This is a genomic window from Streptomyces olivochromogenes (assembly GCF_021538895.1).
GTDB classification, from domain to species: Bacteria; Actinomycetota; Actinomycetes; order Streptomycetales; family Streptomycetaceae; genus Streptomyces; species Streptomyces olivochromogenes_A.
On the sequence record NZ_JADDRL010000012.1, the window covers coordinates 1 to 115,343 of the forward strand.

At 72.2% G+C, this 115,343-nt stretch carries 86 protein-coding genes and 1 pseudogene (1 of these 87 running past the window's edge); 55 read left to right on the forward strand and 32 right to left on the reverse strand.

The features are described from left to right. The first annotated feature begins 368 nt into the window (after positions 1 to 368). Entirely contained in the window at positions 369 to 2,231 is a 1,863-nt protein-coding gene (locus IPZ69_RS08100) for a M1 family aminopeptidase (protein ID WP_235453320.1), read from the forward strand. 73 nt (positions 2,232 to 2,304) lie between these two features. Here the strand turns inward: IPZ69_RS08100 and IPZ69_RS08105 are convergent, their stop codons facing one another. From IPZ69_RS08105 to IPZ69_RS08115, 3 genes are read right to left on the reverse strand one after another with little or no spacing between them, the layout of a single operon-like run. Continuing rightward, positions 2,305 to 3,069 (reverse strand): hypothetical protein, encoded by a 765-nt coding sequence (locus IPZ69_RS08105; protein WP_235453321.1) that lies wholly within the window; start codon positions 3,067 to 3,069, stop codon positions 2,305 to 2,307. Further along, on the reverse strand, positions 3,066 to 3,722 hold the full coding sequence (locus IPZ69_RS08110; RefSeq protein ID WP_235453322.1) for a flavin reductase family protein: 657 nt from the start codon (positions 3,720 to 3,722) through the stop codon (positions 3,066 to 3,068). Before IPZ69_RS08110 ends, IPZ69_RS08105 begins: the two co-directional genes overlap by 4 nt. A 9-nt stretch (positions 3,723 to 3,731) precedes the next feature. Continuing rightward, positions 3,732 to 4,907 carry a PP2C family protein-serine/threonine phosphatase gene (locus IPZ69_RS08115; RefSeq protein WP_235453323.1) on the reverse strand — a complete coding sequence of 392 codons (1,176 nt, stop codon included), beginning with the start codon at positions 4,905 to 4,907 and terminating at the stop codon, positions 3,732 to 3,734. Between the two features lie 330 nt (positions 4,908 to 5,237). Between IPZ69_RS08115 and IPZ69_RS08120 the strand changes: the two genes are divergently transcribed. Together IPZ69_RS08120 and IPZ69_RS08125 are read left to right on the forward strand one after the other, a co-directional pair. Further along, entirely contained in the window at positions 5,238 to 6,311 is a 1,074-nt protein-coding gene (locus IPZ69_RS08120; protein ID WP_235453324.1) for an NAD(+)/NADH kinase, read from the forward strand. Between the two features lie 123 nt (positions 6,312 to 6,434). Further along, positions 6,435 to 7,457 (forward strand): magnesium transporter CorA family protein, encoded by a 1,023-nt coding sequence (locus IPZ69_RS08125; RefSeq protein ID WP_235453325.1) that lies wholly within the window; start codon positions 6,435 to 6,437, stop codon positions 7,455 to 7,457. A 43-nt stretch (positions 7,458 to 7,500) separates the two neighbouring features. On the opposite strand, the gene IPZ69_RS08130 is transcribed toward IPZ69_RS08125, so the two are convergent. Then, positions 7,501 to 7,833: an SHOCT domain-containing protein gene (locus IPZ69_RS08130; RefSeq protein WP_235453326.1), complete on the reverse strand. Its 333-nt coding sequence runs from the start codon at positions 7,831 to 7,833 to the stop codon at positions 7,501 to 7,503. 32 nt (positions 7,834 to 7,865) lie between these two features. Then, complete coding sequence (locus IPZ69_RS08135; protein WP_235453327.1) at positions 7,866 to 8,330, reverse strand: DUF6325 family protein; 465 nt, start codon at positions 8,328 to 8,330, stop codon at positions 7,866 to 7,868. A gap of 293 nt (positions 8,331 to 8,623) precedes the next feature. On the opposite strand from IPZ69_RS08135, the gene IPZ69_RS08140 reads away from it, so the two are divergent. From IPZ69_RS08140 to IPZ69_RS08160, 5 genes are all read left to right on the forward strand, one after another. Next, positions 8,624 to 9,538, forward strand: a complete 915-nt coding sequence (locus IPZ69_RS08140) for a cyclase family protein (protein ID WP_235453409.1) — start codon at positions 8,624 to 8,626, stop codon at positions 9,536 to 9,538. Between the two features lie 148 nt (positions 9,539 to 9,686). Beyond that, entirely contained in the window at positions 9,687 to 11,267 is a 1,581-nt protein-coding gene (locus IPZ69_RS08145; RefSeq protein WP_235453328.1) for a GMC oxidoreductase, read from the forward strand. Between the two features lie 228 nt (positions 11,268 to 11,495). Continuing rightward, positions 11,496 to 12,290, forward strand: a complete 795-nt coding sequence (locus IPZ69_RS08150) for an SDR family oxidoreductase (protein ID WP_268834367.1) — start codon at positions 11,496 to 11,498, stop codon at positions 12,288 to 12,290. Between the two features lie 48 nt (positions 12,291 to 12,338). Next, positions 12,339 to 13,808, forward strand: a complete 1,470-nt coding sequence (locus tag IPZ69_RS08155) for a cytochrome ubiquinol oxidase subunit I (RefSeq protein ID WP_235453330.1) — start codon at positions 12,339 to 12,341, stop codon at positions 13,806 to 13,808. Next, a complete protein-coding gene (locus IPZ69_RS08160) occupies positions 13,805 to 14,851 on the forward strand; it encodes a cytochrome d ubiquinol oxidase subunit II (RefSeq protein WP_235453331.1) in 1,047 nt (348 codons plus the stop codon). Before IPZ69_RS08155 ends, IPZ69_RS08160 begins: the two co-directional genes overlap by 4 nt. A gap of 7 nt (positions 14,852 to 14,858) precedes the next feature. On the opposite strand, the gene IPZ69_RS08165 is transcribed toward IPZ69_RS08160, so the two are convergent. After that, positions 14,859 to 16,700, reverse strand: coding sequence for a glycoside hydrolase family 15 protein (locus IPZ69_RS08165; protein WP_235453332.1), 1,842 nt, complete (start codon positions 16,698 to 16,700; stop codon positions 14,859 to 14,861). A gap of 192 nt (positions 16,701 to 16,892) precedes the next feature. Here IPZ69_RS08165 and IPZ69_RS08170 point away from each other — a divergent pair, with 192 nt between their 5' ends. Continuing rightward, positions 16,893 to 18,197 (forward strand): DUF2254 domain-containing protein, encoded by a 1,305-nt coding sequence (locus IPZ69_RS08170; protein ID WP_235453333.1) that lies wholly within the window; start codon positions 16,893 to 16,895, stop codon positions 18,195 to 18,197. A 108-nt stretch (positions 18,198 to 18,305) separates the two neighbouring features. Here IPZ69_RS08170 and IPZ69_RS08175 read toward each other — a convergent pair whose 3' ends face one another. Next, on the reverse strand, positions 18,306 to 18,944 hold the full coding sequence (locus IPZ69_RS08175; RefSeq protein ID WP_235453334.1) for a mycothiol-dependent nitroreductase Rv2466c family protein: 639 nt from the start codon (positions 18,942 to 18,944) through the stop codon (positions 18,306 to 18,308). A gap of 143 nt (positions 18,945 to 19,087) precedes the next feature. Between IPZ69_RS08175 and IPZ69_RS08180 the strand changes: the two genes are divergently transcribed. Further along, a complete protein-coding gene (locus IPZ69_RS08180; RefSeq protein WP_235453335.1) occupies positions 19,088 to 19,345 on the forward strand; it encodes a DUF6400 family protein in 258 nt (85 codons plus the stop codon). Next, the gene (locus IPZ69_RS08185) at positions 19,332 to 19,589 is read left to right on the forward strand and encodes a hypothetical protein (RefSeq protein WP_235453336.1); all 258 of its coding nucleotides are present in this window, start codon (positions 19,332 to 19,334) and stop codon (positions 19,587 to 19,589) included. The genes IPZ69_RS08180 and IPZ69_RS08185 overlap by 14 nt, the downstream gene beginning before the upstream one ends. 4 nt (positions 19,590 to 19,593) lie before the next feature. On the opposite strand, the gene IPZ69_RS08190 is transcribed toward IPZ69_RS08185, so the two are convergent. Both IPZ69_RS08190 and IPZ69_RS08195 read right to left on the reverse strand, forming a co-directional pair. Further along, complete coding sequence (locus IPZ69_RS08190) at positions 19,594 to 21,072, reverse strand: glutamate-cysteine ligase family protein (RefSeq protein ID WP_235453337.1); 1,479 nt, start codon at positions 21,070 to 21,072, stop codon at positions 19,594 to 19,596. A gap of 148 nt (positions 21,073 to 21,220) precedes the next feature. Then, positions 21,221 to 21,889, reverse strand: a complete 669-nt coding sequence (locus IPZ69_RS08195; protein ID WP_235453338.1) for a DedA family protein — start codon at positions 21,887 to 21,889, stop codon at positions 21,221 to 21,223. 168 nt (positions 21,890 to 22,057) lie between these two features. Here IPZ69_RS08195 and IPZ69_RS08200 point away from each other — a divergent pair, with 168 nt between their 5' ends. The 3 genes from IPZ69_RS08200 (at position 22,058) to IPZ69_RS08210 (ending at position 26,050) form a co-directional block, all read left to right on the forward strand. Beyond that, positions 22,058 to 22,888, forward strand: coding sequence for an intradiol ring-cleavage dioxygenase (locus IPZ69_RS08200; RefSeq protein WP_235453339.1), 831 nt, complete (start codon positions 22,058 to 22,060; stop codon positions 22,886 to 22,888). 308 nt (positions 22,889 to 23,196) lie between these two features. Next, complete coding sequence (locus tag IPZ69_RS08205) at positions 23,197 to 25,530, forward strand: ATP-binding protein (RefSeq protein ID WP_235453340.1); 2,334 nt, start codon at positions 23,197 to 23,199, stop codon at positions 25,528 to 25,530. A gap of 112 nt (positions 25,531 to 25,642) precedes the next feature. Further along, positions 25,643 to 26,050, forward strand: a complete 408-nt coding sequence (locus IPZ69_RS08210) for a DUF3592 domain-containing protein (RefSeq protein WP_235453341.1) — start codon at positions 25,643 to 25,645, stop codon at positions 26,048 to 26,050. 8 nt (positions 26,051 to 26,058) lie between these two features. Here the strand turns inward: IPZ69_RS08210 and IPZ69_RS08215 are convergent, their stop codons facing one another. Beyond that, positions 26,059 to 26,898 carry a helix-turn-helix transcriptional regulator gene (locus IPZ69_RS08215; RefSeq protein WP_235453342.1) on the reverse strand — a complete coding sequence of 280 codons (840 nt, stop codon included), beginning with the start codon at positions 26,896 to 26,898 and terminating at the stop codon, positions 26,059 to 26,061. A gap of 140 nt (positions 26,899 to 27,038) precedes the next feature. On the opposite strand from IPZ69_RS08215, the gene IPZ69_RS08220 reads away from it, so the two are divergent. Together IPZ69_RS08220 and IPZ69_RS08225 are read left to right on the forward strand one after the other, a co-directional pair. Continuing rightward, positions 27,039 to 27,773 (forward strand): SDR family oxidoreductase, encoded by a 735-nt coding sequence (locus IPZ69_RS08220; protein WP_235453343.1) that lies wholly within the window; start codon positions 27,039 to 27,041, stop codon positions 27,771 to 27,773. A 153-nt stretch (positions 27,774 to 27,926) separates the two neighbouring features. Further along, the gene (locus IPZ69_RS08225) at positions 27,927 to 28,919 is read left to right on the forward strand and encodes a hypothetical protein (protein ID WP_235453344.1); all 993 of its coding nucleotides are present in this window, start codon (positions 27,927 to 27,929) and stop codon (positions 28,917 to 28,919) included. Between the two features lie 56 nt (positions 28,920 to 28,975). Here IPZ69_RS08225 and IPZ69_RS08230 read toward each other — a convergent pair whose 3' ends face one another. Further along, positions 28,976 to 31,669 carry a bifunctional YncE family protein/alkaline phosphatase family protein gene (locus IPZ69_RS08230; protein WP_235453345.1) on the reverse strand — a complete coding sequence of 898 codons (2,694 nt, stop codon included), beginning with the start codon at positions 31,667 to 31,669 and terminating at the stop codon, positions 28,976 to 28,978. 450 nt (positions 31,670 to 32,119) lie between these two features. Continuing rightward, positions 32,120 to 32,575 (reverse strand): hypothetical protein, encoded by a 456-nt coding sequence (locus IPZ69_RS08235; RefSeq protein WP_235453346.1) that lies wholly within the window; start codon positions 32,573 to 32,575, stop codon positions 32,120 to 32,122. A 201-nt stretch (positions 32,576 to 32,776) separates the two neighbouring features. Between IPZ69_RS08235 and IPZ69_RS08240 the strand changes: the two genes are divergently transcribed. Together IPZ69_RS08240 and IPZ69_RS08245 are read left to right on the forward strand one after the other, a co-directional pair. Then, positions 32,777 to 33,949 carry a S1 family peptidase gene (locus IPZ69_RS08240; protein ID WP_235453347.1) on the forward strand — a complete coding sequence of 391 codons (1,173 nt, stop codon included), beginning with the start codon at positions 32,777 to 32,779 and terminating at the stop codon, positions 33,947 to 33,949. Positions 33,950 to 34,035: 86 nt separating this feature from the next. Next, entirely contained in the window at positions 34,036 to 36,414 is a 2,379-nt protein-coding gene (locus IPZ69_RS08245) for an AbfB domain-containing protein (protein WP_374292992.1), read from the forward strand. Positions 36,415 to 36,449: 35 nt separating this feature from the next. Here IPZ69_RS08245 and IPZ69_RS08250 read toward each other — a convergent pair whose 3' ends face one another. From IPZ69_RS08250 to IPZ69_RS08265, 4 genes are all read right to left on the reverse strand, one after another. Then, a complete protein-coding gene (locus IPZ69_RS08250) occupies positions 36,450 to 39,269 on the reverse strand; it encodes an eCIS core domain-containing protein (RefSeq protein ID WP_235453348.1) in 2,820 nt (939 codons plus the stop codon). Positions 39,270 to 39,479: 210 nt separating this feature from the next. After that, a complete protein-coding gene (locus IPZ69_RS08255; RefSeq protein WP_235453349.1) occupies positions 39,480 to 41,312 on the reverse strand; it encodes a GMC family oxidoreductase in 1,833 nt (610 codons plus the stop codon). Then, positions 41,309 to 42,760 carry a hypothetical protein gene (locus IPZ69_RS08260; RefSeq protein WP_235453350.1) on the reverse strand — a complete coding sequence of 484 codons (1,452 nt, stop codon included), beginning with the start codon at positions 42,758 to 42,760 and terminating at the stop codon, positions 41,309 to 41,311. The genes IPZ69_RS08255 and IPZ69_RS08260 overlap by 4 nt, the downstream gene beginning before the upstream one ends. After that, positions 42,757 to 43,443 (reverse strand): FadR/GntR family transcriptional regulator, encoded by a 687-nt coding sequence (locus IPZ69_RS08265; RefSeq protein ID WP_235453351.1) that lies wholly within the window; start codon positions 43,441 to 43,443, stop codon positions 42,757 to 42,759. Before IPZ69_RS08265 ends, IPZ69_RS08260 begins: the two co-directional genes overlap by 4 nt. A 94-nt stretch (positions 43,444 to 43,537) precedes the next feature. On the opposite strand from IPZ69_RS08265, the gene IPZ69_RS08270 reads away from it, so the two are divergent. After that, a complete protein-coding gene (locus IPZ69_RS08270; RefSeq protein ID WP_235453352.1) occupies positions 43,538 to 45,319 on the forward strand; it encodes a serine/threonine-protein kinase in 1,782 nt (593 codons plus the stop codon). Between the two features lie 12 nt (positions 45,320 to 45,331). On the opposite strand, the gene IPZ69_RS08275 is transcribed toward IPZ69_RS08270, so the two are convergent. Then, positions 45,332 to 47,089 (reverse strand): serine/threonine-protein kinase, encoded by a 1,758-nt coding sequence (locus IPZ69_RS08275; protein WP_235453353.1) that lies wholly within the window; start codon positions 47,087 to 47,089, stop codon positions 45,332 to 45,334. A 126-nt stretch (positions 47,090 to 47,215) separates the two neighbouring features. Between IPZ69_RS08275 and IPZ69_RS08280 the strand changes: the two genes are divergently transcribed. Then, positions 47,216 to 48,910: a hypothetical protein gene (locus tag IPZ69_RS08280; protein WP_235453354.1), complete on the forward strand. Its 1,695-nt coding sequence runs from the start codon at positions 47,216 to 47,218 to the stop codon at positions 48,908 to 48,910. Between the two features lie 14 nt (positions 48,911 to 48,924). On the opposite strand, the gene IPZ69_RS08285 is transcribed toward IPZ69_RS08280, so the two are convergent. From IPZ69_RS08285 to IPZ69_RS08295, 3 genes are all read right to left on the reverse strand, one after another. Further along, positions 48,925 to 49,779, reverse strand: a complete 855-nt coding sequence (locus IPZ69_RS08285; protein WP_235453355.1) for a hypothetical protein — start codon at positions 49,777 to 49,779, stop codon at positions 48,925 to 48,927. A gap of 68 nt (positions 49,780 to 49,847) precedes the next feature. Further along, positions 49,848 to 50,258, reverse strand: coding sequence for a DUF6924 domain-containing protein (locus IPZ69_RS08290; protein ID WP_235453356.1), 411 nt, complete (start codon positions 50,256 to 50,258; stop codon positions 49,848 to 49,850). A gap of 29 nt (positions 50,259 to 50,287) precedes the next feature. Beyond that, the gene (locus IPZ69_RS08295; RefSeq protein WP_235453357.1) at positions 50,288 to 54,013 is read right to left on the reverse strand and encodes an nSTAND1 domain-containing NTPase; all 3,726 of its coding nucleotides are present in this window, start codon (positions 54,011 to 54,013) and stop codon (positions 50,288 to 50,290) included. Between the two features lie 139 nt (positions 54,014 to 54,152). Here IPZ69_RS08295 and IPZ69_RS08300 point away from each other — a divergent pair, with 139 nt between their 5' ends. From IPZ69_RS08300 to IPZ69_RS08315, 4 genes are all read left to right on the forward strand, one after another. Beyond that, a complete protein-coding gene (locus tag IPZ69_RS08300; RefSeq protein ID WP_235453358.1) occupies positions 54,153 to 55,043 on the forward strand; it encodes a serine hydrolase in 891 nt (296 codons plus the stop codon). A 220-nt stretch (positions 55,044 to 55,263) separates the two neighbouring features. Further along, the gene (locus IPZ69_RS08305) at positions 55,264 to 56,109 is read left to right on the forward strand and encodes a chitosanase (protein WP_235453359.1); all 846 of its coding nucleotides are present in this window, start codon (positions 55,264 to 55,266) and stop codon (positions 56,107 to 56,109) included. 657 nt (positions 56,110 to 56,766) lie between these two features. Further along, positions 56,767 to 56,967 (forward strand): DUF6229 family protein, encoded by a 201-nt coding sequence (locus tag IPZ69_RS08310; protein WP_235453360.1) that lies wholly within the window; start codon positions 56,767 to 56,769, stop codon positions 56,965 to 56,967. Positions 56,968 to 57,149: 182 nt separating this feature from the next. Next, complete coding sequence (locus IPZ69_RS08315) at positions 57,150 to 60,032, forward strand: type 2 lanthipeptide synthetase LanM family protein (RefSeq protein ID WP_235453361.1); 2,883 nt, start codon at positions 57,150 to 57,152, stop codon at positions 60,030 to 60,032. 51 nt (positions 60,033 to 60,083) lie between these two features. On the opposite strand, the gene IPZ69_RS08320 is transcribed toward IPZ69_RS08315, so the two are convergent. Continuing rightward, entirely contained in the window at positions 60,084 to 60,860 is a 777-nt protein-coding gene (locus tag IPZ69_RS08320; RefSeq protein WP_235453362.1) for an SDR family oxidoreductase, read from the reverse strand. A gap of 197 nt (positions 60,861 to 61,057) precedes the next feature. Here IPZ69_RS08320 and IPZ69_RS08325 point away from each other — a divergent pair, with 197 nt between their 5' ends. Then, the gene (locus IPZ69_RS08325; RefSeq protein WP_235453363.1) at positions 61,058 to 61,912 is read left to right on the forward strand and encodes a helix-turn-helix transcriptional regulator; all 855 of its coding nucleotides are present in this window, start codon (positions 61,058 to 61,060) and stop codon (positions 61,910 to 61,912) included. Here IPZ69_RS08325 and IPZ69_RS08330 read toward each other — a convergent pair. Further along, complete coding sequence (locus IPZ69_RS08330; RefSeq protein ID WP_235453364.1) at positions 61,900 to 63,360, reverse strand: aldehyde dehydrogenase family protein; 1,461 nt, start codon at positions 63,358 to 63,360, stop codon at positions 61,900 to 61,902. The genes IPZ69_RS08325 and IPZ69_RS08330 overlap by 13 nt on opposite strands. 241 nt (positions 63,361 to 63,601) lie before the next feature. On the opposite strand from IPZ69_RS08330, the gene IPZ69_RS08335 reads away from it, so the two are divergent. From IPZ69_RS08335 to IPZ69_RS08345, 3 genes are all read left to right on the forward strand, one after another. Next, positions 63,602 to 64,873 carry an MFS transporter gene (locus IPZ69_RS08335; RefSeq protein WP_235453365.1) on the forward strand — a complete coding sequence of 424 codons (1,272 nt, stop codon included), beginning with the start codon at positions 63,602 to 63,604 and terminating at the stop codon, positions 64,871 to 64,873. A 75-nt stretch (positions 64,874 to 64,948) separates the two neighbouring features. Beyond that, positions 64,949 to 65,644 (forward strand): ArsR/SmtB family transcription factor, encoded by a 696-nt coding sequence (locus IPZ69_RS08340; protein WP_235453366.1) that lies wholly within the window; start codon positions 64,949 to 64,951, stop codon positions 65,642 to 65,644. A gap of 190 nt (positions 65,645 to 65,834) precedes the next feature. Beyond that, positions 65,835 to 66,662, forward strand: a complete 828-nt coding sequence (locus IPZ69_RS08345) for a lipase family protein (RefSeq protein WP_235453367.1) — start codon at positions 65,835 to 65,837, stop codon at positions 66,660 to 66,662. A 192-nt stretch (positions 66,663 to 66,854) separates the two neighbouring features. Here IPZ69_RS08345 and IPZ69_RS08350 read toward each other — a convergent pair whose 3' ends face one another. The 3 genes from IPZ69_RS08350 to IPZ69_RS08360 form a co-directional block, all read right to left on the reverse strand. Further along, the gene (locus IPZ69_RS08350) at positions 66,855 to 68,366 is read right to left on the reverse strand and encodes a DUF2336 domain-containing protein (protein ID WP_235453368.1); all 1,512 of its coding nucleotides are present in this window, start codon (positions 68,364 to 68,366) and stop codon (positions 66,855 to 66,857) included. Between the two features lie 146 nt (positions 68,367 to 68,512). Further along, complete coding sequence (locus IPZ69_RS08355; protein WP_235453369.1) at positions 68,513 to 69,256, reverse strand: hypothetical protein; 744 nt, start codon at positions 69,254 to 69,256, stop codon at positions 68,513 to 68,515. Between the two features lie 14 nt (positions 69,257 to 69,270). Next, positions 69,271 to 69,549 carry a hypothetical protein gene (locus IPZ69_RS08360; protein WP_235453370.1) on the reverse strand — a complete coding sequence of 93 codons (279 nt, stop codon included), beginning with the start codon at positions 69,547 to 69,549 and terminating at the stop codon, positions 69,271 to 69,273. Between the two features lie 74 nt (positions 69,550 to 69,623). On the opposite strand from IPZ69_RS08360, the pseudogene IPZ69_RS08365 reads away from it, so the two are divergent. After that, a pseudogene (locus tag IPZ69_RS08365) lies at positions 69,624 to 70,163 on the forward strand (GNAT family N-acetyltransferase). A 92-nt stretch (positions 70,164 to 70,255) separates the two neighbouring features. On the opposite strand, the gene IPZ69_RS08370 reads toward IPZ69_RS08365, so the two are convergent. Beyond that, complete coding sequence (locus IPZ69_RS08370; protein ID WP_235453371.1) at positions 70,256 to 71,095, reverse strand: SDR family oxidoreductase; 840 nt, start codon at positions 71,093 to 71,095, stop codon at positions 70,256 to 70,258. Between the two features lie 126 nt (positions 71,096 to 71,221). Here IPZ69_RS08370 and IPZ69_RS08375 point away from each other — a divergent pair, with 126 nt between their 5' ends. The 3 genes from IPZ69_RS08375 (at position 71,222) to IPZ69_RS08385 (ending at position 73,948) form a co-directional block, all read left to right on the forward strand. Further along, entirely contained in the window at positions 71,222 to 71,653 is a 432-nt protein-coding gene (locus IPZ69_RS08375) for a MarR family winged helix-turn-helix transcriptional regulator (RefSeq protein WP_235453372.1), read from the forward strand. A gap of 104 nt (positions 71,654 to 71,757) precedes the next feature. Next, positions 71,758 to 72,615 (forward strand): DMT family transporter, encoded by an 858-nt coding sequence (locus IPZ69_RS08380; protein ID WP_235453373.1) that lies wholly within the window; start codon positions 71,758 to 71,760, stop codon positions 72,613 to 72,615. A 100-nt stretch (positions 72,616 to 72,715) separates the two neighbouring features. Next, positions 72,716 to 73,948 carry an FAD-dependent oxidoreductase gene (locus IPZ69_RS08385; protein WP_235453374.1) on the forward strand — a complete coding sequence of 411 codons (1,233 nt, stop codon included), beginning with the start codon at positions 72,716 to 72,718 and terminating at the stop codon, positions 73,946 to 73,948. 296 nt (positions 73,949 to 74,244) lie between these two features. Here IPZ69_RS08385 and IPZ69_RS08390 read toward each other — a convergent pair whose 3' ends face one another. After that, entirely contained in the window at positions 74,245 to 75,051 is an 807-nt protein-coding gene (locus IPZ69_RS08390; protein ID WP_235453375.1) for a hypothetical protein, read from the reverse strand. Between the two features lie 307 nt (positions 75,052 to 75,358). Here IPZ69_RS08390 and IPZ69_RS08395 point away from each other — a divergent pair, with 307 nt between their 5' ends. The 14 genes from IPZ69_RS08395 to IPZ69_RS08460 all read left to right on the forward strand — a co-directional run bounded on the left by IPZ69_RS08395 (position 75,359) and on the right by IPZ69_RS08460 (position 99,465). Continuing rightward, a complete protein-coding gene (locus IPZ69_RS08395) occupies positions 75,359 to 76,231 on the forward strand; it encodes a Crp/Fnr family transcriptional regulator (RefSeq protein ID WP_235453376.1) in 873 nt (290 codons plus the stop codon). A gap of 128 nt (positions 76,232 to 76,359) precedes the next feature. Beyond that, complete coding sequence (locus tag IPZ69_RS08400; protein WP_235453377.1) at positions 76,360 to 78,165, forward strand: methyl-accepting chemotaxis protein; 1,806 nt, start codon at positions 76,360 to 76,362, stop codon at positions 78,163 to 78,165. Then, complete coding sequence (locus tag IPZ69_RS08405; RefSeq protein ID WP_235453378.1) at positions 78,162 to 78,737, forward strand: hypothetical protein; 576 nt, start codon at positions 78,162 to 78,164, stop codon at positions 78,735 to 78,737. Before IPZ69_RS08400 ends, IPZ69_RS08405 begins: the two co-directional genes overlap by 4 nt. Positions 78,738 to 78,803: 66 nt before the next feature. Continuing rightward, positions 78,804 to 81,452, forward strand: a complete 2,649-nt coding sequence (locus IPZ69_RS08410) for a dynamin family protein (protein WP_235453379.1) — start codon at positions 78,804 to 78,806, stop codon at positions 81,450 to 81,452. 1 nt (position 81,453) lies between these two features. After that, positions 81,454 to 84,924, forward strand: coding sequence for a virulence factor SrfB (locus tag IPZ69_RS08415; protein WP_235453380.1), 3,471 nt, complete (start codon positions 81,454 to 81,456; stop codon positions 84,922 to 84,924). Further along, complete coding sequence (locus IPZ69_RS08420; RefSeq protein ID WP_235453381.1) at positions 84,924 to 86,444, forward strand: hypothetical protein; 1,521 nt, start codon at positions 84,924 to 84,926, stop codon at positions 86,442 to 86,444. The genes IPZ69_RS08415 and IPZ69_RS08420 overlap by 1 nt, the downstream gene beginning before the upstream one ends. Positions 86,445 to 86,447: 3 nt before the next feature. After that, a complete protein-coding gene (locus IPZ69_RS08425; RefSeq protein ID WP_235453382.1) occupies positions 86,448 to 87,896 on the forward strand; it encodes a hypothetical protein in 1,449 nt (482 codons plus the stop codon). Continuing rightward, a complete protein-coding gene (locus IPZ69_RS08430) occupies positions 87,893 to 89,221 on the forward strand; it encodes a protein phosphatase 2C domain-containing protein (protein WP_235453383.1) in 1,329 nt (442 codons plus the stop codon). Before IPZ69_RS08425 ends, IPZ69_RS08430 begins: the two co-directional genes overlap by 4 nt. Then, on the forward strand, positions 89,218 to 91,707 hold the full coding sequence (locus tag IPZ69_RS08435; protein WP_235453384.1) for an Hsp70 family protein: 2,490 nt from the start codon (positions 89,218 to 89,220) through the stop codon (positions 91,705 to 91,707). The genes IPZ69_RS08430 and IPZ69_RS08435 overlap by 4 nt, the downstream gene beginning before the upstream one ends. Before the next feature lie 10 nt (positions 91,708 to 91,717). After that, positions 91,718 to 92,584 carry a hypothetical protein gene (locus tag IPZ69_RS08440; RefSeq protein ID WP_235453385.1) on the forward strand — a complete coding sequence of 289 codons (867 nt, stop codon included), beginning with the start codon at positions 91,718 to 91,720 and terminating at the stop codon, positions 92,582 to 92,584. A 73-nt stretch (positions 92,585 to 92,657) separates the two neighbouring features. Further along, positions 92,658 to 94,718 carry an Hsp70 family protein gene (locus tag IPZ69_RS08445; protein ID WP_235453386.1) on the forward strand — a complete coding sequence of 687 codons (2,061 nt, stop codon included), beginning with the start codon at positions 92,658 to 92,660 and terminating at the stop codon, positions 94,716 to 94,718. Between the two features lie 81 nt (positions 94,719 to 94,799). Continuing rightward, positions 94,800 to 96,893, forward strand: a complete 2,094-nt coding sequence (locus IPZ69_RS08450; RefSeq protein ID WP_235453387.1) for a dynamin family protein — start codon at positions 94,800 to 94,802, stop codon at positions 96,891 to 96,893. Further along, positions 96,893 to 98,452 (forward strand): dynamin family protein, encoded by a 1,560-nt coding sequence (locus tag IPZ69_RS08455; protein WP_235453388.1) that lies wholly within the window; start codon positions 96,893 to 96,895, stop codon positions 98,450 to 98,452. The genes IPZ69_RS08450 and IPZ69_RS08455 overlap by 1 nt, the downstream gene beginning before the upstream one ends. Beyond that, entirely contained in the window at positions 98,449 to 99,465 is a 1,017-nt protein-coding gene (locus IPZ69_RS08460; RefSeq protein WP_235453389.1) for a hypothetical protein, read from the forward strand. Before IPZ69_RS08455 ends, IPZ69_RS08460 begins: the two co-directional genes overlap by 4 nt. Positions 99,466 to 99,733: 268 nt before the next feature. Here the strand turns inward: IPZ69_RS08460 and IPZ69_RS08465 are convergent, their stop codons facing one another. Both IPZ69_RS08465 and IPZ69_RS08470 read right to left on the reverse strand, forming a co-directional pair. Further along, positions 99,734 to 101,332, reverse strand: coding sequence for a glycerol-3-phosphate dehydrogenase/oxidase (locus tag IPZ69_RS08465; protein ID WP_235453390.1), 1,599 nt, complete (start codon positions 101,330 to 101,332; stop codon positions 99,734 to 99,736). Further along, a complete protein-coding gene (locus IPZ69_RS08470) occupies positions 101,329 to 101,928 on the reverse strand; it encodes a TetR/AcrR family transcriptional regulator (protein WP_235453391.1) in 600 nt (199 codons plus the stop codon). Before IPZ69_RS08470 ends, IPZ69_RS08465 begins: the two co-directional genes overlap by 4 nt. Positions 101,929 to 102,005: 77 nt before the next feature. Here IPZ69_RS08470 and IPZ69_RS08475 point away from each other — a divergent pair, with 77 nt between their 5' ends. Then, complete coding sequence (locus tag IPZ69_RS08475) at positions 102,006 to 103,601, forward strand: FAD-binding oxidoreductase (protein WP_235453392.1); 1,596 nt, start codon at positions 102,006 to 102,008, stop codon at positions 103,599 to 103,601. Positions 103,602 to 103,692: 91 nt separating this feature from the next. Continuing rightward, the gene (locus IPZ69_RS08480) at positions 103,693 to 104,574 is read left to right on the forward strand and encodes a YegS/Rv2252/BmrU family lipid kinase (RefSeq protein WP_235453393.1); all 882 of its coding nucleotides are present in this window, start codon (positions 103,693 to 103,695) and stop codon (positions 104,572 to 104,574) included. Between the two features lie 88 nt (positions 104,575 to 104,662). On the opposite strand, the gene IPZ69_RS08485 is transcribed toward IPZ69_RS08480, so the two are convergent. Beyond that, a complete protein-coding gene (locus IPZ69_RS08485; RefSeq protein ID WP_235453394.1) occupies positions 104,663 to 105,925 on the reverse strand; it encodes a PucR family transcriptional regulator in 1,263 nt (420 codons plus the stop codon). Positions 105,926 to 106,140: 215 nt separating this feature from the next. Between IPZ69_RS08485 and IPZ69_RS08490 the strand changes: the two genes are divergently transcribed. The 5 genes from IPZ69_RS08490 (at position 106,141) to IPZ69_RS08510 (ending at position 111,737) form a co-directional block, all read left to right on the forward strand. Beyond that, positions 106,141 to 107,418, forward strand: a complete 1,278-nt coding sequence (locus IPZ69_RS08490; protein WP_235453395.1) for an acyl-CoA dehydrogenase family protein — start codon at positions 106,141 to 106,143, stop codon at positions 107,416 to 107,418. A gap of 10 nt (positions 107,419 to 107,428) precedes the next feature. Beyond that, positions 107,429 to 108,655 carry a CaiB/BaiF CoA transferase family protein gene (locus tag IPZ69_RS08495; protein WP_235453396.1) on the forward strand — a complete coding sequence of 409 codons (1,227 nt, stop codon included), beginning with the start codon at positions 107,429 to 107,431 and terminating at the stop codon, positions 108,653 to 108,655. 88 nt (positions 108,656 to 108,743) lie between these two features. Beyond that, positions 108,744 to 109,529, forward strand: a complete 786-nt coding sequence (locus IPZ69_RS08500) for a crotonase/enoyl-CoA hydratase family protein (RefSeq protein WP_235453397.1) — start codon at positions 108,744 to 108,746, stop codon at positions 109,527 to 109,529. 236 nt (positions 109,530 to 109,765) lie between these two features. Continuing rightward, the gene (locus IPZ69_RS08505) at positions 109,766 to 110,920 is read left to right on the forward strand and encodes a glutathione-independent formaldehyde dehydrogenase (protein ID WP_235453398.1); all 1,155 of its coding nucleotides are present in this window, start codon (positions 109,766 to 109,768) and stop codon (positions 110,918 to 110,920) included. 82 nt (positions 110,921 to 111,002) lie between these two features. Beyond that, complete coding sequence (locus IPZ69_RS08510; protein WP_235453399.1) at positions 111,003 to 111,737, forward strand: DUF899 domain-containing protein; 735 nt, start codon at positions 111,003 to 111,005, stop codon at positions 111,735 to 111,737. Between the two features lie 34 nt (positions 111,738 to 111,771). Here IPZ69_RS08510 and IPZ69_RS08515 read toward each other — a convergent pair whose 3' ends face one another. Both IPZ69_RS08515 and IPZ69_RS08520 read right to left on the reverse strand, forming a co-directional pair. Next, positions 111,772 to 111,999, reverse strand: coding sequence for a hypothetical protein (locus IPZ69_RS08515; RefSeq protein WP_235453400.1), 228 nt, complete (start codon positions 111,997 to 111,999; stop codon positions 111,772 to 111,774). Continuing rightward, positions 111,996 to 112,631 carry a ParA family protein gene (locus IPZ69_RS08520; protein WP_308407436.1) on the reverse strand — a complete coding sequence of 212 codons (636 nt, stop codon included), beginning with the start codon at positions 112,629 to 112,631 and terminating at the stop codon, positions 111,996 to 111,998. The genes IPZ69_RS08515 and IPZ69_RS08520 overlap by 4 nt, the downstream gene beginning before the upstream one ends. A gap of 180 nt (positions 112,632 to 112,811) precedes the next feature. Between IPZ69_RS08520 and IPZ69_RS08525 the strand changes: the two genes are divergently transcribed. Together IPZ69_RS08525 and IPZ69_RS08530 are read left to right on the forward strand one after the other, a co-directional pair. Next, positions 112,812 to 114,206, forward strand: a complete 1,395-nt coding sequence (locus IPZ69_RS08525; protein WP_374293011.1) for an MFS transporter — start codon at positions 112,812 to 112,814, stop codon at positions 114,204 to 114,206. A 489-nt stretch (positions 114,207 to 114,695) separates the two neighbouring features. Further along, positions 114,696 to 115,343: the 5' portion of a cytochrome P450 gene (locus IPZ69_RS08530; RefSeq protein ID WP_235453401.1), read on the forward strand. It continues 645 nt past the right edge of the window; 648 of the gene's 1,293 nt are visible here — the first part of the coding sequence; its start codon is at positions 114,696 to 114,698; its stop codon lies off the right edge, out of view.

The following is a 115,343-nucleotide window of genomic DNA, read 5'->3' on the forward strand; positions in this document are numbered from 1 at the left end:
CCCCGCACCGTCGACGACCCCGAGTGCGGCGCGGACCGAGCCGACGACCCGGGGCAGGGACACCGTCACGCCGGGGGGCACCGCGCGACCGTAGGCGGCAACTCCGGCACGGAGCATCCCGGTTCGGGTCGTCGGCCGACTCCCCTTCACCTCGTGGACTACCGCCCATTTGCCCTATGGCATGTTCTGGTCAAATCTGTCAGTCTTCCCGATGGTCGTGACTCCGTCCCCAGGAGGACACGGCGGACAACTCCCCAGTGATCTTCGAAACCGGTAACGCGTAACCCGCGGCCGCCCACCGGCGCACCCAGGCCGGCCGGGCGGCCATCGAGCAGGCCGGAATCCCGGCCGCCGCAAAGGAGTTTCGTGTGAGATCGACCCCCCACAGAGCCCGCGTCGTGAGCGCTCTCGCCGCCGCCGCGCTGGCCCTCGTCTTCCTGCCCGGTGCCCCGGCCTCCGCCGCCCAGCCGGCCACGGCTCCCGTGGCGGCCGCCTGCACGCCGGCCCAGGTGGTGACCAACGGCGGCTTCGAGAGCGGCACTTCGCCCTGGAGCCAGTCGTCCTCCACCGTGATCACCAGCCGCAGCGGTCAGACCGCCCACGGCGGCAGCAGCTATGCCTGGCTGAACGGTGTGGGCAGCACGCACACCGACACGCTCTCGCAGAGCGTCACGATCCCGTCGGGGTGCAGCACCGCGACCCTGACCTTCTGGCTCCACATCGACACCACCGAGACGACGTCGTCCATCGCGTACGACAAGCTGACGGCGAAGATCGGCAGTACGACGCTCGCGACGTACTCGAACCTGAACAAGAACACCGGCTACGTGCAGAAGTCGTTCGACGTCTCGTCGTTCGCCGGCCAGACCGTGAGCGTCGCCTTCACCGGGTCGGAGGATTCGAGCCTCCAGACGAGCTTCGTCCTCGACGACATCGCGCTCGACACCTCCGGCGGCACGACCCCGCCGGCGGACTCCACACGGACCCCGTCCGCGCCGTCGTACACCGTCAACTTGAGCAGCGACTCCAGCGGCACCGTCTGGACCGGTCACGAGAGCGCGACCTTCACCAACGCCTCCGCCACCGCGCTGAGCGAGGTGTACCTCCGGCTGTGGGACAACTACCACGGCACCTGCTCGGCCATGCCGATCACGGTCAGCAACGTCACCGGCGGCACGGCCGGCGCCCTCTCGGTCGGCTGCACGGCACTCAAGATCGCCCTGCCGGCACCGCTGAACCAGGGGCAGTCCGCCACCATCGGCTTCGACCTGGGCATCACCGTCCCCAGCGGTGCCGACCGGTTCGGCCACGACGGTGCCTTCAGCTTCATCGGCAACGCCCTGCCCGTCCTCGGGATCAGGGACGCGGCGGGCTGGCACCTGGACCCGTACACCAACAACGGCGAGTCGTTCTACTCGCTGGCCGCCGACTTCAAGGTGACCCTCGACCACCCCAGCACCCTGCTGGTGCCGGCCACCGGCACGTCGAGCGACACCCCCGGCTCCAGCGGCCGTACGGTCACCACCGCCACCGCCTCCAAGGTCCGCGACTTCGCCTGGGCCGCCGGGCCCTTCAGCAAGATCTCCGGCACCTCGTCCGGCGGCGTCCCGGTGAACATCTACTCCGTCTCGGGCATCAGCTCGTCGAGCGCGCAGTCGATGCTCTCCACCGCGAAGACCGCGGTGGACGCCCACGCGGCACGGTTCGGCGCCTACCCGTACGGCGAACTGGACGCGGTCATCGACAACAACTACTGGTTCGGCGGCATGGAGTACCCCGGCTTCGTCCTCGACCTGGTCAGCACCACGGCGCTCACCCACGAGATCGGGCACCAGTGGTGGTACGGGATCGTCGGCGACGACGAGTACACCAGCCCCTGGCTCGACGAGGCGTTCACCGACTACGCCACCGACCTGGCCCTGAACAAGACCGGCACCAACTGCTGGAACAGCGTCTCCTGGGCCTCCTCGGCGGAGAAGATCACCAACTCCATGGCCTACTGGGACGCCCACTCCTCCCGGTACTCCACCGTGGTCTACGGCTACGGCAAGTGCGCGCTGCACGATCTGCGGCGCCTCCTCGGTGACAGCACCATGGCCAAGCTGATGAAGGACTACGCCACTTCACACTGGTACGGCGTCTCCACCACGGCAGAGTTCAAGGCGGCCGCCCAGGCAGCCACCACCACGGATCTGACCTCGTTCTGGACCCAGCACCGTATCGACGGCTGACCCGGCACGAGACGGCCGCGGCCGGCGCCCACCGGCGTCGCCCGCGGCCGACTCCGCCCTCAGTACGCGTATCTCAGTACACGTAGGCGGGCCAGTGCGGATCCTCCCAGCGGTCCGGACCCGTCAGGCCGAGCAGCCGTACGCGGTGCAGCAGTTCCTCGTCCGCGCCGTGGGCGCGGAGCCGCGCCGGAGCGTGCCGGACGAGCCAGGCCGTCAGCTCCTCACGCGTCTCCTCCTCGTCGTCCTCCCACGTGTCCCAGGGCAGCTCGTCACCGAGCAGGTCGCGCTCCCAGCGCGCCACCGCTTCGGCCAGCCGCCGGTCGGCGACGGGACCGCTGACCGTCTCCCAGGTCCGCAGCCACGGGGTCAGCGTGCCCGAGGCCTCGACGCTCAGCGCGAGCACCTGGTGGCCGAGCACGGGGGCATCCGCGGCGGTGAGCGTGTACACCCACCAGGCCGCCAGGAACTCCTCGACCGCGGCGGCCTGTTCGGCGGGCCAGCGACGCCAGTGGCCGAGCGCGAAACAACGCCCCGCCTCCTCCAGACCGAAGAGGGGCTCGATCGAGCCGTCGACGAGCGCGGTGGCGAACTGGGGCAGGATGCGGCGCAGCACGGCCGGGTGGTCGCTCCAGTCGATGGCGCGCCAGGTGCGGTGCAGGAGATCCGGGTCCAGCTCCGTGTCCGCCTCCTTGAGCCGCGCGAGATCCTCCGCGCTGCCCCAGTGGCACTCGCAGTTGTGCTCGTCGGGACGGGCGGTCATGCCGCGGAAGGTGGTGGCCAGGCCACTCAGCGCGGCATCGAGACGCTGTCGTGCCGAGGCGGGGCCGACGTCCGTCACGACTGTCCGCCGTCGACGCCGGTGCCGGTCGTGCCCGTCGTGTCGGTCGTGCCGGTCCAGTCCCGGTACGGGACGCGTGCCAAATCGTGGACCTCGCCGACCGTGCCCCACTCGTTCCGGCCCAGCCGGGACAGGGGCCGCAGCAGTCCGATCTCCGGGTGACCGTCCACCAGGACGTCCTCGCTGACGACGGCGTGCACCACCCGGCCGAACACCACCGTGCAGTTGCCCAGCCCGAGCGTCGCGTGCAGCGTGCACTCCAGCGCGACGGGGGAGGCGGCCACCCGCGGCGGCTTCACCCTGAGCGAGGGCTCCCGTTCGACACCCACCGCGTCGAACTCGCCCTCCTTCCTGGGGAAGTCCGTCGCGGTCGCGTTGATCTGCTCGAAGAGCGGCTCGGGAGCGAAGTTGACGACGAACTCGCCGCTCTCCTCGACGTTGCGCAGCGAGTCCTTGCGCCCCACGGACGTGAACTGCACGACAGGCGGATCGGTGCTGGCCACCGTGAAGAACGAGTGCGGGGCCAGGTTGGCCGTCTCCCCGTCCGCGGTGAGGGTCGAGACCCAGGCGATCGGCCGGGGCACGATCACCGCGGTGAGCAGACGGTAGAAGGAGCCCGGATCGAGGGCCTCCGGCGAGTAGTCGACGCGCATGACCACACGCTATGCACCCGGGTACGTGGACACGTCACCCGCCCCCTGGTCGGGGAGCAGGCAGGCGGTCAGGGCGGCGACGTCGTCGCGCAGCCGGTCGTGGCTGTAGTCGAGCAGGTCGTGGTGGAGCCGGACCAGGAGTTCCCGGTGCGGGAGACGACCCCAGGACCGGACCCGGTCGACGAGCGGATAGAAGGAACCGTCCGGGGCGCGGGTCTCCGTGATGCCGTCCGTGTACATCAGCATCTGGTCGCCGGGACGGAACGCGTGGACGTCGACGTGGTACGGCTCGCCGACGAGCATCCCGAGGTTCAGCGGCGGCCCCGACCGTCCCGTGCCCAGCTCGCGCACCTCGCCGGAGCGGATCAGCAGCGGCGGCGGGTGCCCGCAGTTGACGATCCGCAGGACCTGGTCCTCGGCGGCGATCTCGGCGAAGACGGCGGTGACGAACCGCTCGCCCACCTCGCTGCCGGACATCAGCTCGGCCCGGCGCGCCATGCTGGTCTCGACCCGACCCGCCAGGGCGGGCAGGTCGGCCTCCTCGTGCGCTGCCTCCCGGAACGCGCCGAGCAGGGTGGCCGCGGTCTCCACCGCGAGCAGTCCCTTGCCGCGCACGTCGCCGATGACCAGGCGGACCCCGTGCGTCGTGGGCACGGCCTCGTAGAGGTCACCGCCGATCCGCGCCTCCGCGGCGGCGGACACGTAAAAGCTGTCCACCAGGAGGGCGCCGATGCGGTGCGGAAGCGGTCTGAGCAGCACGTGCTGCGCGATGTCCGCCACGAAGCGGACATCGGCGAGTGTGCGCTCCCGGCGTGTGCGGTGGGAGGCCAGGATGGTGGCGAGGGCGCCCACCAGGGCGGTGCAGATGTAGGCGGTCACATAGTGCCGGTCCCAGAGGTAGCCGACGGACCGGCCCGCGCAGCACGGGGTCCCGGCCAGGACTCCCTCGAAGACGATCGCGAAGGCCGTGACACCGGCGACGAAGACGGGCCCGTGCGCGAAGGCGGCCACCAGCGGCAGGGCGATCAGCAGAAAGCTCACCGGCCACTGCACCGGGGTGAGGGGCTCCAGCGCCAGGACCCCGGCGACGTAGAAGACGGGCAGCCAGCGCATCCACGCCGGGTCCGCGGGCAGCCGCCGACGATCGGGGGCGGCCGCCTCGATCGCGGGGCGGTGCCGCCTCACCGCACGCTCCCGCGCACCGCTGTCGCCGTGTCGCCGAGGCGGCCCGGGGCGGGGCATGCGGGCGGACGGGTGGCCCGACGGCTCGACTGACGCGGCCTGCACACACGGAACTCCCGGCACAAGATCTCAGCAAGGGCCCCAGCCTGTTGCGCCCGACCCCGGCCCGCCGGTCATTGCTCCACTCAGCGGCATGTCCGCTCGCGCCGCGTACCTCCCGGCCGGTGGCCGCGGGTGGCGGGCAAACGGTGGCGTCGCGGCGTGGCATTCCCCGGGCACGTCGCCGCACGGTGAGTATTACTGGCCGTTGCTCCGGAAGATCGGGAGGCAGACGTGACGGTGAACCGGATCGGTCTGGTCGTGCACAGCGGGCGCGCGGAAGCCGCGGAGGCCGCACGGACCGTACGCGACTGGTGTGCCGAACACGCCGTGCCGTGCACGGACATCGACGTGTGGCGGCACGGCGACCGGCACAGTGCCCGGTACGAGGTCGACGCGGCGGGCGATCCCGACCTCGTCGTCACCCTGGGCGGTGACGGCACGTTCCTGCGCGGCGCCCGGCTGGCCGCCGCGAACGACGCCCTCGTGCTGGGCGTGGACCTCGGGCGGGTGGGCTTTCTGACGGAGGTCCCGGCGGCGGCCGTGCGCGCCGCGCTGGACTCCGTGCGGGAGAACCGGCACTCGGTCGAGGAGCGCATGCTGCTGACGATGCGCGCATCGCGCCGCCTGGAGGTGCCCACCGACATGGAGGCCCTACTGCGCTACGGCCGCGGCCCCATGCTGCCGCCGCCCCGCGTGCGCACCGACTGCGAGGTGGACCGCGACTGGGGCATCGCCCTGAACGTCATGGCGCTCAACGACATCGTCCTGGAGAAGCTGGCCCGCGACCGGCAGGTGTCGGTCGGTGTCTACGTCTCCGGCAGACTCCTCGCGTCCTACTCCGCCGACGCGCTGCTGGTGGCCACGCCGACGGGCTCGACCGCCTACAGCTTCGCCGCCGGCGGGCCGGTCGTGTCGCCCCGTGCGCACGGGCTGGTGTTCACGCCGGTCGCCCCGCACATGACGTTCAACCGGTCGGTCGTCACGGCTCCGGACGAGCCCGTCGGCCTGCGCGTGCTCGAACGCTCCGGGCAGGCGGCGGTCAGCATCGACGGGCAGCTACGGGGCGTGCTCGACCCGGGGGACTGGATCGGGGTGTACGCGGCTCCGCGCACGCTGCGGGCGGTCCGCTTCGGGCCGATGGACTTCTACGGCCGGCTGCGCGAGCGGATGAACCTGACCGACGCCCCGGCCGCGGTCGCCGACGGGACCCCCGCTCCGCTGTGGTCGGTGACCACTCCTCCGCCCCGGGACCTGGCCCATCTCTCCTTGCTGACCGGCCCGGACGACGTGGCGCCGGCCTTCTAGGCAACGCCGCCCCCCTCACTCGTTCGGGGCGCCCGGCGGGGCGTCTGCGCGTCTGCGCGTGCCGGGGCTGCCGGAGTGTGCGCAGGGTGAGATGCGTGGGTCTCGTGACAACAGTGAGGGGCGATGATCGTTTCGCTGGTGTCGATGCCGGAAGGGATCACCACTCGCGCGGATCTGGCTCAGGCGCGCGAGCGTCTCGCGGAGTCCGACTTCCTGCTCGTCGACATCCAGTTGCCGGAGGAGGAGCCGGCCGACGAGGGGATCGGCCCCGGGGCGGGGATCGCCGAGGATCCTCGGATCGCGCACCAGCTCGGTGTGGAGGCCTACAACCTGCCCTGGTTCGGCCGGGCGGGCGAAGCCGCGCGGGCCGACTTCCTCGGGGACGCCGCGGGGTTCGTCGTGCCCGTGGTCGAGGACTCACGGGTCACCCACGTCCATGTCCTGGTGACCGAGCGGTTCGTGATCACGGTGCACTGGGGGCAGATCGCCATGCTGGGGACGTTCGCCGCGCGACTGGTGCCCGAGCAGCCGCCCGACACCGTGGCCGCCATGTTCCTGCTGCTGCAGGAAGCTCTGGAGACCTTCCGGCGGGCCGCGCTGGCCTGCCTGCTGGCGGTGGAGGACCTGGAGGACGAGATGTTCGAGCGGCGACGTCCCGAGCAGGTCTACAACCTGGCGCGGCTACGACGACGCTCCGCCCTGCTCCATCACAGCCTGCTGCCCTACCTCCAGGCGACGGACGAACTCGTCACCCGGCGGATGATGAGCCGGAACTTCCCCGAGGAACGCCAGCGGCTGGCGCGTGAGTTCCAGAACGCGAGCAGGCTGGTGCTCGCGGACATCGAATCCTTGCAGGACGCCTCGCGGCGGGCGCTCTCCAGCTACTCCTCGCTCGTCTCCGGCGAGCAGAACAACGTGATCAACCGACTGGCCATCGTGTCGACGATCTTCCTGCCGCTGTCGTTCCTGACCGGGTACTTCGGTATGAACTTCACTTACCTGACCGACGAGTTGGAGAGCAAGATCGTCTTTTGGATGCTGGCCGTCGGGCTGCAGGTGGCCGTCCTGGTCGCCGCCCTCTACGTGCTGCATCGCATGCACCTGTGGCGCAAGCTCCGCGATGACGAAGGCACGGACGACCGCTGACACCGAGCCGGTACCTCGGCGGTACCTCTGCGGTACCTCGGCGTCAGCCCAGGACCCGGCGCTTCTGCGCCTCGAACTCCTCGTCCGTGAGCACCCCTTGCGCCTTGAGCTCACCCAGCTCCTTGAGCTGGTCGATCTTGCTGCTCATGTCGTCGGCGACGGTGGGCGGCGTGCTGGGGGCGGGCGGCGGCGGTACGGGGGGCTGCGGCGCCGACTGTTGGTAGGCCGCCTGCTGCTCGTAGGCCGTCGGCTGCTGCTGTTCGTAGTCCTGCTGTGCCCAGCGCCCCGCCTGCCGTCGTGACACACGGTTGGACACGGCGGTGGCGGTTCCGGCGACGACGGCGGTACGCGCGACGCCGCGAAGGAGTCCTGGCATGTTCACTCATCTCCCACACACTGCGCCGCGGTTCAGGCGGCCGCGGGTCCGCTGCTGGGCGGTGTCGTCCCCTCCACCGAGTCCAGGCAGGCCAGCAGTGCCTGGACCGGGATGCGGCCGTTGGCCACGAGCTGGGCCCCGCTGCGCCGGAGCGCGCGGGCCAGGGGCGCCGCCCACAGGTTCTCGTAGATCAGGACCGCGGCGGCGTTGCCGGGCTCCAGCGCGGCACCGGCCTCGTCGAGGTCGCTCTGGTCCAACAGCCCGGACGAGGCGCCCTCGAAGACCGTCAGATCGACTTCGCCGCCGCCGACGTCCCGCAGCTCCAGCGCGGTGACCGACCCGTCGCCGTCCTTGCGGACGAAGGCCAGGTCCATGATCCGGATGATCCCCCGCTCGGCGAGATCGACGAGCATGGGGAACGCCTCGCCGGTCATGCGGTTGCCGGGGAACTCCATGACCACGTAGTCGACGGGGCCCATGTCTTCGACATCGTTCATGACCACTCCTCGGAGCGGGACGGGCGTCCGGGCAGGTGAGCCGGGCCCTCCTCCGGAGCGGCGACGCGGCGCGACCGGGACTGGGGACCGTACTCCACAGCCCATTCCAACACGCGGCAGGAGGCGTCGCACTTCCGGGCGATCCCGTGCGGCGAGCGGTCGGCGGGCCCGGCGCCGGGGCGATGTGCGGGCCGGTGAGCCGCGTGCTGCAATGGGCCGGAGATCACCGGGACAGCGAGGAGTGCGCCATGTCTCCCGGCTCCGACATCGGCCCCGGCTCCGCCGCTCCGCGCATGAGCGAAGCCGCGTTCCGGGCGCTGTACGAGCGACTGCGGGCGGACACCCGCGAGGGCGGCGTGCCGCGGCGCGGGGCCCTGCGTCATCTCACGCCCGAGCGCGTCGTGCACGCCGCAGCCGAGGTCCGCACGGGGCGTACGGTCTCCCTCGCCGCCCCCATCGAGACGCACAAGGGGCCGGACAGCCCCGAGCCAGCCCGCCACCGGATGCTCGCGCCGAGCGCCGACGAGCTGGACGCGCCGGGGCTGCACTTCGCCCGCGACCGCCTGGAGATGAACCTCCACGGTGACGTGGACAGCCACCTCGACGCCCTGTGCCACGTGATCTACGACGGCGAGCTCTACGACGGGGTCCCGGCGCGCACCCTGACACCGGAAGGCGCCGGCGAGCTGTCCGTCGGCCTCGTCCGCGCGGGCATCGTCGGACGCGGCGTGCTCCTGGACGTGCCCCGGCTGCGTGGCGTCCCCTGGCTGGAGCCCGGCGACCACGTCACCCTGGAGGACCTGACCGCGGCCGAGGAGGCGCAGGGCGTGCGGGTCGGGCCCGGCGACCTGCTGTTCGTCCGCGTCGGTCACCGGCGCAGACGGCAGGAGCGGGGACCGTGGGACGTCTCCGAGGCGCGCGCCGGTCTGCATCCGACGGCCCTGCGCTTCCTCGCCGACCGGCAGGTGGCGGCGCTGGGCGGCGACGGCAACAACGACACCGCCCCCTGCGCGGTGGACGGCGTCGGCTTCCCCGTCCACGTCCTCGCGATCCAGGCCATGGGGACGTATCTGATGGACTGGCTTCAGTTCGAGGAACTGGCGCCGGCGTGCGCGGACGCGGGCCGCTGGTCCTTCCTGTGCGTGGTCGCCCCGCTGCGGCTGCCGGCGGCCACGGGGTCGCCGGTGAATCCCGTCGCCGTCCTCTGAGCGGGCCGCCCGCGCCCGACGGCCCCGGGTGCCGATCGCCCGGACGGGCGATACGTTCGAAAGGACGGACCGGCTGCCGCGCTCCTGCGGCGCGCACCGGCAGGTCCTGCGGGCGCGTAGGGCCGCGAGCGCAAGGACGGTGGTCCCTATGGCAGAGTCCCCGCACTACGACGTCATCATCATCGGCACCGGGGCCGGCGGCGGCACCCTCGCCCATCGGCTGGCTCCTTCCGGGAAGCGCGTGCTCCTCCTCGAACGCGGGGGCTTCCTCCCCCGCGAGAGGGAGAACTGGGACTCCACCGCCGTGTTCGTCAAGGGCAAGTACCGGGCCCCGGAATTCTGGCTCGACAAGCACGGGCACGAGTTCCCGCCCGAGGTCAACTACTACGTGGGCGGCAACACCAAGTTCTACGGCGCCGCGCTGTTCAGGCTGCGCCCCGAGGACTTCGGCGATCTGCGCCACCACGACGGCGTCTCGCCCGCCTGGCCGATCGACTACGCGGACCTGGAGCCGTACTACACCCAGGCGGAACACCTCTACCTGGTGCACGGGCGGCACGGCGAGGATCCCTGGGAGGGGCCGGTGAGCGGGCAGTACGCCTACCCTCCGGTCGAACACGAGCCGCGCATCCAGCAGTTGAGCGACGACCTGGAGAAGCAGGGCCTGCACCCCTTCCACCTGCCGATCGGCGTCAACCTCAGCCAGGACGAGAACGGCAGGGCGACCCGGTCGAGCGCCTGCATCCGCTGCGACCGCGTGGACGGCTTCCCCTGCCTGGTCCGCGCCAAGTCCGACGCACAGGTCATCTGCGTGGAACCCGCCCTGGAGCACCCCAACGTCGAACTGGTCACCCGAGCCCACGTGGTGCGGCTGGAGACCGGCCCGGACGGGCGCAGTGTCACCACGGTCGTGGCCCGGCTGGACGGGGACGAGGAGGTCCGGTACTCGGCGGACATCGTGGCCGTCGCCTGCGGGGCGGTGAACTCGGCCGTCCTGCTGCTCGCCTCGGCCAACGAGCACCACCCCCAGGGGCTGGCCAACTCCTCCGACGTGGTCGGCCGGCACTACATGCGGCACAACAACCTCGCCCTGATGGCCGTGTCCAAGGAGCCCAACGACACCCGGTTCCAGAAGACCCTCGCCCTGCACGACTGGTACCTGGGCGCGGACGACTGGGAGTACCCCCTGGGCGGCATCCAGATGCTGGGCAAGTCGGACGCCGAGCAGATCCACGGAGAGGCGCCGCGCTGGGCGGGAGCGGTCACTCCCGACATGCCCTTCGAGGTCCTGGCCCATCACGCCGTCGACTTCTGGCTGTGCGGGGAAGACCTGCCCCAGCCCGGCAACCGGGTCACCCTGGACCGGGACGGCCGGGTCCACCTCGCCCTCGACGAGTCCAACAACATCGAGGCGCTGCGCCGGCTGCGGCACAAGCTCCAGCAGATGCTCGGCCACCTCGGCATGCACGAGCACCAGCTGCTCTCCCGCAGCATCTACCTGCACAAGGGCATGCCGATCGGTGCCACCGCGCACCAGGCCGGCACCGTGCGCTTCGGCTACGACCCGGCGACCTCCGCCCTGGACACGCACTGCAAGGCCCACGACCTGGACAACCTGTACGTGGTCGACACCAGCTTCTTCCCGAGCATCGGCGCGGTGAACCCGTCCCTGACCGCCATGGCGAACGCCCTGCGGGTGGGCGACCACATCCTGGAGCGGCTCGGCTGACCACCGGCGCCCACGCGGCCGCCGACTGCGCGCAGCCCCCGACCGGGCGAAGATCCTCAGTCTGGCGGCGCAACCGCCGCACGTCGCGCGCGCCGCCCGTGCCGCGCGCTGATTGTGTGAGGTGCGACCTCTCCTGGGCGGTCCGGGTTCACCGGGGTCACGCTGCGGAGGAGGCAGTCGATCGTGAGTTCCACCTCGGCCACGACCCAGGGCGTGATCCCCGTCCACCTGCTCAAGGGACAGAAGGCACTCGTCACCGGCGCCAACTCGGGCATCGGCAGGGCGACCGCCGTCGCGCTGGGCCGGGCCGGGTGCGATGTCGCCGTCAACTACGTGGCCGGCCGCGAGGAGGCGGAGCAGGTCGTCGACGAGATCACGGCGATGGGCGTGCGGGCGGCGGCCTACGAGGCCGACGTGTCCCAGGAGGACCAGGTCGTCGCCATGATGGACCGGATGGTCGGCGAGTTCGGGACCATCGACATCCTCGTCGCCAACGCCGGGCTCCAGCGGGACGCCGCGCTCACGGACATGACGCTCGCCCAGTGGCAGAAGGTGCTGGACGTCAATCTGACCGGGCAGTTCCTGTGCGCCCGCGAGGCGGTGAAGGAGTTCGTGCGCCGGGGAGTCGTCCCCGAGGTGTCGCGCGCCGCCGGAAAGATCATCTGCATGAGCTCGGTGCACCAGATCATCCCGTGGTCCGGGCACGTCAACTACGCCAGCTCCAAGGGCGGCGTACTGATGATGATGCAGACCCTGGCGCAGGAGCTCGCGCCGAAGAAGATCCGCGTGAACGCCGTCGCTCCCGGGGCCATCAAGACGCCCATCAACCGCAGTGCCTGGGAGACCCCGGAGGCCGAACGCGACCTCCTGCAGCTGATCCCGTACGACCGGGTCGGCGACCCCGACGACATCGCTCACGCGGTCGTCGCCCTCGCCTCCGACCTCATGGACTACGTCGTGGGAGCCACCCTCTACGTGGACGGCGGCATGACCCTCTTCCCCGGCTTCGCCACCGGCGGCTGACACTTCCCGTACGTCGTCCTCGTACGTCGTCCCCGGCTGGAGACACGCATGCACACCACGGTCCACCTGCTGGCGGACGTGCCGCCGCAGATGCTTCCGGCCAGATCCATGATGGCCTTCACCCTCGTCACGCACATCATCCTGGTGCCGCTGGGTGTGGCGCTGCCGCTGATCACGCTGATCATGCACGGCTACGGTCTGCGCCGCGGCGACGCGACCGCCCTGCTGCTGGCCCGGCGCTGGTCGGCCGTCATGGCGGTCCAGTTCGCGATCGGGGTCGTCACCGGCACCGTGCTGTCGTTCGAGTTCGGGCTGCTGTGGCCGGGCATGATGGGCCGGTGGGGCGATGTCTTCGGCCTCGGTTTCGGGGTGGAGGGGTGGGGTTTCTTCCTGGAGGCGGTCCTCATCGCCATCTATCTCTACGGCTGGCGGAGACTTCCCTCCCGCACCCACTTCCTGCTCGCGCTGCCACTGCCCTTCACAGCCCTGCTGGGCGCCTTCGGGATCCTGGCCGCCAACTCGTGGATGAACACGCCCCGGGGCTTCAGCCTCGACTCCGCGGGCAACCCCGTGGCCGTGAACGTCCGGAAGGCGATCTTCACGCCCATGTTCGGCCCGGAGTACTGGCACTTCGTCGTGGCGATGTTCGTCACGGCGGGGTACGTCACGGCGGGCGTCTACGCCGTGGGCTGGCTGCGCGGCCGCCGTGACCGGTACCACCGGCTCGGTTTCACGATCCCCTTCACGCTCGCCGCGGTGTTCACGCCGATCCAGTTCATGCTGGGCGACTCCATCGCCCGGCAGGTGTTCCACAAACAGCCGGTGAAGTTCGCCGCGATGGAGATCGTCTGGAAGACCGACACGCACGTGCCGGAGTACCTCTTCGGCCGACTGCACCCCGACGGCACGATCTCCGGTGGCATCAAGATCCCGCAGCTCGACTCCATCCTCGCCGGCTTCCGCCCGGACACGAAGGTCACCGGCCTGACGTCGGTGGCGGCCGACGACCGGCCGACGGCCACCCAGGCCACGATCACCCACTTCGCGTTCGACACCATGGTCGGCATCGGCTCCCTGCTGCTCCTGCTCGCCCTCTGGTACGGCGTCATGTGGCTGTGGCGCCGTCGGCTGCCCGCCTCCCCGTGGTTCTTCCGCGGCGCGGCGTGCGCGGGCGTGGCCTCCGTCGTGGCCGTCGAATGCGGCTGGATCACCACCGAGGTGGGCCGCCAGCCGTGGATCGTCTACCAGTACATGCGGGTCGCCGAGGCGGTCACCCCGACCAGGGCCCCCGCGCTGTGGACCATGTTCGGCCTGGTCATCGTCGTCTATGTGTTCGTCTTCGGGTCCTTCCTCGTCATCCTGCTGAAGATGCGCACCCAGTGGCGGCTCGCCGACGAGGCGGCGACCGCGGAAAGGACGGCGGCGGCACCGGAGACGGAAACCCCCTACGGCCCGCGTTCCACCCTGCGGCCAGGCAGTGCCCCCGGGCCGTCCGCCTCCGGGGAGGACCGCCCGTGACCACCGCCGGCCTCGTCGCCCTCGTTCTGCTGCTTGTCATCGCCGCCTACGCCTGCGCCGGCGGCACGGACTACGGAGCCGGCTTCTGGGACCTGACCGCGGGCGGAGCCGAACGCGGCGAACGCCCCCGATGGCTCATCGACCACGCCATGGCCCCCGTGTGGGAGGTCAACAACGTATGGCTGATCTTCGTCCTCGTCATCACGTGGACCGGGTTCCCCGTGTTCTTCCAGACCGTGTTCGCCGCGATGTGGCTGCCCCTGGCCCTCGCGGCCGTCGGTATCGTGCTGCGCGGCGCCGGCTTCGCCCTGCGCAAGCCCGCCCGTCGACTGGCCGGACGCCGCCTCTACGGTGCGGTGTTCGCGATCTCCTCGCTCCTCACGCCGTTCTTCCTCGGAGCCGCGGCCGGCGGAATCGCCTCCGGCCGGGTCGCGCCGGGCACGGCGGCCTCGCCCGAGAACTGGGCCAATCCCACCTCCCTCCTCTTCGGCCTGCTCGCCGTCGCCATGACGGCGTTCCTGGGGGCCGTGTTCCTGGCCGGCGACGCCCGCCGCTTCTCGGCGCCCGACCTCGACGGCTACTTCCGGCGCCGCGCGCTCGTGGCCGTCGCCGTGGTCGCCGTACTCGCGGTGATCATGCTGTTCGTCACCCACGGCGACGCGCCCCACGTCTGGCACGGGCTCACCCACGGCGTGGGGCTCGCCCTCGTCGTCCTGGCCGCCGTGGCGTCGCTCGCCACCTGCGGGCTGCTGCTGCGCACGGCCGACGCCCGCTGGTCCCGGGTCGCCGCCGTCGTCGCGGTGGCCTCGGGCATCTTCGCCTGGGGCATGGCGCAGCGGCCGTACCTCGTCCCGGTGTCGCTGACCGTGGCCGAGGGGGCCGGCGCCCCGACCACACTGCGCTGGCTGATGCTGGTCACCCTCATCGCCGTGGTGCTGGTCTTCCCGGCGGTCGCCTTCCTGTACTGGCTGGACACCCATGGCGAGCTCGAATCCCTCACCGACGCCGACCTGCGGCGCGGCGGCGCGGGCGACGACGCCTGACCCGGAGCTACGCCGCCTGGACCCTGTTCAGGGCGGCGTCGAGGGTGATCGCCGCGTCGATCAGGGCCAGATGGGTGAAGGCCTGCGGGAAGTTCCCCAACTGCCGTCCCGTCGGGTCGATCTCCTCCGAGTAGAGGCCCAGGTGGTTGGCGTACCCGAGCATCTTCTCCAGCACCAGCCGCGCCCGGTTGACACGTCCCGCGCGGGCCAGCGCGTCGACGTACAGGAACGTGCACAGCGAGAACGTGCCCTCGGATCCGCTGAGTCCGTCGGGCGAGGCCTCCGGGTTGTACCGGTAGACGAGGCTGTCGCTGACCAGTTCGTCCTCCATCGCGTCCAGGGTCGCGGTCCACATCGGGTCCTCCGGCGTGATGAAGCCGACCGTCGGCATGCGCAGCAGTGAGGAGTCGAGGACGTCGCTGCCGTAGTGCTGGACGAAGGCCGAACGGCCCTCGTTCCAGCCCTCCGTCCAGACCTGGTCGTAGATCTCGTCCCGGGTGGCGCTCCAGCGGGGCACCGCGGCGGGCCGGCCGTTCTCGTGGGCGAGCCGCAGCGCGCGGTCGAACGCGACCCAGGACATCACACGTCCGTAGGTGAAGTCCTCGCGGCCGCCGCGCGTCTCCCACAGGCCCTCCTCCGCCTGGTCCCAGTTGTCGGTGAGCCAGTCGAGGATGGTGAGCAGGGACTTCCAGCCTCGGTGCCCCACAGTGAGGCCGTGCTGGTGCGCGAAGGAGATGCTGTCCAGCGCCTCCCCGTAGATGTCCAGTTGCAGCTGCGTCGCGGCGCCGTTGCCGATGCGCACCGGTGCGGAGCCCTCGTAGCCCTCCCAGTGCTCCAGGATCTCCTCGTCGAGATCGGTGGAGCCGTCGACCCGGTACATGATGTTCAGCGGTCCGGACTCACTGTCGCCGCCGGCCTTGTCCTTGGCCCGGTCGGCCAGCCAGTTGATGAACGCCTTCGCCTCGTCGGTGAACCCCATCTTCAGCAGGGCGTAGACCGAGAAGGCGGCGTCGCGGATCCAGGTGAACCGGTAGTCCCAGTTGCGTTCGCCGCCGAGCTGTTCCGGCAGCCCCGCCGTCGGAGCGGCCACCAGGCCGCCGCTCGGCGCGTAGGTCATGAGTTTGAGCGTGATGGCCGACCGCTCCAGCATCTCCCGCCAGCGGCCGGTGTACGTCGACCGGCCGAGCCAGGACCGCCAGTAGCGGATCGTCTCCTCGAAGAGCTCCTGGAACTCGGCCGGCCGGATCTCCCGGGGCGGCCCGTCGGCGGACGACTCCAGCACGAACCCGCGCTCGTGGCCCGCCCGCAGGGTCAGGGAGTAGTGCAGGTCGATGTCGCCGCTGAACGGCTTGACCAGCCGCTCGTCGTCCGGCTCACGGACCGGGTGCACCGTCAGTTCCAGTCCGTCGGACTCGAAGACGGCTCCGCGCTCGGTGATGTGCAGCTTGTGGGGCTTGCGGCCGTAGTCGAAGCGCGGAGCGATGTGGACGTCGAAGGTCATCGTGCCGCGCACGCAGCGCACCATGCGGACCAGGCGGTGCCGCGAGGTCGCCGTCGCACCGGTCACCGGCATGAAGTCCACGATCTCGCCGGCTCCCGCCTCGGTCATGAACCGGGTGACCAGGACGGCGGTGTCGGGCAGGTACAGCTGCTTCGTCGCGTACGTGGCGTGGGACGGTCGGATGGTGCAGTGCCCGCCCTGGTTCTTGTCGAGCAGGGCGCCGAACACGCTGGGCGAGTCGATCCGTGGGCAGCAGAACCAGTCGATGGTTCCGTCGGTGGTGACGAGTGCCGCGGTCTGCAGGTCCCCGATCAGGCCGTGGTTCTCGATCATCGGGTAGTCATCCATCGCGGCGCCCCTTCCGGAATGCCTGTACCTGGGATGGCCGGCTACACCCGTTCAGACTAAGTCGGCGCACAGGCTCCGGCCCGTCGAGCCGGGCCCCGCCCGCGCACCGGCGCCGCGCGGCCCTGCGGACCTCGGCGCACGCCGTTAGCGTGACCCCGAGGCATCGACCGACCGCACCCCAGGAGGCTGCCGGTGCTGTCCTGGGCTTCCCGATTCCGGCTGCGGCAGTACGTCCGGGCCAGCCTGTGGATCGTGCCGCTGCTCGGCCTCGTCCTCGGGGTGGTGCTCGCCGAGTGCGCGATCGCGGCCCACCGGTCGGCGTGGGTGCCGCCCGGCTGGCACTACTCCGCCACCACCGCGAGCGGTGTCCTCAGCGCCATCGTGGGCGCGATGATCGGGCTGCTCGGCTTCGTCGTCACCATCGGCGTCCTGGTGGTGCAGCAGGCCACCGGCACCCTCTCCCCGCGCTACATGCGGCTCTGGTACCGCGACCGCCTCCAGAAGGCCGTGTTGGCGACCTTCACCGGCACCTTCGCGTTCGCCTTCTCCCTGCTCCGCAAGATCGAACCGGACGACGTCCCCGACCTCGGGGTCACCCTGGCCGGTATCGGCGTGGCGGTCAGCCTCGTCCTGCTGCTCGTCTACCTCAACCGGTTCACCCACAACCTGCGCCCGGTCGCCATCGCGGACCTGGTCCGCCGCATGGGCCTGAACGTGCTGGACCAGGCCCTGACGGCGGCACGAGCCGCCACGCCCACCGAGACCGGCATCGCCGTGCCCGACGACGGCGGCCCGGTGAATCCGGTCCGCGCCGAGCGCGGCGGAGCGATCCAGGCGTTCCACGTCTCCGGGCTGCGCGCGGTGGCCCTGCGCCACGACTGCGTCCTCGTGGTGACCCACAGGATCGGGGACTTCGTACCCCCGGGAACCGTCCTCGTCGAAGTGCGCGGCGACACCCCGGGGCTCGACCCGCGGCTCCTGCTCGGCATGATCGCGACCGGCGCCGAGCGGACCATCGACCAGGACCCCGCCTTCGCCCTGCGCGTCCTCGTCGACATCGCCGTCCGCGCGCTCTCCCCGGCGGTGAACGACCCGACCACGGCCGTACAACTCCTCGACCACATCGATGCGTTCCTGCACACGATCGCGCGTGTCGAACTCCCCGACCGCCACGTGCTGGCCGACGACCGCGGCAGACCCCTGCTGGTCGTGCCGGGCCGCACCTGGGAGGACTACCTCGAACTCGCCGTCACCGAGATCCGCGAGTACGGCGCGGGCTCCCTGCAGATCTGCCGACGCCTGCGCGCCGTCCTGAACGGCCTGTCGACCACCGTGTCCGCCGAACGCGTCCCCGCGGTGCGCAAGGAACTCTCCCTCCTGGACGCCGCCGTCCAGCACAAGTTCCACGACCCGGCCCACCGCGCCCTGGCCCGCACCGCCGACCGTCAGGGCATCGGCGGCGGCCGCCGCCCGGAGACGGCCGAGTCGGCGGATTGAGCCGGCAGCCGTCTTGACCCCGCCGTACGGGTTGCCCTCGTCGGCGGAGTGGCGGGTGGGTCGTGCCGAGGTCGGCCGTGGTGGCGGAGCCGCCCGTGTCGTCGCTGGTCAGTCGAAGGACAGCCCGCCCGTGCGGGTGCGCTTGAGTTCGAAGAAGTCCGGGTTGTCGGCCAGGACGCGGAAGCTGTCGAAGAGCTCGGCCGCCTTCGCCCCGCGCGGGATGGCCCGCAGTACGGGGCCGAACCACACCGTTCCGTCGACATGCAGGGTGGGCGTGCCCACATAGGCGCCGGATTCGGGCTCGGCGCCCGCCTCGTGGCTCCGGCGTAGGGCCTCGTCGTACGCCGGGTCGTGCGCGGCGGCGGCCAGGTCGGCCGGGAGGCCGAGTTCGGCGAGGGATTCGGCGACGACCACGTCGAAGTCCTTGATGCCGCGGTCGTGGACGCGGGTGCCGTAGGCCGTGTACAGGTCGCGCAGCACCTGCTCGCCGTGCCGTTCGGCGGCGGCCACCGCGACCCGTACCGGGCCGATCGAGCGGTCCACCAAGTCCCGGTACCAGTCGGGGAGTTCGGCGCCCAGGTTGTGCAGGTACAGGCTCATCACACGGAAGCGGAGGTCGAGGGGGCGCTCGCGCTCGACCTCCAGCATCCAGCGGGAGGCGATCCAGGCGAAGGGGCAGGCGGGGTCGAAGTAGAAGTCGACGGTGGTCCTGGCCTCGGTAGGCGCGGGCGTGGGCGGGTGCGTCATGACGGTGACGCTAGTGCGCCAGTGGTGCAGAGTCCCGGCCCAATCACTCAGCGTTTCAGTGGCCCAATTTTTGGGCGGAGTGGCCTGTGACTTCCCCCACCAGCCCTTGCCGCGGCCACAGAGGTCTACCTAAGTTCGGTCACATGTCCTCGCAAGGCCCCACCCTCCCGAACGAGCCGGTCGACTTCAGCATCGACCTCGGCGAGCACGAGGTGCTCCGACGGGCCCACGTGCTGGACGCCATCGGCCCGGACTGGGATCCGGTGGCGGTGCTTCAGGGCGAGGAAGCCGCGTACGACCTGCTGTACTCCGGCCTCAGCGAGGAGCAGCAGCGCGTGTACGACGACCTGGTCGCGGCCGGTGTCCTCCCGAGGCGAGGGAACGGCCATGCTTCCGCTTGATCCGCAGGCGGACCTCGGGCGCCGCGCCTGGGTGAGCTGCCCGAACTGCGACGACAGCCGCGGATGCGTCCCGTGCGCCGAGGAGCGCACCTGCTCCGAACACTGGCGCTACCTGCTGACCAACACCGGCAGCCTGCTCCACCTGCAGTGCCCGTCGTGCACCCACATCTGGGAACACGAGACCGGCTTCGGCGCCACACGCTCCCGCTTCGAGCGCATCGTCAGCGGCCTGCGCCGCAAGTAGCTCGTCAGTCGACCGGCCAGGTGTGCGCCGGGGCGTTGAGGTGCATGTAGTCGATGTACAGCTGCGTCATCCGCCGCAGGGCCTCGTGACGGCCGGAGTGGGTGGTGGCGTCGATGCCGTGGAACGTCTCCTTCTGCCACAGCGCCCCGTTGCGTGCGACGACGCAGCGCTGCTCGATGATGCCGAGCAGCGGCTCCCGCCACGCCGCGTCCATCCCGGAGTGCTCCAGGCCCCGGTGGGCCAGCGGCAGCAGACGGCGCAGGACGAGTTCCGGTACGGGCACCTCGCCCATCCCCGGCCAGTACAGCCGCGCCTCGATGCCGTGCCGGGCCGCCGTGTGCAGGTTGTCCTCGGCGGCCGCGAAGGACATCCGTGACCACACCGGCCGGTCCTCCTCCACCAGGGCGCGGGTCAGCCCGTAGTAGAACGCGCCGTTGGCCAGGGTGTCGGCGACCGTCGGGCCGGCCGGCAGCACCCGGTTCTCCACCCGCAGGTGCGGCTTGTCGTGGGAGGTGGCGTAGACCGGGCGGTTCCAGCGGTAGATCGTGCCGTTGTGCAGCGTGAGCTCGCCCAGCTCGGGGATGTCGCCGCGATCCAGCGTCTCCCCGGGATCCTGCTCGTCGCACAGGGGCAGCAGCGCCGGGAAGTAGCGCAGGTTCTCCTCGAAGAGGTCGAAGACGCTGTTGATCCACCGCTCGCCGAACCACACCCGGGGCCGTACCCCCTGCACCTTGATCTCTTGGGGACGGGTGTCGGTGGCCTGCTCGAACAGCGGGATACGGGTCTCGTGCCACAGCTCCTTGCCGAACAGGAACGGGGAATTGGCCGCCAGCGCGATCTGGACCCCGGCGATGGCCTGTGCCGCGTTCCAGTAGTCGGCGAACTCCTCGGGCGAGACCTGGAGGTGGAACTGGGTGCTGGTGCAGGCGGCCTCGGGCGTGATCGTGTCGGCGTAGGTGCGCAGCCGGTCGACGCCGTCCACCTCGATGTGCAGGTCCTCGCCGCGTGCCGCGAACACCTGCTCGTTGATCAGCTTGTAGCGGGGGTTCTCCGACAGGGCCGCCTCGCCGACGTCGTCCTCCTGGAGGGTGGGCAGGATGCCGATCATGATCAGACGGGCGCCGATCGACCGGGCGCGCTCCTCCGCGTGATTGAGCGCAGCGCGGATCTCCGACTCCCAGGCGTCGGGGCCGCCCGCCGTCAGACGGCGCGGCGGAACATTGATCTCCACGTTGAACCGGCCCAGCTCGGTGGACCAGGCGGGGTCCGCGATGGCCTCCAGCACGTCGCTGTTGCGCATCGCCGGTTCCGCCTGGTCGTCGACCAGGTTCAGCTCGATCTCCAGCCCCACCTGGGGCCGCTCGGACTCGAATCGTGAGTCGCGCAGCATCTGCGCGAACGCGTCGAGACACTCCTGCATCTTGATCCGGTACCGGCGACGGTCCTCACGGGTGAAGACCTGCGCCGGGACGTCCCGTCCCATCGGCCCTCCCGGGTTCCCCCTCGGACACCTCTCCCTCCCAGCGTCGCACCGCCGGGCGCAGCTGACCATGCGGATCGGGTCCGGCCCGGCCGAGCGCGGTCCGGGCCGGGGGGTCAGGCGTCGCGGGGTCGGGAGTCGTGTCCCGGGATCAGCCGCCCTCTCCCCGCACCCGCGCGCCCCGGCGGGACCGCAGGACCTCCGCGAGGATGGGGATCAGCGAGACGACGACGATCAGCGCGACCAGCGGCAGCAGGTAGCGGTCGACGTTCGGGACGGAGGAGCCCAGCGCGTATCCGGCGAGGGTGAGGCCGACGCTCCACACCAGGCCGCCGATGACCTGCCACAGCGTGAACGTGCGCGCCGGCACGCCCAGTGCCCCGGCCATCGGGTTCAGTACCGTCCGCACCACCGGGACGAACCGGGCCAGCACGACCGCCTTGGCGTGCCCGTAGCGCTCCAGCAGTTCCTCGGCCCGCTCGGCTCCCTCGCGCAGTCGCTGCGAACGGCTTCTGGCCAGGAGCGCCCCGCCCGCCCGGCGCCCGATCAGATAGCCGCACTGCGCGCCGACCAGGGCGCCGAAGGCCGCCGCGATCAGCAGCGGTCCCAGGGAGAGTTTCACCGCCCGGTCCGCCGTACCCGTGCACAGGAGGCCCGCCGTGAACAGCAGCGAGTCCCCGGGCAGGAAGAAACCGATCAGCAGTCCTGTCTCGGCGAACATCACCACGCCGACACCCAGCACGCCGAAGGCGGCGAGCAGTGAGTGGGCGTCGAGGACGTTGACGGCGAGCTGGGATGCGAGGTGCATCGATGTGGCCATGGCCCGAGCTCTTTCCTGAAGGCGATCTGTGGGCGAGGTACGAGCGACTACAGGCGGGTAGACGGTCTACCGAACTGTAGACGATGGGCGGGACGGGTTTCGTAACGCGTGCCATTCATCGGTCGTCCGGTCGATCCCAGGTACCGCCGGACGCGGCAATCTCACAGCATGACTGACACCCCCCACCACAACTCCGCGGAACCGGAGCGCGGCCCCCGGACGTCCGACATTCCGGCCGGCGCCACCCGCAGGTCCGTGATCGCCACCCTGGGCGGCGTGACCCTCGGCGCGGCCGCCCTCGGACTCGCCTCGACGGCGCAGGCACAGGCCGAGGCGAAGGGCCAGGTCCGAACCCCGGCCCAGGCCCGGCCCGGGGCCGCGCCCGCGGCCGCCTGCGTCCTCACGCCCGAGCAGACCGAGGGCCCCTACTACCTGGACCTGGAGAGGGTCCGCAAGAACATCACCGAGGGCAAGGCAGGCGTACCGCTCACCCTGCGCGTCACGGTGACGGACGTGACGACCTGCTCCCCGCTGCCCGGCGCGGCGGTCGACATCTGGCACTGCGACGCCGTCGGGGTCTACTCCGGATACGTCGCCGGCGGTTCCACCCCGGACACGACCTTCCTGCGCGGTGTCCAGCTGACCGACTCCACCGGCGTCGCGGAGTTCACCACCGTCTACCCCGGCTGGTACGTCGGCCGCGCTCTCCACATCCACGTCAAGGCGCACGTCGGCGGCACCGTGTCCAACGGCACCTACCACGGCGGCCATGTCTCCCACACGGGACAGCTCTACTTCCCGGAGACGTACAACACCAGGGTCGCGGCCCTGGCGCCGTACCGGAACAACACGGCCACCCGCACGCTCAACGCGAGGGACGGCATCTACCGCAACGGCGGCTCCTCGACGCTGCTGACCATCACCCAGCTGGGCAGCGACCTCGGCAAGGGGGTGACCGGCACCGTCGTCCTTGGCATCGATCCCGCCGCGACACCCTGACCCCCACCCGAGCGGCCGCGGGCCGGCCCGGCGGGCCGGCCCGCCCGTGTGACGTGCCGCGTGCCGAGCCGGTACGGAGGCACGGAACCGGTGAGGGTTTCGTCCCGGGAGCGAGCGGCCAGGAATCGTGGATGAGTCGGACTCCAGCGTGCGCGTTGTGCGGCACGGCGCTGACCGTGAGACCGCACGGCGGCCGGCCGGCTCGTTACTGCTCCAACGCCTGCCGGCAACGGGCCCTCAGACAGCGACGGGCACGCGAGGAACGGGGCCGCACAACGACCGCGGCCGACTCCGCGGCGTCGACTGCCGTGCCCCCCGACGCGCAAGGCCCCGCGCTGCCGCGGGCGCTCGACTCCTTCGTGGGCCGACGGCAGGAGCTGTCGGCCCTGCGCGCCCTGGTCCGGACGTCGCGCCTGGTCACCCTGACCGGCGCCGGCGGCGTCGGCAAGACGCGGCTCGCACTGGAGCTGGCCCGGGGCCGGCCCGCCCGCAGCGCACGGGTCGACCTGGTCGAACTCGACTCGCTGCACGACGGCGCCCAGCCGGCGCAGTCCGTGGCGGCCGCGCTGGCCGTGGGGGAGCGGGCGGGCCGCTCCGCCACAGACATGTTGGTCCACGCGATCGGCGACGCCGCACGGCTGCTGGTCCTGGACAACTGCGAGCATCTGGCCGAGCCGTGCGCCCGGCTCGCGGCGACCCTGCTGAGCCACTGCCCCCGGCTGCGGATCCTGGCCACCAGCCGGGAGGCGCTGCGGGTACCCGGAGAGACCGTCTTCCGCGTCGACGAGCTGTCCCTCCCACCGGCCGACGCGGACGAGGACCCCACGGCCCTCCTGCGGTCGGACGCCGTCCGGCTGTTCGTCGAACGCGCCGCGAGCCGCGCCCCCGGATTCACGCTCGACCGGGACAACGCCCGCACCGTCGCCGAGATCTGCCGCCGTCTGGACGGCCTGACCCTCGCCATCGAACTCGCCGCACGACGCGTCGGCCCCCTTCCGCTCGGGGACATCCTCGCGGGGCTGGACGACCAGCTGTCCCAGCTGTCACTGCTCACCGACGGGAGCAGGACCGGGCCCCGGCGGCACAGCGGGCTGGCCGCTGCGATCGACTGGAGCCATCGGTTGCTGGAGCCGCCGGAGCAGGCCGTCTTCCGGCGGCTCGCGGTCCTCGTCGGCGGATTCGACACGGCCGCCGCGCGGACGGTCTGCGCGGGCGGCGGCATCGAGCCGCGGCACGTCCTGCGCATCCTGTGCGCCCTGGAGGCCAAGTCACTGATCGCGCGCCTGCCCGGAGACGTACAGCCCAGCCGGTTCCGGCAGTTGGCCGCCATCCGCGCCTACGCCATGGACCGGCTGCTCGCGTCCGGCGAACTGCACACCACCCGGCGACGGGCCCTCGACTGGCTGAACGGGCTGGCGGACGGGGCCGGGGACGAGGTGTTCGCCGACCAGGCCCGCAGCGCGCTCACGGCCGAACGCGACAATCTCGCGGCGGTCCTGGCCCGCGCGAGCGGCCACGAGGACGCCGCGCACCCGCGGCTGGCCCTGGAACTGGCCCGTGTGCACTACCAGCAGGAGCAGCCGTCGGCGGCCCGTCCGCTGCTGGCCGGACTTCTCCAGGAGCCCGGTGGCCCGGGAGGGACGCTCGGCGGCGCGGTGGCGGCGCTCGCCGCGCGCGTGGCCTGCCAGCAGGCCGACCCGGTAAGGGCGCTGCGCATGGGCGAGCGGGCGGTGGAGGCGGAGCGGGCGCGCGCCCACCCCGCCGGGCTGGCCAACGCGCTGGACGCGCGGGCCGCGGCACGGCTGTGCCGCGGTGAATTCACCGCGGCCGTCGCGGACTTACGCGCCTGCCTGGACGTCGTCGCGACGCTCGGCACACCGCACGACACCGCCTGGTGCACCCAGCACCTGGCCTGGGCACTGCTCCAGGCGGGCGAGGCGGCCGAGGCCGACGTCCTCATGGCGCGCTGTCTGCCGGTGCTCCGCGCGCACGCCCCCTGGCCCCGGCTCGCGGCCGCCCTGCACACGGCGGGCGCCGTGCGGCTGGCCCTGGGCCGACTGGACAGTGCCGAGACGCTGTTCGGCGAGGTGCTGCGCATCGTCCCCGAGGCAAGTTCCCATGCCCTGTACCCCGTTGAGGGCCTCGCCCTGGTGGCCGCCGAGAGCGGCGATCCGCAGCGGGCCGTACGACTCTACGAGGCCAGCGCGCAGGCGCGGCGCCGGCTGGACACCGAGCCCGAGGATCCCTGGCGGCGCCGGGTGGAACAGGTGGCGGCTCGCGCCAGGACACGGCTGTCGGCGGCCGAGTGGGACGCGGCCGTCAGCGGCGGTCGTCGGTTGCGCGCGGACCGGCTGGTCGCGTACGCCCTGCGGACCGGGAACGGCGGCCACGGCACGACGAGGAGCGCCGTCACAGCCGTCGACGACCCCTCGCCGCTCACCGCACGGGAGTTCATGGTGGCCGAACTCGTCGCCCAGGGCCTGACCAACCGGCACATCGCGGAGCGGCTCGGCCTGTCGCCCCACACGGTCGCCACCCATCTGAACAAGGTCCGCGACAAACTGGGCCTGCGCTCCCGCACGCAGATCGCGCTGTGGGTGGCCGGACGGCCCGGTTCCCCGGGCGCGCGCGGGCGGGCTTGACCCGGTGCCGTACCCGGTGTCGGTGCCCGGTGCGGTGGAACCGGAGGCCGGGCGTCCACGTCTTGCGTGTACGACGGCCCGTGGTGTCGGGCGAGACGCGAGGGGTGACCTGATGGTCAACGAGCTCATGGGTGTCGTGGTCTGCTCAGGCGCGGGGATCCTGCTGCTCGGATGCGCCGCACGGGACGCGGTGGTGGTCCGGCGGCTGCGCCGCAACGGCATCCGCACCCGGGGCGTCGTGGTCGACAATGTGCGGGTCACCGACGGCGACGGGCCGGGCTGGGCGCCGGTCATCGCCTTCCACGACCACCTCGGACACCGCGTGGAGTTCACCACGAAGGCACGGGGGACCGGCCTGGGCCTGCATACCGGACGGGAGGTGCCCGTCGTGTATCTCGGGCAGAACCCGCAGACGGCGCGCGTGGCGATGTGGCGGCATCTCGTGGGCCCGACCGTGGGCATGCTGTTCGGCGCGACGCTCTTCCTGGGCTGCGGCGTACTGATCGCCGCGATGGGCTGAGGGCGCGTTCAGGGACGACCCGACTGCTCGCGGCGACGGGTCGCGGCGAGCGTGCCCAGCAGAGCGAGGGCCTGGGCGCCGGGGCTCCCCGGTTCCGCGTGGTACATGACCAGTTGCTGGCCGGGCGCGCCGCGCACGTCGAAGCTCTCGTACGCCAACGACAGCGCGCCGACGTCGGGATGGACGAGTTCCTTCGTGTTGAAGGTCTTGCCCTGCACGGCGTGCGCGTGCCAGAGGGCGGCGAACTCCCCGCTCGCCCCGCTCAGCGTGCTCACGACCGCGTGCAGACGGGGAAAGTCGGGGGCGAGTCCGGTGGCCTGGCGGAGTTCCGCGACCGTCGCCTCGGCCGCGCGGTCCCAGTGGCGGAAGAAGCCGCGCGCGGCCGGGTCCAGGAAGGTCATGCGCGCCAGGTTGTCGGCCCGTCGGAACGGCGAGAACAAGGCGTCGGCCAGGGCGTTGACCGTGAGCAGGTCCAAGGCCGGGTTCAGGACGAACGCCGGAGTGTGCGGGCAGGCGTCGAGGAGTCTCCGCAGCGCGGGACTCACCGCGTCGAGCGGCCGCGGCCGCTCCTGAGGCGCACTGCCCGCGAGCCGGAACAGATGGTCGCGCGCGGCGTCGTCGAGGCGGAGCGCGCGGCACAGCGCGTCGAGGATCTGCGGGGAGGGCCGGCGTTCGCGGCCCTGCTCCAGGCGGGCGTAGTAGTCGGTGTTCATCCCGGCGAGCACGGCGACCTCCTCGCGGCGCAGCCCCGCCACGCGGCGGCGGCCGTACGAGGGCAGCGCCACGTCGTCCGGACGCAGACGGGCGCGATGGGCACGCAGGAAGTCACCGAGGTCGCCATGGGTCACCGCTCCAGCCTAGGAGCCCCGACGCCGCGCTGCCTGGGTGCGCCATGCCCAGGCAGCGGCCGTCCTGGTGACCGCCCGTGCCGCCGTTGAACGCTTGCCTCGACACACGGCAACCGCCGCGGATCTAGGGAGAGTTCACGATGACGGAGCACACCAGGGTGGTGCTGATCACCGGCGCGAGCAGCGGCATCGGCGCGGCCGGCGCCCGCCGGCTCGCGGCCGACGGGCACCGGGTCGTCCTCGGCGCCCGCCGCACCGACCGCCTGGAACACCTGGTCAAGGAGATCCACGCGGCGGGCGGCACCGCCATGTTCCGCAGCCTGGACGTCACCGACGCTGCCGACGTGCACGCCTTCGTCGCCGCCGCGCGCGCCGCGTACGGCCGGGTCGACGTCCTCGTCAACAACGCGGGCATCATGCCCCTGTCCCGCCTCGACGCCGGACGGACCGACGAGTGGGACCGCATGATCGACGTCAACCTGCGCGGGGTGCTGCACGGCATCGCCGCCGTGCTGCCGGTCATGCGGGAGCAGGGCGGCGGGCACGTGGTGAACATCGCCTCCGTCGGCGCGTACGAGGTGTCGCCCACCGCGGTCGTCTACTGCGCCACGAAGTTCGCGGTGCGCGCCCTGTCCGAGGGGCTGCGGCAGGAGTCCGACGGAAGCGTGCGGGTCACCGTCGTCTCGCCCGGCGTGACCGACTCCGAACTCGTCGACCACCTCGCCGATCCCGAGGCCCGCGCCCTCATGCGGACCTATCGCGCCGTCTCCCTGCCGGCCGAGACGATCGCCGACGCCATCGCGTACGCCGTCGCCCAGCCGCCGGAGGTCGACGTCAACGAGATCGTCGTACGCCCGGCCGCCGGCGCCCAGTGAGGAGGCTCTCGCAGGTGAGCCACACGGGTGTGCAACTCGGTTCCAGCACACCGTCCGTACCGGTCTCGAGAGGGGCGTAGACGGGGCCCCGGGAGCAACTACACTGCCGCGAAGTCGCGAGGCGACACAGCAACTGGCCGGAAAGGAGAGGTCATGGCAACGGGGGGATGGGGTCCCGGACCCGGCGCGGGGCAACCGGGCGGCAACCCTTACGGTCCGGACAACGGCGGCAACCCCTACGGTCCGCCCGCCCCGAACCCGTACCCGAACCAGAATCCTTACGCGCATCAGAACCCGTACCCGCATCAGAACCCGTACCCGAACGCGAACCCGTACCCGTACGGCCCGCAGCCCGGCGCGCCCGTTCCGGTCGCGCGCCGGCGCAGTTGCCTGTGGTACATCTCGCCGGCCTTCCTCGTGGTCGCCATCCTCCGGTCCGCACACCGCGTGGCCACCAAGCTCTTCGTGTACGAGAGCGGGGACCGGATAGTCGACCGCACCGTGGACCGTGTCCAGGTGGTTCGCACCGTGCTCGGTGTGCTGGCCACCCTCGCGCTGATCCTGGTCTACGGCGTGGAGAAGGACCGCTGGGGGAACGCGGCGGAGGACGGCCTAGGTAACGCGTTGGCCACGCCGCTCATCCTGATCGTCACCGGGCCGCTGGTCATCCTGGGATTCATCCTCTACGCGCCCCCGCATCTGCGCCCGCACCTGCGGTCCCGGCTGGGCGCCCCGCTCAAGGCCGTCGGCTGGTACGTGCTGACCCTGGTCGTCCTGGCCGTGACCCTTTACGCAGTCAGCGTCTTCATCAAACAGGAGGACCGGCCGCACTGGCAGCAGGTCGCGCTCGCCGTCATCGCGATGGTCGCCATCTTCTGGGGGCTGCCCTTCCTCTTCCTGGCGTCGCTGTACTCCGCGCGCAGCGCCTTCAACACCGCCCATGTCCACCCGATGCTGCCGCCCGTGGTCACCGGCGTCCTGGTGTGGGTGCTCGCCCTCTTCAGCCTGATCGGCGACGGCCTGCCGGCGGGCCCGCCGGTGGCCCAGTTCTGCTCACTGTTCGGCGGGCCGCTGTCGGTGACCGCGGTCTCGGCGTGGGAGATGCGGCGCCTGCGCACCCGCTTCGGCGTCACCGTCCGGGGCTGAGGCCTCATGCCGACGCGGGGCCGACGGCGGTCGGCCCCGCGCTGCGGTGACGTGGTTCAGTCGTCGTCGTCCGCGACGGGCGCGGCGTCCGCGCCGGGGACCTGACCGGGCAGCAGCACCTTCTTGTCACCCGGGTAGGGCCGGGCGAAGTTGTTCGAGGAGTACCAGATGTCCCGGTTCTCCTGCGCCATGTTCACCATGTCCTCCCGGGTGAAGTCCTGCTTGGCCGACCACTCGGCCCAGGCCCTCGCCGTCGCGCCGGTGGTCTGTGCGGGCTGCGGGTTCGTGGTGGTCAGCGGGATCTCGTTGGGCAGGTAGGTGTACGGCGCGTACGCGGGCCGGTCGGTGAACGCGTCGTACATCGGCTCGGCCGTCATGTCCTGCTGGTTCATCGGCGGCAGACCGAGGATCTGCTCGATGGTCCGCATGACGTTCAGCTGGCTGTAGTACGTGTGCACCACCTTGCCGCGTGCCGCGTACGGGCTGATCACGAGCGTCGGGTTGCGGTGCCCGTCGACGTGGTCGACGCCGTTCTGCGAGTCGTCCTCCAGGACGAAGATCGCGGTGCTCTTCCAGTCCTTGCTGTGGGAGATGGTGTCGACGACGCGGCCGAGTGCCAGGTCGTTGTCGGCGACCTGCGCGGACGGAGTGATGGCGCCGGGCGCGGTGCCCGAGGTGTGGTCGTCCATCAGCCACATCATGTTGAGCGCGGGCAGGTTGCCGTCCTTCTCGTACCGGCCGAACACCGGCTTGAACAGGTCGGCCCGGTACTGGTCGGGGATGTTCAGGTCGAAGTTCGGGAAGTTCGGCTGCGTGATCTTCGCCAGGGACGGGATGTCCGTCTTCGGCTGGTAGGCGCCCACCGGGTAGTTGAGCGGGCCGTCGGCCCTGCCCTCCATGACCTGCGCGTCGTGGTACCACTTGGGCCAGCTGCCGGCGGGCGTGCCCTTGCCGCTCGCGTCGACGTAACGGTCGATCTGCTCGCCCCAGTTGGTGACGGACCTGCCGTGGGCGAGCGCGTTGTCCCAGATCCAGCCGGACTTCACGTCGCTCAGCGGGTCGCCGGTCTGGTACGAGCGCGTGTAGTTGCCGTACATCTGCTGCAGGTAGTTGTTGACGAACGCCTGGTTCAGCCAGTGGTGGCCCTCGGCGGAGTTGGTGCCGTCCGAGTACAGGTTGTCGATCAGCGGGTACGCGCCCGCCAGCGCATGGGTGTTGGGGGTGATGTGCTTGCCGAACTGGGTCAGGCTCGGATCGCCGTTGCCGCGCGGGTCGTCGCCGAGCACCTGGTCGTAGGTGCGGTTCTCCTTGACGATCAGGAACACGTGCTTGATCTTCGACGGGTCGCCGACGTGCAGCGGGACGGCGACCGGCGCGGCCTTGCCGCTGCCCGCCCGGTTGCGCCGGCGCAACCCGTTCCACTGGTTGTTCCTGAAGACCTGCTCGGTGTACTTCCGCATCTGCGGCGCGGTCGGCGGGGCGATGGTCTGCACGGTGCCGACGAAGTTGTAACCCAGGTGCGAGGTGGCGGGGTTGGTGCCGCTGCCCTGGTTGACGGTGCCGTTCGGGCCGACCGAGCCGAGGCCCTGCTCGCTGGCCACCACCAGCCGGTCGAGCTTCTTGTCCGTGGCCAGTCCAGTGGGGAACATCCCGGTCGGGATCAGGCCCTCGAAGGAGGGCAGGGTGTAGGCGTCCTTGAACTCGTAGACGGCCACGGCGTTGTCGCGGCCCAGGCTGACGGCCAGGTGGGTCGCGTCGAGCATCGTCAGGCCGTTGGGCTGGGCGCCGAACGGCGCGCCGGGTGCCGGGTTGGCGGCGAAGGTGCGGCCGAGTCGCTGCTGGGCGGTGTCGATGGTGGTGACCGAGTCGTCGTCGGTGTTCGCCACGAGCAGGTTGCTGCCGACGGCGAGCAACGCGCTGGGTTCCAGGCCCACCTTGAAGGTCTTGACCTGCTGACCGGAGGCCAGGTCGACCTCGGACACCGTGCCCGTGGAGGGGACGGCGTCGTCGTTGTCGGTGACGATGTCGGTGCCGTAGGAGTCGTCGGTGCGGTCACCGGGCTGGGCCGGGCGGCCGCCCTGGTTGCTCACGTACGCCTTGCCGTCGATGACGACGACGCTGTTGGGCACGTTGCCGACCGGGATCTGCCGGGTGAGCGTATTGGTCGTGGTGTCGACCACGCCCAGGGTGTTGTTGGCGCTCAGGGTGACCAGCAGGTCGGTGCCGTTCGGCGCGAACGTCAGTCCGGCGGGGACGGCCTGACGGCCGCTCACGCCCGGCAGCTTGAGGGTCAGCGGATGGGACAGGGTGCCGTCCGCCGCGACGTCGTACCGCAGGAGGTTGCCGGGCTGTGCGGCCCACAGGTGCGTGCCGTCGGGGGAGTAGACGATGCCCCCGTCGGAGATCCTGCCGCTGCCCACCTGCTGGAGCACCTTGTGCCCGACGAGATCGAAGACGGTGACGACGCCGGTCGTGGCGCCGCCGGTGTTGAGGCTGACGGCCGTCCTGCCGTCGGGGTTCAGGGCCAGCCCGAAGGGGCGGCCGTTCTGCTTGATGACGTCGCCGGCGGGCGTGACGAACTGGTTGTTGTGCGTCAGGTACGACCCGTCGGCCTGCTCGCCCACGACTTTGTCGCCCAGCGGGGTGTTGCCGAAGCCTCCCGCGGCGTAGGTGATGCCCGCGGTGGTCGCTGCCAGCGAGAGCGTGGCGGTCACGACGACGGTCCGCTTGGCCATTCTCGGTCTGCGCATGGATTCTTCCTCCGTCGGAGCCGGCTACCGGTCACTGAGTCGGAACCGGCGTGGCGGGGAAGAAGTTGGTGCCGTGCGAAGAAGAATCCCCGACGGCTGCGTGTACGGCACACGAATATCTGTGAGGCCGCTGAGAGGCGCCTTTGCCTTTCCTTGAATGGAGGATCGGTGAAAGAGCGCCGGTGAATCTCGCGAGTCGGGATGGTGGCACTCCGTCAGGGGCGGGAGCGCGCTCCAAGCTTGGGGGACATGGCAGTCGATGTCTCGTCATGTCCGCCCGTGCTGGACCTGAACGTCGTGGAACGGCCGGATGCAATGCCGGTGAACGCGGAACAGGCCGCGAGGGCAAGGCTTTACGGCATTATGGACCGAGCCGGAAATGCGTTTGGGAATGCGGTCCAGTGTGCCAACAACTCGCCAAGAAAAGGGGGATCTTCACAAACGCCCGGCTCACTCCCAGCTGGACGGGCCGGCCTCGCACATGCCCTTCGCGTTCACCACGTAAATGATGTCCCGGCTTCCCACGCTGCCCGGCTCGGTGGGGGTGGGGGTGATGACGGGACACGTCGACCGCACGCCGTGGACGACGACGCGGTACGTCACCGGCCAGTCCCGCTTCTCCCGCCAGCCGACGTACATGCCGCTGTCGTCCGACGACGAGGGGGTGTCGTTGCCCTCAATCAGCATCCCCTGCTTGCCGCACACCGGGCAGTCGAGCACACGGGCGTCCCAGGCCGAGTGGTTGACCAATCTGACCTCCCGGCCCTCGTCGGTGTTGCCCGACGTGCCGCAGCCGGTCAGCGGCAGTCCGGCCACCGCGGCGAGGAGCACCAGGCTCCGGCGCGCCCGGCTTCCGCGGGAGCCGATGGAGGACGGGGTCCGGCCGGTGCGTGGCGTGTTTCTCATGTGCTGCTCTCTGGTGCGGTGGTGCGTCATGGCGAAGCCCCGCAGGTCACGGTCTGTGCGTCCGGCGAGGCCCGCACCCATTCTCGCATTGGCATGGACCTGGCGGTGGCGGCTCGCTATGCTCTGCCCCGCCACGAGTGAGAGCGCTCTCGGGAATCGGCTGTTCCACCCCCACCCCTGGAACGACGAAGGGCAACTCCGATGAGACGCAAGAGACTTACGCATGCCGTCCTGGCCGTACTCCTCACGCTCGGCGGCCTGAGCGCGGCGGGCGCGTTCCCCGCCTCGGCGAGCGTGTCCGCGGCGGACACCCCGCGTACCGCCTCCCCCAAGGCCGCCTCCGACGGCCTCCTGAGCGCCATGCAGAGGGACTTCGGCCTGACGCGAGCCCAGGCCGAGATCCGGCTCGCGGCCGAGCGGGCCGCCACGGCACTCGCTCCGAAGGCGCGCCGCACGGCCGGATCGGCCTACGCGGGCTCCTGGTTCGACCGCGCCGACGGCCGCCTGACGGTGGCTGTCACACCGGATGCGTCGGACGCCACGCGCCGGGCACTGCGCGCCGCCGGGGCCGAACTCCGCACGGTCCGGCACAGCGCACGGCAGCTGGACGCGGCCAAGACACGCCTCGACCGGCTGTCCGTCCCCTCGGGGGTGAGCGGCTGGCACGTCGATCCCGCGGCCAACACGGTCGTCGTCGACATCGTGCGCGACAAACGCTCTGACAACGATGTCCGCACCTTCGTGTCCCGGGCCCGCCGCACCGGTCCCGTCACCGTCAGGACCGTCTCCGCGGCCCCGCGCACCTTCGCCGCGGGCACGGTCGGCGGCGACCCCTACTACACGGGCAACGTCCGCTGCTCCATCGGGTTCTCGGTGTACGGCGGGTTCGTCACCGCCGGGCACTGCGGCCGGCCGTTCGCCGCCGTCTACGGCTGGGACGGCTCCTACGTCGGCAACTTCCAGGGCTCCTCGTTCCCGGGCGACGACTACGCCTGGGTGAGCGTGGGCAGCGGCTGGTGGACCGTCCCGGTGGTGCTCGGCTGGGGCACGATCCCCGACCAGCTCGTGCGCGGCTCGGCCGTGGCACCCGTCGGCTCGTCCATCTGCCGGTCGGGATCGACCTCGCACTGGCACTGCGGCACGGTGCTCGCCACCAACGAGACCGTCAACTACAGCCAGGGCACGGTGTATCAGCTGACGAAGACCAGCGTGTGCGCCGAACCCGGCGACTCCGGCGGCTCGTTCATCAGCGGTGACCAGGCCCAGGGCGTCACCTCGGGCGGCTGGGGCAACTGCTCCGGCGGCGGCGAGACCTGGTTCCAGCCGATCAACGAGATCCTGAACCGCTACGGACTGACCCTGCACACGTACTGACCGCGCGCGGTCGCACCGTGGGGTTCCGCGCACGACGGCGGAGCCCCACCGGGGCGGCACGCCGCGCAGACCATGGAGCAGACAGCATGCCGAGTCTCTCGTCCTCCCGTCCCTCCGCGACGCCGTCCCGGTCCGAGCGGACCTGGCGGTACCTCGTGGCCGCTGTCGCGGTGGCAACGCTGGTCGTCACCACCCTGCTCACCTCCGGCGCGCCGGCGGCCCGGGCCGCCGGGTCCTGGACCCCCAAACCCGCCCCGATGTCCACCCCGTGGACCAGCCGGGTCTCCGTCGACCACCCCCTGCCCGAATATCCCCGCCCGCAGCTCACCCGGCCCGACTGGGCCAACCTCAACGGCCTGTGGGACTTCGCGGTCACCGCCCGCGACGCCGCGCGGCCGACCACGTACGGCGAGCGGATCCGCGTGCCGTTCGTGCCGGAGTCCGCGCTCTCCGGCATCCAGCGCAGGATCAGCGGCGACGACCGGCTCTGGTACCGGCGCACCTTCACCGTGCCCGCCGACTGGGGCAACCGCCGCGTCCAGCTCAACTTCGGTGCCTCCGACTGGGAGACCACGGTCTGGGTCAACGGCCGGCGGGCGGGGGCCGTACACCGTGGTGGCTACGACGCCTTCTCGTACGACATCACGTCCCTGCTGAACGGCGGCACCAACACCGTCGTCGTCTCGGCGTACGACCCGACGGAGGCCGGCGGCCAGGCCATCGGCAAACAGCGCGTCCAGGACGTCACCCCGCACCCCGGGCACAGCATCGTCTACACCGCCTCGTCGGGCATCTGGCAGACCGTCTGGCTGGAGCCCACCGCCCCGGCCCACATCACCCGGCTCGACCTGGTCCCGCACCTGGAGGACGGCACGCTGCACGTGACGGTGCGCGGCGCCGGAGCCGACGGCGCGGCCGTCAAGGTCACCGTCTCCGGCGGCGGCACCCCCGTCGGCAGCGCCACGGGCACGGTCGGCTCCGAGTTCTCCGTGTCCGTGCCGAACGCCCGCCTCTGGTCGCCCGACGACCCGTTCCTCTACGACGTCACGGCCCAGCTCACCGGGACCCCGGGAGCCGACCGGGTCGGCAGCTACGCCGGCATGCGGTCCATCGCGGTCAAGGACGTGGACGGCGTGCGCCGCCCGGTCCTCAACGGCCACTTCGTCTTCCAGACGGGCACCCTGGACCAGGGCTTCTGGCCCGACGGCAGCTACACCGCCCCCACCGACGAGGCGCTCCGGTTCGACCTGCAAAAGCACAAGGACCTCGGCTTCAACATGGTCCGCAAACACATCAAGGCGGAGCCGCAGCGCTGGTTCTACTGGGCGGACCGGCTCGGACTGCTGGTGTGGCAGGACATGCCGTCCATGGACAGCGCCAAGACCCCGGACAGCGTGTCCCGCACCCAGTGGGAGAGCGAGTACCGGGCTCTCATCGACCAGCACCGCAGCTCGCCCGCGCTGATCCAGTGGGTCGACCAGAACGAGGGCTGGGGCCAGTACGACCAGGCCCGCATCGCCGACCTGGTCAAGGCCTACGACCCCACCCGCCTCGTGGACAACATGAGCGGCGTCAACTGCTGTGCCGCCCAGGACGGCGGCAACGGCGACGTCATCGACCACCACAACTACGTCGGCCCCGGCAACACGCCGACGGAACCGGTGCGCGCCTCGGTGCTCGGCGAGTACGGCGGCCTCGGCTACCGGGTGGCCGGCCACGAGTGGTACCCGGGCGGCGGCTTCAGCTACGAGGACCAGCCGACCCTGTCCGCCCTCGACGACCGGCTCGTCGGACTGCTGGAGGGGATCCGGGAGAACGCCATGCCCGCGGGCGGCCTGTCGGCCTCCGTCTACACACAGATCACCGACGTGGAGAACGAGGCCAACGGGCTGATGACCTACGACCGTCAGGTGGTCAAGGTCGACGAGGCCCGCGTCCGGGCGGCCAACCAGGCCCTCATCGCCGCCTCCCGCACGCTCGGCCCGCCGGTGCGGCTTCCGGTGGACCAGTACGTGTCGATCCGCGTCACCACACCCGGCTACACCGACCGCTACGTCCGGCACTACGACGGACTCGGGTACACCGAGGTGGTCACCGCCGGCAGCGACGACGTGCTGAAGCAGGACGCCACCTGGAAGGTGCGGCCGGGCCTGGCGAACAAGCTCTGCTATTCGTTCGAGTCCCGCAACTACCCCGGTGAATACCTGCGCCACCGCGACTTCCGGGTCCGCCGCGAGGCGGGCGACAACTCCGCGCTGTACCGGGCGGACGCGACCTGGTGCCCGGTCCGCGGCGAGGGAGGCATCAGGCTGGCCGCGTCCGACTTCCCCGGCCAGTACCTGCGGCACATCAACGCCGAACTCTGGCTGGCCCGGTCGGGCGGCACCCACGCCTGGGACAACCCGAACTCCTTCACCGAGGACACCACTTGGGCCATCGAGGCACCTTGGGCGCAGGCGCCCTGACCGGCAGGCCGGCGCCGCGCCCGGGCCGGCGGTCGTCACACCTCCGTGGCTTTGACGTGCTCGTACCAGTCGCTGCCGCCGTTCGCCGCGACGTGTCCCGTGTCGTGCTTCCACTCGCTCTCCGTGACCCGGAAGCTCGCGCCCGGCATGAGCAGCACCTCGGCCTCCGTGCCCTGGTACTGGTGGAACGGGTCGATGTCGCGGCCGTACTTGCCGGTGAGCGTCAGTTCCAGCAGGACCCGGTGCCGTGACATGCCGTCGACCCGCTGACCCCGCATGAAGGTCATCCCCACGCGCTCCACCCGGCTGGTGCTGTCGAAGGAGGTGGTGAAGATGGAACCCGGCCGGTAGTTGACCGCCGCGTACTGGCCCAGCTGGGACACCGGCCCCTCCCCGCCGAGCTTCCAGTCGCCCCGGTAGACCTTGCCGGTCACGGGAGGCAGCCGGTTCAGCGCCTCCATCGTCATGTCGGCGTGCGCCTTCAGCTCCTCGAAGAGCACGGGCGCGAGTTCGTCGATCCGCGGGTCGATGATCGCCAGCGCCGCCTCCTTGGCCGCCGCGTTCGTCCCCCGGGCCGCCCTGAGCTGCGGCGCGATCACCGGGTCCTGGTCGATCGTGGGCAGCTTCTCGTGCGGGTTCCGGACGGCCCAGCGGAGCTGACCCTTGATCTCGGCGAGCGAGAGGGACTCGGCGCCGGCGGTGAGCAGACCGCCGGTGCCGTACGGCGCGTACCCCTCGGGCAGGAGCCGGCTGCGCACCGCCGCGTTGATCATCCTGTGCGCGCCGCCCGTGTACGTCATCAGGGCGGTGGCGTGCGCGGGCTTGAACTTCTCCGCGACCTGCGTGGTGGAGGCGTTGTTGTTGTCGGCCTTCCACTTCGTGATGCGCGGGGTGGGCGTGGTGTCGCCCTGCAGAAAGGTGTTGTACTTGGTCTGAGCTTGGCCGGCCGCGCCCACGCCCGGCTCCATGAAGCCGCTCGCCTTGGGGTCCTGGACCCGAGGCCGGGAGGCTTCGGCGAGGTACATCAGCTCGTGCGGGAACTGGCCCCGGACGCAGACGTTCTGGCGCAGCTCCTGCTCGGTGAAGGGCGCGATGTCCTGGTACATCAGCGCGGCGCCCTTGTCGGCCCGCATGGCGGACTCCTTGGGCCCCTTGACCCCGGCCGCCCAGGAACCGCGCAGGATCTCGTAGAGCGAGTGGTCCCAGGAGGGCAGCATCCAGCCCATCACGGCCATCCGGTAGTCGAAGACGTCCACCCCGGCCGCGTTGATCCACTGGAAGGTCTTGAGCATGCGGGTCGTGGTGCCCGACATGCCCGCGACGACCGGGAGGCCGCGCGCGGCGCTCGACTTCGCCCAGCTCGACGCCTGGTTGATCTCGTAGTAGGCGCTGCCCTCGATCCAGGGCAGCTTGGTGTCCTTGCCCGGACGGCCCGCGAACACCAGCTCCCGGGCGCTGAGCGGGGCGCCTCGGTCCTCGTAGTCGCGGGGGGTCTTGCGGTGGGCGTCCCGGTCGGCGTCGCTGCGTTTTTGCCGTGGCCCCTGGCTGCTGACCATCTCAAGGGTGTCGCCGAAGAGGGTCTCCGAGTTCGACTGGGCCAGGATGTTGCCCAGCGCGTACGGGTCCTTCGCGTAGTTGTAGCCCTTGCCCTGGGTGCTCGCCGCCGTCTCCAGGAACGTCCGCGACCAGCTGTTGAGGAACGCGGAGTGCTTCTTCACCTCGTCCACGTTCATGCCGAGACCCGACGCCAGCTGCGGCTTGGGGCCGATGATGCCGTTCAGGACCTCCTTGAGCGAGAACTTGCCCGCGCCGCCGTCCGGCCCGGTCGTGTTGTAGTAGGCGGCGTTGTACAGCGCCGTCATCAACTCCCGCACATTGCCGTCGCGGGCGAAGAACTCCTTGATCTGGTCGGTGGTCATGCCCTCGCCCACCTGGCCGCCGCTCGTCCTGTCGTTCATGAAGAACGACTTGTTGGCCAGAGCCGGGTTCTTGTGCTCCCGTTGGGCGTAGGCGATGAGGAGCCGCTTGAGCCGGGCCACGGTGGCGCGGGCCGCCGCGAGGGCCCGCGGATGGTTGAACGCGTAGCCGCCCAGCCGCCTCTCGAACTCCTCGGCCGCGGCCTGCCAGCCCGTTCGCGCGTAGTACTGGGCGTGGTCGAACGGCGCCTCGCCGTTCCCGTAGCGCTGCACGGCGACCGGTCCGCCGGTCCGGGCCGGCGCGGCCACCCGCTGTACGGGCGCGTCGGCGACCGGCGCGGGACCGGACAGGGCGCGGCGGGCGTTCTCCTCCGCGGCGCGTTCGAAGTGGTCGGAGGGGTGCGAGATGCTCAGGCCCGCGCCGTTGTCGGTGCCCGCGACCGGCCCCTGGCGCTGCTGGATGACGTGGGTCAGCTCATGGGCCAGGGTGTGCCGGTCGGCGCCGCCCGAACCGATGACGACATGGTTGCCGGAGGTGTAGGCGCGGGCGCCGATCTCCGCCGCGGACGCCTGGGCGCTCGGGCCGGTGTGCAGTCGCACGTCGGAGAAGTCGGCGCCGAGCCGCGCCTCCATCTCCGAGCGGACCGGCCCGTCCAGCGGCCGGCCGGCGGAGCGCAGCACGTTCGGCACCGACGAACGCTGAACGGGAGCGGACTCCCCGTGACCGCAGGAGGCGTCGTGCACATGGCGCTCCTGTTCCAGCGCCCGGACCACGGCGGCGTTCCCGGCGGAGCGCTGCAGGACCAGGAGCTGCCGCGCGGACAGCGTGCCCGACGCGGCCGGGCGGGCGGCGCCGCTCCCGGCGACAGCGGTGGCGCCGGCCGAGCGCGCGGGGGCGGCGGTCCGGGCGGCCTGATCCTGCTGATCGTGACTGCGCATGGACAGATACTCGGCCATCTCCCCCTGGAGTGCGAGGAGTTCACACATCCGTAAGATGTGGCGCCGCCCCCGCGGACTAGGTCCTGTCGTCAAACTCGCGTCGTCCGCCCGAAGGGCGGGCCTCGCGGCGTCATGGGGGTCCCCCCTGCTCGAAGAGCTTGGGGGAGCGTGCATGGCGTCGCGGGGCAGACGGGAGTTTGACGACAGGGCCTAGCGCTCCACCTGCCCCTGAGTGATCGCCAGGGCCGCCGCCATGATGCTCAGCTGCGGATTCACCTCGGGACAGCCCGGGAGTACCGACGCGTCCGCGACCAGCACCCCGTGCACGCCGCGCAGCCGTCCCGTCGGGTCCGCCGGGAAGCGCTCCGCGTCGGTGCCGGCCGCGACCGTGCCGGTGGGGTGGTAGGCCGACAGATGCAGCTGCCGTACGCTCGTGCCGGCCAGCAGGGTGTCCAGTTCCGCCAGGCCGCGCACCCGGGGCGTGCCGGGGATGCCGGTGAGGACTTCCTCGGCGCCCGCCGCGAACAGCAACTCGCCCATGGCGCGCACCGCCCGCAGCAGCCGGCCGGCGTCGCGGTCGTCCACGTCGTAGCGGAGCAGGGTGCGGTCCCGGCCGAGCACCCGCCCGGAGGGCCGGTCGGCGATCATCGCGCCGAGGGTGGCGAGCCGGTCGGCGCCCTCCAGTTCACGGCGCAACTCGCGCCCCAGCCCCGGCAGTACGAACGACCCCATGCCGGGCGGGGTGGCGGTGGCCTCGATGAGGACGCCCTCGCCGTGATGCTCCTCCACGCCCACGCTCTGCAGTACGCCTTCCCAGGCGGTGACCGGTTCGGCGAAGCGCCCGGCGACGCTGGTGGCCGGGTGGACGCTGAGGTTGTGCCCGAGCCGGGGGTGTCGGCCGAGGCCCGAACGGCGCAGCAGCGGCGGCGATTCGAGGGCGCCCGCCGCGACCACGACCAGCGGCGCGAGGATCTCGACGGCACCGCCTTCCCGGCGTACCCGCACCCCCGCCGCACGCGGCCCGCCGGGCCGGTCGGCGTCGACGAGGACGCGCTCCACCCGCGCGCCGGTGACGATACGGGCCCCCGCGGCACAGGCGTCGGGCAGCACCGACAGCTGCACGCTCTGCTTGGCCCCGGTCGGACAGCCCACCACACACTGGCAGGAGCCCTTGCAGCCGGGCGCGTTGCGCCGCAGGGGAGCCGCGCCCCAGCCGAGCGCGGACGCTCCGGCCAGCGCGATACGGCCGTTGCCGCCGAGGACGTCCAGGGGCTGGGTGGCCACGCGCAGGGTGCGTTCGACCTCGTCGAGCCGCCGGCCGAAGTCCTCGGCGGGCGCGAACCCGAACTCCTTGCTCCAGCGTGCGAGGACATGGTCCGGAGTGCGGTAGCAGGTACCGGAGTTGACGACCGTGGTGCCGCCGACGGCCCGGCCCACGGGCAGCAGCAGGGGAGGCCGGCCGACGGCGACGGTGGCACCGCCGTCCCGGTACAGGTCCGTGAACCGGTCGAGCGGGGCCCGCCGGCCGAAGGACTCCGTGGAGTGGTGCTGTCCCTCTTCGAGGACGACGACGTCGAGGCCGGCCCTGGCCAGGGTCCGGGCGGCCATGGCCCCGCCCGCGCCCGAGCCGATCACGACGGCGTCCGCGGTGGACCGTGCCGGCCACGCGTGCACCGGCGTGCAGTCGAGCGGGGGGTCCTGGCGGGTGAGCAGGGGCACCGGAAGCCCGTCCTGCAGCATCCGTTCGGTCCCGGCGGCGAGCAGGACGGGCACCTTGAGCACGTCCAGCAGCGGCTGCAGCGCGGGCCGTGCGCCCAGGCCGCGGAGCACGGACTCCCGCTCGGCGTCGGTGAGCGCGGCCAGTTTGCGCCCGGTCCGCGCCACGGCGTAGGCGTCCAGTCCACGTGCCGCCGCCCGCACACCCGCCCGCGCGGGCAGCGGCATCGAGGCGAGGACCGTCTCCAGCCTGGCGGGGACGCGGGCGGGCCAGTCGGCGGTGCGGTCGTCGGCGATCAGCGCGGCGACCATGCCGGTCAGGCTCATCGGGTGCCCACCTCCGCGTGGGCCGTGCCGTCCAGGGTCCACTCGGCCTCGGTGCGCCAGCCGCCGAACCACCATCGTTCCAACAGGACGTGCGCGTCGGCGCGTTCGCTGTTGCGGCAGATCGCGTGGGCGCCGTCCGGGTCGGTGTAGTCCAGGGCGAGGATGCGCTCCTCGGGCTGGGTGACCTCGACGCGGATCCGGCGCAGCCCGGCGCGGCCGGTGACCGTCCAGGTGGGCAGGTCGATGGCGGCGCGGAAGCGGCCCGCTCCGGCCCAGCCCACCGCCGGGCGCTCGGCGCGGCGCGGCCAGGTGCGGCCGCCGTGGCGCAGGCGGAGGAAGACCAGGGGAGGGAGCCGGCGCAGGCCGGGACGCATGGAGACGGCGGCGACGATCTCCAGGACGTCTCCGCCGCCGAGGTCCGCGTGCAGCCAGGACCAGCGGCGGGCGTTGCCGTGACCGTAGATCCGGGCGGAGGCGCCCGGGGCCCCGGTGAGCGTCAGCGTCGTGTCGTCGTGGGTGAAGGTCCCGTCGTAGGAGGCGTTCGCGGCGGGGAGCATCTGGGCGGCGGGCAGCAGGGGCCGCCGCCACGACCACCGGGGGAAGGTGAACAGCGGCTCGCCCAGGGGCCGTTCGGTGAGCTCCCAGCGGAGGGCGTCGTCCTCCGCCGAGCCGCTCAGGTGTCCCGGCCGGACCGCGACCCCGTCCATGCTGAATCCAGCCTGGTCGGCGGTCCAGCGGGTGGGGCCGAAGCGCGCGTGCCGCACCGGTCCGTCCTTGGGGAACACCGCGGCCCAACCGTGCGCGTACGGCTCGGATCCGTCGGCGGGCGCGACGAGTTCGTGGTGCAGCCACAGTCCGCCGCCGGTCGCCGGGTCGGTGACGGTGGTGTACCAGACCTCGGTACGGCCCGGCTCGCCACGCCAGCGGGGCGCGAGGAGCGCGTCGGGGTTCTCCCGGCGCGGGAAGCGGAAACTCGCGAGGAACGGCAGGAGCTGGGTGGCCACGGGGAAGCGCAGGGTGCCGGTGCCGACCTGTGCGCCGTCCTCGTACAGCGTGAACGGCAGGACGGTCATCGACGCCACCGGCCTGCGCGGCGTCACGGACTTCCAGCCGTCGAGGGTCAGCCGGCGGCCGTCGGCGGTGAACGCGATGCGGTAGCGGATCCGGCGCCGTGCGAGCGGCGAGATCTCCAACTCGCCCTCGGCGCCCGCGTCGTCGGCCCAGTCGGCGATCCGGACCCGACCGGTGGCGCGGGCCTGGGTCGTGCCCGTCAGCCGCATCACACGGTCCGCCGAGACCCGCAGATCGAGGCGTACCTGGCGGGTGCGGTCCTCGTCGTCGAGCCGCAGCGTGCCGAGCATCGTCTCGGTGAACAGGGTGCCGCGAGCGGGGGTGTTGCCGTCGTCGCCCGTGCACTTGCCCTTGCCCGCAGTGCCTGCCGTGCTCATGCGAGACCCTCCAGCATGATCCGCTCGGTCGTCGTCAGATACTCCTCGGCCGCCCGCCGGGCACCCGCCCGGTCGCCGGCCGTGACCGCGTCGACCACCGGCTCCAGGCGTCCGTGGGCCACGGCGGCGTCCGTGAACGGGCCGCGGAGCGCGGCGCGTACCGGCAGATAGGCGTTGAAGAGGGTGTTGGTCAGCAGGACGTAGACCCGGTTGCCGGTGGCACGGGCCAGGGCCCGGTGCACCTCGATGTCCGCGAGCTGCACGGCGTCGCCGCCCTCCGCCTCCCGCACGGCCGCCAGCAGGACGCGCAGCTCGGCGCGTTGCCGCTCGGTGGCCCGGTCCGCGGCGCGTTCGGCGATCAACGCCCCGATACTGCGCCGTACTTCGAAGATCTCGCCGATCCAGTGACCGTCGTGGCGCACGAGCATGGGCAGCAGATCGGCCCCGCCGAGGCGCAGATAGTCCCGCACGCGGGTGCCGACACCGTGCCTGGTCTCCAGCAGGCCTGCCTGTACGAGGCGGCCGAAGGCGTGCTTGAGGGTGGTGCGCGTGACGCCGTAGCCGTCGGCGAGACTGCGCTCCGGTGGCAGGTAACTCCCGGCCGGATGCCGCCCGGTGAGGATGTCCTCACGCAGCCGGTTCTCCAGTACGTCGACGATGGTCTCGCGGGGCAGTGCCTCCACGCGGTCCTCCCCAGTGGCTCAGTGGATGAGCCACTCAACCAATGGGAGGCGGGGAAGTCAATGGCTGTGTCCGGCGGGGGTTATCCTCCTCGGCATGAGTGAGGGGGAAAGCGGCAGACGGATCGTCGACGGCCGCTTCGCATTGCAGGCCAGGCTCGGGGGCGGCGGCATGGGCACGGTGTGGCGTGCCCAGGACCTGCTGCTGCACCGCGACGTGGCCATCAAGGAAGTACGGCCGCCGGACGCCGGTCTCGCCGAGTACGACCCGGACGGCGCCGTGACGCTGCGCGAACGGGTCCTGCGGGAGGCCCGCGCGCTGGCCAGGGTCGACCACCCGAACGTCGTGACCATCCACCACATCGTCGACGGCGGTCCCGACACCTACCCGTGGATCGTCATGGAGCTGGTCCAGGGCGGCTCGCTGGCCGACCGTCTCAACCACGGCCCCATGCACCCTGCCGAAGCGGCCCAACTCGGCCAGGGCGTCCTGTCGGCGCTGCGCGCGGCGCACGCCGCCGGCGTGCAGCACCGGGACGTGAAGCCCGCCAACGTCCTGCTGCGCCCCGACGGCCGCCCGGTCCTCACCGACTTCGGCATCGCCGCGCTGCGCGAGTCGACCGCGCTCACGGTGACCGGGGCGTTGATCGGCACTCCCGACTACATGGCGCCTGAGCGCATCTCGGGTGGCCCGGGCGGGCCGGAGGCGGACCTGTGGTCACTGGCGATGATGCTCTACGTGGCGGTCGAGGGGCAGCACCCGATGCGCCGGGGCACGACGCTGGCCACGCTCGCCGCCGTGCTCTACGACGAGGTTCCGCCGCCCACCCACGCCGGCCCGCTCACCGACCTGCTCAACCGCGTCCTGGTGAAGGACCCGGCGGTGCGGCCGGACGCCGAGACGGTGGAACGCATGCTCGCGGCCGCGGCCGTGGCGCGGCCCGCTCCCGAACAGCAGGCCACGTCGTACCAGTTGGCACCCCCGATGCCCGCGCAACAACCCCGGGACGCCGCGCCCTGGACGTCCGCGCCCAACCCGGCGGGTGGGGCGGGTGCCTTCGGCACGACCACGGCGGGTGGTTTCGGAGCTTTCGGCACGACCACGGCGGGTGGTGCCGGAGCCTTCGGTGCCACCACGGCGGGTGATGCCGGTCCCGTCGACGCGCACGCGGTCACCAAGCGGGCCGAACGGCCGCGGCGTACCCGGAACATCGTGATCGCCTGCTCCGTGGTCGCCACCGTCGCGGTCGGCGGCGTGATCCAGGGACTGGTGTACAACGGCGGTGACCACGACGCCTCCTCCGATTCCACCGACCCCACCAACTCGTCGCGCCAGACCGCGTCCCGCACGCCCGGCGCGACCTCCGGCGGCGCGGGCGATCAGGGTTCCGGCGGCGCGGCCGATCGGACCTCCGGGGACTCGAAGACGACCGACCTGCTCACTCCCGACGGCATCCGCACCGCCCTGAAGGCCATCGAACGCGAAACGGGACGTGACTCGTTCGGCGACTTCAGCGTCTATCCCGAGTACGTCAACGCCCAGGTCATGGTCACCGGCAGCCGGACCAGCTACGACACCTACACCTACCGCGTGAACGGCGGCGTGGAGAAGGGCATCATCAAGGGCAAGCTGATGGGCGGCGAACAGCCGCTGACCCTGGACAACTTCAACTGGGACGCTGTTCCCGCGCTCCTCGCCGAGGCGAAGAAGAAGCTGAAGGTCGACAAGCCCACGAGCCGCTACCTGCTGATCCGCCAGCCGAACAACATCTTCGACACCCCGGCAGGTATGGCGATCTACCTGAGCGACGAGTACGACCACGGCGGGTACATGGAGGCCGACCCGCACGGCAAGGTGACCAAGACGATGGCGGACTGAGGCCGACGGGCGTCAGGAGGAGCGGGTCAGGCGGGACGGTGAACCGGCCGTCTGACTGCCCTCGTTGCCGAGCCGGAGGGTGTCGGCGCCGGTCTTGGTCAAGGTGTAGAGGTTGCCGCGCACGCAGACCACCCCGGCCGACGGGTCGGTGGGCGTGCTGGTGGCCGCCTCGAAGACCATCGAGTTCCGGTGGGGCTCCCGCAGGCGCAGCGTCTCGGTGCAGCCGACGTCCCGGCCGCTGCCGGCCTCGGTGACATGGCTGACCTGGCGGCCCACGAGTTCGCCGCGGGCCGCCCCGTGCAGGGTGACGACTACGGTGACGTCACTGGTCCGGGAGTTGACGACGCCGTCGGCGGACTTGCTCCCCGGCCCCGTGCCCTTCCAGGTGCCGACCCACGATGCGGGCAGGGCATCCGCCCGCGCGCCGGATCGGGACGGCGGGGGAGACGAACCGCTCCTGCCGCCCGACGAGTTGACGCTGTCTCCGTCGGGCCACGACAGCGCGGCGACGACGGCCGCGACCGCTACCACACCCGCGACGACGGCGACGGTGCGCGCGCGAGGCGCCCGCCCCCGTGCCGGTGTCGGCCCGGTGGGTGGCCCGGTCGGCGGGGCGGCGGGCGGACCGTAGGCGTACGGCGGCCCGAAACCGGCCGACGGCCCTGGCCCCGGGGGAGCCGCGGCGGGCGCTGACGCGGCGGCCGGCATGACCAACGGGGCGGTCGGCGTGACCGCCAGGGGCGGGAGTGTGCCCGGCGTGACCGTGGCCATCGGCATCGAGGCCGACGGGACGTTGGCCGATGGCACGGTGGCCGGTGGCACCGCGTCCCGCGGTGCGGCGAAGGCGGGTGACCGTTCCAACAGCGCCCGCAACTCGGCCTCCCTGGCGGCGAGTTCCTCGTCCAGGCCCGGTGGAGGAGCTGTCACCCAGTCGCCGGGGCCTCCGGCACCCGGCGCGGTGCTGCCCAGGTGTTCCAACAGGGCCTGGGCGGTGGGGCGTTCCCTCGGCGACTTGTGCAGACAGGCGGCCAGCAGCGGCAGTAGGGATGCCGGGACGCCGTCCAGGACGGGCTCCTCGTGCGCGATCCGGTACAGCAGCCGCGCGGCGGAGGGGTCCTCGCCGGGGCGGAGGAACGGGCCCGCGCCGGTGGCCGCGTACACCAGGACCGCGCCCAGGCAGAAGATGTCGCCGGGTTCGGCCGAGCCCTCGCCGGTGACCTGCTCCGGTGCCATGTATCCGGGGGAGCCGACGACGCCCCCGGTGCGGGTGTGGCGGACGTCGTCGGCCGCGCGGGCGATGCCGAAGTCGATGAGCAGGGGATGGCGGCGGGCCAGCAGCACATTGGACGGTTTCACGTCACGGTGGGCCAGGCCCGCCCGGTGCACGGTGCTCAGTCCCTCGGCGAGTTCCGCCGCGAGGGCCCGGACGGCGGGCTCCGGCAGCGGACCGTGCGACCGCACCCAGTCGGCCAGGGACGGCGCGGCCACGTACTCCGTGGCCAGCCACTGCGGCCGGTGTCCCGGCGGGCTGTAGTCGACGACCGCCACCGCCCAGGGGGAGCGCACCCGGTCGCTGCTGACGATCTCGCGGGCGAAGCGCTCCTCGAAGCCCGGGTCCACGCCGAGTTCGGGCCGCACGGTCTTCAGCGCGAGCGGCCGGCCGGACGGGGTGCGGGAGAGGAACACCTGGCCCATGCCGCCGGCCCCGAGCCGGGCCAGCAGTCGATAGCCGCCGATGTCCGTCGGATCGGTGGGATCCAGACTCCTCATGAGCGGCTCCGGCCGATCCACGCCCTTCGCATGGGCTCATATTACATAGCGTGTACTCATCAGAATTGACGGACTGTGCACTCGAATGGGCAAGTTTCTCCCCCGCTCTCGCTAGGGTCGGGACGCGTGAACTACTACGACCTGGGCGGCCACGGCCGACGCGTGTCGACGTCGTCCCCCGAGGCACAGACCTGGTTCGATCGCGGACTGGTCTGGACGTACGCCTTCCATCACGAGGAGGCCGTCCGCTGTTTCGAGGCGGTCGGCGCGGCGGACCCCGACTGTGCGATGGCGGACTGGGGGATCGCCTACGCGCTGGGCCCCAACTACAACAAGCCCTGGGAGTTCTTCGACGAGCAGGACCTGGCGCGCACGGTGGAGCGCACCCACACGGCCGTGGAGCGCGCCCACGCCAAGGCCGCATCCGCGACCCCGGTCGAGCGGGCCCTCATCGAGGCGTTGCGCGCCCGCTACCCGCGCACGAAGGCCGCGGATGCCGAGGAATGCGGCGTGTGGAACGCGGCCTACGCCGACGCCATGCGGGGCGTCCACGAACTGGCCCCGGACGACCTCGATGTGGCCACCCTGTACGCCGACGCCCTGATGAACCTCACCCCCTGGGAGCTGTGGGACATCCGCACGGGCCGGCCGGCCGAAGGGGCGCGCACGACGGAGGCCAAGGCGGTGCTCGAACGGGCGATGGCGGTCGAGGCGGGCACCTGGCACCCCGGACTGCTGCACATGTACATCCACCTGATGGAGATGTCCTCGACCCCCGAGGCCGCCCTGACGGTCGCCGACCGGCTGCGGGACCTGGTGCCCGACGCCGGACATCTGCAGCACATGCCGTCACATCTGGAGGTGCTCTGCGGCGACTACCGCCGGGTGGTCTCCGACAACGCCGCGGCGATCGCCGCCGACGAGAAGTACCACGCGCGGGCCGGCGCGATGAACTTCTACACCCTCTACCGGTGCCACAACCTGCACTTCAGGATCTACGGCGCGTTGTTCCTGGGCCGCCTCCAGGACGCCCTCGACACCGCGCGGCGGCTGGAGGCCGCCGTGCCCGAGGACCTGCTGCGCGTGGAGAGTCCGCCCATGGCCGACTGGCTGGAGGGCTTTCTCGCCATGCGGGTCCATGTGCTGATCCGCTTCGGCCGGTGGGAGGACATCCTGCGGCTGCCCCTGCCCGCCGACCCACGGCTGTACTGCGTGAGCACGGCGATGCTCCACTACGCGCGCGGCGTCGCGCTGTCCGCCACCGGCAGGATCGCCGAGGCCGGGACGGAACGCGCCCTGTTCCGCGAGGCGGTCGCCCGGGTCCCGGAGACCCGCATGCTGTTCAACAACACCTGTGTGGACATCCTCGCGGTCGCCTCGGAGCTACTCGACGGCGAACTGGCCTACCGCACGGGCGACTTCGACGCGGCCTTCGCCGCCCTGCGCCGGTCGATCGAACGGGACGACAACCTCCCGTACGACGAGCCGTGGGGGTGGATGCAGCCCACCCGGCACGCGTACGGCGCACTGCTCCTGGAGCGGGGCCTGGTCGCGGAGGCCGAGGCGGTCTACCGCGCCGACCTCGGCCTCGACGACACGCTGCCCCGGGCGCTGCAACACCCGAACAACGTCTGGTCCCTGCACGGGTTCCACGAATGCCTCGTGCGGCTCGGCAGGACGGGCGAGGCGGGGATCGTCGCCCAGCAGTTGAAGATCGCGGCGGCGACGGCGGACGTACCGATCACCTCGTCCTGCTTCTGCCGCCTCGACACCGCCCGGCCTGCCGACCCGGGCGACGACTGCTGCACACCACAGCCCTGAGCCCGGCGGGAGGGCTACTCCGGCGCCCGATTCCTAGACGCTTCAAGGCCGTTGTCGGGGACGATCCCGGCGGCCCTGCGGTGGCGGCGCGGTCGGCCTCGATTCCGGCCGCGGCGGCTGCGGGTCCGGCTGATCCGCAGCCGCTCCGCGCTCTCCGGGTCCCGCTCGGCCAGTTCCGCGAGCGCGGGGTGCGGCCCGATCTGGGCGAGCCGTTCGGCGAACGGGTCGCGGACGGCGGCCGGTTCGTGCCGGTCGGTGTACTGGTCCAGCCAGCTGATCTGTGCGATCAGCGCGAGGCCGGTGGCGCAGGATGCCGTCCAGGCCAGTGGCCCATGGGGTGGGCTGCTGAGCAGCGCGACGCTGCAGAACGTGAACTGCCCTAGGAACAGCAGCACTCCGAAGACACCCAGACAGCCGATGTCGCGCGTCGCCGGACCGGGCGGGGGTGCGTGCCGGGCGCGGTAGTCGGCGTGGAACTTCTCCCGAGCGGCGCGGAAGGCGGTGTCGTGGACCATGATGTTGCCGAGGGCCGCGGCCGCGGTGCGGCGGCGCAGCGTGGCCAGCAGGGCGTCCGGCAGGGGGTGCCCGGCGCCGTGCTCGGGATCGCGGCCCGCCGCCGTCAGGCTCAGATTGCCGCGATAATTGACGGTGACCAGCCCGTCGAGCAGCAACCGGGCCGCGGCCGCCTGGATGTCGTCCTCGGGCCACCAGCGGTCGGCGACGGCGTGGTAGGGGTCGCGCACCTGTGCCGCGCAGTGGTCGACCGCCCTGCGGTACCACCGTTCCCGCCTCCAGTCGTGCAGGGCGAGCCGCCCGTACAGCAGGGCCGTGACGGGGAGCACGTACCAGGCCAGCTCGATGGGATCCACGGCGCCGAGCGTAAGGCCCGCCCTGGCCACGGACCCATCGGTTTTCGGGGCGGGTGGGGCAGCTCGGGTCAAAGACCCCGGTACACCCCGTCCTCGTCGACGGCCCCCGCGAACTCCTCGAAGTACATGTTGGAGAGCGACAGGTTGTTCTCGATCCCCCACAACTCCGCCGCGACGACCCGGATGGCACGCCCGCGCTCCTCCACCAGGTCGATGACGAGCAGGGGCAGGTCCGTCGAGCCCAGGGCGGTCGCGTCCGCCAGGACGAGGAGCGGGTGTTCGTAGGCGTCCGGCAGGAGCGCGATCGCCTCCTCGCGGGTCACGCCCGCGAATCGCCGATCGTCGAGGGGTTCGACGTGGGCCAGGAACCCGTCCTCGGTCGGAGTGTCCAGAGCCGCGAGCAGACCTTCCCAGGAGGCGGCGCGGGAGAAATCGGTGCGCACCATCAACGGGTCGTCGCTGCACGGCAGTTGATTCACACGAGGACGGTACGCCGAGGGAACACCCCTCAGTGCGGGGCCCCTTGGGTGGGTTCGCGGGGCAGGCCGAACTCCGAGCGCTCCTGCGGAGTCAGGGGGCGGCGCAGACGGGACCGTGCCGTGGCGAGCATGGTGGGCAGGTCGCGGGTGGGTCTCCAGGTGCGGACGGTGAGGTCCTGGGCGGCGGAGGCGACGCACCGGCCGTCGTGGGACCAGGCGACCACGCCGACCGGCGCGGCGTGCGTGCCGACGACCTCCGCCTCACCGTGGGCCGACGGTGACCAGACCCGGACGGTGTGGTCGTTGGAACAGGTGGCCAGGCGAAGGCCGTCGGGCGACCAGGAGAGGTCGCGCACGAAGTCGTCGTGCCCGGCCAGCACCCGCCGTACCGCGCCCGTGTCCGTGTCCCACACCCGGATCGTACGGTCGCGCGACACCGAGGCGAGCACGGCCGGATCCGGGGACCAGGCGATGTGGGTGACCGTGTCGCCGTGTCCCGACAGCACGTGCATTAGGCGTCCCGAATCGGCGTCCCACAGCCCGACGGTGTGGTCCCAGGCCATGGTCGCCACCAGCCGGCCGTCGGGCGACCAGGCCACTTCGAAGACGGTCTTGGTGTGGTGGCGCAACACCCGCAGGAGCGCTCCGGTCCTCGCGTCCCACAGGCGCGCGGTGCGGTCGTGCGAGCCGGTGACGAGGCGCTCGCCGTCGGGGGACCAGGCGAGGGTGGCGACGATGTTGTCGTGGCCGGCCAGCACCGGTCCCGCCGTCCCGTCCCGCTGCCACAGCCGGGCGGTGCCGTCCGAGGACGCGGTGGCGACGCGCGCGCCGGACGGGGCCCATCGCGCCCGCCACACGTAGTCGGTGTGCCCGGACAGGACCGTCTCGGCGGGCGGGCCGGCGGGCCGCCACACGCGGGCGGTGCCGTCGTGGCCCGCGCTGACGAGGTCGTGGCCGTCGGGCGACCAGTGGGCCTCCCAGACGGGCAGGCGGTGGCGGGTGGAGACATGGGCGGCGGCGCCGGTGCGGACGTCCCAGACCCGGACGCTGCCGTCGTCGGAGGCGCTCGCCAGCAGCCGGTCGCCGGGCGCCCACGACAGGCTGCGGATGGCCGAGGCGTGCCCGGTCATCACCTGGAGTTCGGTCGCGCCGCTGACGTCCCAGACCCGCGTCACCGAGTCCTGGCAGCCGGTGACCAGCCGACGGCCGTCCGGCGACCAGGCCACACTCCACACCAGGTCCCGGTGGCCGGCCAGCGCATGCAGCTGGGCCATCGAGCCCGTGTCCCACACGCGCACCGTGTACTCGGAGGACGCCGTCGCCAGCCGGCGCCCGTCCGGCGACCACGCGACGTCCCACACCGTGTCCTGGTGCACCGGCACGGCGAGCCGGAGCATGCCGTCCGAGCGGGACCAGACGCGGAGCGTACGGTCCTCCGAGACGGTGGCCAGCGAGGCGCCGTCCGGGGACCAGCACACGGACGTGACCGCCTGCGGGTGTGCCGCCAGGACCAAGGTCGCCTCGTCGCCGTCGGGCGACCAGAGCCGCACCGTGCCGTCTTCGCAGGCCGAGGCCGGCTCCCCGCGCGGCGACCAGGCCACCCGGCGGACGCTGCCGGAGTGCCCGCGCCAGATCCGCAGGCACTCGCCCGTGGCCGCACGCCACAGCCGCACCGTGGTGTCGGCGGACCCGGAGGCGAGGTAGGTGCCGTCGGGCGACCAGGCCAGCGCGTCGACGCGGTCGGTGTGCCCGGTCAGGACCGCGAGGCAGCGGCCGGTGCGCGCCTCCCAGATCCGTACGGTGCGGTCGCGGGCCGCCGAGCACAGCCGGTCACCGTCGGGTGACCACGCCACCGCGTCGACGCCGTCGGTGTGCCCGGTCAGCACGCGCACGACGGTCCCGTCGTCGGCGTTCCACACCCGGACCGTCCGGTCGTGGGAGGCGGTGGCGATCCAGGTGCCGCCGGGAGCCCAGGCCACCTGGCGGACCATGTAGGAGTGCTCCCGGAGCACCCCGCTGAGCCGGTAGCCCTCCAGGGCCGCCACCAGCGCGCGCCGGGTCCGTGACGTGTCGGCGTACTCCTCGATCGCGCTCAGCGCGAGCAGCAGCCCGAGCTCGGGGTCCCGCCGGCCCCGCTCCAGCGACTGCTGGGCCAGGGCGTCCGCCTGCCGGCGGCGTGCGGCCGCGTCCGTGGCGCGGGCCGCGGCGAGGAAGTCCCGGGCCGCGGCCTGCGCCACCAGCTCGGGGTCCGCCGCCGCCCAGGTCTCCAGTGCGTGCAGCCGGTCGTCCCGGATCAGATAGGAGGAGCGGCGCCCCGACTCCTCCCAGTGGCCGACCAGCTGCTCCACCTCCGCCCGGCGGGCCAGGAGCTCCTCGCGACGCGCGATCTCCTCGGCCAGCGGCGGCCAGCGGTCCAGCAACGCCTCGTGGGCGACGCTCACTTCGGGCTCACCGTCCGCCCGCGCGGAGACGACCAGCAGGCGGGCGGCGACGAAGGCGTCGACCACGCTCCGCTCCTCGGCGCTCAGCGCGTTCAGCGGGACGCGGCGGCGCACGGAGGCCCCGTCGCGCCGGGCCACGAACCGCACGAGCGTGCCGAGCACCCGCGCCCGGTGGGCCGCCCCCGCTCGGGCGAGCGTCTCGTCCGCACGCCGGGCCAGCGCTCCGTGCACGCCGCCGATCGCCTCGTACGCATGCGTCGTGATACGGCCCTGGGAGCGCCGTGCCTCCTCGGCGAGCGTTTCGAGGGCGAACGCCAGCAGGGGCAGTGCCTCGCCGCTTCCCGTGTCGGTGACCATGCGCGTGGGCAGTACGGGGTCGAAGGCCAGGCCCGCCACGGCCGCCGGCTGGGTGATCACCTCGGCGAGCGCGGCGCTGTCCATGGCCGGCACCAGGAAGGACCGCCGGAACAGCCCGGCGTGCGGACCGCTGAGGAAGCGGGCGGTGAAGTCGACCCGCAGCACGAGGACGACGTGCAGCAGGTCGTCGGCCGCCAGCGCCGCCGCGAGCAGCCCCAGGAACGTCGCACGCTCCTCTTCGCCGGCCTGGGTGACGAGCTCCTCGGCCTGGTCCACGACGAGCAGCATCCGCGCACGGCCTCCGCCCCGCTGCGCCCTGAGCCGGCGCAGGAGTCCGGCGAGCACGGCGTCGCCGCCCGGCGCGGCGAGCCGGGCGGCGGTGGCCGGCGGATCGGCGTCCGGGAGCGCCCGGCACAGCTCGGCGGCGAGCCGGGCCACGGGATCACCCTCCGGCACGACCACCGGAAGGGCGATCCAGTGCCGACCGCGCCGCAGCGCGGCCAGCAGCCCCGCCCGCACCAGCGAGGACTTGCCCACCCCGGACGCCCCGGCGACGACCAGGGCACGCCCTTGGGCCCCGTCGCCTCCGCCCGCCTCCAACTGCGTCCGCAGATCCCGTACTTCGGCGGCTCTGCCGAAGAAGACCTCCGCATCGTGCTCGGTCAGCGCGTCGAGTCCCAGGTACACGGGCCGGTCGGCGGGCCAGGCGGGGCGCTGCCGCTCCTCGGGCAGCAACGCGTCGGACACCTGGAGACCGACCGCGAGGAGCAGGGACACACCGAGGACGACGGTCGACTCGTCCCTGATCCACCGCGCGAACACCGCGGGATGGTCCGGATCACCGGTCACGTAGTTGGCGGCCAGACCGATCAGCACGCCCAGGACCAGTGAGGAGGCCTGGAGCCCCACCTTCACGAGTCGTCGCACCGGCCCCCCGATCTTTCTGCCCGTACTCACGCCAGTGCTGCTTCTGTGGTTCTGTTCACAATTCGCCGGAAATTGCGTCCTGCGTGCTGCCCGTCACATCGCGAATCGGGTCTTTTGCCTACGTTCGGTGGCCTGTGTCCCCCCACGCGAACTGTTGAGGCACCGCACCATGGCGTACCCATCGACCCCTCTGTCGTACCCGCGGAACGCGGAGGGCCGTCGACCCCGGGGGAGACGCGCCGCGGTCTGGGGCGGTGTCCTCGCGGCCGCGGCGGCGACGGTCTTCTCGGCCGGCACCCCGGCCCCGGCGGCGACGGGCGCACACCCCGACGTGGTCGCGGCCCCGGGATGGGTGAAGACGCAGGGGAAGGCGCGGGTGACGGCCGCCGTCCTCGACCTCGACGGCAGTGGCGGCAAGCCTCTGGTCTACGGCGCCGACGTCCGGTACGACACCGCGAGCATCATCAAGGTCGACATCCTCGCCACGGCACTGCTCCAGGCCCAGGACGCCGGCCACGGCCTCACCGCCGAGCAGCGGGCCGAGGCCGAGGTGATGATCGAGCGCAGCGACAACGCGGCGGCGAACGCCCTGTGGCGGCAGATCGGCCTGGCCCCGGGCCTGGAGGCGGCGAACAAGCGACTGGGGCTGACCTCCACCCACGGCGGCCCTGGCGCCAAGTGGGGGCTCACGCGGACGACGGCGAGCGACCAGATACGGCTGCTCCGCGCGGTCTTCGGTACGGGTACCGCCGGAAAGGGGGGCTCCAAGGCGCTCAGCCAGGCGTCCCGGACCTACATCCGTACGCTCATGAACCGGATCGCCGGCGAGCAGGCGTGGGGTGTCTCCGCCGCGGCCGACTCCGGGTGGGCGTTGAAGAACGGCTGGCTGCAGCGCACGACCACGGGGCTGTGGGACGTCAACAGCGTGGGCCGGATCGCGGTGGGCAAGCACCACTACCTCGTCGCGGTCCTCTCGGACGGCAACACGTCCATGAAGGACGGCGTCGCGCTCGTGGAGCGCGCGGCCCGCACGGCGGTCGCGTCGGCCACGGCCGGCTGAGGCCGCCCTCGCGGCCGACCGGGGGTGCCCTCGGGGAGGGCTGACGGAGCCCTCGCGGAGGGCTCCGTGGCCGTGCGGTCTGCCCGGTGCGTCACGACTTACGCTCGTTCGATCCTACGAACTTCCGGCTCAGGGGTTCCGGAACGAAGTCTGATAGGAAACCTTCCTGTTAGTGAAGGTCCCGCCAACTTCCCACCCCCCACCCCCAGTTGGAGTTCCTGTGGCGCACCACGACCATGACGCAGCGTTCCCCTCCGCCGTCTCCCGCCGGTCCTTCGTCGCCCTGACCGGCGCCCTGGCCCTCGGCACGTTCCTGTCCGCGCCGCACGCCACGGCGCTGCCCGCCGCGGCCGCGGCCTCCGGCCTCGACGACCCGGCCAAGAAGGAAATCGCCATGAAGCTGGTGTCGAGCGCGGAGAACTCCTCGCTCGACTGGAAGGCCCAGTACAAGTACATCGAGGACATCGGCGACGGCCGCGGCTACACCGCCGGCATCATCGGCTTCTGTTCCGGCACCGGCGACATGCTCGACCTCGTCGAGCTCTACACCGACCGCAAGCCCGGGAACGTGCTCGCCAAGTACCTGCCGGCCCTGCGCCGGGTCAACGGCTCGGACTCGCACGACGGGCTCGACCCGAACTTCCCCAAGGACTGGCGCAAGGCGGCACAGGACTCGGCGTTCCAGCAGGCGCAGAACGACGAGCGCGACCGCGTCTACTTCAACCCCGCGGTACGCCAGGGCAAGGCCGACGGGCTGCGCGCGCTCGGCCAGTTCGCCTACTACGACGCCATCGTCATGCACGGCGACGGGGGCGACTCCACGAGCTTCAGCAACATCCGCAAGCGCGCGCTGCGCCAGGCGAAGCCGCCGGCGCAGGGAGGCGACGAGACGACGTACCTCAATGCCTTCCTCGACGCCCGGGTGTGGGCCATGAAGCAGGAGGAGGCCCACAGCGACACCAGCCGGGTCGACACCGCACAGCGTGTCTTCCTGCGCAAGGGCAACTTCGACCTGAACCCGCCGCTGGACTGGAAGGTGTACGGGGACAGTTACCACATCGGCTGACCCTCGAGACACGCCCCGTCGGCCGCCGTTCCGGTCTCGGAGCGGCGGTCGCCCCGCGCGACGGGCGCGATCGGCTCCGGCTGTCGCGTCGCGGCGATCGTGCTCGGTTCTGGGCGTGTTGAGATCCGAGCGAGCCCTGTTCGACGTGTCCGCTGCCCTCCGTCCCGTGCAGCCGCAGGGCGCGTCCGACGAGAAAGTGCCCGGCCGTCAGGCCCTCCACGGAGTGCGGGCCGAGGACGCACAGCAGCCGTTTGAGGTACTCGGTCTCCCGTTTGCCCGCGAGAACGTCGGCGCTCGAACGACCGCTCCGGGCCGACCGTCCTGTCCGGAAGCGGGCGGTCCACTCCGCGCCCAACTGTTCGAAAAGCATCGGTTCCCTCGCCCGTGGCTTCGACCGGCGCCGCGCTCCCACCGATCCCCGTGCCCGGCAACCGTGTTTGCAGGCCAGGCGATTGCCGCTCCGCGTACGTGAACGAACACCGCTCCACGTACTCCGTCACGGCCCGGCCGCACGGTCGTCCCGTACGTCCCACGCATGGCGGAACGCCACACCAACACCAGTGGATTGTGTCCGGATTACTCGTCTGACTGGTGTTCGACTCCGGTGATACTCGGGGCTGGGCAATCCGTCCCAATTCCCACGTCCGGAGGCCGCTGATGCCCCAGACCAGTGTTCACACCGCCGCCGTGCTCGACGCCTGGCTGTCGGGTGCCGAGAGCGCGTATGGCCAGATCAACCCCGCCGGGCCGCTCTATGTCGGTGGCGCCGCCGCAGAGGCCGCGCTGACCGACCCGAGCGACTCCCTGTACGGCTTCTGTTCCAGCCCGAGCGGGTCGCGCGGCAGCTGGTGTTGCTGATCGACGGCGGCACCTTCAGGGGCCTGTGAGGGCCTTGGTGTGAAGTGAGTTCGAAGAACGGAGCGTGGGGGACCGCGCGTACTGCCGGGCGCCGATGTGCCCGGGCCGGTCGCGTGGTTCCCCGCGTCGTTTCCGGGCGCCTCGGAAGGCGCGGACGAGCGGCGGAATGGGGAGGGCGGACGGTGAGCGGAGCGGCGCCGGCAGGGCCGAAGGGGTCACAGGAGCCGACGGGGTCGGATCGGCGGGGCGAGGCGGAGTGGTTCGCCGAACCCGTACGAAGCATCGCCCGCCCATGGCGGGAGGAACTGGCCCGGCGACTGGCCGCCGTGGACGCGCTGAGCCCGGCGGAACGGGACGTGGTGCTGGAGGCCGGGCACACCGGCCTCCTCAAGTCCCTGCACGCCAAGCTGTCCCGCCTGTACCTGATCGAACTGCACGCCCTGCGCATGGCGTTGGGCGGCGGACCGCCCGGCGCGGGCGAGCGCGAGGGCGCGGGAGGCGGGACCGACACCGAGACCTGGGCCGCGTTCATCAAGGAGGCCGGGCAGGAGGGCCATCTCGACCGGCTGGCCGGCCGGTACCCGACCGCCGGTTCCCGGGTCGCCTCGGTGGCGCGCCTGTCGGTGGCCGCCACGGCCGGATTCGCCCAGCGGCTGGCCGCGGACCGCGACCTGCTGCGGCCCCTGCTGGAGGCGCCCGCGGGGGAGTTGCGGGCGGTGGAGTTCGGGGAGGGCGACACCCACCGGGGCGGCCTGACGGTCAGCCGGGTCGAATTCGCCGGCGGCAGCGTCATGTACAAGCCCCGGCCGTCCGAGGCCGACGTGGCGCTCGGCGCGCTCCTGGACGAACTGTTCGCGGACTTCCCCGGCGCCCCGGCACCGGACGAGCGCATCCGGGTGCCGCGGACACTGGTACGGGAGGGCTACGGCTGGGCCGAGTTCGTCCCCCACCGCTACTGCACGGGCGACGCCGAACTCGACGCGTTCTACCGCAACGTGGGCCACTGGCTGGCCGTCCTCCGCTTCACCGGCGGCACCGACATGCACGCCGAGAACATGATCGCCGCGGGACCGGTCCCGGTCATCGTGGACGCCGAGACGCTGTTCGACGCGCCCGCGCCCTTCCCGCCCAGCGGACAGGGCGACGCCGTGGACGTGGCCGCGGCGGCCATCCGCCGCACGGTGCTGCGGACCGGCCTGCTGCCCGTGCGCGGCACCGGCTTCGCGCTCGGCGGGGTGGACATCTCCGGCGTCGGGGCGCTGCCCGGACAGCAACCGCTGATCCCGAACCCGGTGATCGCGGACGGCGGCACCGCGGCGGCCCGCTTCGAGGTGGACCTGGTGGCCATGCCCAGCGCGGGCAACCACCCCAGCCCCACCCCGGTGCTGAGCGCGTACTGGGACCGGATCCTGGCCGGGTTCCGCGAGATGACCGCGCACCTGCGCAGGCCCGGGACCGACCCGCACCGGCTGCTGCGCCGATTCGAAGGGGCCCAGGCACGACGGATCCTGCGGCCGACACAGGCGTACGTCGACATCGGCCGCATGCTGTGGCACCCGGCGTCGCTGCACGACGAGGCGGCGGCGGTCGAGCGGGCCCGGGACATCCTGCGGCGCAACGCCGAGGTGCTGCCCGGCGCGCCGACGGACCGCGCGGCCATCGACGGCGAGATCGCGGACCTGCTCGTCGGCGACGTACCGATGTTCACCTTCACCGTCGACGCGGCCGCCGTCCGCGCCACGGTCGAGGACTGGCGCACCGCCGACCTGCCACTGGAGGAGTCGGTGATCCAGGACGCGCTGGTCGGCGCCTACCTCAACGAGCGCACGCTGCCGCCGCGGGTGCAGGCCGCCGCGCACGAGCCGCACGCCCGCGATCGCGAGCGGCGCCGCCGCGACCTGGCGGCCCAGATGGTCCGGCGGCTGTGCGACGGTGCGGTGCGCGGCGCGGACGGCACGGCCACCTGGATCAGCCCCGTCTTCACCCCCGCGGGATGGTCCATCCGCGTCCTGCCCGCCGACCTCTACACCGGGCAGGGCGGAGTGGCGCTCACGCTCGCCGAGTACCTCACCGAGGTGCGGGCCGGCCGCGCGGACGAAGTACCGGGCGTGGCCGAGACGTTCGACGGAGCGCTACGGGTGCTGGTCGGCACCGAGGACCGGACGCCCACGCCGTCGCCCGGCGCGTTCAGCGGAGCCGCCTCCCAGGTGTGGACCTGGCTGGCGCTGCACCGGGTGCTCGGTGAGGACCGGCTGCTGGAGCGGGCCGCCGAGCGGGCGGTGCCGCTCGCGGAGGGCCGGCTGGTCGAGGACGACATCGAGGTGGACCTCCTCAACGGGGCGGCCGGCGGTGTCGTACCCCTGCTCAACCTGGCCGCGGCGACCGGGCAGGACCGCTGGCTCGCGGCCGCCGCGCGCATCGGCCGCCGCCTGACCGGGCAGGCCACGCTCGACGCGAGCGGCGCCCGCTGGACGACCCGCCTCAACCCCGAGGGCATCGGCGGCTTCGCCCACGGCGCCACCGGCATCGGCTGGGCCCTGACCCGGCTGGCCCTCGGTGACGCGGGTACGGCGGCCGAGCGGCGCGGCTGGCACGCCCTGGGGGAGCGGGCCTTCGCCTACCAGGAGTCCCTCTACCAGCCCGAGCAGGGGAACTGGCTCGACGTCCGTGTCGGCGCCGAGGAGGACTTCTTCACCAGTTGGTGCCACGGCAGCGCGGGCGTCGGCATCGGCATGCTCGACCTGCACCGGCGCACGGGAGATCCCGCCCACCTCGACATGGCGCACCGCGCCGCGCGCGCCTGCGCCGCCGAGGGCTTCGGCTGGAGCCATACGCTGTGCCACGGCGACCTGGGCCTCTGGGAGTTCCTCACGTCCCTGGGCTTCTCAGACCCCTTCGACCTGGACGGCGAACTCCTCACCGGCCTCGAACAGCGCGGCCCGGTCGGCGGCCTGGCCCGCGAGGCGTTCTCACCGAGCCTCATGTCCGGCCTCGCGGGAGTCCTCCACACCCTCCTCCGCATGCATCCGGAGGCCACCCTGCCCAATCCCCTCCTCCTCGACTGACAGGGCACCCAGGGTGCAGCGGGGCGGCGTCGACGCCGCCCCGCCGCGGTCTCAACTGGGCTGGGCCGTCGGCATGATGGTGACCTGCTGGAGGTTGGCTCGCGGCGGCAGGCTCGCGATGAACCCGACGGTCTGCGCGATGTCCTGCGACGTGAGCCACTCCATCGACTCCTTGGAGCCCTCCAGCCAGGCCAGGGCGCCCTCGTCGGTGACGTGGTCCTGCAGCTCGGTGCCGACGATGCCCGGCTCGATCGCCGAGACCCGTACCTTCTTCGCGCCGAGCTCGACCCGCAGGTGCCGGGAGAGGTGGGTGACGTACGCCTTCGTCGCGGAGTAGACGGCGAAGTGCGGGAAGATGTTCTGCGCCGCGATCGACGACGTGTTGATCAGGTCGGCCACGCCGCGCTCACCGGCCGCCCTCACCAGCTGCGGCGTGAACGCGGCGATGACGTTCATGAGGCCGGTGACGTTGAGGTCGATCTGCCGCTGCCACTGGTCGGTGGCGAGCTCCTCGACCGGCGCGGGGAGCATGACGCCCGCGTTGTTGAAGAGCAGGTCGGCGTCGCCCAGTTCGGCCGCCACCTGGTCGGCCGCCGCCCGCACGGCGGCCGCGTCGGTCACGTCGACCGCCAGGGCCAGGGCCTGGCCGCCGTTCTTCTCGATCCGGGCGACCAGGTCGTCGAGTCGGTCCGCGCGCCGCGCGAGGACGGCGACGCGGGCGCCCAGCTCCGCCAAGTACTCGGCCGACGCCTCGCCGATACCGCTGGAGGCGCCGGTGACGACCGCGACGCGGCCGGTGAGGGGGCGGGCAGAGTTCTGCGTGGTCATGAGGGACACCTTTCGGAATCGGGCGAGAGGGTCTGGGGCCGCGGCCGGTGCCGCCGTGCCCTTCACCAGAACATCACCCGCGAGGCCCTCGCGGAGCGGCCAAAGGCGCCCTGACCAGGCAAGTACCCGTGAGGCAGGTACTGGCAGGACCACCCCGGCGCAGGACAGGCCACCTCCGCTGCGGACAGACTGGACGGATGGACGACCGCAGTCGTGAACTCGCCGACTTCCTGCGCTCCCGCCGGGCCCGCCTCACCCCCGACCAGGCGGGGCTGCCCGCCGACGGCCGGGCCCGCCGCGTGCCCGGCCTGCGCCGTGACGAGGCCGCCCGGCTGGCCGGGGTCAGCACCGAGTACTACACCCGCCTGGAACAGGGCCGCGCAGTCCATCCCTCCCCGGAGGTCCTCGAAGCCCTCGCCCGGGCCCTTCAGCTGGACCCGTCCGAGCGCGAGCACCTCACGGACCTGGTGACCCGCCCCGCGACGCCGCGTCGTCCCCCCGCCAGCCCGCAGCGGGTGCGTCCGGGTCTGCACCTGATGCTGCAGACCCTCGACCACGTGCCCGCCTTCATCCTCGGCCGGCGCACCGACGTCCTGGCCTCCAACCGGCTCGCCCGCGAGGTCCTCACCGACTTCGACGCCCTGCCCGCGCCGCACCGCAACCTGGCCCGCTACTACCTCCTGGACCCCGAGGCCCGCGCACGGGTCGGCGACTGGGAGCGGATCGCCGCCGAAACCGTCGCCATCCTCCGCCTCGAAGCCGGCCGTTACCCGAACGACCGGCTGCTCGCCGACCTCGTCGGTGAACTCACCCTGCGGTCACCCGAGTTCTCCACCTGGTGGAACGACCACCGCGTGCTGCGCCGCACCCACGGCACGAAGCTCTACCACCACCCGCTCGTGGGCGATCTGTCCTTCTCCTACGAGTCCTTCCAGGTGCCCGGCGACGCCGACCAGTCCCTGTGCGTCTACAACGTCGAGCCCGGCTCGCCCACCGCCCAGGCCCTCCGGCTCCTGTCCAGCTGGACGGCTCCGCAGCGTCAGAACGGGTAGCGCGGGCGCTGCGTCGCGAGGGTCACCCAGCGGGTGTTGGAGAACGCCTCGATGCCCCAGCGGCCGCCGAACCTGCCGTAGCCGGACGCCTTGACGCCGCCGAACGGGGCCTGGGGTTCGTCGGCGACGGACTGGTCGTTGACATGGACGATGCCGGTACGGACGCGCCGGGCGACCGCCAGGCCATGAGTGCCGTTCTCGGTGAGGATGCCGCAGGTCAGACCGTTGTCGGTGTCATTGGCCAGCGCGACGGCCGCGTCGTCGTCCGTGAACGTCTCCAGCACGCACAGCGGACCGAAGGACTCGGTGTGGAACAGGTCGGCGTCCTTGGGGACCCGGGTGAGGACGGTGGCCGGGTGCACGGCGCCGTCCGGGGCGCCGCCGCCGGCCAGGACCTTCGCGCCCTTGGCCACGGCGTCCTCGACCAGTGCGGCGACCCGGCGCGCGGCACGCGTGCCGACCAGCGGTCCCACCACCGTGTCGGGCCGGGTGGGGTCTCCGGACGGCAGCGCGGTGACCTTGGCGACGAACTTGGCCGTGAACTCCTCGGCCAGCGAGGCGTGGACGAGGATCCGGTCGCCGGACATGCAGATCTGTCCGGCGTTCAGGAACACACCGAAGCAGGCGGCGTTCACGGCGTGGTCCACATCGGCGTCGTCGAGCACGATCACCGCGTTCTTGCCGCCCAACTCCAGCACGGCGGGCTTGAGATGACGCGCCGCGTGTTCGCCGATGATCCGCCCGACGCCCGTGGACCCGGTGAAGTTCACGGCCCGCACCCGGGGATCGGCGACGAGGGTCTCGGCGATCTCGGCGGCGTCCTCGCGGGCGTTGGTGACGACGTTGAGCACGCCGTCCGGCAGCCCGGCCTCCCGCAGCACGTCCGCGACGAGCAGTCCGCAGGCGATCGGCGCGTCCTCGCTGGGCTTGACGACGACGGTGTTGCCGGCGGCCAGCGGCGCGGCGACGGCCCGTACGCCCAGGATGACCGGGGCGTTCCAGGGCGCGAACGCGGCGACGACACCGAGCGGTTCGCGCACCGCGAGGCCCAGCGTGCCCGCCTCCTGCGCGCTGAGCACCTCACCGCGCGGCGCGGTGGTCGCGGCGGCGGCCTCGCGCAGGATGTTCGCGGCCAGCGCCACGTTGAAGCAGGCCCAGGGGCGGGTGCCGCCGACCTCGTGCGCCATGACCTCGGCCACCTGGTCCCGGCGCCCGTCCAGCAGGTCGGCCGCCTTGAGGAAGATCGCGCGTCGGGCGAAGGGCGCCAGTTCCGCCCACTCCCCGAAGGCCGCCTCCGCCGCGTCCACCGCCCGCCGCACGTCCTGGGGCCCGGCGGCGGCCACGGTCGCGTACACCTCGCCGGTGAAGGGGCTGACGTCGTCCTCCGTCCGGCCGGAGGCGGCCGGTACGTCCTTGCCGCCGATGAACAGCTCACGGGTGATCGGCACGTTGCGGCTCCCGGTGTTCGTCAGGTGAAATTCACTTCACAATCGGTTACGCGCATGCTGCGCCGAAGGTCGCGGACGCGTCAAGGGCCTGCGGAGCGCCTTTTCGTGGGCGGCCCGGCCATCGTCGGTGAACGCCGGGAGAGCCTGTGGCCGCCGCGCTCGGCATCACCTACGATATTCCACGGATTTATGGATGAACGAGTTCCGTTCGTCAGGGAAGGCCAGGAGGACCAGGAGGACCATGAGCGACCTGAAGATGCCGTCCGCCGACACGCTCGCCGCCGACCCGGCGGCCGCCCAGCGCCGCATCCTGAAAGTCCTGGTCGCCTCCCAGATCCTCAGCGGTGCCGGCCTGGCCGCCGGCATCACCGTGGGCGCCCTCCTGGCCCAGGACATGCTCGGCACCACCGGCCTGGCCGGACTGCCCAGCGCCCTGTTCACCGCGGGCAGCGCGCTGACGGCGATAGGCGTCGGCCGCATATCGCAGTCCCGCGGCCGCCGCCCGGGCCTGGCCGCCGGCTACCTCACCGGCGCCCTCGGCAGCCTCGGCGTCATCACCGCCGCCGTCACCGACAGCCCCGCCCTGCTCTTCGTCGCTCTGTTCGTCTACGGCGCGGGATCGGCCACCAACCTCCAGGCCCGCTACGCGGGAGCCGACCTCGCCGCCCCCACTCACCGCGCCCGCGCCGTCTCCACCGTGCTGGTCGCCACCACCCTCGGCGGAGTCGTCGGCCCGAACCTCGCCGCCCCCACCGGCGACCTCGCCGCCACGTTCGGCATCCCCCGGCTGGCCGGCCCCTTCCTCCTCTCGGGCGCCGCCTACGCCGCCGCGGCCCTGGTCCTAGCCTTCTGCCTGCGCCCCGACCCGCTCCTGCTCGCCCGCGTCCTCGACGAGAAGAGCGACCGCGTCGCCGCGCACGCGACCGGGGCCGCGGCGGCCGGGGACGGCGCACCGGTGAAGCCGCGCGGCGGGGTGGTGCTCGGGGCGCTGGTCATGGTCCTCACCCAACTCGTCATGGTCGCCATCATGACCATGACGCCGATCCACATGCACGACCACGGTCACGGCACCGCCGCCTCCGGCCTGGTCATCGCCGTCCATGTCGGCTCGATGTACCTGCCCTCGCCCCTCACCGGCCGCCTCGTCGACCGCTACGGCCGCATCGCCGTCGCCGCCGCCTCCGGCGTCACCCTGTTCGCCGCGGGACTGGTCGCCGCCCTCGCCCCGGACGACTCGGTCGGCCTGCTCGCCCTCGCGCTGGCGCTGCTGGGCCTCGGCTGGAACCTCGGTCTCGTCTCGGGTACCGCGATCATCACCGACACCGTGCCGCTGGCCACCCGGGCCAAGACCCAGGGGATGGTCGACGTCTCCATCGCCATCGCCGGCGCCGCCGGCGGCCTGGCCTCGGGCGTCGTCGTCGACCTGGCGAGCTACCTCGTCCTTGCGCTGACCGGCGGCATCCTCGCGCTGGCCGTCCTCCCCGCCGTCGCCGCCACGGCCCACGGTCGATGAACGCGCCGGACCTTCGCCGAGCGGGGCCACGACCGCGGTATCCGGCACGCCTCGGGTAACATATTCCATGGATTTATGGATGAAAGTGGCGTGGAGGACCTCATGGCGGACAAGGCCACGAAGGCGCAGCTGTACGACGCGTTCGCGGCCAGCGGGAAGGCGCTGGCCAGCGGAAAGCGCCTGGAACTGCTCGACCTGCTCGCCCAGGGCGAGCGCACCGTGGACGCGCTCGCCAAGGCGGCCGGGCTGAACCTGACGACCGCCTCCGCGCACCTGCAGATCCTCAAGCAGGCCGGGTTCGTCACCACCCGGCGCGAGGGGGTGCGCATCCACTACCGGCTCGCCGGCGACGACGTCGCCCAGCTGTTCGCCCTCCTCCGCAGGGTCGCCGACCGTCACCAGGCGGCCGTCCCCGCCGCACGGGACGCCTACCTCGGCGACGACGGCGGCCGCGAGGTCACCCGCGAGGAACTCCACGCCCGGGTGGCGGCCGGGCAGGCCGTGATGCTGGACGTGCGCCCGGCGGAGGAGTACCTCGCCGGCCACATCCCCGGTGCCCTCTCCATCCCCGTCGAGGAGCTGACCGACCGTATCGGCGAACTTCCCGTGGACGTCGAGGTCGTCGTCTACTGCCGCGGCGAGTTCTGCGTTCTCGCCTACGACGCCGTACGGCTGCTGACCGAGAACGGCCGGCGCGCCATCCGCCTCAACGACGGCATGCTGGAGTGGCGTCTGGCGGACCTGCCCGTGGCCGCCGGAACGACGGACTGACGGGCCTTCCGTCGCGGCGAGGGGTGGGCCCGGCGTTCGGCGTGTTCAGCGCGTTCGGCGTCGGAACCGACTCGTTCAGGTGATCGTCCGCGGTGCGTCGGCGTGCTGCCCGCGAGCGTTGTGATCACTGCGAACAATGGGGCGCCCTGATTCGAGCCGCCCGCCGGCACGCCTACGGAGAGGGCCTGTCATGGCCGTACCCACCTCGTTCGATCATCACTCGACCGGTTACAGCCTGCAGCGGGCCTACTGGCTCGCGCAGGCCTGCGACCTCGCCTACAAGTCCCGCGACGTCATCGAGGACCGCGCCCGCGTCTGGGGATTCGACCAGATCCGCCATCACGAGACCCGGTTCAGGCCGCCCTTCCCGCTGGAGGACACCCAGGCCTACACCCTGGCCGGCGACCACATGATCCTCACCGCGTTCCGCGGCACCGAGCCGGCCCAGATCAAGGACTGGCTCTCCGACGCCACCACCCCGCCCCGGCCCGGCCCCGCGGGCACCGGCTGGGTCCACTACGGCTTCGCCGAAGCGCTGGAGTCGATCTTCCCCCAGGTCAAGGACACCCTGGCCGAGCTGCGCACCAACGGCCAGAAGGTGTACTTCACCGGACACAGCCTCGGCGGCGCCCTGGCGATGCTGGCCGGCGCCCGGATGTACCTGGAGGAGCCACGGCTGGCCGCCGACGGCGTCTACACCTACGGCCAACCCCGCACCTGTGACCGGGAGTTGGCCAAGGCCTACGACAAGGGCTTCGGCGGCCGCATGTACCGGTTCGTCAACAACAACGACATCGTGCCCCAGCTCCCACCGGAGCCCGCCTTCACCCATGTCCAGGCGCTGCGCTACGTCGACTCCCAGGGCCGGTTGCACGACTCCATGCCCCCGCTCGGCCGGCTCATGGACCGCGCCCAGGGCATGACCGCCGACATCTTCGCCCCCGCCGCGGACGGGATCCGCGACCACTTCATGCACAACTACATCGCCGTACTGGAGAAGAACCTCTCCGACGACTGACCCACGAACACCACCGGAGCCCGACTCCCGGACCAGGCGGCAGCGCCCCCATCGGGCTCGGGGAATTCGAGGGGGCGCTGCCGCAGCCTCACGGGCAGCTGGTGATGTTGCCGGCGAGGGCGATGGTGTCGCCGCCGTGGAGGAGGGTGGTCCGGCACGCCAAGTCGGGCTGTGGGTATGCCCTTTACCTGGTCACGGCACGAGTCGCGCCATCGTGGCGAGCGGCAGGGACGGGTTGGCGGCTGCTGCCTGGGCCACCTGCCAGTCGTCGTAGGTCAGGAGGTCGACGACGGCCTGGGAAGGCAGGGCCGGATGGCCGGCGGCCTTGCGCCGAGCCCGTTCGTCCGACAGACAGGCGAGGAGCGACATCGGCGTCGCGTTGACGTGCTGGGCCACCTCGCGAAGCACCTTGGGTACGGGCGGTTCGCGCCGGGTCAGTTCTTCCAGCAGCGCCGGCGACACCTCCGGGTTGGCCGCCACCTTGGCGATCACCCGGACGCCATGTCGCTCCACCATGCCGCGCAGTTGGGCGTCGGAGAGACCCGGATGCGGGGCGATGGATTTGACGACCTTCGCGTCGGGGTCGGCGGCCAGCGCGTCGCGGATCTGTGGCGGCAGATCGCGCCGTTGGGCCAGCAGCATCCGCATCGCCGCCTCCGGAGACTTCGCCAACTCCTCGACCTCGGCGGGGGTGGCGGTGGCGATCCGGGGGAGAAGAGCGGAGGGCGGCTTGGTGGTGCCGGCCAGGGCGGTGAGCACGTCGAGCGGTACTCGCGGGTTGAGCGCGAGCCTGCGTCGTATGTCGGGATCGCGATCCGTGGCCAGCACGCGCATCAGCGCCTCGTCGATCGCCGGGTTCTCGGCGAGATCGCCCCGGACGCCCGGAACGGGATCGCGCGCCAGCCGTTCGCCGACCCGCGGCGGCAGGTCCGGGCGGGCGGCGAGCGCCCAACGCAGTTGCAGAGAGGGATGGTCGGCGAAGCCGATGACCGCCTCGATGGGCGTGTCCGGGTTGCCCAGTGCCCTCGCCTGCATTTGGTGCCGGACGTACTCGTGGGAGCCGTCGCACGAGGCACCCGGCGGCAGATCGCAGTCGGGTTCCGGGCAGTTCGGATCGTGGACGAAAGGCGTTGTCTTTCGGTCGCATACGAGGCAACTCCGCGCCGGAGCCGACCCCTCACCGGTGAGCAGCATCGCCAGCACGGCCGGCGGCGTGGCCTCGTTGGCCGCCACCGCGCTGCGGACGTCGGCATGCGGGTGCCGTGCGAGCCGGGCCGCCATCTCCGAAGTCGTCCACAGCGCGAGCTCGCTGACGACCCGTATGTCGGGGTCGGCGGCGAGGATCTCCACCACATCGGAAGGCAGGCCGGGGCAGGCCGCCAGCCTCTCCCGGTGGTCCACGACCGGATCCTCGGCAAGCACGCGAGCCCACTCCGCACGGCCGGCGCTCCTGTCGAGCAGGGCGAGCGCGGCACGCGGCTGCCGGACCGGATCGATGTCGGCGACGGTCAACTTGCCCTCGTAGGCCAGGCCCACCGCCGCCTCCGCGACCCGCCCCGCCAACGCGACCGCCTGCGCATGGCCGAGGTCCTCGCGGTCGGCAAGGGCCCAGGCGAGCTCCTCGTCAGCGATGTCGATCAGCCGGTCGACCAGCTCGGAGGGCAGGGCGGGGTTGCCGGCGAGTCCGTACAGCAGATGGTTCACAGGCACATCCTGTCGGACCGCGATCGAACGGCTCGTGGATTTTCGACGGCGGGGGGCCGCTCGGAAGCGGACGGACAGCCCGCGAAACCCTCTTACGGCTCGAAACCCCTTACGGCCCGAAATCCCTTACCGTCCGCCCGAATTCGCTACACCTCGCGGTCGCCCTGCCAGGTGAGGTACGTCAACGCTGCCAGTCCGCCGTGCGCCAGGCCTTTGTAGGTCACCTTCCGGGCGGGGCCGAGTTCGTGCGCGAGCCGCATCGCCAGGTCCCTACCCTCGCGGAACAGCCGCTCCCACTCGGGTGCGTACCTGTCGTCCTGCCTGTCCCGGATGTGCAGGTTCAGTGTGGTGTCGATCGCGGTCGCCCATATGTACAGGTCGGCGACGAGGCCGTCGGACAGGTGCAGGGCGGCCGCGGGATCGTCGGGGGCGAAGTTCCCGAATTTCTCGGCGCGCAGCGGCCAGCACCCGAATTCGCCTTCGACGACGATGTCCAGGGGATGTGGTGGTGTGCCGTGACTGTCGCGTTCCCAGTGCAGGCGATCGCAGCCCCAGCACACCCACTTGGCCGACCTGTGGCGCTCGTCCCAGTGGCGCACCGCCCATGCCGGCCCGAGGTGGCGGGCCAACATCTGTGCGACGACCAGGCCTTGCTTCACGTGCTTGCGCAGGTGTGGGCGGGAGGGGAAACCTTCCGCCGGGCGGGACGACGACCACGCGTTCAACGCGTCGGCCAGATCCTTCGGCAGGCCGAGCCGGGAGTCGTCCAACGGGATGTTGAGGGTGAACACGTTGAGGTCGCCGGACCCGCCGGCCTCGTACGGCTCGTACAAGGGGGACGGCTCGCTCCGGGCCTGCACCAGCAGCAGGCGGGGTTCTTCGAAGGACACGTCGGGTTCCGCCCTCACAGACGAGCGTGCTCGGGAACGAGCGTCTCGCGCACGTCGCACAGCACAAAACGGATCCACGGCCGCGGGGACCCCTGGAAGGCCAGGGATGCGAACTTCTGCTTCGCCGCACGGAGTTCGTGGTCGGGAAACTCCGCGACCACCGCCTGATGGCACTCCAGCAGGAGTTGCCGCCGGCCAGGTCCCACGTCGAAGTCGTACGCCGGATCCCGGTGCCGCAAGTGGTGCCTGACCGGCTCCAGCATGTCGCCCGGAGCCGGAGAATGCGCAGACATCCGTCCCCCTCCCGTAGTTGCGGTTCCCGATGTTACGGGTCGGGGCTCGTGCGACCAGCTGTTAGCGTGCGGGGATGGAAGATCTGGGACCCGTGGCTTGGCCGCCGGAGTCGATCAGGACCGAGCGGCTCGTGCTTCGTGAGTCCGAGGCCCGGGACCGTGCGGGGTTCATCGAGCTGTACGCCTCGCCGGAGGTGCACACCTACCTCGGCGGCCCCCGACCGCGTGACGAGCTTGAGCGTGAGATGCCTGAGGTGCCCGGGCGGCGGCCCGGGAGTTTCGTCGTCGATCTCGACGGGGCGATGATCGGCCAGATCCTGCTCAGGAGAGCAGCCGGGCACAGTCGCCCGGCTGCCGAGGGGAAGGCCGATCTCGGCTACCTGTTCCTGCCGCGGGCGTAGGGATTCGGGTACGCCGCCGAGGCGTGCGCGGCCGCACTCGGCTGGCTCGCCGGCGTCCTTCCCGGCGAGCCGGTGGTGCTGACGACCCAGTCCGCCAACGTCGGCTCGATGCGCCTCGCGGCGAAGCTGGGGTTCACCGAGGTGGAGCGGTTCGAGGCCTGGGGCGCCGAGCAGTGGCTCGGCATGCGGCCCCCGGTCACGCCGTCCGGTTGAGTTCGTGACGGGACCGCCGCGGAGGACCCGCCCATCCACGCGCGCGAGCGGACTGCAACCGCGACCGGCCCGCGCGCAGCCCGGGCCTCACCTCAGCCGAGGTACGCGCCCGTGAGCGCGAGGACGGCCGAGCCGTCGTTGTCGGCGAGCTTGGTGGCCGTGAAGGTGCGCGACCAGTCGGAGGTCTGGAGCCGGAACGCGGGACGCTCGGCGGTGAGCGCCTCAAGAACGGTGACCGCGACCTGCTCGGGGGTCTGCGCGGCGTTGGCGAACTGCCCCTGGGTGCGGGTGACATAGGCGCGCAACGGCTTCGCGTAGTCGCCCGCGGCGGCGATCACCTCGGCCGGGTCGAGGCCGATGTTGTTGACGAACTCGGTGGCCACGGCCCCGGGTTCGACGACGGAGACGGTGACTCCGAGGGCGCCGACCACGGGGGCGAGGCTTTCCATGAAGCCCTCGACCGCGAACTTGGCCGCGCAGTACGCCTCGTTGAAGGGCTGGCCGACGACTCCGCCGACCGAGGTGACGGTGATCAGCCGGCCGCCGGCGGCGCGCAGGTGCGGCAGCGCGGCCTTGGTGGTCTGTACGACGCCGAAGAAGTTGACCTCCATCACGCGGCGTACGTCCTCGACGGTCTCGTTCTCGATCGTTCCGACGTGGCCGGCGCCGGCGTTGTTGACGAGGGCGTCGAGCCGGCCGTAGTCGGCGACGACGCCTTCCACCGCGGTGGTCACCGAGTCCGGGTCGGTGACGTCGAGCCGGCGGATGTCGAGCGTGACCCCGGCGCGCTTCGCGGCGTCGCGCAGTGCGCCCGCCCGGTCCGGGTCGCGCAGGGTGGCGACGGTGGTCCACCCGGCGCGGGCCGCTCCGACGGCGGTTTCCAGGCCGATGCCGGAGGAGGTGCCGGTGATCAGGACGACTTTGGAGGACATGGCTGCGCCTTTCTGGGGTGTACGGAGGGGCACACGGTGCTCAGGAAGCTCGTAGAGAATACTTATGGACTACCACCATTATTGTCAACCGTGGTGGTCGGTGACTGATTGGCCTAGGCTTCGGGCATGAACGCCCCGGACCAGCTCACCGCCGAGGTGATCGCCCTCTTCGCGAAGATCACCGCCCTGTACAGCCGCGAGTACGAGACGGCCTCGGCCCATCACGGCCTCACTCCGCAGCAGGTCAAGGTGCTGCTCACGCTGGACGAGGCGCTCCCCATGCGGCGCATCGCGGAGCGGCTGGGTGCCGATCCCTCCAACTTCACGGGGATGGTGGACCGGCTCCAGAGCCGCGGCCTGGTCGAGCGCGTGCCGGACCCCACCGACCGACGGATCAAGCGCATCGCCGCCACCGAGGCCGGCAAGGCGGCCGCACAGGACCTGCGCGAACGTCTCCGGTTCGCGACCGACCCGCTGGTCGCCCTCGACGGCGACCAGCGGCGGGACCTGCGGGACCTGCTCCAGCTGATGGTCGACTCCCAGCGGCCCGGCGGCTGAGCGGCGACTGAGGGCGCCCGATCCCGGGGCGCGGATCCGCGACACCCGCCGCCGGTGCCGGTTCGTGCCGGGAAGTTGCGCGGGGGTGCGGGCATGGTGGACCTGTGATCGTGCTTGCCGTCGTCAGCGCCGTCGTGGGGGCCGCCAGCAATGCCGTGGGGACGGCGTTCCAGCGCAAGGCCGCCTCCTCGGTGTCCCGGGGCGGCGGCCTTCGTCTGCTGGCCGCGCTCGTTCGGCGTCCCGCCTGGATGATCGGCATCGCCGGCGTCACGGGCGCCGCCCTGTTCCAGGCCCTGGCCCTGGTCAACGGGCCCATGGCCCTGGTCCAGCCGCTGTTCATCCTGGAGCTGCCGTTCGCCCTGCTGATCGCGGTTCCGCTGATGCGTCGCAGGTTGCCCGCCGCGGGCTGGTGGGCGGTCGGGGCGGTGGTCACCGGGCTCGCCGTGGTTCTCGCCGCCGCGGCGCCGGAGGGCACCCGGAACCAGGCGGGCATGGATCGCTGGGTGCCGGTCCTGGCGCTGGTGTTGGGCGCGATGGCCATGGCGGTCGTCCTCGCCCGACCTTCGCGCTCCTCGCTCTTCCGTGCGGCCGCGCTCGCCACGGCCGCCGCGCTCGGCAACGCCCTGACCGCCGCGCTGATGAAGTCGGCCACGGGGAGATTCGCCCAGGCCGGTCTGCCCGCGTTCCTCACCAGCTGGCAGACCTACGGCTTCGCGCTCGTCGGCGTCTGTGCGCTCCTGCTGCTGGAGAACTCGCTCCAGGCCGGTTCCCTGGCCGCCTCTCAGCCCGCCCTGACCATCGGTGACGCGACGATGAGCCTCGCGCTGGGCGTGGCCCTGTTCGACGAGCGGATCCGCACGGGCTGGTGGCTGGTGCCGGAGCTGGCCGGCGCCTTCCTGATCCTGTGGGGCGTCGTCCGGCTGACCCGCGTGGTGCCCCGCCTCGTCGAACTCGCGCATTAGGGGCAGTGCGGCGGGCGCGCCGCCTTGTGGCCCCGGAGGGCGTGAACGGTAGGGTATTCATCAACTGATGAATTACTGCTCTCCGAAGGGTGGGGCCGTGATGGAGCGGACAACGTGTTGTGTGGTCGGGGGTGGCCCCGCAGGCATGGTGCTCGCCCTGCTGCTGGCCCGGGCCGGCGTCGATGTGACGGTGCTGGAGAAGCACGGCGACTTCCTGCGTGACTTCCGCGGCGACACCGTGCACCCCTCGACACTGGCACTGCTGGACGACCTCGGCCTTGCCGAGCGCTTCGCCCGGCTGCCGCAACGCCGGGTGCGGACCGTCCAGTTGCCCGTCGGGCCCGGCCGGTCGCAGGTCACGGTCGGGGACCTGTCGGTGCTGCGCGGACCGTACAACTACGTGGCGATGGTGCCCCAGTGGGACCTGCTGGACCTCCTCGCGGACGAGGCCCGGCGCGAACCGACCTTCCACCTGCGGATGAACACCGAGGCGACCTCCTTCCTCATGGAGGGCGGGCGGGTGAGCGGGGTGCGCTACCGCACCTCCGACGGCGAGGTCGGCGAACTGCGCGCCGTCCTCACCGTCGCCTGTGACGGCCGCGGCTCGGTGGCCCGCTCGCGGCCGGAACTGGGACTGCGCAGCTTCGGCTGCCCGATGGACGCATGGTGGTTCCGGCTGCCCCGGCGCGACGGTGACCCGAGCGGACTCGTCGGCGGGGCCGGCGACCGCTTCCTGACCGCGATGATCGACCGCGGGGACTACTGGCAGTGCGCCGCGCTCATCCCCAAGGGCACCGACCGCGAGCGCCGCGCCGCCGGTCTCGACCGGTTCCTGGCCGACTACGGCGCCGCCGTCCCCTGGATCGCGGACCGTACGCACCACCTGCACTCGTGGGACGAGGTCAAGCTCCTCGACGTACGCCTGGACCGGCTGCGCCGCTGGCACCGCCCCGGACTGCTGTGCATCGGCGACGCCGCCCACGCGATGTCCCCGGTCTTCGGCATCGGCATCAACCTCGCCGTCGAGGACGCCGTGGCCGCCGCCCGCTACCTCATCGAACCGCTGCGGCGCGGGAGCGTGGGGCTGCGCGATGTGAGGGGTGTGCAGCGCCGTCGCCTGCCCACCACGGTCCTCACGCAGTCGCTCCAGCGGGCCGCCCACGCCCGGTTCATCGCGCCCGTCCTGCGGGGTCAGCCGCCGCTCGGCAATGTGGACAGGGCCCGGCGCGTGGCAGGCCTGCTGGCGGGGTCACGGTGGGCACGGCGTCTGCCCGCCTACTTCATCGGGTACGGCGCACGGCGCGAACGCCCACCGCACGCGGCCGTGCGCTAGGTCCTGTCGTCAAATCCCCGTCGTCCGCCCGAAGGGCGGGCCTCGCGGCGTCATGGGGGTCCCCCCCTGCTCGAGCGGAGCCGAGAGCTTGGGGGAGCGTGCTCTGGGGGTCCCCCCGGCCGAAGGCTGGGGGAGTGCCGGGCCTCGGCCCTCGTACTGGATGTACTTGGGTCGGGGCCCGGTGCGGCGAGTGGGGGTCCCCCCTGCTCGAAGAGCTTGGGGGAGCGTGCATGGCGTCGCGGGGCAGGCGGGGATTTGACGACAGGGCCTAGCGGAACCCGCACGGGCGCGGCCGGTCAGAAGTTCGGTACGTGGGTCAGGAGGCCCGCGAGGCGCTCGGCCGGTTCGAACAGGGGGGACAGGCGGGCGTATTCGGCTGTCGGGCCGGTCGCCGGAGTCAGCCGGCGGGCGGGGGCGATGACCGTCTGCAGGGCCAGACCGCGGCCCGCGATGGCGTGGTGGAGGCTCCACAGCACGGGAATCATGATGTTGACCGGCTCGCGCCCGCAGGTGACGAGGGCGACGGCGCCGCGCAGATGCTCGGTGGCCGCGACCGCCTCGACGAGTTCCGTGAACGGGGCGGTGAGGTCGTCGAGCAGCGTCGTGCGGGCGATGCCCGGAACGTGCGCACGCGGGACGAGGTCGCACTTGGTGAACGCGAGGACCAGCGGGGTGAGTTGACGGCCGCGCTCGGTGAGGGCCTGCCGCAGGCAGTCCGCCGCCCGCCGCAGTTCGGCGCGGTACGCCGTGTCGTCGAGGAGCCGGGGCGCCTCGGCGAAGAGCACGAAGCCGTCCGCCGTGAGGGCGCAGCGGTGCAGACGGCGTCCGGCGGGCCCGCTCAGCTCCCGGTACTCGTGCCAGCGCAGCGGAAGGACCGCGCGCCCGCGGTAGTGGAGCGCGAACTCGAAGACGGCTCGCTCATCGGGGTGTTGGGGGTGGCGGCCCGCCAGCACGGCCTCGGCCGCGGCGGTCAGCGTGTCATGGTCGGCCGCGGCCCGGGTACGCAGGCCGAATCCCTTGATGCCGTCCCGCATCGCCGCGTACATGAGCGAGACATAGGTGGTCTTGCCGACCCCGCTGTGGCCCAGCATGACGAAGTCCATCGGCCTCCTTCGGACAAGGGGGAGAACGGTGCGGGCGGAGGAGCGCGGGAGAGGGAGGGCAGGTGCGGGGCGGGCGGCGGCACTGCGCGCGGCCACGCTGCCATGGTGCCGGGATCGCCCCCGTGAGAAACGGTCAAGTGACGGGATGCGGCCCTGGTGAAGGGCGGCGGAGGCGATACGGAAATCGCCCACATGTGCTATCTCGTCCGTCTGATACTCGGACAGGCTATTTATGCGCTAAGTTCCTGGCATCCCTGCATCGCCCGCCTGCCGCGTCGCGGGCGGTGGGGGACGAGGGGGGACTTCCGTGCATGTTCAATCCAGCGGCAGAGTCCGCGCGGCCACCGGGGGGCGGTGGCCGCAGGGCACGCTCATGGTCAATCTGGCGGCTGACGACCGGGAGGCGTTACTGAGTCTGGGGCGCACCGTTCGGTACGAGACCGGTGACGTCCTGATCCGGGAGGGGAGCAGCGACACGACCGTACTCCTTCTCCTCGACGGCTGTGTGAAGGTCGTCGGTGTCGCCGAGGACGGCGGCATCACCCTGCTCGCCTTACGGGTGCGCGGGGAACTCGTCGGGGAGGTGTCGGCGCTCGACGGCCAGCCACGGTCGGCCACGGTGATCGCCGCCCGCCCCACCGTCACCCGCGCGATCACCGGTGCCGTGTTCCGTGACTTCCTGCGGGAACGCCGCGGCGCCGCCGACGTCGTACAGCGGTCCGTCCTGGGCAAGTTGCGGGGTGCCACCCGCTATCGCATCGACGGAAGCAGCGGTACGGCCGCCGTCCGGCTGGCCCGGGCGCTCGACAACCTGGTCCGCAGCTACGCCCGTGCCGTGCCGGAAGGGCTGCGGATCGACGTACCGCTCAGCCATTCGGACCTGGCGGCCCTGGCCAGTGTGTCCGAGGCGAGTGTCCAGCGCGCCCTGCGCAGCCTGCGGGCCGCGGGGGCCGTGACGACCAAATACCGCATGGTCGTGATCCGGGACGCGGACATCCTGCGTGCCATCGCCGGACAGAGCGGCTGGCCGGCCGTCGACGGCCCCGATGTGACCGCCGCTCCGCGTCAGCCCAGGCCGCCCCGGCCGAAACGGGCCACCCCGACGTCGCCGTCCGCCGCGGAACCCGTGCGCGTCGAGTCCGGCGTGGGCGAGGGCGACCCGCTGTCCGAGGCGGGCTGAGCCGACCGCCGGGCGACAGCCTGAAGTTGTTTCGGCGCATTGCTGTGAATGCGTCACCTGACCACATCTGGCCGTGCCACCCCACTGACAGTGGACCGGTGACAACCGGCCACTCAGGGGGGTGCGGTGTGAGACGTCCCGCATGGTTTCGGTTCCGGTCGAAGGAGAGCACGTCGGCGAGTCCCGCGTTCCCGGGCCCGACGTTCCGTCAGCCGCAGAACCTGGCAAAGGAGTTGGAGGAACTCTCGGTCCACCCGAGGCTCGTCCCGTACAGCAGGGCACTGGCGGAACTGGCGACCTCGGTACGGCAGGGCACGGGCCTGGAAGTGTGGGCCGGCGGCAGCCTGGTCGCCGCCTACGGCGGGCCCGACGCCGTCGCTCCCGGCGACGGGGGACGCAACGGGGGCCGGTTCGGGCTGCTGCCCACGGGCCTGGTCTTCGTCCCCCTCATCATCACCTGGGCGGGGCTGGGAGCGGCCGCCTGGGCGAACCAGCGGATGAGCGAGCGGCCCGGCGACGCCAAGGGCACCTTCCTGACGCTGTGGCAACAGGGCTTCGACGGCCATCTGTGGACCGTTCTGCGCTTCGACATGATGGCGCTGTGGACCGTGCTCACCCTGCTCGCGCTGGCCACCACGACGATGCTGCGCCACCGGTGGGAACAGCGGGACGAGGACGAACGCCTCGCCCTGTCCCGGCGGTTGTCGAACGCCCTGGCCCAGACCGAGGCACTCGCCGCGCGCGCCGCCATCGCCGCGCCCCGCGAGTTCACCGAGGTGCTCCAGCGGTCGGCCGAACAGCTGCGTGACCTCATCCAGCGGGTCTCCGGCCTGCAGGAGAACGCCCGTACCGTCGTGGGCCAGGCCGACGGGGCCACCGACCGGGCCACGACCGCGCTGACCACGCTCAGCTCGGCACTCGCCGCCCTGCGCGCCGGTGCCTCGGAGGTGCGGACGGCCGTACAGGGCGCGACCACCGCCGCGGGAGTGGTGGCCCGCAGCGCCCAGGAGATGAAGGACGGTCTCGCCGGTTCCGTGACCGGTCTGCGGGACGCGGTCGCCGACGCCGGCCGCGTGGCCGCCGAACAGATCGGCGCGGCGGGGGAGTCGGTCGCCGCCCGGTTCGACGCGATCGCCTCGGCCGCGGACCAGCGCGAGGCGGCGATCACCCAGCACGCGGCCGTCTCGCTGGAGCAGGTGGGCGCTGAGGCGCGGGGCGTCCTGGAGAAGACTCGGGCATCCATGGCCGAGTCGTCGCAGATGCTGACGTCCTCGGTGCGCGACCTGGACGGAACCATGGCGGGCCTGCCCTCTGCCCTGGAGACATCGGCTGCCGAGGGCGCCGACCGCATCGGCACGGCGTACGACATGGCCGTCACCGCCCTCGCCTCCTCGCTGCGCCGGGAGGTACTCGCGGTCTCCGCCGAACTGTCCAACCGCATCACTCAGTTGCACGTCGTGGTTTCCGCCCAGGAAGCCGTGCAGCACCAGGTGCGCAAGGATCAGGACCAGGCCGAGGAGCATCTGCGGTCCACCCTCACGGAGTTCGAGGAATTGCTGCGCCGGGTCACCGGGATCCTCCGGGAGGCGGTTCCCGCCGAGCCGGCCGACGACCCGGGACCGGCGCATACGTCCGGACATCCGCAGCACGCCCGCGCGCGAACCGTCCCGGCCGCACCCACGACACACACCGAGGTCGGCGAACCTCCTGGGGGCGTAGAACACCTCGCGGGCGAAGACCGCTTCGCGGGCGGCGACCACCCCGAGGACGCGGCACGCCCCGAAGACGCGATGCACCCCGAGGACGTGGCCCATCACGAGGTCGGGGCCCATCACGAGGTCGGGGGACACCCCGACGACGATGAGAGCCGTGCGCCGTACCCGCCCACGGCCGCGTCCGCTCCCGCCGACGAGACCAGGGAGCCGATCCGGTGAGCAACCGGTCCAGGCGCGGCGGGGCGCCCTACTTCGCGGGATGGCTGTTCGCCGATCTGTTACTGGTGATCGTCGTGGTGGTCCTCGGCAGCCAGGTCACCGAAGCGGGCGGGGCCGATCAGGGGAAGGAGACGAAGAGCCCGACGCCCACGGCGGGGGAGAGCGGGCGCCCCGAGCCCACCGATTCCGGGAAGCCGACGTCCTCGCCCCGGCCCGCCGGACTCGACCCCACGACACACTCGATCAGCGTCCGGGCGGACGCGGACGAGGTGATCGCCCAAGACGCGGACGCGACCGCCTCCGTGCGGCATCAGGTCGACCGGAAGATCGCCCGGTTCGACGGGCGGACGGCCGCGTTCGTCATGGTCTTCGGCACGGTCCGCGGACCGGGCGGCGGCATGGACACCGGGCGCAGCGACGCCTACGCCACGGCGGTGGCCAAGCTGCTGCCCAAGTCCGCGCCCGCGTTCTTCCCGCCGTACTCCAAAAAGATCATCCGTGGCTATCACGACGGCAGTCCCGCCATCAAGAACGGGACGGCCCGGATCGAACTGTTCTTCCTGCAGCGGTGACCGGCCCCGCTGACTCCCCTCGCACAGCGACGTACCCCGACGCAGCCCAACGGAGCGTGGATCGACGTGACCGCCTTCAAGAAGAACCCGACACTGGCCGACCTGCGTGAGTTCACCGAACAGACCCTGACCATGTTCAGCGAGCTCGACATCCCCGACATCCCGGAGGCGTACGCCTCGCGCGACCGTGCCCAGGCCCTTGCCGCCGAGCTCCAGTCGCGGCTGGCGGCACCCGTCACCATCGGTGTGGTCGGCGAGTACTCGGTGGGCAAGTCCCTGCTCCTCGGCACCCTGTTGGGCAAGCCCGACCTGCTGCCCGTGGAGGCCGGCCCGAGCACCGGCAACATCACCGTCCTCGAACTGTCGCGCGGCGAACCAGGCAGTTCGACCCAAAAGTCCGACACCGCGGAAGTCACCTTCCTCACCGAGAGCCAACTCGCCCAGTGCGTGGGCGTGATGCTGGAAGAACTCGTCCGCGCGCTGGACGAGCGGCACCCGCAGCTCGGTGCGGCCGCCGCGCTGGCCGGGTACAACCCCGTGACGGACGAGCGGGGTTGGGGGCCCTTCGACGCCTGGTACCCGCGCCTGTGGCCGGTCTCCGGCGGACCCGTGCAGCACGAGGCCATCGGCGCCCTCTACCGGGACGCCGTCACCGAACTGTGCCGGATCCGGGACGCGGCCCTCAGCCAGCGCGACCTGCTCGGCAAGCCGGTCGGCGTGGCCACGGCCGTGATGGACGAGGCACTGACCCTCGAATCCGCCCAGCGCACCCCCGAGGTTCCGCCCAAGCGGGTGGTGCGGCCCTTCGACATCGCTCAGCTCAGGCATTCCGACGAGGGCACCGCCCAGGAGGCCATGCGCCGTGCCTTCCCGCTCGTCGAGCGGGTCACCGTGCAGGTCACGGTGTCGCCCGACCACTGGGACCTGGCCGGACTGATCTCGGACGACAACCCCGTACGGCTGATGGACTTCCCGGGCATCAACGCCGCCGGGTCCTCCGGCCGTGACACCTTCCTCAGCCGGCGCGAGATGGTGTCCGTGCACACGATCCTGCTGGTGATCAGTGCCCTGCGCCCCGAATCCAAGGGGGCCTCGGCGTTCTGGGACATGCTCACCGCCGACGGCCGCGAGGCCCAGGCCCTGGCCAGCGCCGCCCTTGTCGCGGCGAACGCCTTCGACCTCGCCAAACCGCCCGCCCTGCGCGCCGTACCGGACGGACCGTTGCCCCTGCGGCAGTTGCTCGCCCACTCCGCGGAGATCAACGGCATCCACGTCTACGGCAACAAGTTCGTGCAGCACCGGGAGAACGGGATCGTCGTCACCTCCTCGATGGCCGCGATCCGCGCCTACCAACTGCCGTACACCAAGACGTCCGAGGAGACCAGGGACCGTATCCAGAAGGCGCTGCGGGACCTCGATCCCCCCGGCGTCAAGCGCTGGGAGAACATCGCCGGCCGGCTGCGGCAGGCCGACGAGGGCAACCCGTGGTCGGACCGGCTGCGCGCGTACGACAGCGACGGCGGCATCGAGCGGCTGCGCCGCCTGGTCGAGAGCCACGTGCGCGAGCACGGCCTCGACCAGAAGCTGGAACGAGCGCGCAGTTCGCACCGCAAGCTGTGGCGCGAACTGGCCGTGCTGCGCGGCCTGGTGCGCCGGGCGCGGGGCGAGGAGCCGCCGGAGGAGTACCGGGAACTGGCCGAGAAACTGGGTGAGTTCCGCGAGCTGCTCGACCAGATGCTGCCCACGCTGTACGAACTGCGGTCCTCCGGCAACCGCGTGAACGGCGGGTACGACGGCGTGTCGGCTGCGGACCTGGGCGGACGGCCTCCGCAGCGTGAGGACATAGCGGCATCCGTGCGCGACGACGTGTTCGACTGGCGGGAGTGGCAGGAGCTCCTGGGCCGGGCCGAGCGCGACGGTCACCATCTGGTGCCGCGCAGCCAGCCCCCCTCGCGCACGGGCATCAAGCCGATCGTCCGGCCGGGCCGCAGCCCGTCCGTGAACGAGGACCCCGACACGGTCGAGGACACCGCGGACGTCACGGACGCGTTCCTGACGAAGTTCCGGACCCTGGTGGACCGGCGCATCACCGACGGGCAGGCGCAGCTCCGGGTCTGGTTCGAGGGCTGGGCGGCCCACTGGCAGGACGAGTTCGGACCGCTGCGCGAGTGGATGCTGGACCCGTCCGTCGACAAGCTGCTCGGCGACCTCTTCACCCGGCTGCGCGGCGGTGAACGCAAGGCCGACCGGCAGCTGGACCACCTCTGGACGGCGCTGAACCCGGCCGAAGTGCGCTCGCAGATCGAGAACTTGGTGGTGGCGCCCGGTCCGACGCCTCAGGAGCAGGAGAACCGGTTCCCGATGCGCGCCCCGCACGCGCTGCCCTGGGATCACCGGATGCCCAGGCTCGACGACCAGCGTTCCGAGGAGCGCGAACGGCACCCGCTGCTGGTGGTGCAGCTGCGCCAGCACACGGCCGACGCGGCCGCCCGGCTCGTCACCGAGCACCTCGGCCAGGCCCTGGCCCGCGTGGAGCGGGACCTGGTCGGCCTGTACTCGAAAGCCGCCGACTTCCTGCCCCAGGAGAACGAGATCCGCCCGCCCCGCAAGCCCCGCTCCACCGGCACCGGTGCGACGGGGGAAGCCCCGGAGACCCCCGAGACCCCCGCGGAAGAGCCTCTCGACACGCTGATCCGAGACTGGAGCGCCGACTGACATGAGCAACGAGCTGACCATCACCTTCAGCGTGCCGCCGGGCGGCCCGGCCTCCGGTGTCGTCCCCATCGGACGCAAACAGTTCCGGCTGCACACCGGACCGGACGGCATCACCCTGCCCGAGGTCCACCTCCAGTCGCAGGAGGAGAGCGGCGGCAGCCGCATGGTGACCGTCCACCTGCCCGCCCGCATCGAGGTCCTCACGCCCAGCGGCGGGCTCGTACCCGCCCACGTGGCCCAGGCCCTGGTGGACTGCTGGGTGCCCCAGGAGTTCACCTCGCTCACCGTCGACGGGCCGCGCACGCTGTCCTCCGACACCCCGCTGCCGACGGCCCTCGTCCACCCCGTGTCCGGACCGCCGCTCGCCCCGGACGACGAGCCGCTGCGCCTGGAGGTCCTGTGGAGCGCGGACTTCGCGTCCGACGACCACGCGGGCACCGCGCGAGGCAGGGTGCTGCTGGAGTTCGCGCCGCCGGGCGAGGCCCCGGGCCCGCCGCCACCGGTGGAGGACGACGAGGAGTTCCTGCTCCTGCGGGACGTCACGGGCACCACCCACGAGCACGAGTTCGTCGTCATCGACTTCGGTACGACCGCGTCCACCGCGACCCTGCACGACCCGACGCGAATCCGGGCCCGGCTGGTCGACCCCGCGCAGACCATGTCCCTGGCGGAGAACCTGACCGAGCTGCTCGCGCCGCCCGCCGACGCGCCGGCCGAGTGGCGCAAGGAAGTCGAAGGCCTGCTCTCCGGCACCATCGCACTCCCGCGCCGCGGCGCGGAGATCTCCGGTGCCGAGGCACTGGCCCGGGTGGGCGACGCCGACGTGGCCGACGCCCTGATGCTGCGCGTGGAGGCGCTGCGCGAACAGGCCGGCTCGGAGCTCCGGCAGTGGCTGAACCGGCGCCTGCACAGTGGTTACGCCGACGTCATCGGCACGCCGCCGCTGCACCGGCACGGCCTGCGCTCCGTCGAGTACGAGGACGTGTCCGGCCAGCTCACCAGCGCTCCCGCCAGCACGCTGCGCGAGAAGGACTACGAGGACGGGACCACCCCCGACCATCCCAGGGACCGCCGCTTCGCCCTGCACGGGGGCCTGACCGGCATCAAGCGTGCGGCGCTCCAACTGACCCCCGAGCCGGTCGTGGGCACCGACATGTCGGCCGACCACCTGGCCCAGCACATGTACCTGCTGTTGGTGGAGGGGGCCGAACAGACCACGCTCAACCCGGCGTTGAACACGATGAGCAAGTTCGCCACGGTCGTCGTGACGTATCCGACGACCATCCTGCCGGAGGTCCGGGAGAAGCTGGGCAAGCTCGTCCGTGCGGCACTCGGCGGCCCACGGGTCGTCATGGACTTCGACGAAGGCCTGGCCGCCGGGCTCTTCTTCCTGATGAGCGACCTGACCGACAACCTCAACGCGGGCCTGGAGGCGCTGCGCGCACGCTGCCGCCGCGTCGGGGAGAAGCAGGACCCGCCCACCTGGCAGCGCATCATGCTCGTGATCGACATCGGGGGCGGCACCACCGACATCGCGCTGCTGCGGCTGACGCTGGTCGACCAGACCCCGAAGCTGGCACCGGGCCAGGAGTTCGTGGCGGGCCGCGACTACCGGCTGGAGCCCGAACTGCTGGGCTCCACCGGCCACGAGCGGCTCGGCGGTGACCTGCTGACGCTGCAGGTCTTCTACTGGATCAAGGCTCGGCTGGTGGACGAACTGAGGCCGACGGCACGGCCGGAGACGGACGACGCCGGCGGCGCCGGGGCGGCGCAGGGGAGCGCCCCGACCGCGACGGCCGACCAGAAGCCCCGCCGCTCGTACGCGGAGACCGTGGCCGAACAGGCCGCGGACGAGCTGGACACCCTCGTGTCCGACGAGGTCCGCCGGGTGCTCGCGAGCGAACTGCCCACCGACTGGATCGGCGTGGAGGACTCGACCGAGCGGAACCGGCGCAAGCAGCGCTTCGACCAGCTGTGGCGGCTCGCGGAACAGAAGAAGCGGGAGCTGGGGGCGCCGGGTGCGCAGCAGGCCGTACTGGAGCCCGACAAGGTGGCCAACATCCTCAACGCGGGACCGCACCGGCTGAGCGAGGTGCGCGGGGAGATCACCCTGGACTCCGGCCAGTTCGACAAGCTGGTGCAGCCGGTGCTGCGGCGGGCGGCGGCGCTCGGCGCCGACCTGGTCCGCGGTTCCTTCCGGCGGATCCTGGAGGAGAACGCGCAGCGGCGCGAGCAGGGTCTGCGGGAGCTGCCCGAGCCGCAGCTCGACCAGGTGGTGCTGTCGGGCCGTACCAGCCGGATGGCGCAGCTCAAGCTCCAGGTCGAGGCGGAACTGCGGCAGAACGGGACCGACGGCGAGGGCGAGGGGAAGCTGGGCTGGCACGAGGCCACCCAGTTGTCCGCGGAGGTGGCGTTCGCCAAGGAGGCGACCTCGCTGGGCGCGGCCTGGGCCCACACGGTGCGCAACGTCGCCGGACAGATCGACCACGACACCCACAACGGCGGACGCACCGGAGCCACCGTCCGGCTGAGCGACCTGGACATCAGGCTGCAGGGCCTGTTCTCCAGCCTGCCGGCCGACTTCGGGCCGCGCGGCCAGATGGAACGCGTCACGCCGCTGCTGCGGGCGGGCGACCCCTACATCGAACTGGACGGCTCGGGCCGGCTCGGGGTGCGGACCGGCTGGAACCCGCTGAGCCGGGTCCTGTCGATCCACCGGTACATCGGACCGGGCGACTCCCTGCAGTGGGGTGTGTTCGACCTCGCTCTCTCGGCGAGCGCGGAGGGCTTCATCCCCAGCCCGTCGGTCTGGCGGCCGCCGAGCGGCAGCGGGCGCGGGGTGCGCTACCAGCTGGAGCTGGACAACCGGCTCGTCCCCCACATCCTGCTGTGCAACGGACCGGCCCATCTGCTCGTCGAGGGACGGGCGCTCGAACTCGACGGCGCTGCCCCCGGGCTCGCCTTCGACGCCGACCTGCCCAGCTGCTCCGTACCGGGCCGGATCTGCGTGAGCGCCGGCACGGACGACAACGGCGAGCGACAGCTGGTCGAGGTGTTCCCGCCGTCCGAGGCCGAGCTGGACGGAGACGCCGCCGTGTCCCCGACCGGCTATCTGCCGGAGTCCTTCCACGAGACGCTCGACCTGCACGAACTGCCCCAGCCGGGACGCCGGGCACGGATCACCGTGCCGCCCACCGAGGTCAAGGGCAGCTTCAGCTACGAGTTCTACCTCGACCGGGGCGACGGCGCCCCCGTCTACCTGGGCTACCTCACCGCAGTCCAGGACGGCCAGCACCACGCCACCCTCGACGCCCGGGGACGGCTGCGCGTGCACCGGGGCGTCGTTCCCTACCTGCCGGCCGGATCGCTGCGCCAGGTGGAGGAGTTCCCCGGACGGGTGCTGCGCGAGCGGATGGACCGCCCGACCACCAGGTTCAACCACCACTGGGACCCCAACAGCGGGAGGCACTGATGAGCGACGCGGAAGCGGTCGCGGCGGAGAGGGGAGTCCGCGGGCGGCTCATGGCCTGCGCCGAAGAGCTGGCCACGGTCATCGACGCGCGGTCGGAGTGCGGCCGGGCCGTAGTCGTCGCGCTGGACGGGTTCTGGCGCTCCTTGCAGGCGATCGCGGGGCACGAACCGCCGTACGTGGAAGACCCGCATGAGGTCCTGGTGTCCCTCGACCGGTCACGGTTCGAGCTGAGCTGGGCCTTGCGCGAGGCCGCCCTGGTCGAGGTGAGGACACCTCGTGAGGCGGGGCGGGACGACGGCACACCGGTGGTGGTGACGGAGACGACCGGCGCGGCGGACACGAGCACGAGCGACGGTCCGGCTCGGACGCAGGACGAGCCGAACCGACCGCGGACGGCTGAGGCGGATCCGCCCGACGAGGAGTCCGCGGACACCCGTCGCGATGTCCCTTCCGGAACGGGGCAGGGCGAGGTTGAGGGTGCGGATTCCGGGTTGGACGCCCAGGACGGCACGGCCGAGTCCGAGTCCGAGGCCCCGGACGGCGATGCGCTCACGGACCTCGTGAAGACGCTGAAGGGCCTCGAAGAGGGCCTGCTGAAGGAGCAGAAGGGTTACCTGCCGTCGGCGCAGCGTCGGGCCGACGCGGCGGTCGAGTCACGCGCGGAACTGGTCGCCCGCATGTGGCAGCGCATCCACGTGGCCCTGCTCCGGCTGCCCGCCGACGCCCGCGTGAGGTGGCGTGCCAAGGCAGCGGTGACCGTGTCGGAAGCGGGCTTCGCCGTGCCGCGCAAGGATGCCGTCGATCCCGACGTGGTGGTACCCGGGCTGCCGGACGGGCTGTGCGAGGCCCGGCGGCTTCCTCTCGACTTCGCCGACCCGGCGGAGACCGCCGCACAGTCGCGCCCCGAGATCCTCCAGGAGCTGGGGCTCTCGGAGGAGGGGATCGGCAGGCTGGAGTCGTCCGACCTCCGGCTCGCGTGGGCCGCCCGCGCCGAGCAGGCCCTGTGCCTGGTGGAACTCGACCCCGAGTTGCGTATCGCGCTGGTCCAGGAACAGCAGCCCGAGGGCCTCGCCACCCAGGAGCAGCGCGGTGCTTACACCAACGCGCTGCTGGGACATCTGCGCTCCGCCGGCCAGGGACTGCAGGCGAAGGGATGGAGCGAGGACAGCCGGCTGGGCGCCGCGCACAAGCTGGACATGGTGCTCGGCGGCCTGGTCCATCAGCGGCCCGCCGCACCCGACAGCTGGTGGTTCGACTGGCGTACGCGCGTCTCGCGGCTGCTGATCCCGCTGGCCATGTCCGCGAAGTACGAGGTGATCATCAAACCCCTGGAGGAGCTACGCCGGGACACCCTGAAGGACTGCACGATCCCGGAGACCGTCAAGGGAGTGTCCGGGGCGAGTGAACTCGACGTGCAGTGGGTCGTGTGGACGCCGCTGCGGTCCTACGCGGGCGGAGGGCCCAACGACCACAGGGGCCGTCTCGTCGTACTCCCCGCCGACGTGCGCTCGCGGGGGTGAGCGATGACGTCGGAACGTACGGGGACCGCGCACGGGATCCTCCCCGTGTGCCACTCGCTGGCCGCCACGGTGACGGGGCCGGCGAACGGCCTCTCGTCCCGGCTGGTGGAGGATCTGACCGCGACGGCGGATCCGTCGCCGTGGGCCGATACGCCGCCGCCGGTCGTGCTGCGCGTCGTCGTGCTGCGCACCGGAGCCAGTACGGCCGGTCTGGTCCCGTTGCTGACGGGGGCCCGGCTGTACGAACCGGCCGCCGTGCCGGGGCCCGTACCGCTCGCCCACTCCCATCTGCCCGCCGGACAACCCGAGTTACGTCTCGATGCCGAGCAGCGCGGGACACTCGACCGGCTGGCGTGGCGGCTCCTGCGCGCCGCGGCCGAGACCCCGGGCGGGCGGTCCGTGACCGTCGACCGGTACGAGACGGTCACCTGGCTGCGGGTGCGGGCGGCTCAGGGGCGCCGTTCCTTCTTCCGCGCGGCGTACGCGGGAGAGGACGCCGTGGCCCGCACCTGGCGGCGCGTCCAGGACGTGACGTCGGCGGGCCTGGCCCTCGGCGTCCCGGCGGCCGAGACCCTGACCCGTACGCCCGTGACCCTGGCCGTCGGCTTCGCCGGTGAGCCGCTGCCGTGGCCCCTGGCCGACGCGCTGGGCGTGGGCGTGACGGTGACGGACGTGCCCGTGCCCGAGGGCGCGGCCGGCCTCCGGCGGGCCCGGGATCTGGTCGACGGCGCGCATCTCGTGATCGCGGCGGCGCCGCATGCGGAACTGTCCGGCCCTGAGGCGCTGCCCGGGACGTTCCGCACGCTGCTGGCGGCGGCCGTGGGCGGGCCGTGCCACGCGCCGGTGGCGTTGGTCTCCGCCGTGACGCACCATCGGGGCCTCGCCCTGCTGGACGGCCTGGGCGGCTGGCTGCGCGGCGCCGTCCCGGACACGGTGGGCCCCGCCGCGCGGGGGCTGCCCGTGTACGCCGTGGCGCTGCCGCGCGCGCGACACGCCCTGGACGTCCTGCTGCGCCGGGAGGACCGCGGAACTCCCGTCGTCCAACGGGCCCGGCACGCCTGGGCGACGTCCGGCATACCGGCCCTGTGCTCCGCCGTGCTCGGGCCCGCCCTGCACGACGCGCGCACGGTGGCGGCCGAACTGAGCACGCGGCGCCTGCGGGCGGCGCTGCACGACATCCGGCTGGAGGCCGGCGCCGGGACGGGTGGCGCGAGCCGGACCGCCGCCGAGGCGCTGTCGCGGGACGTGCCTCCCGACCAACTCTGGGACGAGCTGGACCGGTTCGTGACGGTGCCACTCGCCCGGCGGGCCGTCCAGCGGCTGGAGCGAACGGACCGCAACCGTGCGACCGCCGCGTGCGGCGCCGATACCGCCGCACAGTTCTCCGGTCCCGTCCCGCCGCGGTACCGGGCCGACCATCCGGACGACACACGGGGAGCCACCAGAACATGACCACCACCACCTGGCTGATCGTTTTTCTCGTCCTGTCGCTCGCGGTGAACGCCGTCCTGACGGTGTGGCTGACCAGGCTGCGCCGTATGCCGCGGCCCGTGCCGGCGAGGCCGGCCGCGCCGGTCCTCGGGCCCTCGACGCAAGAACTCGCGCACCTCCGCGCGCAGTTGGAGGTGGCGCGGCAGGAGAAGGGCTCGGTCGAGCAGCTGTTGCGCGGCCGCGAACAGGAACTCGCCCGGCTGCGCACGCTCTACCGGGAGGCGCAGGACAAGGGGACGGAGTCCCCGGGGCGGGAGGAGATCGCCGCCGCGCTGCGGCAGGTGCGGGCGCTGCAGGACGTCGTCCGCAAACTGACCGCCGAGCGGGACGCGGCCCGGTCGGACGTCGAGCGGATGAGACAGCGCCTCGCGGAGGCGGAGGCCCGCGGCGACGCGCCCTTCGGGCCGGACGCGGTGTCCCCGGCGATCCCGCGCCGCATCCCGCTCGGCCGGGACGCGACCTCGGACAGCAGCGTCGACGGGGCCGACCTCGGGCCGGTCGTCGTACGGGCCGCGTCCGTGCGCGGGGCCCGCGCACGGGAGGAGGGCGAACACCGGCGCGACGCGTTCCTGTTGCGATTCGTCGAGGAGCTGCCCACCCCGACCCTGCTGAGCGCCGTCGCCGCCGGGGCCCCGCACGGCCGCCGGACACAGTCGGCCGCCGACCGCGCCTGCCGCAACCTCGCCGAACAGGTGGCCCGGTACGGAGAGGCGCTCGGTCATCAGCTGTTCAAGCCGACCGGGTCCGACGACGACCTGACCGCGCTGCTGCGGACCGCGCTGCAAGGAGTCGCGCACTCCATGCGGTTGCTGACCAGGGGAGAGGGGCCGGAGGGCGAGTCCGACGACGCGGCCCTCGAAGTGGCGCTGACCGGACTGCTGTCCCGGCTCGGAGACAGCCGGCAGCGCGAGCACGTGGCGTTCGGCGTCGGCGACGGCGCCCTCATGCTGCTGCGCGACGGCACCTGGCGGCCCGTCTTCACCCCGGGGACGACGGCGACCGAGCAGGCGCTGCGCCTGCCCGCCGCCGCGCCGAAGGTGCGCTGCGCACGTCTGACGACACAGCCCGGCGACCTCGTGGCCCTGTGCAGCGCCCCCATGGCGGAACTCCTGCTGCGCGCCGAGGCGGGGGACTGGTTCGCCACCCGGTGGGCAGGCCGCCAGCCGTACCTCACGACGTTCCTCTCCGAGGTCAACGTGCCCGTACGGGTGGCCGGGGGAGACCGCAGCGTCGTCTGTCTCTGGGACTTCGGCGACGCCCGCGAGGCCAGGTCGGCCGCCTCATGACCGGTGGAACCCTCGGCACCGGAATGCGCATGGACGCCGCCTCCCTGCTCCTGGACGACACGGCGGTCCGGGGCGGCGAACGGGAGGAACACGTTCTGGCGGTGGACTTCGGCACCTCCACCACCCGTGCCGTCCTCGTCGGCGCCGACGGCCGCGACCGGGTGGTCAAGGACCCGATGAGCGGCTCGTGGCGCTGGGCGTCGGCGGTGTTCGCCGACGAGACGGGGCTGCGTTTCGGAGCGGCGGCGCAGGCCGGGCAGCAGGTCGACCCGGCGCGGTACCTGCGGGAGTTCAAACGGCTGCTCGGCCAGCGGGAGTCGGTGCGGCTCGGCGGGACGGCCGTGTCCTGCACGGAGTTGGTGGCACGGCTGCTCGCCGCCGTACGCGACGAGGCCACCGCCATGCTGCCCGCGGGCGCCCAAGTAACTCGCGCCGTCGTCACGGTGCCCGCCGGCTACGCCCCGGAAGGGCTCCAGTGGACCGCCATGCTCCAGGCCTGCGAACGCGCCGGATTCGAGGACACCGAGCTGCTGTCGGAACCGGTGGCGGCGGCGCTGGGCTGCCGCCCCCCGGAACACCTGCCGGCCGGAGCGACCGCCCTCGTCTACGACCTCGGTGGCGGCACCTTCGACACCGCTCTGCTGCGCTACGACGCCGACCCGCGCGACGACGGCACGGCGGCCCTGAAGCCACGGGTCCTCGGCCACGCCAGCCTGGACTCGTGCGGCGGCCGGGACATCGACGGCGCCCTGATGAGGTGGCTGCGCTCGACCTGTGCGCAGTGGCTGGAACCGCTGCTGGCCGACGGCGATCCGGCGGCCCTGGGCCGGGTCCTGGCCCTCGCCGACTTCGCCCGCAAGGTCAAACACCGGCTCAGCGGCGTGGACGCGGTGGAGGACAGGCTCTTCCCGGAGTCGCCGGTGGTCCAGCTCAGCCGGGAGCGGCTCGTCGTCCTCTGCCAGGACCTGATCGCGCGGACGGTGGACTGCTGTCGGGGTCTCCTGCACCGGCACGACGTCTCGCCCGACGACATCACCCACGTGCTCATGACCGGCGGCGGTTCCCGAATGCCCGCCGTCCGCAGTGCCGTTGAGGCTGCCCTGCGGCGCCCGCTGACGCGTGCCGAGGACCCGGACCTGGCCGTGGTGCTGGGCGCCCGGCTGTGGGCGGCCGGACAGGGCGGCCGACGGCTGCCGGCACACCGGCCCGCCCCCGGCACGGAGGCGTTGTCGTGGTGCATCCCGGGCGGTTCCGCCCGGCTGGTCCGCTGGCTGCGCGCGCCCGGAGACGCGTACGGCGCGGGGACCTCGCTGGCCCGCGTGCGCCTGACGGACGGCTCGCTCCACGACCTGACGGCCGCCGGACCAGGCCGCGTCCTGCGTCGGCACGCCGCGCCCGCCCAGCGCGTGGCCGACGGCGACTGGCTGGTGACCAGCCGAAGGCCGCCGCACGTGGCGGAGCTGCCGGCGGTGCCCCGGCCGCTCGCGGACCACGAGGTCCAGGGCCCGGTGCTCGCCGTGGCGTGGAGCCCCGACGGACGCAGGCTGCACGCCGCCGGAGACGGCTGGGCGCACACGTTCGACGCCTCCGCCTGGAAGCCGTCGGGCGCCTTCCCCGAAGCAGGCCCGGGCAGGTTCCTCGCCGTCGACGGCTCGGGTCTCCGGATCGCGTTCGTGACGCGGGACGGGGAGGCCGCCGTCGCCGCCGTGGACGGCCTCACCGCTGCGGCGGCGCTCGGCACCGGACCGGTTCCGGGCCCGATGGCCTTCGGGCCGGCGGGCGGCGTACTCGCCGTCGCCCGCCATGACGCGGCCGTAGACCTCCGTGTCGTCGGGACGGCGGGAACGACCGATGCGGTACGGGTCCTGCGCGTCCCGGCCGACGACGTCACCGACGGCGCTCCCCGGCAGGCGGCACGGATCAGGGACCTCGCCTTCGACCCGACCGGACGGCGGATCACGGCCGTCAGCCGGGTGCGCCGCGCGGAAGGGCGCGTCACCACCTGGCGGGTCGGCGACGGCGAGGTGCTCGCCGACCTGCGGCTCGACACACCCGTCGAGAGGGTGGCGTACGGCAGCGACGGCCGGCTCGCCGCCTCGGGGCCCGGAGGCGGTCCCCGCTCGCGCCTCGGTCCCGAGGCCGTCGTATGGCTGTGGGAGACGGACGAAGCGGGTGTGCTCCACCCGGTGTCCGCTCCCGACCCGACCCCTTCGTTCCTCGCGCGCAGAAGCCACGGGTACGCGCCGGCCGTCGCGTTCGGACCCGACGGGTTGCTGCTCGCCGAGGGCGGCCAGGACGGGTCGGTCCGGCTCTGGGACGCGGAGTGCCGCCGCGAAGTACGGACCTACACCGCCGACGGCGTGGTCCGGACACTCGCGTTCTCGCCCGACGGCCATGTGCTCGCCGTCGGCACCGACCAGGGACTGACCACATGGGCCCTGGGAGCGGTGCCGGATCCCCAGCCACCGAAGAACGACTGCCGATAGCGAGGAAGCCGTGACGACCATCCGTCTGCTCGACCTCTACAGCAAGGCGCTCGACGAACTCCAGGCGTCCCTGGGCGAAGCGGCGCCCGCGGACGAACTCGCCAACGCACTGGCCACGTTGACGCCCCGGCTGCCCGACGGCCGGCCCGACCCGCGGGCGGCCGCCTACGCGGACGCCGTCAAGTCGGCGCTCTCGCTCACCCTTTACGCCGTACGCGATGCCCGTGCGCCGCGTGTCGGCCCTGCGTCGGGCCACGCGACGAGCGCCCGTGACGTCAAGTCGCCGGGGCACGCGACGAGCGCGGCACCCGGACCCGTCAAGGGGCTGGCGACGGCGCTCCGTATCTGGCTCGCCCCGGGCAAGGCCGCGCCCGCTCCGGTCCCGGCCCGGGTCCCTCCTTCCGGTCCGGTCCTGGTGACGGTCGCCAAGGTGCTCGACGGATTCCGTGCCGCGCTGGAGGAGGCGGACCAGGCGGCCGCCGCCGCGGCCCCGCCTTCCCGGTCGCCCGAACGGATGCCGTGGAGCGAGGACGACGAGCTGATCGACATGCTGCACGACGTCCTGGCGGCCCGAGTGCGGGGGCGCGAGGGTTTCGCCCTGGCCCGCATCGAGGACCTGGCGGAGACCCTGGCGGCGCGGGGCATCCAAGCGGTGTCCTACGACCCCGAGGACACCGGCTTCGCGGGTGACGCGCGGTGCTTCGACTTCGTCGAGGGCGCCCGGCCCGGCGCGCCCGGCATGACGCTGATGCCCGTGCTGATCGACGACACCGAGGACGACAGGATCCTGCGGCGGGGCCGGGTCAGGCCGGCTCCGGGGCCCCGCCCGACCGCGGGAGACGCGGACGCACCACCCCGTAACGAAGCAACCCACTGAATTCCGCGGATCGCCGTCCGAGCCCGGCCACCAGGCCACCGGACGGCGTCACTTCACCACAAGGGGGACCCACGTGACCGCCGAGACCTACACCAGCACCACCACCCCAGGCACCACGACCGAAGGCACCACAGCCGCCGCGATCACCACCGCTGAGGAATCCACCATCGCCGTCATCGGCTTCGATCTCGGCCACGGAGACACTGCGCTCACCAAGGTCCATGTGGGCACCCGCGCGGGCGGTGCCTCGCTCGGAGACCGCAACGCGCCTCCCGAGATCATCGAGTTGGGAGGGGACCGCAAGCAACTCGTCACGGCCGTCTCGGTGACGGACGACGGCCAGGTCCTGATCGGTGAGGACGCACTCGATCACCAGGGCACCCGAAAGTACGTCGCCTTCAAGTCCCCGGACCTGGAAAGGGCGGAGGTCCGCATGCCGCTGGAGCTGTTCGCGCGCCGCGTCGTCCAGGACGTACGCGCGGCCCGCCTCGGCGACGCCCCCAAGGTCCGGTGGGTCTTCGGCCACCCGTCGGGCTGGACAGCGGACCAGGTCGCCGACTACCGGGACCTGCTGGCGGAGGTCTGCGCCCCCGACGACGTCAGCCTCATCCCGGAATCGCGGGCCGCCCTGCTGTACGCCCGTGACGCCGGCGACATCCCGGAGGCCGGCTCACTGACCAGTTCCGCACTCGTCGCGTCGACACTCATCGTGGACATCGGTTCGTCGACCACGGACTACACCTCGGTCGTGGACGGTACGGGGCGCCCGGTCGACCACGGCAACGTCGTCCTGGGCGCCCACCTGATCGACAAGACCCTGCTCGCGCTGGCCATCGACCGGTCGCCGGACGCCCCGCGCCTGCGGGCGGAGTTGGACCGGACCCCGGGTGCGGCCGAGCAGCTGGAGATCTCCGCCCGCAAGCTCAAGGAGAGCTTCTTCGCCACCAACCCGCAGCGCTTCCAGCGCAATCCCAAGTTGCGGGTGCGCAGGACCGAGGAGGTCTTCACGGCGGACAACGACGTCATCGAGCTGCTCCTCGCGATCGGGCAGGACGACATGGACCGCATCCTCTCCCAGCCTCTTCCCGCTCTCGCCAACCGGACCTGGCCGGAGGCCTTTCGCCAGGACCTCGCGGCGGCTCTGGAACACGCGGGCGAGGACCTGGAGTTGGTCCTGCTCACCGGGGGGCCGTCACGGATGCGTTTCGTCGCTGAGATCGCCCGTGAACTGGCGACCGACGCCCGGGTGATCCTCGGCACGGAGCCGGAGTTCGCCATCGCGCGGGGGCTGGCGCTCGCCGGCCGGATGGACCAGCGTACCCGGGGCTTCCGCGCCGACGTCGAACGGTTCCTCGCCACGGACGCGGTGAGTGGTCTCGTCGAGGAACGACTTCCCGACCTCACCGGGAAGATGGCGGAGACCGTGGCGGGCGGCCTCACCGAGAACCATGTCATCCCGGCGGTCCGTGCCTGGCGGGACGGCGACATCGCGACGATCGACGACATGCGCGATCGGATCGTGGCCGGGGTCGGCGCGGACCTCAACACCACCCACAACGCCGCCCTGCAGAAGATCCTCTCCGACTGGATGGCCGAACTGCGCCCCGAGCTCACCCAGCACACCGCGGTGATCTGCCGCCGGTGGAACCTGGAACCCTCGGCACTGACCCTGCCGGAAGTCACCATGAGCGGCGGCCAACTGACGGTGGAGGTCGACACCTCGGCGGCGACCGACGTGCTCAACAACCTCAGCAACCTGGTCAACGTCGTGATCTCCGGGATCATCGCCGCCACCCTGTTCGGCTCCGGTGCCGCTCTGCTCATGGCCACCGGCCCCTTCGCGGTCCTGGTCGCCGGGGCGGTCATCTTCGCCGGCGTCGACAAGGTCAAGAAGGGGATCATGAGCCAGATCGGGGACAAGGACGTTCCCCGGGTGCTCCGCCGCCTGGGTGGCGAGGCCGGCATGGTGCGCAAGCTGCGGGAGCAGTCCTCGCGGCAGGAGTCCGAACTCGCCGAGGCGCTCTCGTCCAGCCTCCAGTCCGGCGACGGGGGCCGGCTCGCGCGGGAGATCACCGCGTCCATCGAGAAGCAGCTGACCCGCGTCGCGGCCGACGTCGAACTGCTCATCCGCTGAGCGGAATTCCCGGGCCGCATTCACCAGTCTCCACAGCCGCATCCGGCCCCGCCGGGCCGTCCGACACCCTACGGAGTCACCATGAACAGCGCCAACCAGTCCAGCCCGACGGACCCTCCCGACACCGGCGCGAACCCCGCGCACGCCGCGGACGCCGAGTTCGGCGACGGCCGCGGGGAGACGTTCGAGGAAGTGCGCCGACAGATCCTCGACCTCTTCCCCGGCCTGGCCGACCGCGCCCGGCACCAGGCCGGCGAGGAGGCGTTGGCGAGGCTGGAGACCGCACGCCTGCGCCTCGTGGACGGACGCTTGACCGTCCTCGTCTGCGGTGAGTTCAAGCGAGGCAAGTCAACCCTGCTCAACGCCCTGTTGGGGGAGACGACCGCTCTCTGCCCCGTCGGCACCTCGTTCACCACGAACACCGTGACCACCATCTCGTACGCACCGGAAGAACGCATCACCGTCACCCTGGAGAACCCGGACGGAACCACCGAGGAGCGGGAGATCGGGCGCGCCGAGATCGCCCGCTACGCCACCGAGGGCGCCGGACCGTCCGGCGGCGCACGCGTCCTCTCCGTTCGGGTGCTCACCCCCAACAAGCGCCTGGCCGGCGGCTTGACGCTGGTCGACACACCGGGCGTCGGCGGCGTCCACCGGGACCACACGGCGGCGACGGCGGCCTTCCTGCCCGGGGCCGACGCGCTGCTCTTCGTCACCGATGTCCTCAAGCCACTGAGCGAGGGCGAACTGGCCTTCCTGCGGCGCGCCATGAAGGCCGCGCGCACGCTCGGGGACGCCGAGGGCCAGATCTTCGTCCTCAACAAGACGGACGCGGTACCCGACTACGACGAGATGCTGCGCAACACCGTCGACAAGCTCGTCCGTACCACCGGTGTCCCCGCCGACCGGTTGACCGTGGTGCCCGTCTCCGCCCGCGCCCGGCTCGACCACCTGGTCTCCGGGGACCCCGAAGACCTGGAGCTGAGCAACTTCGTCACCCTCCAGGACGTCCTGTGGTCGGCGCTGTCCCGACGCCGCGCCCAGGTGTTGCTCGGCGGCGCGCTCGACGCCCTGGACGCCTGCGCCTACGCGCTGATCCGCCCCTGTGAGGCGGAGGCGGCCGCGCTGGGCGAGCACCAGGACGAGGAGCTCAGGCGCATCACCGAACAGGTGGAGGAGCAGCGGCGCCGCCTCGCCGAACTGGACGACAACACCTCCGAGTGGCGCACCTCGCTACGGGACGCCCTCACCGCGATGCACACGAAGCTGAAGCGCCATGCACAGGACGGCCTGTCCCAGGCGTGGGCCCTCGTCAACGCCGAACACCTCTACGACGCCGCCTATCTGGAGAACCCGGACCGGCTGCTGTCGGACATGACGCTGGAGCTCGCCCAGCTGTTGGGCACCGCGAACGAACTCGCGGCCCGCGAAGCCGCCCGTGTGGTGCGGGAGTTCACCACCTTCAACGGCCTGAAGCTCACGCCCGCGCCGATCGGCCGGGTGCCGGTCCCGCCCGTGCCGGCGTTGCCGCCGGTGGCCCGCCCCGAGGCGAAGTCGGACGCCGAACGACGCAAGCTGATCGGTTCCAGCGCGGGCCTGGCGGCGGGCAGCTCGGCCGGGGGAGCCGCCGGGTTCGCCCTCGGGGCGTTGGTGGGAACGCTGTTCATGCCGGGGATCGGCACCGCGGCCGGGGGGCAGTGGGGAGCCTTCATCGGCTCCGCTCTGGGGGGTGTGGTCGGTACCGCGGCCGGCTACGGCAACGCGGGGCGGACTCTGGACAAGGAGCAGACCGCCGCGAAGCGGGAAGCCCTGCGCCGCGCTCTCGCGCCCCTGCGCAAGGATCAGCAGGCGCAGCTCGACCACGCGATCGCCGAGGTGGTCGCGGAGTGGAGCAACGCGGTGGCCGCAGAGCTCAACAGCCGCATCGCGCAGGCCCGCGAGACGGCCGCGAACGAGCAGGAGCGACTGAGCAAGGCCCGCGAGACGACGGCCCGCGACGCCCTCGTCCGCCGCCGCGAGCTCGACCAGGAACTGCACGAACTCGGCCGGCTCCGGCTGCGGATCGCGGCCCTTGCGGAGGAATCCGCCGGTCTCTGTCGGCCTGCTGACGCAACGTCGGTCGAAGATCCGGACTCCGCCGACGCCCCGTCCCGTCCCGACGACGAGGCCGAGTGATGCTGAAGGACCGGGCCCGGGCGGCCTTCGACCGGGCCGAGAAGCACCTGCCCGGGGAAGACCTCGCACCCGCCCGGCGCCGGCTGGAGGAGATCCGCCAGGGCTTCGAGACCCGCCTGCGGGTCGCCCTGGTGGGCCGGGTCAGCTCGGGAAAGTCGACCCTCGTCAACGCCCTGCTGGAGGAGGAACGCGTCCCCACCGGCGTGACCGAGCTGACCTTCCATGTGACCCGGCTGCGCCGAGCCGAGCGGGAGTCGCTCACCGTGCACTACCGCGACGGCCGTCCAAGTCGGCGGCGCGGTGTGGACGAGTTCCGTGAACTCGTCGTGCAGGCGCACCACGACCCCGCGCGGCAGGCCGAACTGCGTGCCGTGGACTGGCTCGACCTGGACCTCCCGAGCGCCGCCCTCGCCCGCTTCGACCTGGTGGACACCCCGGGTCTGGACTCATGGCTCGGCGAGGACTCGGCGCGGACCCTGCGGTTCCTCGGCCGTACCGGGGCCGACGTGGCCGAGGCCACGGTGGCGCACGCGAGCCGGGCCGACGCGCTGGTCCTGGTGTTCGCCTCGGGACTGGCCGAGTCCGAGGAGCGCCTGCTGGAGGACGTCACGGGCGCGGGACTGCGCAGGGTCGAACCGCTGACGGCGGTCGGCGCGCTCACGAAGGTCGAGTACTTCTGGCCGTACTGCGCCGATCCGATGGCCGAGGGACGGCGCATCGCGGACCGCCTGATGCACCACTCGGGAGGCCACCGCACCATGTTCGAACTCGTCCCGGTGGCAGGCCAGTTGGCGACGGGGGCGACCGCCGGGACGGCACAGGACGTCGCTGACCTCACCGAGTTGGCACAGGTGACGCCGTCCCTGCTCGCCACACGCGTCAGCCGCGGTCCGTACTTCGTCTCGCGCGACTACGCGGACCTGCCCGTACCGCCGCGGCGCAGGGAGGCGCTGTTCCGCCGCTACGGCGGCTACGGCATCGTCCTCGCCTGCGACCTCGTCCGCGAGGGACTCACGGACCGCGACGAGCTGCTGGGCGAACTGCGCCGCCGCAGCGGCGTGGAGCACCTGCGCGAGTTGCTCCTCGAGCACTTCGGCAACCGGGCCACCGCGGTCAAGCTGGACCGCGCCGTCCACGAGGCCCACGCACTGCCCGCCCTGGCGGCCGCCGACGCCGATGCCTGGGTGCGCTGGAGGCTGGAGGAGGCGGCCGAGGAAGTGACACGCCTGCGCCTGACCGAGCACGTGTTCCAGGAGCTGACGTTGCTGCGGCGCATCTACGACGGCTCCTTGGCCTGTACCCCGGACGAAGTCGCGGAGGTCCTGCGGGTGACGGGCGAGAAGGGCGACGCCCCCGCGCAGCGGCTCGGGTCGGCGGAGAACAGCGGGACCGACACGCTGGTACGGACCGCTCTGCGGCGGCAGGCGTACTGGGCCGGCGTGGATCTGGACGTCGCCCGGGGGCCGGAGGTGGCCGAGGCGGCCCGGACCGTGCGGCGCAGCTACGACTTGCTCCTGGACCGGATCCAGGGAGCGCGGGAGGAAAGGAAAGAACCATGAGCCTGGTGCCCCCAGGAATCACACGGCTCGTCTTCGCCGTGGACATCGAGAGCTTCAGCGCCCGGTTGCATCTGGAGCAGATACGGGAACAGGATCGGCTGGCCCTGGTGATGGAGCATGCCCTGGCCAACGCGGGAACCGAGGTCTTCGCCCGCCAGGAGAGCGGAGACGGCATGCTGCTGATCCTCCCGGAGGGCATCGACCAGGCGTGGGTCGTCCCGCGCCTGCTGACCGGGCTGCGCGAGGGCTTGGAGGTGGACAACCGGGGGCGCAGCGGATCCGCCCGCCTGCGGATGCGCGCGTCGGTCGGCGAGGGCACGGTGCACGTGGCCAAGAACGGCTTCGCCAGCGGGGCCGTCATCGACGTCTGCCGCCTGCTCAACTCGGGCCCCCTCAAGCAGGCGTTGCGCGACGCCCCGGACCGGGACCTCGTCACGGCCGTCACCGAACACACTTACGAGCAAGTGGTCCAGCACCACTACCCGGGGCTGGACCCCAGCCACTTCCGGCAGGTCGAGATCAACATCCCGGACAAGGGCTTCAGGCGCCGGGCCTGGATCGACGCGCCCGTGCGGGACGACCCCGAGGCGGGGAAGGACGGCCCGGGGACAGGGGGAAGGGCGCCCGTACCGAGCGGCCCCGCGGCCGTGGAGCGTGGACCGGTCGCCCGGCTCCAGTCACCCGCCGTGCCTGACAGCCCCCGGCGCTCCCCGCGACACGCGGCCCGCGAGGCACTGGACGTCGGCGTGCGCCTTGCCGAAGGCGTCTACCTCGCCAAGGAACTGGTGGGCCATCACGGCGAGGAGAACCGGCACGAGCAGCACGACAGCGGCTCGGGACGCGACTTGGGGCACGATCCGCGACACGGATCAGGGCATGGATCGGGACACGGGTCCGGACCCCACGACCACGTCCACGAGGGCGCGGAGCAGGCGGTGCACGTCGAAGACCTCCACGACACGGCCGGGGACGACTCCGACGACCTGGACGACGACATGGACGACGTCTTCTAGGACTCGGTGAACAGCCACATCGCCCAGGCCACGGCGTGGTACTTCAGCGCCACGATCGAACTCACCAGGCGCAGTTGACTGGCCGTCGCCTCCAGCATCCATGAAGTACTCCACCCGGGCCGCCGGGCCCGTGCCGGACATCCGCGACCTCCTCGGATACACGGCACGGGCCTGCGTCCCCGCGCCTGCGGCCGCCGCCACGAACCCCAGCCACCACGGCCACTGCCCCGTGCCCGCGACTGAGGTCATGCCCGGATTGCGCGTTGTCTCAGTTCTGTCCCGCCAGGGCCTCGCCCAGGATCTCGTCGGCGGTGCGCAGAGCCTCGGCGCGGTCCTCGGGGACCAGGCCGATGCGGGTGCGCCGGTCGAGCAGATCGGCCGCGTCGAGTGCGCCCTCGTGCCGTACGGCCCAGAGCAGTTCGGCGCGGGTCACGGGGTGACCGGGCAGCACGGGTTCCTGCCCGCGGGCGTCGTGGGCGCCGAGCGTCTGGACGGCCTCGGCCTCGGTGCCGTAGCGGCGGACCAGGCGCGCGGGCGCGGCCAGGGCGGCGAGCCGGGCGGGCGCCGCGGCGCCGACGAGCGGGAGCGTGGCGGTGGGCGAGGAACCGGCCTGCAGACGGCGGGCGGTGACGGCGGCGTCGACTGCGTCCTCGGCCATCCGCCGGTAGGTGGTGAGCTTGCCGCCGACCACGGTGACCACGCCGTCCGGTGACGTCAGGACCGCGTGCCGGCGGGAGATGTCGGCGGTCCGGGACGGTTCGCCGGAGCCCTCCGGGGTGGTGTCCAGCAGGGGCCGCAGACCGGCGAAGGCGCCCACGACGTCGTCGCGGTGGACCGGGGCGTCCAGGACGGAACCGAGGACGTCGAGCAGGAAGCCGATGTCGGTCTCCGGTACCTCCGGCACGTCGGGGACGGGACCGTCGACCGGTTCGTCGGTGAGCCCGACGTACACCCGGCCGTCCCCCTGCGGCAGGACGAGCACGAAGCGGTTGGTCTCGCCGGGGATCGGTATGTGCAGCCCGGCGGGCAGGGAGCCCAGCCGTTCGGCGCGCAGCACGAGATGGGTGCCCCGGGAGGGCCGGATCCGGATGCCGTCGATCAGCTCGCCCGCCCACACGCCGGAGGCGTTGATCACGGCCCGGGCCCTGATCTCGCCCTCCTCGCCGGTGAGTTCGTCGCGGACGCGGGCGCCGGACCCAGTCAGCTCCAGCGCCCTGACGCGGGTGAGGATCCGCGCGCCGCGTGCGGCCGCGGTGCGGGCGAGGGCGGTCACCAGGCGGGCGTCGTCGGTGAGCCGGCCGTCCCAGGACAGCAGGCCGCCGCGCAGTCCGTCGGTGCGCAGGGCCGGGGCCAGGTGGCGGGTCTCGGCGGTGGACAGCCGGCGCGGGCGGGGCAGGGTGGCGCGGGCCGTGCGCGCGGCCAGTCGCAGGGTGTCGCCGGCCCGGAACCCGGCCCAGGCCAGGGCCGCCTGGGCGCGCGGGACCAGCGGGGTCAGGGGGAGGACGAACGGCTGGGCGGCCACCAGGTGGGGTGCGGTGCGCTCCATCAGCACCCCTCGTTCGACGGCGCTCTCGTGGGCGACGTCGAGCTGTCCGGAGGCCAGGTAGCGCAGCCCGCCGTGGATCAGCTTCGAGCTCCAGCGGGAGGTGCCGAAGGCGAGGTCGTGGGCGTCGATCGCGGCGACGGTCAGTCCGCGCGCGGCGGCGTCGAGGGCGGCACCGGCGCCGGTGGCGCCGAGTCCGACGACCAGGACGTCCACCTCCGCTCCGCCGACGGTCTTGGCCAGTTCGCGCGTGCGGCGCGCGGCGGACAGCGAGGAGCCGGGGACGGGGCCGGCTGCGTGGGCCGGGCTGCTGGTGGGGCTCATGGGGTGAGGGTCCTCTCCAGGATGGTCCGCAGCTCCGCGAGGAAGGCGGCGGTGGTCAGGTCCGGGTCGTCCTCGTCGGTCATGGTCCGCAGCGACAGGGTGAAGGACTGGACGATCAGCAGCAGGGACCGCGCCTGCAGGTGGGGGTGGCCGGCGCGCACCGATCCGTCGGCGTGACCGTCGCGCAGTCCGCTGGTCAGCAGGTCCAGGAGCGCGTCCTGGCTGGCCCCGCGGCGGTCCAGCACGTAGGGGAGGAGCAGTTCGGGGTCGACGTCGACGATCTTGCCGAAGAGCGGGTGGGCGCGGAACGCCTCCACCCCGGCCACGAGCCCCTCGACGATCGTGTCGCGCGCCGAGCGGTCCGGCCCGGCCTCGGGCATGGCACGCAGGGCCACCCCGACCCACTCACGCGTCATGAGGTCGCCGACGAGGGTGCGCACGTCCGGCCAGCGCCGGTAGAGCGTCATGCGCGAGACACCGGCGCGGCGGGCCACGTCGGTCAGGGTGGTGCGGCGGACGCCGACGGCCAGGACGCAGTCGCGCACCGCGTCGAGCACCGGATCGCTGTCCTCATGGTTGTGACGAATAGGCGTCATGTGTAACAGTGTAACGCCCTTGCGGCGGCGCCCGGCAGACGGGCACGGCGCGGAAACGAGCGATGAGGACAACCGCCATGGACATGCTGTGGAGTGGCTGGGGCGACCCGGCCAAGGCGGCACCGCTGCCCGAGACGGTGATCGGGCTGCTGCGCGATCTGCTCGGCGTCAAGCCCCGCAGTGCCGAACCGCTCCGGCTGGAGGAGATCGCCGTCCCCGCCACGCCGCTCGACGCCGCGGTGCTCCAGGAGCTGTCCGCCGCCGTCGGCGACGAGGCTCACGTCCGTACGGACGCGGAGACCCGGGTCCGGCACACCCGCGGCAAGTCCACGCCCGACCTCCTGCGCATCCGGGTCGGAGACGTCGCCGACACCCCGGCGGCCGTCGTCCTGCCGGCCACGCACGACGAGGTCCTGGCCGTCCTGCGGGTCTGCGCCCGATACGGGCTCGGCGCCGTCCCGTTCGGCGGCGGCACCTCCGTCGTCGGCGGCCTGGCCCCCGAGCGGCGCGGCCCCTTCGTCGCCCTCGACCTGCGCCGCATGGACCAGCTGGTCGAGGTCGACCCGGTCTCGCGCACCGCCACCCTGCAGCCCGGCCTGCGCGCCCCCGAGGCCGAGCGCCTCCTGGCCGAACACGGCTTCACGCTCGGCCACTTCCCGCAGTCCTACGAGTGGGCCACCATCGGCGGCTTCGCCGCGGCCCGCTCCAGCGGACAGGCCTCCGCCGGATACGGGCGCTTCGACGAGATGGTGCTGGGCCTCACCGTCGCCACGCCCGAGGGCACCCTGGAGGTCGGCCGCGCCCCGCGCTCCGCCGCCGGCCCGGACCTGCGCCAGCTGATCCTCGGCTCCGAGGGCGCGTTCGGCGTGATCACCTCGGTCACCGTCCGCGTCCGCCCCCAGCCGCGGGTCCGCCGGTACGAAGGGTGGCGCTTCGCCTCCTTCGAGGAGGGCGGCGCCGCCCTGCGCCGGCTCGCCCAGGACGGACCGCGCCCGACGGTGCTGCGCCTGTCCGACGAGACCGAGACGCTGATCGGCCTCGCCCAGCCCGACGCGATCGGAGCCGACGGAGCGCAGCAGAACGCCGGCTGCCTCGCGATCGTCGGGTTCGAGGGCACCGAGGAGGACACCGCCCGGGGCGGGGAGGCGGCCGCCGCCGTGCTGCGCGAGGGCGGCGGCACGTTCGCGGGAGACGAGCCCGGCGAGCGCTGGGCGCACGGCCGCTACTCGGCGCCGTACCTGCGGGACGCCCTGCTGGACGCGGGCGCGTTCGCCGAGACGCTGGAGACGGCCGCGTTCTGGTCGCGCATCCCCGAGCTGTACTCCGGGGTCCGCACGGCCCTGACCACCGCCCTCACCGACGCGGGCACACCGCCGCTGGTCATGTGCCACATCTCCCACGTCTACGAGAACGGCGCCTCGCTGTACTTCACCGTGGTCAGCGCCCAGGGCGACGACCCGGTCGCCCACTGGGCCCCGGCCAAGCAGGCGGCCAACGAGGCGATCCTCGCCGCGGGCGGCACGATCAGCCATCATCACGGTGTGGGCACGGACCACCGCGACTGGTACGTCCGCGAGGTCGGCGCCCTGGGCGTCGAGGCCCTCCGGGCGGTCAAGCGGCGGCTGGACCCGGACGGTCTCCTCAACCCGGGCGTCCTGCTGCCCACCGACTGACCCGCTCGACCACCCTGCCCCGCCCCCCGCACCACCCGTTCACACTGCCCCAGTACACCGATTCCCGTATCCCGCCCCCGGAGGCTCATCCATGCGACAGTTCACCGCCGTCGTCAACCCCACCGCGGGCGGATCCAGCGCGGCCGCCGCGCTGCTCCAGGTGGCGCGCGTCCTGCGGGAGGCCGGGGCCGAGCTGGAGACGGAGTACAGCCGCAGCCTGGCGCACGCCCAGGACATCGCCCGCGACGCGGGGGAGCGGGGGCGGGTGGTCCTCGCGGTCGGCGGTGACGGCATCACCGGCGGTATCGGCGGCGCGCTGAGCGGCACCGACACCGTGTTCGGCATCGTCCCGGCCGGCCGGGGCAACGACTTCGCCCGGGCGCTGGAGCTGCCTTCCGACCCCGACGCCCTGGCCCGGATCCTGCTCGACGGGGAGCCGCGCCCCGTCGACACCATCGAGGTGCGGTCGGCCGTCCACGACGGGACGGTCGTCCTCGGCAGCGTGTACGCGGGCGTCGACGCGGTGGCCAACCGTCACGCCAACCACGCCCGACTGCTCAAGGGCGCCGCCTCCTACTACGCGGGCGGACTGCGTGCCGTGACCACATGGCGCCCGGCTGACTACCGGGTCACCGTCGACGGCGAGGAGCACGCGGTGCGCGGCTACACGGTCGTGGCCGCCAACTCCGCCTACTACGGCTCCGGCCGGATGATCGCCCCCGGGGCCCGTGTGGACGACGGCCTGCTGGAGGTCGTGATGATCCGCGACGCTCCCCGCCATCTGTTCTTCGCCATGATGAACGAGCTCAAGTCGGGCACCCATGTGGCGCGCCCCGAGGTGCTCGTCCTCCAGGGACGCGAGATCCGTATCGAGGCCGACCGGCCGGTGCCCTACGGCGCCGACGGCGAGGTGGACGCCGTCCTCCCCGTCACGGTGAAGGTCCTGCCCGGCGCGCTGAAGGCGCTGTACTGACGGACGGCAGCGGGCCGGCGCCGCCGTTACCGGGCCGGTCGCGCGGAGACCCGCTGACCGGGCACCCTCGCCCCACGGAAGCACCGCGTCACGACGTCTCGGCCCGCAGGACAGGAGGTCCGAGGTACTGGCACGCGAGCAGCGCCACCCCGAGATCGGTGCGGCGCTCGTGGACCGACTGGCCCATCGCCTCCTCGGCCTTGCTGATCCGGTACTGCACCGTGTTCTTGTGCAGGATCTGCCGATGGGCGGTCGCGGTGTAACTGCACCCGGTCGCGAGGAAGATCTGCACCGTCTCCCGCAGCAGCGCGCAGTGGTCGTCGTCGGTGGCCAGTTCGCCGAGGACACTCCACACCCAGGCCCGCAGTTCGTCGATGTCCTGGCACATCAGGGCGACCGGGGCGACCCGGCTGTACAGGGTGACCCGGTGGCCCGGCGCGGCGGCCAGCGCCATGTCCCGCGCGCGCAGCGCCTGCCGGTGCGTACGCCGGAAGCCGTCGATGCCGTACTCGACATCGCCCGCGCACACGCGTACGGACCGATCGCCGTCCTCGGCCGTGTCCGCCAGCAGCTGCCAGGGCACCTCGCGGCGCCCGCCCAGCGGCAGCCAGGCCCAGGCGAGGGCCTCGTCGCGGGCCACGAACAGCGGCCCGGAGCACAGGTCCAGGGCCGCCACCAGCATGCCGATGAGGCGGTCGAGCCGGGACATCGCCGCCCGGCCGTGGGACCGCTCCGGGACCCACAGCACCAGGCCCACATGGTGCTGCCGGAGCCGGTAGCCCAGGACCGACTCGGTCAGTTCGGGGTCCACCTGCTCGCCGACGAGGATCTCCCGCACCCGGCCGGTGCGGGCGGCGGCCTGGCTCATCAGCCACAGATTGCGCTCGCCCTGGTACGCCTCGACGACCTGTTCGCTGATCCTGTCGATGTAGCCGAAGCTCACGTCCAGCAGGCGGCGGTTGACCCCGGAGAAGGCCTCCTCGTCGGGGCATTCGTGGTCCAGTTCGTCGAGACACCAGCGCAGAAAACGCAAGTGCCCGATCCGGTACGCGCGCACCAGCGCGCTCATCGCGATGTCCCGCTGCGCGAGCCGGCGGGCGTATTCCAATGCCGCCACGGGGGCTTCCGTATTCCGCACCGCGACACCGTGCTCGAGGATGTGCAGCAGGGTGACGACATTCTCCGAAACACTCGACCGCAGCAGGCCCAGGACGGCCGTGTCGCCTCTGAGCTGCGGGACCCTGGCGAGGATATGCCGTGAGACATCCCGGCTGACCTCCGCGGAACGCGCTCCCAGCACCGTTGCCAGAACCGACAGACGCTTTTCCACCTCGGCGCCGCTGACAGCCATGACTTCACCGTAACGCCGCACCCGGACACCGGCAGCGGCACGGGCCCGAACGGTCCGTGCCCGCACGGCGACCGCACGTGCTTCGGTTCCCGCGCACGACAGCCGCCGGAAATCTCGTGTCCCGTGCCCGATGGATTGCGTTCCGCCGCTTCCTAACGTGTCACCGAGGGGGCTTCACGGACCCGGGAGGGGAACCAGGAAGGAGCGTTGGACGGATGAACGCGATGAGCCACGACACGCTGATGCCCATCGACCTCACCACCGTCGGGCCCGGCAACGGGCACCCGGTCATCCAGCCCCCGGTGCTGGGCGATTCCGAGCACACGGACTACTACCTGCTGAACGAACTCCTGGACGACGAGCAGCAGGCACTGCGCCAGAAGGTCCGCGACTTCATGGACAACGAGGTCACTCCGATCATCAACCCGTACTGGGAGCGGGCGGAGTTCCCGCACGTACTCGTTCCGGGCCTCGCGCGCCTCGGCATCAACGGCTTCCAGATCCGGGGGAACGGCTGCCCCGGGATGAGCAACGTGACGGCCGGCATGGTGATCCTCGAACTGGCCCGCGGCGATCTGAGCATCTCCACCTTCTGCGGGGTGCACTCGGCGCTCGCCATGATGTCGATAGCTCTGCTCGGCTCGGAGGAGCAGAAGCAGCGCTTCCTGCCGCCGATGGCGCGCCTGGAGAAGATCGGCGCTTTCGGTCTGACCGAACCCGCGCACGGCACGGACGTCGTCAAGCTGGAGACCACCTCTCGCCGCGACGGCGATTCCTACATCCTCAACGGCCACAAGAGGTGGATCGGCAACGCGACCTTCGCCGACTACGTGATCATCTGGGCCCGCGGCGAGGACGGCCACGTCGGCGGCTATGTCGTCGAGAAGGGCACCCCGGGCTACGAGGCCGAGTTCATCGCCGGGAAGACGGCGCTGCGCTGTGTGCAGAACGCACAGATCAGCCTCACCGACGTCCGCGTGCCCGCCGAGAACAAGCTGGCCAACGTCCACACCTTCCGGGACACCGAGAAGGTCCTGCTGGCCTCGCGCTTCTGCGTGGCCTGGGAGGCGATCGGAGCCGCCGTCGCCGGCTACGAGACCGCGCTGGCCTACGCCAAGCAGCGCAAGCAGTTCGGGATTCCGCTGGCCGCGTTCCAGCTCATCCAGTACCGGCTGTCCCGCATGCTGGCCGACATCACCGACATGCTGTGCATGCAGTACCGGCTCAGCCAGCTGATGGACGAGGGCAAGATCAACATGCCCCGGGTCGCCCTGGCCAAGATGCACTACACCGAGCGCGCCCGGGCGATCCTCGCCGACGCCCGCGACATGCTCGGCGGCAACGGGATCCTGCTCGACTACCACGTCGCCCGGCACCTGTGCGACATCGAGGCGATCGACACGTACGAGGGCACCGACACCGTGCAGGCGCTGATCGTCGGCCGCGACATCACCGGCTACAACGCCTTCGTGCCGATGGCTCCCGGCCAGTGAGGCAGCGATCATGGACGACACACCACTGCTGCAGGGGCTGCACGTCGCCGACCTCGCCAGTTTCATCGCCGGGCCCGCCGCGGCCGCCGTGCTCGGCGACTTCGGCGCCGACGTCGTCAAGGTGGAACCACCGAACGTGGGCGACACCTACCGGGCCCTGAGCCGCATCCCGCCCAACCCCCAGGTCGAGGGGATCAACTACCCCTGGCAGCTGGACAACCGCAACAAGCGCAGCATCGCCCTCAACCTCAAGGCACCCGGCGCCAGGCCCGTGCTGGAGAGCCTGGTGCGGTGGGCCGACGTGCTGATCACCAACTTCCCGCCGCACACGCGCGCGAAGCTGGGCGTGGAGTACGAGACGCTCGCTGCCCTCAATCCCCGGCTGATCTACGCCGATGTCACCGGCTTCGGCGAGGAAGGTCCGGACGCGCATCTGCCCGGCTTCGACGTCACGGCGTTCTGGGCGCGCAGCGGCCTGATGGACCTGACCCGGCAACGGGACGTGCCGCCGGCGATGAACGTGTTCGGGTCGGGCGATCACGCGACCGCGATCACCCTGTTCGGCGGGATCATGACCGCGCTGTACCGGCGGGAGAGGACCGGCCGGGGTGCGCGCGTCACGGCGTCGCTGCTCGCCGAGGGCGCCTGGGCGGCGAGCATGTGGCTGCAGGCCGTACTGGTCGGCGGGAAGGCCCCGCGCCCCCTCGACCGGTCCGACCCGCCCAACGCGCTGGGGAACATGTACCGCACGGCGGACGACCGGTGGCTCGTCCTCGTCTTCGTCAACGAGGACAAGCAGGTCCCGCTCTTCCTCAAGGCCATCGGCCATCCCGAGGCGGCGGAGAACCCGCGCTACGCCGACTCCCCGAGCCGCCGCGCCCATGCCGCCGAGATCGTCACCCTGCTGGACAAGACGTTCGCGGCGCGCACCCTGGCCGAGTGGCGCGAGGTGCTCGACACCGCGGGCCTGACGTACGGAGTCGTCCAGACCCTCGAAGAGTGCGCCCAGGACCCGCAGCTCCTCGCCAACCGCGTGTTCGTGCCCATCGACGACGGCAGTGACGAGCCGCACCTGACCGTCGACAGCCCCGTCCGGCTGGACCAGGAGCCGAAGGTCCACCCGAGCCCGGCCCCCGACCTGGGCGAACACACCGAGTCCGTGCTCCACGACCTCGGCTTCGACGCCGCCGCGATCGAGGAGCTGCGCGCCGCCGAGGCCATCCCGCCACCACGGTGACACCCGGCCCGCAGTCCGCAACCACCGCCCGGAACCCAGGAAACCCGATACCCGCAACCTCGGAACCCCGCAACAAGGAGCAATCGTCATGCCAGACACCGCTTCCCCCAACGCGCCCACCGTGCGGACCATGGAGCACGAAGGCATCTTCGTGATCACCATCGACCGTCCGGAGAAGCGCAACGCCATCGACGGCGCCACCGCCCGGGCGCTGGACGCGGCCTTCGACCTGCTCGACGCCCGCGAAGACCTCCTGATCGGCATCCTCACGGGCGCCGGCGGGGTCTTCAGCGCCGGAATGGACCTGAAGGCGTTCGCGGCCGGGGACAGCCCCGTCATATCCGGCCGGGGCTTCGCGGGGCTCACCCGCCATTCCCTGCGCACCCCGCTCATCGCCGCCGTCGAGGGCTGGGCGCTGGGCGGCGGCACCGAGATGGCCCTCGCGTGCGACCTGATCGTGGCGTCCCGCGAGGCCACCTTCGGCCTCACCGAGGTCACCTTCGGCCTGGTCCCGCCCGAAGGGGGCATCGTCCGCCTGCCGGAGCGCATACCGCGCAACATCGCGCTGGAGATCCTCCTCACCGGCGACCCGCTGTCGGCCGCGCGCGCCGAACAGTTCGGCCTGGTCAACCACCTCACCGAACCCGGCGAGACGCTGGACCGCGCCATGGAGCTCGCCCAGCGCATCGCGCGCAACGCCCCGCTGTCGATCGCGGCCGTCAAGCGCGCCGTGATGGAGAGGACCGCCTTCGACGACCGGGACGCCTTCCGCCAGCAGGACCCGATCGTCGCTTCCGTCCTGCAGTCGCACGACGCGAAGGAAGGTGCCCAGGCCTTCACGGAGAGGCGCGAACCGCACTGGCAGGGCCGCTGAGCACGCCTCGGCGCGGGCGGCGCGGGCGGTCAGGGCCCCCGGCGGAAGGCGGCCGCGGGTTGCAGGCCGCGTGCTGGGGGCGTTGTCTGGAACTGCACCGAAAATCACCGGCGGCGGAGCCGGTGCGCCCGGCCCGCGGCACTGGTCCAGTCCCACTGCTGCCGCCCGTGCCGCCCCGCCGGCGTCCGGCCGTCCGTCGCCGCCGTCATGCAAGTTTGACGCGGAGGTGACCCCGAGTGAAAGCGGTCGTCTACGAAGAACCGTTCAGTGTGACCGTGAAGGACGTCGCGGATCCCAAGATCCAGCACCCCAACGACGTGATCGTGCGGGTCACGTCAACCGCCATTTGCGGTTCGGACCTGCACATGTATGAGGGCCGCACGGCGGCCCAGTCGGGCATCGTCTTCGGACACGAGAACCTCGGCATCATCGAGGAGACGGGTCCCGGCGTGGCCTCCCTGTCGAAGGGGGACCGCGTCGTGATGCCGTTCAACGTCGCCTGCGGATTCTGCAAGAACTGCCTCGCCGGCAAGACGGGCTTCTGTCTGACCGTCAACCCCGGCTTCGCGGGCGGTGCCTACGGATACGTGGCGATGGGCCCGTACACCGGTGGCCAGGCGGAGCATCTGCGCGTGCCGTTCGCCGACTTCAACTGCCTGAAGCTGCCGCCGGGCGAGGAGTTCGAGACCGATTTCGTGCTGCTCGCCGACATCTTCCCCACCGGCTACCACGGTTGTGAGCTCGCCCAGGTCTCCCCGGGCGAGAGCGTGGCCGTCTTCGGCGCCGGACCGGTGGGACTCATGGCCGCCTACTCGGCGCTGCTGCGCGGGGCGTCCAAGGTGTTCTCCGTCGACCGCGTGCCCGAGCGGCTCGCCAAGGCGGAGGAGATCGGCGCGATCCCCATCGATTTCACCAAGGGGGACCCGGCCGAGCAGATCAAGGCACAGACCGGAGGCGAGGGCACGGACAAGGGCGTGGACGCCGTCGGCTACCAGGCCCAGTCGCACAAGGACATCAGCCACGAGGAACCCGCCGTGGTCCTCAACACGCTCGTCGAGACGGTACGTCCGACCGGCATGCTCGGCATACCGGGTTTGTACGTACCCTCCGACCCGGGCGGCCCCGACGAACACGCCAAGCACGGCCAACTGCTGGTCTCCATCGGCAGGATGTTCGAGAAGGGCCAGCAGATGGGCACTGGTCAGTGCAACGTCAAGCGGTACAACCGCCAGCTGCGTGACCTGATCACCGCCGGGCGGGCCAAGCCCAGCTTCGTGGTGTCCCACGAACTGCCGCTGGACCAGGCGCCGTTGGCATACGAGAAGTTCGACAAGCGGATCGAGGGCTACACCAAGGTCGTACTGCACCCCGGACACGCCCTGGCGGCGTGACGGACCCGGGCGCCGCCCGCACCCGCGGGCGGCGTCGGCGGGTCCCGCCCGGACCGGACCGCACCGGAAGGTGGGCGCCACCATGAAGACACCTCCGATCGTCTCGCAGCGGAAGTGGGACACCGCGCTCCAGCGGCTGCTCGTGGAGGAGAAGAACCTGACCCACGCCCGTGACGCGCTGGCCGCCAAACGCAGGCGGATGCCGTGGGTCGCCGTCGAGAAGGCGTACGGGTTCGACGGGCCCGACGGCAGGGCGAGACTGCTCGACCTCTTCGAGGGGCGCCGTCAACTGATCGTCTACCGTGCCTTCTTCGAGCCCGGCGTCTTCGGCTGGCCGGACCACGCGTGCCGCGGTTGCTCCATGGTGGCCGACCACGTCGGCAACCTCGCGCATCTGAACGCCCGCGACACCACCCTCGCCTTCGTCTCGCGCGCGCCCCAGCCGGAGATCGAGCGGGTGAAGGAGCGGATGGGCTGGCTGATGCCCTGGTACACGATCACCGACGACTTCGACCGCGACTTCGGCGTGGACGAGTGGCACGGCACGAACGCGTTCATCCGCGACGACGACCGCGTCTACCGCACCTACTTCATCAACTCCCGCGGTGACGAGGCGATGGGGAGCACCTGGAACTACCTCGACATGACGGCCCTCGGACGCCAGGAGACCTGGGAGGACTCACCCGAGGACTACCCCCAGACCGCCCCGTACGAGTGGTGGAACTGGCACGACACCTACAGCTCCGCGGAGCCGGCACCGGAATGGGTGGCCCTGACCCGCGGGGGCGCCGAGGCGCAGTCCGCGCCGGACAGCTGAGCAGCTGTTCAAGGGCCGTAACACTGACCGTGTGCTAGACGCGCCAACTCGTCAGCGGGCGCAGGACGGCGGCGCCGGCGTCCACCAGGGCGGAGACCGGCGATCCGACCCAGCGGGTGAGGTCTTGCGGGAACGTCGGGTCGAGTTCGATGGTCACTCGTACGTATCGGGTGTGCAGGCGGGCGACCTTGGACTGCCGGGGTGCGGCGGCCTGCGGTTCACGCCGCAGGGCGGCTCGGTAGGTGTCCTTGCGCTGGTTCACGCCTTGTCCTGACGCTTGATGAGCTCGTCCGCGAGGTCCATGTAGGCCGAGGTCTTGACCTCGACCGGGCTGCCGAAGGACTGGGCGTACAGGTCGAGCCGGGGAATGTGGGTGGACAGTACGTCGAAGCCGCGCTCCGTCAGAGCCTCGCGGGCGTCGGCGTCGGGACCGGTGCGGGTGGCGTCCGGGCGGTTGGTGCGGTTCAGCAGCACGGCGGCGCGGGCCGGCGTGGCGCGCAGGGACTGCATGTCGCCCATCTCGCCGCCGATGGGTGCCATGCGGTCCAGCTCGATGGGGGCCGGGGTCACCGGCACGATCCACTCGCTCGCGTACCGCATGATGCTGCGGGCGATGTGGGCGTGGTCCTCCAACTGCGGGGCGTCGAACACCACGGCCCGCCGGTGACCGAGGAAGTCGTTCACGCGCCGGTGCACGTCACCCACCGGGAGGGCGATGACGGGGAAGGGGAAGCCGCCCGCCAACTCGCTCCAGCGCAGTGCGGAGGAAGCGGGGTCACTGTCCACCAACAGGGGTGGGATGCCCGACTCGTGAAGTGCGTGAGCCAACCAGACCGCGCTGGTCGTCTTTCCCACTCCGGGTTTCAGGTTCACGAAGGCGTAGCTGAACAACACAGGAGCCGACGCTAATGGCCGCGGGCGGCCGACCGGCGTCGGCGCGAGGCACGGATCGCCTCGTTCACCCGGCGGCGCGGGCGACTCGTTCGAATGGGCTAAGCGGCCGGCAGGGGGAGGGGAGCGGGGTTCCTTAACCTGGCTTCTGTGCAGGTCCCTGCGGACGGACGGAGTCGGAACGTGGCGTGCGCGGGATCGGCCGACGGCGGTGAGCCCGAGCGACGGTCCCTGGTGCCGCTGCTGGCGGTGTGCACCGGGTACTTCATGGTGATCCTGGACGTGACGATCATCAACGTCGCGGTGCCGGCGGTGGGCCGGGACCTGTCCGCCTCGCTGACCGGCATCCAGTGGATCACCGACGGGTACACCCTCGTCTTCGCCGGGTTCCTGATGACCGGCGGCGCGCTGGGCGACCGGCTCGGCAACCGTCGGGTCTTCTGCTCGGGCGTGGTGGTGTTCACCGCGTCCTCGGCCGCGTGCGCGTTCGCGCCGAGTGCGCCGTTCCTGGTGGCGGCGCGGCTGGTGGAGGGGCTCGGGGCGGCGCTGATCGTGCCGGGTTCCCTGGCCCTGCTCCAGCAGTCCTACCCGGCGCCGGCCGCACGCGCGCGGGCCTTCGGGCTGTGGGGTTCGATGGCGGGCATCGCGGCGTCGGCCGGTCCGTTGCTGGGTGGGCTGTTGGTCTCCACCGTGGGTTGGCGCTGGGTCTTCCTCATCAACCTGCCCGTCGGCGTGGCCTGCCTGGTCCTGACGCTGCGGCAGGTGGCGCCCTCGCCCCGGCAGGCCGACCGGGCCCTGGACTGGCCGGCGCAGTGCGCGGTGGTGGCGGCGGTGGCGCTGCTGACCGCCGCGCTCAACGAGGCCGGACGGCGCGGATGGTCCGATCCCGCCGTGCTCGCAGGGGTGGGCCTGGCCGTGCTCGCGGCCGTGGCGTTCGTCGTGCGTGAGCGGCTGGCCCGGTCGCCCGCCCTTCCGTTGAGCCTGCTGCGTTCGCGTGCGACGAGCGGCGGTGCCACCATCGGGCTGCTGTTCAACTTCGCCTTCTACGGCATGGTGTTCACCGCCAGCCTGGACTTCCAGCACCAGCGCGGCTTCAGCGCCCTCGCCACCGGGGCGGCGCTGTTCCCGGCGGTGGCGATGACCATGTTCGCCTCCGTTCTGTCCGGGCGGCTGAGTCGCCGTACCGGCGATCGTCCGCTGGTGACCTCGGGCATGCTCCTGGCCGGACTCGGGCTGGCGGGCTGGGCCGCGGCGGGAGCCGCCCCCGCCTACCCGTTGCTGGTGGCGCCCATGATGGCGGCGGGATTCGGTACGTCCTTCGCCCTCACCGGCACGACCGCCACCGTGATGGGCGCCGCGCCCCGCGCGTACGCGGGGGCGGCCTCCGCCCTGTTCAACACCACCCGTCAGATCGGCAGCGCGACCGGCGTGGCACTCGGCGGCAGCCTGCTCGCCACCCACGGCGACTACAACGCGGGACTGCGCACCAGCATGGCCCTCGGCGCCCTCGCCTATCTGATCGCCGCGGGCATCGCCTGGCGGTGCGTACCGGCGAAGCCCGACCAGGCCGCGGCATGACCGCACCGCCGCACCGCTCAGGGCAGCCACCTCGCCCGCGGTGTTCCGGCGCCCGCCAACAGGCCGCCGGCGAGGGCGACATGACCGTCCGTAGCTGCCGGCGACCGCTCCGCCACGCGCGCGGCACGGCGATCCGGGCTCGGCCGCGCCGGCTCCGGGCCTGGCCTGCAAGAACCGGCTTTATATCCATATCCATACTTAGGGCTTACGTTCCAAATATCGCAAATATGGCACCATGGGGTATGTGGCATTTGGTGCTGAAGACAGGCGAGAGGAGTGAATCATGATCGCCAAGCTGCTCAGCAGGCTGTCCTTCACCCGCCACTACGGTGCGTACGGGGCCCACGAGTGGGATGCCTACGCCGGGGACGACGGGGTCTGACCGCACTACCGGCGGGCGCCCGCCCGGGTGCCCGCCGGCTCCCAGCCACGCTCCCGACGATCTCGGCCTGAACAGGTACGAGAGCCAGGGACGATCCCATGGGCCGAATGAACGAGCCGCCGCGGTTGCCCGAAGGCGGCTTCTCCGCCTGGAACCGCGACCGGCTGGCAGTGGCACGCCGTGGCGCTGACGAGTGCGGGGACGTCTGGCAGCTGGAGCCCGGTGTCTACGTCGCCGCTACGGCCGAGCCGTGCGAAGCCGTCCTGCGCCGCTCACAGGACTTCCCCAAGGCACCCGCGCCTCTCTTCCCGCCGTTGAAGCGGTCGAGCGGAGCACCGACGCCCGAGGAGCGTGCACGCGCTCACGCGGCCCGTATGCGCGGACTGCGCGCGCAGGCGGTCGCGGCCCGGATCGGTGAGATCGCGCCCAGGACCGCGCAATTTGCCGACCAGTGGCCCACGGACCAGGACGTCGAGATTCTGCCCGCGGTCCGGCACGCCCTGGCGGAGATCGGCGTGAGCTACCTCTACTCCGAAGACGCGCCCACCCTGCTGCCCTTCGCCGCACAGCTCTTCCTGGCCCGGGAGGTACTCGTACGCCCCTCGCGCTGGGCATGGCCGCTCTGGATCCCCACACCGGCACGGCGATTTCGTACCCGGCAGCAGGTCGCCTTCATCGACGCTCTGCGGCCCATCGTCCGCCGGCGCCGTTCAACGGGCCGACTCGGTGACGACATGCTGGGACAGATGCTCCGG

Bases quoted from the DNA above. Each gene is read 5' to 3' on its own strand.
- IPZ69_RS08470 (WP_235453391.1), bottom strand. From the start codon at position 101,928: ATGACGCCTATTCGTCACAACCATGAGGACAGCGATCCGGTGCTCGAC.
- IPZ69_RS08345 (WP_235453367.1), top strand. From the start codon at position 65,835: ATGGCCGTACCCACCTCGTTCGATCATCACTCGACCGGTTACAGCCTG.
- IPZ69_RS08485 (WP_235453394.1), bottom strand. From the start codon at position 105,925: ATGGCTGTCAGCGGCGCCGAGGTGGAAAAGCGTCTGTCGGTTCTGGCA.
- IPZ69_RS08455 (WP_235453388.1), top strand. From the start codon at position 96,893: ATGCTGAAGGACCGGGCCCGGGCGGCCTTCGACCGGGCCGAGAAGCAC.
- IPZ69_RS08320 (WP_235453362.1), bottom strand. From the start codon at position 60,860: ATGACCACGCAGAACTCTGCCCGCCCCCTCACCGGCCGCGTCGCGGTC.
- IPZ69_RS08385 (WP_235453374.1), top strand. From the start codon at position 72,716: ATGGAGCGGACAACGTGTTGTGTGGTCGGGGGTGGCCCCGCAGGCATG.
- IPZ69_RS08230 (WP_235453345.1), bottom strand. From the start codon at position 31,669: ATGCGCAGACCGAGAATGGCCAAGCGGACCGTCGTCGTGACCGCCACG.
- IPZ69_RS08460 (WP_235453389.1), top strand. From the start codon at position 98,449: ATGAGCCTGGTGCCCCCAGGAATCACACGGCTCGTCTTCGCCGTGGAC.
- IPZ69_RS08145 (WP_235453328.1), top strand. From the start codon at position 9,687: ATGGCAGAGTCCCCGCACTACGACGTCATCATCATCGGCACCGGGGCC.
- IPZ69_RS08235 (WP_235453346.1), bottom strand. From the start codon at position 32,575: ATGAGAAACACGCCACGCACCGGCCGGACCCCGTCCTCCATCGGCTCC.
- IPZ69_RS08430 (WP_235453383.1), top strand. From the start codon at position 87,893: ATGACCACCACCACCTGGCTGATCGTTTTTCTCGTCCTGTCGCTCGCG.
- IPZ69_RS08480 (WP_235453393.1), top strand. From the start codon at position 103,693: ATGCGACAGTTCACCGCCGTCGTCAACCCCACCGCGGGCGGATCCAGC.
- IPZ69_RS08195 (WP_235453338.1), bottom strand. From the start codon at position 21,889: ATGGCCACATCGATGCACCTCGCATCCCAGCTCGCCGTCAACGTCCTC.
- IPZ69_RS08125 (WP_235453325.1), top strand. From the start codon at position 6,435: ATGATCGTTTCGCTGGTGTCGATGCCGGAAGGGATCACCACTCGCGCG.
- IPZ69_RS08130 (WP_235453326.1), bottom strand. From the start codon at position 7,833: ATGCCAGGACTCCTTCGCGGCGTCGCGCGTACCGCCGTCGTCGCCGGA.
- IPZ69_RS08155 (WP_235453330.1), top strand. From the start codon at position 12,339: ATGCACACCACGGTCCACCTGCTGGCGGACGTGCCGCCGCAGATGCTT.
- IPZ69_RS08135 (WP_235453327.1), bottom strand. From the start codon at position 8,330: ATGAACGATGTCGAAGACATGGGCCCCGTCGACTACGTGGTCATGGAG.
- IPZ69_RS08200 (WP_235453339.1), top strand. From the start codon at position 22,058: ATGACTGACACCCCCCACCACAACTCCGCGGAACCGGAGCGCGGCCCC.
- IPZ69_RS08110 (WP_235453322.1), bottom strand. From the start codon at position 3,722: ATGCGCGTCGACTACTCGCCGGAGGCCCTCGATCCGGGCTCCTTCTAC.
- IPZ69_RS08275 (WP_235453353.1), bottom strand. From the start codon at position 47,089: ATGAGGAGTCTGGATCCCACCGATCCGACGGACATCGGCGGCTATCGA.
- IPZ69_RS08335 (WP_235453365.1), top strand. From the start codon at position 63,602: ATGAGCGACCTGAAGATGCCGTCCGCCGACACGCTCGCCGCCGACCCG.
- IPZ69_RS08175 (WP_235453334.1), bottom strand. From the start codon at position 18,944: ATGACGCACCCGCCCACGCCCGCGCCTACCGAGGCCAGGACCACCGTC.
- IPZ69_RS08250 (WP_235453348.1), bottom strand. From the start codon at position 39,269: ATGCGCAGTCACGATCAGCAGGATCAGGCCGCCCGGACCGCCGCCCCC.
- IPZ69_RS08340 (WP_235453366.1), top strand. From the start codon at position 64,949: ATGGATGAAAGTGGCGTGGAGGACCTCATGGCGGACAAGGCCACGAAG.
- IPZ69_RS08165 (WP_235453332.1), bottom strand. From the start codon at position 16,700: ATGGATGACTACCCGATGATCGAGAACCACGGCCTGATCGGGGACCTG.
- IPZ69_RS08510 (WP_235453399.1), top strand. From the start codon at position 111,003: ATGAAGACACCTCCGATCGTCTCGCAGCGGAAGTGGGACACCGCGCTC.
- IPZ69_RS08475 (WP_235453392.1), top strand. From the start codon at position 102,006: ATGGACATGCTGTGGAGTGGCTGGGGCGACCCGGCCAAGGCGGCACCG.
- IPZ69_RS08420 (WP_235453381.1), top strand. From the start codon at position 84,924: ATGAGCGACGCGGAAGCGGTCGCGGCGGAGAGGGGAGTCCGCGGGCGG.
- IPZ69_RS08360 (WP_235453370.1), bottom strand. From the start codon at position 69,549: ATGTCTGCGCATTCTCCGGCTCCGGGCGACATGCTGGAGCCGGTCAGG.
- IPZ69_RS08490 (WP_235453395.1), top strand. From the start codon at position 106,141: ATGAACGCGATGAGCCACGACACGCTGATGCCCATCGACCTCACCACC.
- IPZ69_RS08375 (WP_235453372.1), top strand. From the start codon at position 71,222: ATGAACGCCCCGGACCAGCTCACCGCCGAGGTGATCGCCCTCTTCGCG.
- IPZ69_RS08220 (WP_235453343.1), top strand. From the start codon at position 27,039: ATGACGGAGCACACCAGGGTGGTGCTGATCACCGGCGCGAGCAGCGGC.
- IPZ69_RS08190 (WP_235453337.1), bottom strand. From the start codon at position 21,072: ATGGGACGGGACGTCCCGGCGCAGGTCTTCACCCGTGAGGACCGTCGC.
- IPZ69_RS08310 (WP_235453360.1), top strand. From the start codon at position 56,767: ATGCCCCAGACCAGTGTTCACACCGCCGCCGTGCTCGACGCCTGGCTG.
- IPZ69_RS08225 (WP_235453344.1), top strand. From the start codon at position 27,927: ATGGCAACGGGGGGATGGGGTCCCGGACCCGGCGCGGGGCAACCGGGC.
- IPZ69_RS08180 (WP_235453335.1), top strand. From the start codon at position 19,088: ATGTCCTCGCAAGGCCCCACCCTCCCGAACGAGCCGGTCGACTTCAGC.
- IPZ69_RS08255 (WP_235453349.1), bottom strand. From the start codon at position 41,312: ATGAGCCTGACCGGCATGGTCGCCGCGCTGATCGCCGACGACCGCACC.
- IPZ69_RS08500 (WP_235453397.1), top strand. From the start codon at position 108,744: ATGCCAGACACCGCTTCCCCCAACGCGCCCACCGTGCGGACCATGGAG.
- IPZ69_RS08245 (WP_374292992.1), top strand. From the start codon at position 34,036: ATGCCGAGTCTCTCGTCCTCCCGTCCCTCCGCGACGCCGTCCCGGTCC.
- IPZ69_RS08390 (WP_235453375.1), bottom strand. From the start codon at position 75,051: ATGGACTTCGTCATGCTGGGCCACAGCGGGGTCGGCAAGACCACCTAT.
- IPZ69_RS08300 (WP_235453358.1), top strand. From the start codon at position 54,153: ATGGCGTACCCATCGACCCCTCTGTCGTACCCGCGGAACGCGGAGGGC.
- IPZ69_RS08325 (WP_235453363.1), top strand. From the start codon at position 61,058: ATGGACGACCGCAGTCGTGAACTCGCCGACTTCCTGCGCTCCCGCCGG.
- IPZ69_RS08370 (WP_235453371.1), bottom strand. From the start codon at position 71,095: ATGTCCTCCAAAGTCGTCCTGATCACCGGCACCTCCTCCGGCATCGGC.
- IPZ69_RS08450 (WP_235453387.1), top strand. From the start codon at position 94,800: ATGAACAGCGCCAACCAGTCCAGCCCGACGGACCCTCCCGACACCGGC.
- IPZ69_RS08185 (WP_235453336.1), top strand. From the start codon at position 19,332: ATGCTTCCGCTTGATCCGCAGGCGGACCTCGGGCGCCGCGCCTGGGTG.
- IPZ69_RS08465 (WP_235453390.1), bottom strand. From the start codon at position 101,332: ATGAGCCCCACCAGCAGCCCGGCCCACGCAGCCGGCCCCGTCCCCGGC.
- IPZ69_RS08210 (WP_235453341.1), top strand. From the start codon at position 25,643: ATGGTCAACGAGCTCATGGGTGTCGTGGTCTGCTCAGGCGCGGGGATC.
- IPZ69_RS08425 (WP_235453382.1), top strand. From the start codon at position 86,448: ATGACGTCGGAACGTACGGGGACCGCGCACGGGATCCTCCCCGTGTGC.
- IPZ69_RS08260 (WP_235453350.1), bottom strand. From the start codon at position 42,760: ATGAGCACGGCAGGCACTGCGGGCAAGGGCAAGTGCACGGGCGACGAC.
- IPZ69_RS08270 (WP_235453352.1), top strand. From the start codon at position 43,538: ATGAGTGAGGGGGAAAGCGGCAGACGGATCGTCGACGGCCGCTTCGCA.
- IPZ69_RS08140 (WP_235453409.1), top strand. From the start codon at position 8,624: ATGAGCGAAGCCGCGTTCCGGGCGCTGTACGAGCGACTGCGGGCGGAC.
- IPZ69_RS08415 (WP_235453380.1), top strand. From the start codon at position 81,454: ATGAGCAACGAGCTGACCATCACCTTCAGCGTGCCGCCGGGCGGCCCG.
- IPZ69_RS08435 (WP_235453384.1), top strand. From the start codon at position 89,218: ATGACCGGTGGAACCCTCGGCACCGGAATGCGCATGGACGCCGCCTCC.
- IPZ69_RS08240 (WP_235453347.1), top strand. From the start codon at position 32,777: ATGAGACGCAAGAGACTTACGCATGCCGTCCTGGCCGTACTCCTCACG.
- IPZ69_RS08495 (WP_235453396.1), top strand. From the start codon at position 107,429: ATGGACGACACACCACTGCTGCAGGGGCTGCACGTCGCCGACCTCGCC.